The 100859-nt window shown below is 71.7% G+C and carries 91 protein-coding genes, 1 pseudogene and 1 riboswitch; of the genes and pseudogenes, 40 read left to right on the top strand and 52 right to left on the bottom strand.

The features are described from left to right. Positions 1-706, bottom strand: a 706-nt coding sequence (hemG, locus tag AB0F10_RS03475) for a protoporphyrinogen oxidase (RefSeq protein WP_360620204.1), incomplete at its 3' end; no start/stop codon positions are given. Between the two features lie 79 nt (positions 707-785). Next, the gene (gene hemE, locus AB0F10_RS03470; protein ID WP_360620203.1) at positions 786-1814 is read right to left on the bottom strand and encodes a uroporphyrinogen decarboxylase; all 1029 of its coding nucleotides are present in this window, start codon (positions 1812-1814) and stop codon (positions 786-788) included. Positions 1815-1900: 86 nt separating this feature from the next. Between hemE and AB0F10_RS03465 the strand changes: the two genes are divergently transcribed. Beyond that, positions 1901-2485, top strand: a complete 585-nt coding sequence (locus AB0F10_RS03465; RefSeq protein ID WP_360620202.1) for a DUF3000 domain-containing protein — start codon at positions 1901-1903, stop codon at positions 2483-2485. On the opposite strand, the gene AB0F10_RS03460 is transcribed toward AB0F10_RS03465, so the two are convergent. Next, positions 2486-3484: a S1C family serine protease gene (locus AB0F10_RS03460; RefSeq protein ID WP_360620201.1), complete on the bottom strand. Its 999-nt coding sequence runs from the start codon at positions 3482-3484 to the stop codon at positions 2486-2488. 188 nt (positions 3485-3672) lie between these two features. On the opposite strand from AB0F10_RS03460, the gene AB0F10_RS03455 reads away from it, so the two are divergent. From AB0F10_RS03455 to AB0F10_RS03430, 6 genes are all read left to right on the top strand, one after another. Further along, on the top strand, positions 3673-4992 hold the full coding sequence (locus tag AB0F10_RS03455) for a ribonuclease D (RefSeq protein ID WP_360620200.1): 1320 nt from the start codon (positions 3673-3675) through the stop codon (positions 4990-4992). A gap of 260 nt (positions 4993-5252) precedes the next feature. Continuing rightward, positions 5253-6449: a thiolase family protein gene (locus tag AB0F10_RS03450; protein WP_360620199.1), complete on the top strand. Its 1197-nt coding sequence runs from the start codon at positions 5253-5255 to the stop codon at positions 6447-6449. A gap of 5 nt (positions 6450-6454) precedes the next feature. Beyond that, on the top strand, positions 6455-8515 hold the full coding sequence (locus AB0F10_RS03445; RefSeq protein ID WP_360620213.1) for a 3-hydroxyacyl-CoA dehydrogenase NAD-binding domain-containing protein: 2061 nt from the start codon (positions 6455-6457) through the stop codon (positions 8513-8515). Positions 8516-8661: 146 nt separating this feature from the next. Then, positions 8662-9489 (top strand): hypothetical protein, encoded by an 828-nt coding sequence (locus AB0F10_RS03440; protein WP_360620198.1) that lies wholly within the window; start codon positions 8662-8664, stop codon positions 9487-9489. Positions 9490-9726: 237 nt separating this feature from the next. After that, the gene (locus tag AB0F10_RS03435) at positions 9727-10812 is read left to right on the top strand and encodes a hypothetical protein (protein WP_360620197.1); all 1086 of its coding nucleotides are present in this window, start codon (positions 9727-9729) and stop codon (positions 10810-10812) included. Between the two features lie 167 nt (positions 10813-10979). Continuing rightward, positions 10980-11906, top strand: coding sequence for a DUF2637 domain-containing protein (locus AB0F10_RS03430; protein WP_360620196.1), 927 nt, complete (start codon positions 10980-10982; stop codon positions 11904-11906). Positions 11907-11950: 44 nt separating this feature from the next. Here AB0F10_RS03430 and AB0F10_RS03425 read toward each other — a convergent pair whose 3' ends face one another. The 6 genes from AB0F10_RS03425 to dxs form a co-directional block, all read right to left on the bottom strand. Further along, positions 11951-13180 (bottom strand): HAMP domain-containing sensor histidine kinase, encoded by a 1230-nt coding sequence (locus AB0F10_RS03425; protein WP_360620195.1) that lies wholly within the window; start codon positions 13178-13180, stop codon positions 11951-11953. Beyond that, entirely contained in the window at positions 13177-13869 is a 693-nt protein-coding gene (locus tag AB0F10_RS03420; protein ID WP_360620194.1) for a response regulator transcription factor, read from the bottom strand. The genes AB0F10_RS03425 and AB0F10_RS03420 overlap by 4 nt, the downstream gene beginning before the upstream one ends. Before the next feature lie 86 nt (positions 13870-13955). After that, complete coding sequence (locus AB0F10_RS03415) at positions 13956-15272, bottom strand: hypothetical protein (protein ID WP_360620193.1); 1317 nt, start codon at positions 15270-15272, stop codon at positions 13956-13958. Positions 15273-15309: 37 nt separating this feature from the next. Then, the gene (locus AB0F10_RS03410; RefSeq protein WP_360620192.1) at positions 15310-16632 is read right to left on the bottom strand and encodes a PQQ-binding-like beta-propeller repeat protein; all 1323 of its coding nucleotides are present in this window, start codon (positions 16630-16632) and stop codon (positions 15310-15312) included. 2 nt (positions 16633-16634) lie between these two features. Beyond that, positions 16635-17954, bottom strand: coding sequence for a PQQ-binding-like beta-propeller repeat protein (locus AB0F10_RS03405; RefSeq protein ID WP_360620191.1), 1320 nt, complete (start codon positions 17952-17954; stop codon positions 16635-16637). A gap of 43 nt (positions 17955-17997) precedes the next feature. Continuing rightward, entirely contained in the window at positions 17998-19929 is a 1932-nt protein-coding gene (gene dxs, locus AB0F10_RS03400) for a 1-deoxy-D-xylulose-5-phosphate synthase (RefSeq protein WP_360620190.1), read from the bottom strand. A 126-nt stretch (positions 19930-20055) separates the two neighbouring features. Here dxs and AB0F10_RS03395 point away from each other — a divergent pair, with 126 nt between their 5' ends. Continuing rightward, entirely contained in the window at positions 20056-21423 is a 1368-nt protein-coding gene (locus tag AB0F10_RS03395; protein WP_360620189.1) for a cation:dicarboxylate symporter family transporter, read from the top strand. Here AB0F10_RS03395 and AB0F10_RS03390 read toward each other — a convergent pair. Together AB0F10_RS03390 and AB0F10_RS03385 are read right to left on the bottom strand one after the other, a co-directional pair. Continuing rightward, on the bottom strand, positions 21420-22712 hold the full coding sequence (locus AB0F10_RS03390) for a TRAM domain-containing protein (protein WP_360620188.1): 1293 nt from the start codon (positions 22710-22712) through the stop codon (positions 21420-21422). The genes AB0F10_RS03395 and AB0F10_RS03390 overlap by 4 nt on opposite strands. Then, positions 22709-24832 carry an APC family permease gene (locus tag AB0F10_RS03385; RefSeq protein WP_360620212.1) on the bottom strand — a complete coding sequence of 708 codons (2124 nt, stop codon included), beginning with the start codon at positions 24830-24832 and terminating at the stop codon, positions 22709-22711. Before AB0F10_RS03385 ends, AB0F10_RS03390 begins: the two co-directional genes overlap by 4 nt. Before the next feature lie 58 nt (positions 24833-24890). Between AB0F10_RS03385 and AB0F10_RS03380 the strand changes: the two genes are divergently transcribed. Both AB0F10_RS03380 and AB0F10_RS03375 read left to right on the top strand, forming a co-directional pair. Then, on the top strand, positions 24891-25556 hold the full coding sequence (locus AB0F10_RS03380) for a TrkA family potassium uptake protein (protein WP_360620187.1): 666 nt from the start codon (positions 24891-24893) through the stop codon (positions 25554-25556). Further along, entirely contained in the window at positions 25553-26233 is a 681-nt protein-coding gene (locus tag AB0F10_RS03375) for a TrkA family potassium uptake protein (RefSeq protein WP_360620211.1), read from the top strand. Before AB0F10_RS03380 ends, AB0F10_RS03375 begins: the two co-directional genes overlap by 4 nt. Here AB0F10_RS03375 and AB0F10_RS03370 read toward each other — a convergent pair. The 4 genes from AB0F10_RS03370 to dut all read right to left on the bottom strand — a co-directional run bounded on the left by AB0F10_RS03370 (position 26230) and on the right by dut (position 28752). Further along, the gene (locus tag AB0F10_RS03370; protein WP_360620186.1) at positions 26230-27030 is read right to left on the bottom strand and encodes a DUF3159 domain-containing protein; all 801 of its coding nucleotides are present in this window, start codon (positions 27028-27030) and stop codon (positions 26230-26232) included. The two genes, AB0F10_RS03375 and AB0F10_RS03370, sit on opposite strands and share 4 nt — an antisense overlap. Then, on the bottom strand, positions 27027-27407 hold the full coding sequence (locus AB0F10_RS03365; RefSeq protein ID WP_354722231.1) for an OB-fold nucleic acid binding domain-containing protein: 381 nt from the start codon (positions 27405-27407) through the stop codon (positions 27027-27029). The genes AB0F10_RS03370 and AB0F10_RS03365 overlap by 4 nt, the downstream gene beginning before the upstream one ends. A 144-nt stretch (positions 27408-27551) precedes the next feature. Then, positions 27552-28253 (bottom strand): DUF3710 domain-containing protein, encoded by a 702-nt coding sequence (locus AB0F10_RS03360; protein ID WP_360620185.1) that lies wholly within the window; start codon positions 28251-28253, stop codon positions 27552-27554. 22 nt (positions 28254-28275) lie between these two features. Next, positions 28276-28752, bottom strand: coding sequence for a dUTP diphosphatase (dut, locus tag AB0F10_RS03355; protein ID WP_360620184.1), 477 nt, complete (start codon positions 28750-28752; stop codon positions 28276-28278). 92 nt (positions 28753-28844) lie between these two features. Here dut and AB0F10_RS03350 point away from each other — a divergent pair, with 92 nt between their 5' ends. After that, positions 28845-29330: a DUF3093 domain-containing protein gene (locus AB0F10_RS03350; protein ID WP_360620183.1), complete on the top strand. Its 486-nt coding sequence runs from the start codon at positions 28845-28847 to the stop codon at positions 29328-29330. Here AB0F10_RS03350 and AB0F10_RS03345 read toward each other — a convergent pair. Both AB0F10_RS03345 and AB0F10_RS03340 read right to left on the bottom strand, forming a co-directional pair. After that, the gene (locus AB0F10_RS03345; protein WP_360620182.1) at positions 29320-30168 is read right to left on the bottom strand and encodes a hypothetical protein; all 849 of its coding nucleotides are present in this window, start codon (positions 30166-30168) and stop codon (positions 29320-29322) included. The genes AB0F10_RS03350 and AB0F10_RS03345 overlap by 11 nt on opposite strands. Positions 30169-30325: 157 nt before the next feature. Next, positions 30326-30622 (bottom strand): DUF4193 domain-containing protein, encoded by a 297-nt coding sequence (locus tag AB0F10_RS03340; protein ID WP_023561654.1) that lies wholly within the window; start codon positions 30620-30622, stop codon positions 30326-30328. A gap of 387 nt (positions 30623-31009) precedes the next feature. On the opposite strand from AB0F10_RS03340, the gene AB0F10_RS03335 reads away from it, so the two are divergent. Beyond that, entirely contained in the window at positions 31010-31546 is a 537-nt protein-coding gene (locus AB0F10_RS03335; RefSeq protein WP_360620181.1) for a LytR C-terminal domain-containing protein, read from the top strand. Positions 31547-31550: 4 nt separating this feature from the next. On the opposite strand, the gene AB0F10_RS03330 is transcribed toward AB0F10_RS03335, so the two are convergent. Then, entirely contained in the window at positions 31551-32375 is an 825-nt protein-coding gene (locus AB0F10_RS03330; protein WP_360620180.1) for an inositol monophosphatase family protein, read from the bottom strand. Positions 32376-32647: 272 nt separating this feature from the next. Here AB0F10_RS03330 and AB0F10_RS03325 point away from each other — a divergent pair, with 272 nt between their 5' ends. Together AB0F10_RS03325 and AB0F10_RS03320 are read left to right on the top strand one after the other, a co-directional pair. Continuing rightward, positions 32648-34219: an RNA polymerase sigma factor gene (locus AB0F10_RS03325; RefSeq protein WP_360620179.1), complete on the top strand. Its 1572-nt coding sequence runs from the start codon at positions 32648-32650 to the stop codon at positions 34217-34219. 290 nt (positions 34220-34509) lie between these two features. Continuing rightward, the gene (locus AB0F10_RS03320; protein WP_360217520.1) at positions 34510-34749 is read left to right on the top strand and encodes a hypothetical protein; all 240 of its coding nucleotides are present in this window, start codon (positions 34510-34512) and stop codon (positions 34747-34749) included. An 81-nt stretch (positions 34750-34830) separates the two neighbouring features. Here the strand turns inward: AB0F10_RS03320 and AB0F10_RS03315 are convergent, their stop codons facing one another. The 3 genes from AB0F10_RS03315 to AB0F10_RS03305 all read right to left on the bottom strand — a co-directional run bounded on the left by AB0F10_RS03315 (position 34831) and on the right by AB0F10_RS03305 (position 37494). Then, positions 34831-36552: a DEAD/DEAH box helicase gene (locus AB0F10_RS03315; RefSeq protein WP_360620178.1), complete on the bottom strand. Its 1722-nt coding sequence runs from the start codon at positions 36550-36552 to the stop codon at positions 34831-34833. A gap of 92 nt (positions 36553-36644) precedes the next feature. Then, the gene (locus tag AB0F10_RS03310) at positions 36645-37259 is read right to left on the bottom strand and encodes a TRIC cation channel family protein (protein WP_360620177.1); all 615 of its coding nucleotides are present in this window, start codon (positions 37257-37259) and stop codon (positions 36645-36647) included. A gap of 16 nt (positions 37260-37275) precedes the next feature. Then, positions 37276-37494, bottom strand: coding sequence for a DUF3039 domain-containing protein (locus AB0F10_RS03305; RefSeq protein WP_203765641.1), 219 nt, complete (start codon positions 37492-37494; stop codon positions 37276-37278). 183 nt (positions 37495-37677) lie between these two features. Between AB0F10_RS03305 and AB0F10_RS03300 the strand changes: the two genes are divergently transcribed. Together AB0F10_RS03300 and AB0F10_RS03295 are read left to right on the top strand one after the other, a co-directional pair. Beyond that, positions 37678-38625 (top strand): pseudouridine-5'-phosphate glycosidase, encoded by a 948-nt coding sequence (locus AB0F10_RS03300; RefSeq protein WP_360620210.1) that lies wholly within the window; start codon positions 37678-37680, stop codon positions 38623-38625. Beyond that, entirely contained in the window at positions 38622-39509 is an 888-nt protein-coding gene (locus AB0F10_RS03295; RefSeq protein WP_360620176.1) for a PfkB family carbohydrate kinase, read from the top strand. Before AB0F10_RS03300 ends, AB0F10_RS03295 begins: the two co-directional genes overlap by 4 nt. Here the strand turns inward: AB0F10_RS03295 and AB0F10_RS03290 are convergent. Continuing rightward, positions 39506-39856, bottom strand: coding sequence for a DUF3099 domain-containing protein (locus tag AB0F10_RS03290; RefSeq protein ID WP_360620175.1), 351 nt, complete (start codon positions 39854-39856; stop codon positions 39506-39508). The two genes, AB0F10_RS03295 and AB0F10_RS03290, sit on opposite strands and share 4 nt — an antisense overlap. 120 nt (positions 39857-39976) lie before the next feature. Between AB0F10_RS03290 and AB0F10_RS03285 the strand changes: the two genes are divergently transcribed. Further along, entirely contained in the window at positions 39977-42346 is a 2370-nt protein-coding gene (locus AB0F10_RS03285; RefSeq protein ID WP_360620174.1) for a bifunctional diguanylate cyclase/phosphodiesterase, read from the top strand. 7 nt (positions 42347-42353) lie between these two features. Here the strand turns inward: AB0F10_RS03285 and AB0F10_RS03280 are convergent, their stop codons facing one another. Further along, complete coding sequence (locus tag AB0F10_RS03280) at positions 42354-42929, bottom strand: HhH-GPD-type base excision DNA repair protein (protein WP_360620173.1); 576 nt, start codon at positions 42927-42929, stop codon at positions 42354-42356. A gap of 88 nt (positions 42930-43017) precedes the next feature. Here AB0F10_RS03280 and AB0F10_RS03275 point away from each other — a divergent pair, with 88 nt between their 5' ends. The 4 genes from AB0F10_RS03275 (at position 43018) to dtd (ending at position 45112) form a co-directional block, all read left to right on the top strand. Then, a complete protein-coding gene (locus AB0F10_RS03275; RefSeq protein WP_360620172.1) occupies positions 43018-43335 on the top strand; it encodes an antitoxin VbhA family protein in 318 nt (105 codons plus the stop codon). Further along, on the top strand, positions 43332-43910 hold the full coding sequence (locus AB0F10_RS03270) for a Fic family protein (protein ID WP_360620171.1): 579 nt from the start codon (positions 43332-43334) through the stop codon (positions 43908-43910). Before AB0F10_RS03275 ends, AB0F10_RS03270 begins: the two co-directional genes overlap by 4 nt. Positions 43911-44057: 147 nt before the next feature. Beyond that, on the top strand, positions 44058-44702 hold the full coding sequence (locus AB0F10_RS03265; RefSeq protein WP_360620170.1) for a phosphotransferase: 645 nt from the start codon (positions 44058-44060) through the stop codon (positions 44700-44702). Then, positions 44690-45112, top strand: a complete 423-nt coding sequence (gene dtd, locus AB0F10_RS03260) for a D-aminoacyl-tRNA deacylase (RefSeq protein ID WP_360620169.1) — start codon at positions 44690-44692, stop codon at positions 45110-45112. Before AB0F10_RS03265 ends, dtd begins: the two co-directional genes overlap by 13 nt. Before the next feature lie 34 nt (positions 45113-45146). Here the strand turns inward: dtd and AB0F10_RS03255 are convergent, their stop codons facing one another. Continuing rightward, positions 45147-45932 carry a sporulation protein gene (locus AB0F10_RS03255; protein WP_360620168.1) on the bottom strand — a complete coding sequence of 262 codons (786 nt, stop codon included), beginning with the start codon at positions 45930-45932 and terminating at the stop codon, positions 45147-45149. A gap of 312 nt (positions 45933-46244) precedes the next feature. On the opposite strand from AB0F10_RS03255, the gene sigB reads away from it, so the two are divergent. Both sigB and AB0F10_RS03245 read left to right on the top strand, forming a co-directional pair. Then, positions 46245-47201, top strand: a complete 957-nt coding sequence (gene sigB, locus AB0F10_RS03250; RefSeq protein WP_360620209.1) for an RNA polymerase sigma factor SigB — start codon at positions 46245-46247, stop codon at positions 47199-47201. Positions 47202-47787: 586 nt separating this feature from the next. Continuing rightward, entirely contained in the window at positions 47788-48141 is a 354-nt protein-coding gene (locus AB0F10_RS03245) for a YrdB family protein (RefSeq protein ID WP_360620167.1), read from the top strand. Positions 48142-48262: 121 nt separating this feature from the next. Here AB0F10_RS03245 and AB0F10_RS03240 read toward each other — a convergent pair whose 3' ends face one another. Together AB0F10_RS03240 and AB0F10_RS03235 are read right to left on the bottom strand one after the other, a co-directional pair. Next, complete coding sequence (locus tag AB0F10_RS03240) at positions 48263-50809, bottom strand: GNAT family N-acetyltransferase (protein WP_360620166.1); 2547 nt, start codon at positions 50807-50809, stop codon at positions 48263-48265. Between the two features lie 12 nt (positions 50810-50821). Then, positions 50822-52003, bottom strand: coding sequence for an acetoin utilization protein AcuC (locus AB0F10_RS03235; RefSeq protein ID WP_360620165.1), 1182 nt, complete (start codon positions 52001-52003; stop codon positions 50822-50824). Positions 52004-52168: 165 nt separating this feature from the next. Here AB0F10_RS03235 and AB0F10_RS03230 point away from each other — a divergent pair, with 165 nt between their 5' ends. Next, positions 52169-52873, top strand: a complete 705-nt coding sequence (locus AB0F10_RS03230) for a metal-dependent transcriptional regulator (protein WP_360620208.1) — start codon at positions 52169-52171, stop codon at positions 52871-52873. A gap of 190 nt (positions 52874-53063) precedes the next feature. Here AB0F10_RS03230 and AB0F10_RS03225 read toward each other — a convergent pair whose 3' ends face one another. Continuing rightward, a complete protein-coding gene (locus AB0F10_RS03225) occupies positions 53064-53621 on the bottom strand; it encodes a hypothetical protein (RefSeq protein WP_360620164.1) in 558 nt (185 codons plus the stop codon). Between the two features lie 62 nt (positions 53622-53683). Next, a complete protein-coding gene (locus tag AB0F10_RS03220) occupies positions 53684-53917 on the bottom strand; it encodes a DUF5522 domain-containing protein (protein WP_360620163.1) in 234 nt (77 codons plus the stop codon). Between the two features lie 53 nt (positions 53918-53970). Between AB0F10_RS03220 and AB0F10_RS03215 the strand changes: the two genes are divergently transcribed. Together AB0F10_RS03215 and AB0F10_RS03210 are read left to right on the top strand one after the other, a co-directional pair. After that, positions 53971-54426 (top strand): hypothetical protein, encoded by a 456-nt coding sequence (locus AB0F10_RS03215; RefSeq protein WP_360620162.1) that lies wholly within the window; start codon positions 53971-53973, stop codon positions 54424-54426. A gap of 250 nt (positions 54427-54676) precedes the next feature. Next, the gene (locus tag AB0F10_RS03210; RefSeq protein WP_360620161.1) at positions 54677-55591 is read left to right on the top strand and encodes an alpha/beta hydrolase; all 915 of its coding nucleotides are present in this window, start codon (positions 54677-54679) and stop codon (positions 55589-55591) included. 4 nt (positions 55592-55595) lie between these two features. Here the strand turns inward: AB0F10_RS03210 and AB0F10_RS03205 are convergent, their stop codons facing one another. Both AB0F10_RS03205 and AB0F10_RS03200 read right to left on the bottom strand, forming a co-directional pair. After that, positions 55596-56810 carry an MFS transporter gene (locus tag AB0F10_RS03205; protein WP_360620160.1) on the bottom strand — a complete coding sequence of 405 codons (1215 nt, stop codon included), beginning with the start codon at positions 56808-56810 and terminating at the stop codon, positions 55596-55598. A gap of 44 nt (positions 56811-56854) precedes the next feature. Beyond that, positions 56855-57667 carry a helix-turn-helix domain-containing protein gene (locus tag AB0F10_RS03200; RefSeq protein ID WP_360620159.1) on the bottom strand — a complete coding sequence of 271 codons (813 nt, stop codon included), beginning with the start codon at positions 57665-57667 and terminating at the stop codon, positions 56855-56857. Positions 57668-57731: 64 nt separating this feature from the next. On the opposite strand from AB0F10_RS03200, the gene AB0F10_RS03195 reads away from it, so the two are divergent. Together AB0F10_RS03195 and AB0F10_RS03190 are read left to right on the top strand one after the other, a co-directional pair. Beyond that, entirely contained in the window at positions 57732-58388 is a 657-nt protein-coding gene (locus tag AB0F10_RS03195; protein WP_360620158.1) for a TIGR03086 family metal-binding protein, read from the top strand. Positions 58389-59122: 734 nt separating this feature from the next. Continuing rightward, entirely contained in the window at positions 59123-59593 is a 471-nt protein-coding gene (locus AB0F10_RS03190) for a hypothetical protein (protein ID WP_360620157.1), read from the top strand. Positions 59594-59651: 58 nt separating this feature from the next. Here AB0F10_RS03190 and AB0F10_RS03185 read toward each other — a convergent pair whose 3' ends face one another. The 3 genes from AB0F10_RS03185 to AB0F10_RS03175 all read right to left on the bottom strand — a co-directional run bounded on the left by AB0F10_RS03185 (position 59652) and on the right by AB0F10_RS03175 (position 63652). After that, positions 59652-62537, bottom strand: a complete 2886-nt coding sequence (locus AB0F10_RS03185) for a vitamin B12-dependent ribonucleotide reductase (protein WP_360620156.1) — start codon at positions 62535-62537, stop codon at positions 59652-59654. A gap of 29 nt (positions 62538-62566) precedes the next feature. Further along, on the bottom strand, positions 62567-63097 hold the full coding sequence (nrdR, locus tag AB0F10_RS03180) for a transcriptional regulator NrdR (RefSeq protein WP_360620155.1): 531 nt from the start codon (positions 63095-63097) through the stop codon (positions 62567-62569). Between the two features lie 414 nt (positions 63098-63511). Further along, positions 63512-63652 (bottom strand): hypothetical protein, encoded by a 141-nt coding sequence (locus AB0F10_RS03175; protein ID WP_360620154.1) that lies wholly within the window; start codon positions 63650-63652, stop codon positions 63512-63514. A 269-nt stretch (positions 63653-63921) separates the two neighbouring features. Here AB0F10_RS03175 and lexA point away from each other — a divergent pair, with 269 nt between their 5' ends. Next, entirely contained in the window at positions 63922-64719 is a 798-nt protein-coding gene (gene lexA / locus AB0F10_RS03170) for a transcriptional repressor LexA (RefSeq protein ID WP_360620153.1), read from the top strand. Between the two features lie 42 nt (positions 64720-64761). Here lexA and AB0F10_RS03165 read toward each other — a convergent pair whose 3' ends face one another. Together AB0F10_RS03165 and hflX are read right to left on the bottom strand one after the other, a co-directional pair. After that, positions 64762-66471: a hypothetical protein gene (locus AB0F10_RS03165; protein WP_360620152.1), complete on the bottom strand. Its 1710-nt coding sequence runs from the start codon at positions 66469-66471 to the stop codon at positions 64762-64764. Positions 66472-66558: 87 nt separating this feature from the next. After that, a complete protein-coding gene (gene hflX / locus AB0F10_RS03160) occupies positions 66559-67953 on the bottom strand; it encodes a GTPase HflX (RefSeq protein ID WP_360620151.1) in 1395 nt (464 codons plus the stop codon). Positions 67954-68125: 172 nt separating this feature from the next. On the opposite strand from hflX, the gene AB0F10_RS03155 reads away from it, so the two are divergent. After that, positions 68126-69586, top strand: coding sequence for an NAD-dependent malic enzyme (locus AB0F10_RS03155; protein ID WP_360620150.1), 1461 nt, complete (start codon positions 68126-68128; stop codon positions 69584-69586). A gap of 9 nt (positions 69587-69595) precedes the next feature. Here the strand turns inward: AB0F10_RS03155 and AB0F10_RS03150 are convergent, their stop codons facing one another. From AB0F10_RS03150 to miaA, 3 genes are read right to left on the bottom strand one after another with little or no spacing between them, the layout of a single operon-like run. Further along, positions 69596-70351 carry a glycerophosphodiester phosphodiesterase family protein gene (locus AB0F10_RS03150; protein WP_360620149.1) on the bottom strand — a complete coding sequence of 252 codons (756 nt, stop codon included), beginning with the start codon at positions 70349-70351 and terminating at the stop codon, positions 69596-69598. After that, positions 70351-71190 carry a diaminopimelate epimerase gene (gene dapF, locus AB0F10_RS03145; RefSeq protein WP_360620148.1) on the bottom strand — a complete coding sequence of 280 codons (840 nt, stop codon included), beginning with the start codon at positions 71188-71190 and terminating at the stop codon, positions 70351-70353. Before dapF ends, AB0F10_RS03150 begins: the two co-directional genes overlap by 1 nt. A gap of 8 nt (positions 71191-71198) precedes the next feature. Further along, positions 71199-72116 (bottom strand): tRNA (adenosine(37)-N6)-dimethylallyltransferase MiaA, encoded by a 918-nt coding sequence (miaA, locus tag AB0F10_RS03140; RefSeq protein ID WP_360620147.1) that lies wholly within the window; start codon positions 72114-72116, stop codon positions 71199-71201. 172 nt (positions 72117-72288) lie between these two features. Here miaA and AB0F10_RS03135 point away from each other — a divergent pair, with 172 nt between their 5' ends. Then, on the top strand, positions 72289-73497 hold the full coding sequence (locus tag AB0F10_RS03135) for a DUF349 domain-containing protein (RefSeq protein WP_360620146.1): 1209 nt from the start codon (positions 72289-72291) through the stop codon (positions 73495-73497). Positions 73498-73617: 120 nt separating this feature from the next. Here AB0F10_RS03135 and AB0F10_RS03130 read toward each other — a convergent pair whose 3' ends face one another. The 3 genes from AB0F10_RS03130 to AB0F10_RS03120 all read right to left on the bottom strand — a co-directional run bounded on the left by AB0F10_RS03130 (position 73618) and on the right by AB0F10_RS03120 (position 76646). Beyond that, positions 73618-74565 (bottom strand): pyridoxal-phosphate dependent enzyme, encoded by a 948-nt coding sequence (locus AB0F10_RS03130; RefSeq protein ID WP_360620145.1) that lies wholly within the window; start codon positions 74563-74565, stop codon positions 73618-73620. 65 nt (positions 74566-74630) lie between these two features. After that, positions 74631-76139 carry a tRNA (N6-isopentenyl adenosine(37)-C2)-methylthiotransferase MiaB gene (gene miaB / locus AB0F10_RS03125; protein WP_360620144.1) on the bottom strand — a complete coding sequence of 503 codons (1509 nt, stop codon included), beginning with the start codon at positions 76137-76139 and terminating at the stop codon, positions 74631-74633. Between the two features lie 21 nt (positions 76140-76160). Next, entirely contained in the window at positions 76161-76646 is a 486-nt protein-coding gene (locus tag AB0F10_RS03120) for a hypothetical protein (protein WP_360620143.1), read from the bottom strand. Between the two features lie 138 nt (positions 76647-76784). Between AB0F10_RS03120 and AB0F10_RS03115 the strand changes: the two genes are divergently transcribed. From AB0F10_RS03115 to AB0F10_RS03100, 4 genes are all read left to right on the top strand, one after another. Next, positions 76785-77531, top strand: coding sequence for an amino acid ABC transporter ATP-binding protein (locus AB0F10_RS03115; RefSeq protein ID WP_360620142.1), 747 nt, complete (start codon positions 76785-76787; stop codon positions 77529-77531). A gap of 108 nt (positions 77532-77639) precedes the next feature. Next, positions 77640-78494 (top strand): glutamate ABC transporter substrate-binding protein, encoded by an 855-nt coding sequence (locus AB0F10_RS03110; RefSeq protein WP_360620141.1) that lies wholly within the window; start codon positions 77640-77642, stop codon positions 78492-78494. 77 nt (positions 78495-78571) lie between these two features. After that, complete coding sequence (locus AB0F10_RS03105; protein ID WP_360620140.1) at positions 78572-79246, top strand: amino acid ABC transporter permease; 675 nt, start codon at positions 78572-78574, stop codon at positions 79244-79246. Then, the gene (locus tag AB0F10_RS03100; protein WP_360620139.1) at positions 79243-80121 is read left to right on the top strand and encodes an amino acid ABC transporter permease; all 879 of its coding nucleotides are present in this window, start codon (positions 79243-79245) and stop codon (positions 80119-80121) included. The genes AB0F10_RS03105 and AB0F10_RS03100 overlap by 4 nt, the downstream gene beginning before the upstream one ends. 48 nt (positions 80122-80169) lie before the next feature. Here the strand turns inward: AB0F10_RS03100 and rny are convergent, their stop codons facing one another. Together rny and AB0F10_RS03090 are read right to left on the bottom strand one after the other, a co-directional pair. Then, positions 80170-81894: a ribonuclease Y gene (gene rny / locus AB0F10_RS03095; protein WP_360620138.1), complete on the bottom strand. Its 1725-nt coding sequence runs from the start codon at positions 81892-81894 to the stop codon at positions 80170-80172. Between the two features lie 374 nt (positions 81895-82268). Beyond that, the gene (locus AB0F10_RS03090) at positions 82269-84146 is read right to left on the bottom strand and encodes a hypothetical protein (protein ID WP_360620137.1); all 1878 of its coding nucleotides are present in this window, start codon (positions 84144-84146) and stop codon (positions 82269-82271) included. Positions 84147-84972: 826 nt separating this feature from the next. Between AB0F10_RS03090 and AB0F10_RS03085 the strand changes: the two are divergent. Next, a pseudogene (locus tag AB0F10_RS03085) lies at positions 84973-85106 on the top strand (dipeptide/oligopeptide/nickel ABC transporter ATP-binding protein); the annotation flags it as partial. Between the two features lie 6 nt (positions 85107-85112). On the opposite strand, the gene AB0F10_RS03080 reads toward AB0F10_RS03085, so the two are convergent. The 5 genes from AB0F10_RS03080 to AB0F10_RS03060 all read right to left on the bottom strand — a co-directional run bounded on the left by AB0F10_RS03080 (position 85113) and on the right by AB0F10_RS03060 (position 89866). Beyond that, on the bottom strand, positions 85113-85286 hold the full coding sequence (locus AB0F10_RS03080; protein ID WP_360620214.1) for a hypothetical protein: 174 nt from the start codon (positions 85284-85286) through the stop codon (positions 85113-85115). 1095 nt (positions 85287-86381) lie between these two features. Continuing rightward, positions 86382-86891, bottom strand: a complete 510-nt coding sequence (locus AB0F10_RS03075; RefSeq protein WP_360620207.1) for a regulatory protein RecX — start codon at positions 86889-86891, stop codon at positions 86382-86384. A gap of 723 nt (positions 86892-87614) precedes the next feature. Then, a complete protein-coding gene (gene recA, locus AB0F10_RS03070) occupies positions 87615-88661 on the bottom strand; it encodes a recombinase RecA (protein ID WP_360620206.1) in 1047 nt (348 codons plus the stop codon). Between the two features lie 198 nt (positions 88662-88859). Further along, positions 88860-89060 (bottom strand): DUF3046 domain-containing protein, encoded by a 201-nt coding sequence (locus AB0F10_RS03065; protein ID WP_360620136.1) that lies wholly within the window; start codon positions 89058-89060, stop codon positions 88860-88862. Between the two features lie 131 nt (positions 89061-89191). Then, positions 89192-89866: a UdgX family uracil-DNA binding protein gene (locus tag AB0F10_RS03060; RefSeq protein WP_360620135.1), complete on the bottom strand. Its 675-nt coding sequence runs from the start codon at positions 89864-89866 to the stop codon at positions 89192-89194. Positions 89867-89979: 113 nt separating this feature from the next. After that, a riboswitch (cobalamin riboswitch) is annotated at positions 89980-90191 on the top strand. A gap of 128 nt (positions 90192-90319) precedes the next feature. Here AB0F10_RS03060 and AB0F10_RS03055 point away from each other — a divergent pair. Together AB0F10_RS03055 and AB0F10_RS03050 are read left to right on the top strand one after the other, a co-directional pair. Next, a complete protein-coding gene (locus tag AB0F10_RS03055; RefSeq protein ID WP_360620134.1) occupies positions 90320-92725 on the top strand; it encodes a ribonucleoside-diphosphate reductase subunit alpha in 2406 nt (801 codons plus the stop codon). Continuing rightward, a complete protein-coding gene (locus AB0F10_RS03050; RefSeq protein WP_360620133.1) occupies positions 92726-93721 on the top strand; it encodes a ribonucleotide-diphosphate reductase subunit beta in 996 nt (331 codons plus the stop codon). A 92-nt stretch (positions 93722-93813) separates the two neighbouring features. Here AB0F10_RS03050 and AB0F10_RS03045 read toward each other — a convergent pair whose 3' ends face one another. Continuing rightward, positions 93814-95160, bottom strand: coding sequence for an aminotransferase class I/II-fold pyridoxal phosphate-dependent enzyme (locus AB0F10_RS03045; protein ID WP_360620132.1), 1347 nt, complete (start codon positions 95158-95160; stop codon positions 93814-93816). A 46-nt stretch (positions 95161-95206) separates the two neighbouring features. Between AB0F10_RS03045 and AB0F10_RS03040 the strand changes: the two genes are divergently transcribed. Continuing rightward, positions 95207-96445: a bifunctional pyridoxamine 5'-phosphate oxidase family protein/GNAT family N-acetyltransferase gene (locus AB0F10_RS03040; protein WP_360620131.1), complete on the top strand. Its 1239-nt coding sequence runs from the start codon at positions 95207-95209 to the stop codon at positions 96443-96445. Between the two features lie 138 nt (positions 96446-96583). Continuing rightward, complete coding sequence (locus tag AB0F10_RS03035) at positions 96584-97423, top strand: leucine efflux protein (protein ID WP_360620130.1); 840 nt, start codon at positions 96584-96586, stop codon at positions 97421-97423. A gap of 93 nt (positions 97424-97516) precedes the next feature. On the opposite strand, the gene AB0F10_RS03030 is transcribed toward AB0F10_RS03035, so the two are convergent. From AB0F10_RS03030 to AB0F10_RS03020, 3 genes are read right to left on the bottom strand one after another with little or no spacing between them, the layout of a single operon-like run. Further along, positions 97517-98293, bottom strand: a complete 777-nt coding sequence (locus AB0F10_RS03030) for a sporulation protein (protein WP_360620129.1) — start codon at positions 98291-98293, stop codon at positions 97517-97519. A gap of 11 nt (positions 98294-98304) precedes the next feature. Beyond that, positions 98305-99360, bottom strand: a complete 1056-nt coding sequence (locus AB0F10_RS03025; protein WP_360620128.1) for a hemolysin family protein — start codon at positions 99358-99360, stop codon at positions 98305-98307. Further along, positions 99357-100670 (bottom strand): hemolysin family protein, encoded by a 1314-nt coding sequence (locus AB0F10_RS03020; RefSeq protein ID WP_360620127.1) that lies wholly within the window; start codon positions 100668-100670, stop codon positions 99357-99359. Before AB0F10_RS03020 ends, AB0F10_RS03025 begins: the two co-directional genes overlap by 4 nt. Positions 100671-100859 lie beyond the last annotated feature (189 nt).

Raw genomic sequence — 100859 nt, 5'->3', positions numbered from 1 at the left:
CGGCGTCCGCCGCGGGGGTGATCAGGCCGCTCATGCCGCCGTCGACCGCGGCGAAGATCGGGCGGCCGGGCACCCGGACCGCCGCGGCCTGTGCGGCACGGACGGCGCCGGCCAGGGTGTGCTCGGTGCGGGCCGTGCGGGCCAGCGCGGGCATGGTGGCGGCGAGGGAGAGCCGGTCGGCGCGGCCCGCGTAGACCCCGCCGAGCATCGGGTCGACCAGCCGGTCGGCGACCTCGTCGCCGTAGCGGTCCCGGACCAGGGCGCCGACGGCGACGTCGGCGCCGGGTGCCAGCAGCGGGCCGCCCCGATCGGTGTCGGCGCCGGCCTTCGCCCGGGCGAGCGACCCCAGCGTGCTCAGGTCCCCCGGCACGCCGACGAGCGTCCCCTTGGGCAGCGGCTCGAGGCGGCCGCCGATGGCGAGCGCCGCCGGAACCCCGGACGGGTGCACGAGGCGGTCGCCGAGGCCGACGGCCCGCACGAAGCGCACGGCCGCCGACTCGCCGCCGTCCGGCCCGCCGGCCAGGAACGACTCGGCGCCCCGCTCGACGACGATGCCGCCGAGCTCACCGGTGCGCAGCTTGCCGCCGAGGCGGCCGGACTGCTCGTACACGATGATCTCGGTGTCGGCGGGCGCCGTCCGGCGAATCCGCACGGCGGCGGCCAGCCCGGCGATTCCGCCGCCGACCACAGCCACCCGTTTCCCCACGAGCCGAGCCTAATCGCCGCGCCGCGCCCGCCGGGATCGCGCCCCGGCGGCAGTTGTCGATGTCACCGGTACGCCCGGTTCAGCAGTTGTGCACGACGTCCACCAGGCGGGTCAGCACCTCGGGGTCGGTCTCCGGCAGCACGCCGTGTCCGAGGTTGAAGACGTGGCCCGGTGCCGTGCGGCCCTCGGCGACGACCCGCCGGGCCTCCCGCTCGACGACCTCCCACGGCGCGAACAGGATCGCCGGGTCCAGGTTGCCCTGCACGGCCCGGTCCGGCCCGATGATCTTCGTGGCCCGGTCCAGCGGGGTGCGCCAGTCGACACCGACGACGTCCGCGCCGGCCTCGCCCATCGCCTCGAGCAGGACCCCGGTGCCGACGCCGAAGTGGATCCGGGGCACCCCGGCGTCCGCGAGACCACCCATCACCCGCGCCGAGTGCGGCAGGACGAAGCGGCGGTAGTCGGCCTCGGACAGCGCACCGGCCCACGAGTCGAACAGCTGGATCGCGCTGACCCCGGCGTTCACCTGCACCCGCAGGAACGCCAGCGTGATGTCGGCCAGCCGCGAACACAGCGTGTTCCACAGGTCCGGGTCGCCGTACATCATCGCCTTGGTCTTCAGGTAGGTCCGCGACGGCCCGCCCTCGATCAGGTAGCTGGCCAGCGTGAACGGCGCCCCGGCGAAGCCGATCAGCGGGATCTCGCCGAGCTCGGGCAGCAGCATCCGCACGGCCTCGTCGACGTAGCCCACGGCGCCCGGCTCGAGCGGGCCCAGGCCGGCGACGTCCGCGGCGGTGCGGATCGGCGCCGCCACCACCGGGCCGGTGCCGGCGACGATGTCCAGGTCGACGCCCGCGGCGGCCAGCGGCACCACGATGTCGCTGAACAGGATCGCGGCGTCGACGCCGTGCCGGCGTACCGGTTGCAGGGTGATCTCGGTGACCAGGTCGGGACGGCGACAGGATTCCAGCATCCCGACGCCCTCGCGGATCTTCCGATACTCGGGCAGTGAACGACCCGCCTGGCGCATGAACCAGACGGGCGCGTGCGGCACCGACAGGCCGCGACAGGCCCGGACGAACACCGAATCGTGGAGAGACTTGGTCACTCGCGACATCGTGCCACGTGAGTGAACGGCGCCGTGCGGCGCGCCGCGCGACTCCGGATCGCGGTGATCGGCATAGGCTTCGTCCCATGGGTCCCACCTCCGCCGCGCCCGAGGCGTTCACCCGCGCCGTCGCCGGGTTGCGGGCCGCCGCACCGCGCGAGGAGATCCTGCTCGAGGAGATCACCGCCCCGCAGCGGCTGGCGCCGTTCGGCTTCGCGCTGAGCGCGACCGTGCTGCGCGAGGGCGAGGAGGTGGCGAGCGGCCGGCTGATCCTGCTGCACGACCCGGCCGGGCACGACGCCTGGCAGGGCAACCTGCGGCTGGTCACGCTGATCACGGCCGAGCTGGAATCCGACATGGCCGGGGACCCGCTGCTGCCCGCGGTGGCCTGGACCTGGCTCACCGACGGGCTCGACCTGCACGCGGCGGAATACACCGCGATCGGCGGGACGATCACACAGACCACGTCGACCCGCTTCGGCGAGCTGGCCGGCCCGGCGCCGACCGCCGACCTGGAGATCCGCGCGTCGTGGACGCCGACCTCCGACGACCTGGGCGCGCACCTGCAGGGCTGGTGCGCGATGCTCTCCTCGACGGCGGGCCTGCCGCCCCCGGGCGTGACGGCCCTCGGCAACCGCCAGCACACGGCGGCGAACCAGGGCCGGCGCTAGCTAGCAGACCTTGAAGGCGTCGCAGGCCGTCTTGATCGGAATGGCGATGCCGATGCCCTCGGCGTCACGGGCCTTGGCCGTGGCCAGCCCGATCACCTCGTCCTTGCTGTTGACCACCGGTCCGCCCGAATTGCCGGGGTTGATGGGCGCGTCGAACTGGATCGACGGCCCGTCCGGGTCGTCGGGCCGGAACGCGCTGACGACGCCGGTGGTCACGGTGTCCTCCAGCCCCAGCGGGGCGCCGACGACCACGACCTGCTGGCCCGGCTTGACGGTGGCCCGCGCGGCGTCCAGCCCGGCGATCCTGCGGTTGGTCCGCAGCAGCGCCAGGTCCTTGTCCTTGTCGACCTCGACGATGGTCGCGGAGAGCTCGTCCTTGCCCCGCTCCAGGAAGACCTTGCGGTTGCCGGACTCCCACACCGACTCGACCACGTGGAAGTTGGTCAGCAGGTTCGCCTTGCCGTCCGCGGCCTTGTCGCCGACCGAGAACGCCGTACCGGTGAAGTTGCCGGCCCGGACCCGGAAGACGCTCGGCAGCACCGTACGCGAGATGGCCTCGGGGTCGAAGACCCCGGCAAGCTGCTTCTCCAGCTTCTCGGCCCGGTCGGCGAACTGATCCTGGCGGTCGATCGCGGTCGCCAGCTGATCGGTGCTGGCCGCCAGCCGCTGGTCGACCCGCTCGAGGCGCCATGCCTGCCAGCCCGCGACCACCAGCAGCGCGATGACCAGCAGCAACGTGGCGAGCCGGCCACGCCCGCGGCCGGCCAGCATGGCCGGCTCGCTCGCGGGCTCGGCGACCAGCGGGTAGGGCCCGGTGCCGTTCGGCGAGGCCAGCTGCGGCCCGGGGCCGCGGCGCGCCGGGCGCGGGTGCCCGATCCGGGGCACGGCGCGGGGAGCGGTGGCCCACTCGCCCGAGGGGTGGTCGGGCAGGCTCAGCAGGGGATCCCGCGGTGCTCGGCGCGGGCCCGGCACCCCGAAGGGGTCGTAGGCGGTCGTCATGCGGCGCGGGCCTCCCGGGTATCGACGCTCCGGCCGGTAGTACGGACGGAAAGGGGTCAGCGGACGGGCGCCGAACGGCTTTCTTGCGACAACCAGGTGGATTTATTGAAACGGCCGAGTGGATCGAGCGCCGACGCGCCGGGACCCGGCTGCGCGCCAGGGGGGCGGTACCCCCGTACGGTTACGGAGTGACCGACGAAGCACCCCTGCGCCGTCGGGACGCGCCGGACCAAGCAGGGGACGGACCGCACTCCGTGCCGCCCGACCTGACGTCTGGCGGTCCCGAGCCCGAGCCTGCCCGCACGTCAATCCCCCTTACCGCGCCCCGGGAGGGCACACCGAGGCCGGTGGAGACCGCCGAGGAGCTCGCCGAGATCGTCGCCCGTATGGCGGCGGGATCGGGCCCGGTGGCGGTGGACGCCGAGCGCGCCTCCGGCTATCGATACACCCAGCGGGCCTACCTGGTGCAGCTGCGCCGGGCGGGCAGCGGCACGGTGCTGATCGACCCGATGCCCCTGGACGACCTGCACCTGCTGGACGAGGCCCTGGCCGACACGGAATGGGTGCTGCACGCGGCGAGCCAGGACCTGGCCTGCCTGGCCGAGGTCGGCATGAAGCCGAGAAAGCTCTTCGACACGGAGCTGGCGGCGCGGCTGGCCGGCTTCGAGCGGGTGGGTCTCGCGGCGCTGACCGAGCAGCTGCTGGGCTACTCACTGGAGAAGCACCACTCGGCCGCCGACTGGTCGACCCGCCCCCTGCCGGAGTCCTGGCTGACGTACGCGGCGCTCGACGTCGAGCTGCTGACCGACCTGCGCGACCTGCTCGCCGCGGAGCTGGACCGGCAGGGCAAGTCCGCCTGGGCGGCCGAGGAGTTCGAGGCCCTGGTGGCCAGCGCGGACCGGCCGCCCCGCACCCGCCCCGACCCGTGGCGCCGCACGTCGGGCATCCACCGCGTGCGCGGCGCCCGCGCCCAGTCCCGGGTCCGCGCCCTCTGGCACGCCCGCGACGCGGTGGCGGCCCGTCGCGACTCGGCGCCGGGCCGGGTCCTGCCGGATTCGGCCATCATCGCGGCGGCCGAGCTGGACCCGAAGGAGGAGCGCAGCCTGCTGGCCCTGCCGGGCTTCGGCGGCCGCTCGGTGCGCCGCCTGGCCCGGGTCTGGCTGGACGCCCTCGACGGCGCCCGCGCGCTGTCGGACGACGAGTTGCCGGTGAACGTGCCGGTGGACGGCCCGCCGCCGCCGCACCGGTGGGCGGAGCGCGACCCGATCGCGGCGGCCCGGCTGCAGCGCTGCCGGCAGGTGGTGATCGGCACGGCGGAGGCGCACAACCTCCCGCCGGAGAACCTGATCAGCCCGGACTTCATCCGGCGGCTGGCCTGGTCCCCGCCGGCCGAGCCGAGCACGCAGACGGTGTCGGACACGCTGAAGGAGTTCGGCGCCCGGAGCTGGCAGGTCGGCCTGATCGCCGAGAACATCGCTGCGGCCCTCCCGGAGCCCGCCGCCGACTGACGGTTTCCCATCGGGCGCGGCGCCAGGTCAAGATCGTTGACCGGGCGCCGCGCCCGTTTTTCCTGAGCCGGGAATCACACCCGGCGGCCGGCGCCGCTCCCGACGCTCGCCACCAGGCACGACATCCCGATTCGGCGGTGCCGGCCCGGGCACTTCGCGAAGATGTGAGAACGAGGACCTGCACCCGACTGGGCAACAAAGTTACCGGCGAGTAGCATCAGGCTTCTCACTCCCTGGGTTCGCCTGCAAGGAGGCTTGTTGTGCCCCGAGTAAGCCGCGAGGTCGTCTTCGTTGACGGCGTCCGCACCCCGTTCGGCAAGGCGGGCGGCATGTATGCCGAGACCCGCGCCGACGACCTGGTGATCCGCTGCATCCGAGAGCTGATGCGCCGCAATCCGCAGCTGCCGCCCGAGCGGGTGGACGAGGTCGCCATCGCCGCCACCACACAGATCGGCGACCAGGGCCTCACCATCGGCCGGACCGCCGCGCTGCTGTCGGGCCTGCCGAAGACCGTTCCCGGCTACGCCATCGACCGGATGTGCGCCGGTGCCATGACCGCGGTGACAAACGTCGCCGGCGGCATCGCCATGGGCGCCTACGACGTCGCCATCGCCGGCGGGGTCGAGCACATGGGCCGGCACCCGATGGGCGAGGGCGTCGACCCGAACCCGCGGATCCTGGCCGAGAAGCTGGTCGACCCGTCCGCGCTCGTCATGGGCGCCACCGCGGAAAACCTGCACGACCGCCTGCCGGGCATCACCAAGGAGCGCGTCGACGCGTTCGGTCTCGCCTCCCAGGAGAAGACCGCGAAGGCGTACGCGAACGGCAAGCTGCAGCCCGACATGGTGCCCGTCGCGATCCGCAACGCGGAGCAGGGCTGGGGCCTGGCCACCGTCGACGAGGCGCCGCGCGCGACGTCGATGGAGAAGCTCGCCACCCTCAAGACGCCGTTCCGCCCGCACGGCAAGGTCACCGCGGGCAACGCGGCCGGCCTCAACGACGGCGCCACCGCCGCCATCCTGGCCAGCGAGGACACCGCCCGCGAGCTGGGCCTGCCGGTCGCCATGCGGCTGGTCTCCTACAGCTTCGTCGGCGTCGAGCCGGAGATCATGGGCTACGGCCCGATCCCGGCGACCGAGAAGGCGCTGCGCCTCGCCGGCCTGACCATCGACGACATCGGCCTGTTCGAGCTGAACGAGGCGTTCGCCGTCCAGGTGCTCGCGTTCCTCGACCACTACGGCATCGCCGACGACGACCCGCGGGTGAACCCGTGGGGCGGCGCGATCGCCATCGGTCACCCCCTCGCCAGCTCCGGGGTCCGGCTGATGACCCAGCTGGCCCGGCACTTCGAGGAGCACCCCGAGGTCCGGTACGGCATCAACGCCATGTGCATCGGCATCGGCATGGGCGGCACGGTCATCTGGGAGAACCCCCACTGGGAAGGTGCGGACAAGTGACGGCTCTGCCTGACTACCCGAACGAGGTCGTGACCAAGGCGCTCGTCCGCCTGGTCCGGGTGCCCGGGCTGGACAAGCCCGCCGCGGTCATCACCCTCGACAACGGCCTGGACTACAAGAAGCCGAACAGCTTCGGCCCGGCCGGCCTGCGCTCGCTCGACGAGGCCATCACCACGGCCACCGAGGCCGACCCGGCGTTCATCGCGCTGACCGGCAAGCCCTACATCTTCTGCGTCGGCGCCGACATCACCGGCATGCCGTTCATCACCGAGCGGGACCAGGCCGTCGCGCTCGGCGAGCTGGGCCACTCGGTCTTCGCCCGCCTCAAGAGCTCCGCCATCCCGACGTTCGCGTTCATCAACGGCGCGGCGCTCGGCGGCGGCCTCGAGGCCGCACTGCACTGCCACTACCGCACGGTCTCCAGCGGCGCGGCGGCACTCGGCCTGCCCGAGGTCGCGATCGGCCTGGTGCCCGGCTGGGGCGGCAGCCAGCTGCTGCCCAACCTCATCGGCGTGCCGGGTGCGGCGCAGGTCATCCTGCAGAACCCGCTGACCCAGAAGGTGCTCCGGCCGAAGCAGGCCGCCGAGCTCGGCCTCGCCGACGTCCTCTTCGAGGCGGCCGACTTCCTCGAGCACTCGCTCGAGTGGGCCGCCGGCGTCGTCAAGGGCGAGATCGCGGTCACCCGGCCCGAGGTCGACAAGGACATGTGGGAGGGCGTGCTCTTCTTCGTCAAGCAGCAGCTCGACGAGCGGCTGCACGGCGCGGTCCCGTCGGCCAACAAGGCCCTCGAGCTGCTCGCCCTGGCCAAGGACGCGTCCTTCGCCGACGGCACCGCCGCCGAGACCCAGGCGCTCGCCGACCTGATCATGGGCGACGAGTCCCGCGCCAGCCTGTACGCGTTCGACCTCGTGCAGCGCCGCGCGAAGCGGCCGGTCGGCGTGCCGGACAAGTCGCTGGCCCGGAAGGTCACCAAGGTCGGCATCATCGGCGCCGGCCTGATGGCCTCCCAGCTCGCCCTGCTCTTCGCCCGCCGCCTGCAGGTGCCGGTCGTCATGACCGACCTGGACCAGACCCGGGTCGACAAGGGCGTCGACTACGTGCGCGGCCAGATCGACAAGATGGTCGGCCGGGGCCGGATGGACGAGGGCACCGCCGCCAAGCTGCGCGGGCTGGTCAGCGGCTCGGTCGACAAGTCCGTCTTCGCCGACGCCGACTTCGTGATCGAGGCCGTCTTCGAGAACCTCGAGCTCAAGAAGCAGATCTGGGCCGAGCTCGAGAAGATCGTCACCCCCGAGGCGATCCTGGCGACCAACACCTCCTCGCTGTCGGTGACCGAGATGGCCGCCGACCTCGAGCACCCCGAGCGGGTCGTCGGCTTCCACTTCTTCAACCCGGTCGCCGTGCTGCCGCTGCTCGAGATCATCAAGGGCGAGCGGACCGACGACGCGGCGCTGGCCACGGCGTTCGCGGTCGGCAAGGAGCTGCGCAAGTCGTCGGTGCTGGTCAAGGACGCCCCGGCGTTCGTGGTCAACCGGCTGCTGACCCGCTTCACCAGCGAGGTCTTCAACGCCATCGACGCCGGCACGCCGCTGTCGATCGTCGACTCGGCGCTGGACCCGCTGGGCCTGCCGATGCGGCCGATCGCGCTGCTCCAGCTGGTCGGGCCCGCGGTGGCCTACCACGTGGGCGGAACGCTGCACGCGGCGTTCCCGGACCGCTTCGGCGACAGCCCCAACCTCAAGAAGATCGTCGACGCCGGCCTGCCGCTCATGGTCGACGACGAGATCAACCCCGAGGTGGTCAAGCTGGTCGAGGGCGGTTCCGCCCCGCTGACCGCCGAAGAGGTACGCCAGAAGGCGCTCGACGCGCTGGCGCAGGAGATCCGGCTGATGCTGGACGAGGGCGTCGTCGCCGAGGCGCAGGACATCGACCTGTGCATGATCCTCGGGGCCGGCTGGCCGTTCCACCTGGGCGGCGTGACGCCGTACCTGGACCGCAGCGGCACCTCGGAGCGGGTCACCGGCAAGCGGTTCCTGCCGCGGGGCGTGGCCAGCATTCCCGCCTGAAGTAACTCGGCACATCGTCCCCGCGCCCGTCTCGGCGCGGGGACGATGGTCTTTACGGCCACTCCGTTGCAAGAGTGACGGGTACGCGACGTCATGGGACGCCCGGGTAGGCTCCGGCGGCCGACGTCTTTAGCTCTGGAGCTTCCATGTCTCAGCCGCCATACCAGCCACCGACCCCCGGCGAGCCCGGATCCGAGGGTGGCTACCAGCCGCCGGCGGCCCCCGGCTACCCGCCGCCCGGGCAGCCCTCCTACCCGCCGCCCGGGCAGCCTTCCTACCCGCCGCCCGCCGACCAGGGCGGATTCCCGCCGCCCGGCCAGCCCTCGTACCAGCCGGGTGCCCCGGGCGCATATCCGCCGCCCGGTGCCGGAGCCCCGCAGTACGGCGCGCCCCCGGTCAAGAAGAAGTCGTCGGCGCTGAAGATCGTGCTCATCGTGGTCGGCGTCGTCGCGCTGCTCTGCGTGGCCGGCATCGCGGTCGCCGTCTTCGCCGCCAAGGACAAGATCAACGAGGTGGTCGACGCCACCAAGATCACCGTGGTGGAGCCGGAGACGCTGGGCGGCCGCTCCAAGACCGCCAACGAGGGCCTGCAGAGCAGCCTGGACGGCCTGGACAGCCAGATTCCGGGCGCCACCGGTTCGGTCGTCGCGGTCTACGGCGACCCGGCGGACAAGGACCTCATCATGGTCGTCGCCGCGTCCTCGATCAACGGCTCCGCACAGGACCGCTTCGACGAGTTCACCTCCGGCCTCGGCGCGGGCGGCATCAAGATGAACGCCATGACCGACACCGAGCCGGGCCCGCTCGGCGGCATCGCCAAGTGCGGCGACAGCGAGACAGCCGGCGTGCCGATGGCGGTCTGCGTCTGGTCCGACAACGGCAGCGCCGGCATGATCACGATGATGTTCAAGAAGAAGGCCGACCTCGAGAAGGAATTCGTCGCGATGCGCGGCGAGATCGAGCACAAGTCCTGACCCGTGCCGCGAGCCCGCCCGGCCGCGCCGTTCGGCGCGCCGTGGCGCGGCTCGCGGAAACGCGGATGCCACGGCGGGCGGCGGCGGCTTAGGGTCGGTCCCACCCGATCGAGTCGTCGCCGGGCGCCGGGCTTCCCGTCGCGCGCGACGAAGGTCGGATGACGGTGTCCTGTCCGGCGTGTCCGCACGCGCCGCCGGGGCAGGTCCCCCTGCCGTTGCCCGATCGATGGAGCCTTGATGTCGCAGCCGCCGAACCAGCCCCACCCCGAGCAGCCGCCGAACCAGCCTTACCCCGAGCAGCCGCCGAACCAGCCTTATCCCGAGCAGCAGCCGCCGACCCAGCCATACCCCGGACAGCCGGGCGCCGGCCGGCCGGACTATCCGCCGACCCAGCCCTATCCGGCCCAGCCGGGCCACCCCTATCAGGGCCTGCCGAACCCGGACGTGCCGACATCCATCCCGCCGCAGCCCGGCTTGCCGCCGCAGCAGCCGTCGTACCAGCAGCCGGCGGCTGACTACCCCCAGCCTGGCTATCCCCAGCCCGGCTACCCCCAGCCCGGGCAAGGCCAGCCCGGTTACGCCCAGCCCGGGTATGACCAGCCCGGTTACGCCCAGCCCGGGTATGACCAGCCCGGTTACGGCCAGCCCGGCTTCCCGCCCGCGCCGAAGGCGAAGTCCAGGGTGCTGCCGATCGCCCTGCTGTCGATCGCCGTCGTGCTGGTGCTCTGCGTCGGCGGCACCGCGGTCCTCTACCTCATCGGCCGCAACAACGCCGCCGGCGTCGCGGGCGCGCCTGCGACACCCACACCGACCGCCCCCAGGACCGGAACCGCCACCACGACCGCGACCGCCGAGCCGTCGTCCACGATCACCGTTGTGGCGCCGAAGACGCTGGGTGGCCGGCGCAAGCTGACCGACCCGCAGTTCGCGGCCGCGGAGGAGCAACTGCGGCAGGGCCCCGCCAACGTCGAGGGCGCCACGCAGACGGTCGCCGCCATCTACGGCAACCTGGCGAAGCGGGACATCGTCGTCGTAGCGGCCGCCGCGGCCCCGATCGACGACCCGCGGAGCGCCATGGACGCCTCGTTCGCCGACTCGGGCCTCGACGAGCTGAAGCTGACCGGCATCACCAATGCCGATCCGGGACGGCTCGGCGGCGCGGCCAAGTGCGGCAAGGGCAAGGCCGGCGGTGCGCCGCTGATCCTGTGCGCCTGGGCCGACAAGGGCAGCATCGGCTGGGTGATCTGGTACTTCAAGTCGATGAGCAAGGCCAAGGGCGAGCTTCCCAAGATCAGATCACAGGTCGAAAAGAAGTCAAACTGACGCGCCGCGCGACCGCGTCACACGTTCGCATCGCTCCCGATACGAACGCGACGCGGTCCGCGATGATCGCCACACCGATGCCGTAACGAAACATCAACCCGACAGGATGGTTCGCCGGGTCCCCTCCGGGGCCCGGGCTACGACTTCGACTGGCAGAGGAGCGTCCGGTGTTACTCCCGCAACTTCGCCGCGTCCGCTGGGCCGTGCGAGCGACCCTCGTCCTGGGCGTCGCGGCCTCCGTGGTCGCCAACATCCTGCACGCCCAGGACAACCCGATCAGCCAGGCCATCGCCGCCTGGCCGCCGCTCGCCCTGCTGCTCACGGTCGAGCTGATCTCGAGAGTCCCGGTGCACCGCCGCTCCCTGGCCTTCGCCCGCCTGCTGGCGACCGCGACCATCGCGGGCATCGCGGCGTGGGTCTCCTACTGGCACATGGCCGGCGTGGCCGCCCGCTACGGCGAGACGGGCGCGTCGCCGTTCCTGCTACCGCTGTCGGTCGACGGGCTGATCGTGGTCGCGAGCATCTGCCTGGTCGAGCTCGGCGGCCGGATCTCGTCGCTGGAGGCCGAGCGGATCGCCGCGGCGAAGGCCGACGCCCCGGCGCGGCACTCCTCCCCCGCCGACCTGCCGGGCCTGGTCCCGGTGCCGGCGGCCTCCGGCACCCGGCGCAACCCCGCCACGGCGGCCGCGCTGGCCGAGGTCGCCGCCAAGCTTCCCCGGACGGGCCTGCCCAAGACCCGCGGTGCCGAGGTGTCCGCCTTCGCGCCGACGCTGACCCGCCAGACCGCCCGCGTCGCCGCACCGGCACAGGTCACGCGGCAGACCCCGCGGCAGGCCGGACCCGGCCGGGTGGCCGCGGGCGCGACGGGCGCCAAGACGCCCAAGGGCCGGGCACCGGCGAGCGGCGCCGCCAAGCCCGCCGCCAAGACCCGGCGGACCCCCGCCGAGACGATCGAGGCCGCGGCGGAGATCAAATCCCGCCGCCCGGAGATCACCGAGGCCGAGCTTGCGGCTGAGCTGGGCATCAGCGCCTCCCGCTGGCGCACGATCCGCCGCGAGGCGGGCCACACCAACGACCTCCGCCTGGCGGCCTGAGAAACCGTCCGGCCCGGGACCGGCCGGGGTCAACCGGGTCCGCGTCAGCCGGGGGCGATGCCGAGTCCTTTGGCGCGGGGCACCGTAGCCGTCGCCGCCACCACCGGCGTCTTGTCCGCCGCCGGCAGGCTCACCGTGACCTCCAGGCCGCCGCCGTCCTGCGCGACCGCCGACACCGTCCCGCCGTGCGCGTCGCAGACCGCGCGCACGATCGACAGGCCCAGCCCCGACCCCCGCGACCCGGTCCGCTCCCAGCCGCCGCGGCGGAACGGCTCGAACAGGCCCGGCACGTCGGCCGGGTCGACCTCGTAGCCGGTGTTGCCCACCACCAGCCGGGCCTGGCCGTCCGCGTTCTCGGTGCGCAGCCAGAGCCGGCCCATCAGGTGGTTGTAGCGGATCGCGTTCTCGATCAGGTTGCCGGCCAGCCGGTCCAGGAGGCTCGGGTCGCCGACCACCGGCGCCGCCCCCAGGTCCGTGGACACCTCGAGCTTCATCCGTTCCGCCTCGGCCTTCACCGCCGACAGCGCGTTGTAGACGCTGGTCGCCAGGTCCGCCGGGACCTTGCGCACCAGCCGGCGGCCGGACTGGGCCTCGCTGCGCGCCAGCACCAGCAGCGCGTCGACCAGGCCGTTCGCGCGTTCGGAGGCGTTGCGCACGACCTTGGCCATGCGGCGGTACTCGGCGACGTCGGCCTCGTCGTCGGTAAGCGTCACGTCGATCTCGGTGCGCATGACCGCGAGCGGCGTGCGCAGCTCGTGCGACGCGTTGGCCACGAAGCGTTTCTGGGACTCGAACGCCCCGGCCAGCCGGTCCAGCATCGCGTCGAAGGTGCCGGCCAGCTCCGCCACCTCGTCGTCCGCGCCCGAGTAGCGGATGCGCTGGTCGAGCGTCTCCTCGCCGAGGCGCCGCGCGGTCGCCGTGACGAAGTGCAGCGGGCGCAGCGCCCGGCCGGCCACCGCGTAGGCGCCCGCGATGCCGATCAGGCCGATGGCGAAGAGCGCGATCAGGCCCTTGACCAGCAGCTCCCGCGAGGCGCGGTCGACCAGCTGGGTCTGCCAGGTCAGCGCGTCGAGCCGGGTGCCGTCGGAGAGCACCACCTGGGTGCCCGCCTGCAGCTCGTCCGCCGGGTGCAGGGCGTCGCCGACCAGGAGCCAGGCCAGCAGCACCAGGATGGCGCCCGCACCGACCAGCAGGATGCCGTTGAGCAGGGTGAGCCGCAGCCGGAGCGTGGGGCGCAGCCGCAGCCGTTCGCGCCGGGGCGCGTAGACGGTCACGCGCCGCCACCCGCGGGCACGACGACGACCGGTTCGGGCACGCGGTAGCCCGCGCCGACCACCGTCTCGATGAGCGGTGGATCACCCACCTTCTTGCGCAACGTCATCACCGTCACCCGGACCGTCGTCGTGAACGGGTCGGTGTTGGCGTCCCAGACCCGCTCGAGCAGCTCCTCGCTGGACACCACGCCGCCGCGGGCCTTGAGGAGCTCCTCGAGGACGCCGAACTCCTTGTTGGTCAGGTCGATCGGCACGCCGCCGCGGGTCACCACCCGGCGCGCCTGGTCGAGGATCAGGTTGCCGACGGTCAGCACCGGCGGCGCCGCCGGGGTGGCACGGCGGCCCAGTGCCATGACCCGGGCCACCAGTTCCTCGAAGGCGAACGGCTTCGGCAGGTAGTCGTCGGCGCCGAGTTGCAGGCCCTCGACGCGCTCCGCGACGGTGACGCTGGCCGTCAGCATCAGCACCCGGGTCAGCGCCCCCGAGGCGACGAGCGCCCCGCAGATCTCGTCGCCGTGCATGCCGGGAAGGTCCCGGTCCAGCACGACGACGTCGTAACGCGTCACATACGCCATCTCGTGGCCGGTCAGGCCGTCGTACGCAACGTCGACCGCCATCCCCTTGCGACGCAGCCCCCGAGCGATCGCATCGCAGAGGTTCCGCTCGTCTTCCACCACCAGCACGCGCACCCGCGGGTCCTCCGAGTCAAAGTCAGTTCGCCGCCAAGCCTCCCCGCCAGTGTGTGAAGAGGCCGTAAGCGCAGGCTACCTGTCGGTCACGACTCGGTCAGTGGCCAGATCGCGACGGACGCATCGAGGCGCCGGCAGACGAGCACGTCGGTCGTGGGCCGGCAGTCGCCGGAGACGTAGGTGGCCTCGCCCAGCAACCGCGCGGTCAGCGTCCCGGGGTTCAGCAGCGCGTAGAAGACCACGTCGTCGCCGATCCGCTGGCGCAGGCCGACGACGGTGCCGTCGGCGCGGACCGTGCCGGCCGTGCGCCACTCGCCGAAGTCGCCGTGCAGCGCACCGGTCTCCGGCTCGACGACCGCGAGCGGGTAGCTCCCCTCGAGCCCCTTGTTGCCGTTGACCAGCAGGTATCCGCCGGCCCGCTCGGCCGCGGTCCAGCGGTCGGCGGACCAGCGCACCCGCCCGGTGACCGGGTCGAGCACCTGTACGCCGCCGCGGTACCCGAACACGCAGATGGCGGCGCAGTCCTGAACCCAGCGGCCGGACAGGTCGACGTCGTTGCTCCAGCGCCGGCCGAGGTCGGCAAGCGCGTACGCGGTCGTCCCGCCGGCGCCGCCGACCAGCATGAGGTCGCCGACCGGCCAGACGCTGACGCCGCGCCGCGACCACCCTGCCGGCGCGGGCACGTCGGCCGCGGTGACCAGGGCGCCGGAGGCGGTGTCGCGGACCTCGATGTGCCCGGCCGTGGTGGCGGTGATGAGCCGGTGCGGGAAGCCGGCGTCGTCGTAGCCGGCCTCGGTCGTGTAGCCCTGCACCGGCTGCTCGAACGTCCACCGCGGCCGCCCGGTGGCCAGGTCGACGCCGAACCAGTGCATTTCGCCGAGGTTCGGGCGGTTTTCCCGCAGCAGGACCAGGCCCTCCCGCGACGAGACGCTGAGCAGCCGGGCCGGCGCCCGCCAGAGGGCCCGGTCGGTGCCGGCCGCCAGCGCCACGGTGGCCTCCGCGCCGACGGTGTCGACCTGATACGAGACCAGGACCGTGTCCCCCGCCGACGTGGCCTGGAAGACCGCGCCGGTGACGGCGACGGTGGTGCGCGACAGCAGCCGGCCGGTGGGCAGCGCGTACATGCTGACGATCCTGTTGTTCACCGTGGGGTCGTTCAGCTCCGGGCCGGCGCCGACCAGGTACAGGCGGTTCTGCTCGACGAACATGGTGTCGCCGAGCCGGGCGGGCACGATGACCGGCGCGGCGGGTGCGGGTAGCGCCGCCGCCCCGGAGAGAGAGATCAACAGGGCGGCGGCGAGGGCGGCGAGGGCGGCCCGGAAGCGGTGCCGGCGTGCGCCCGGCGCGGCGACGTCCGGCAGCCGCCCGTGCTGCTCACCCAGGTCGATCAGGACGTCACCCACGCCGTCATTGTGCGCCGGGCCGACGATGATCGGCGGATCAGCCGCGGTAGCCCCACACCTCGAGGTGGTCGCCCGCCTGACAGGCGAGGAAGGTCGGGGCGGGCTGGCACTGCTCGACGACGCCGGGCAGCCGGCCGAGCGGCTGCACCGCGGTCCGGCCCGGCAGCAGCAGGCCGAAGCCGTTGCCGTCCTGCTCCGGGCGCCTCAGGATGTAGGCGGCGCGGCCGTAGACCGCGTGGTAATGGCTCCACCCGGCCAGGTCGGCCCGGGTCGCCCCGGTGTCGAGGCTGACGGTGCGCAGCGGCGCGGACAGGTTCTGCACCTCGAGCGCCGCGGCCGGGCCGAACCACAGGAGGTCGGAGTCCGTCTCCCGCCAGCGGTCCGCACCCGTACGGGGGTCGAGCACGGTCACCTCGTCGCGGCTCACCATGCAGATCGGCCCGTAGCAGTTGGCGGAGTTGCCGGCCGGATCCGGCTGTTCGCGCCGCCAGCGCTCGGCGAGGGTGCCCAGGTCGTACGCGACGACCCGGCCGCCCGTTCCGAAGGGACCGTAGTTGACAAGCACCATGCCGTCGACGATGTCGCCCCGGGCCGGATCCGGGCCGCCGAACCGCGGCACCGGCCGCTCGCGCAGGACCGCGCCGGTCTCCGGCGACAGCAGTGCCAGCTTCCGCGTCGTGAGCAGCAGCAGGCCGGACCCCGGGGTGACCGGCTCCGCGGTGAACACCGAGCCGGGCACCGTGAAGGACCAGATCCGGCGGCCGCTGGCGAGGTCGACGCCGCGCAGTTCCGTGCTGAGCGCCGGCTCGGTGTGCAGCGCGGAGCCGTTCAGTCCGTAGAGCCGGCCGGGATCGCCGGAGTCCGGGTCGTACTCGGTGCCGGGCGGGAAGTTCTCCTGCCGGATCAGGCCGATGGTGTCGGTGAGCTGCTGCACCCCGACTGCCGAGGCCCACCGGACGGCCCCGGTGCTCGAGTCGCGCACCGTGACGGCGCGCCCCTCCCGGACCAGGACCAGGTCGGCGGTCCCGCCCCCGACGAAGAACGGGTCCTCGTCGCCGCCGGCCTCGATGCTCCAGAGCCGGCGGACCGGGTCGGCCTGCCAGGCCGTGAGCACGCGCGGGTCCGCGTCGAGGTCCATGGTGTAGATCCGGCCGCCGGTCACCTGGAAGTCCCCGCTGGGCGAGGCGGGCACCGCGCCGATGCGCCACCAGAGCACCGACGAGACCGGCGCGGCCCCGCCGAGGGCCAGCACCAGCAGGGCGGCGAGCGCGAGACCGAAGCGGCGGTAGAAGTAGGCGGGCGGCGGGGCAGCGGCTGCGGGCGGAATCGGGGACTCCGTGCTCAGCTCGATCAGCGCCACGCTCAGCCCCTCTGTCGATACGCCCAGACGATCAGTTCGCCGGAGGTGGAGCGGCAGACCAGCCGGCTGGGCGCGGCCTGACAGTCGCCGGTGCCCGCGGGCAGGTCGGCCAGCAACTCGGGTCGCGCGTCGCCGGGACCGACGACGGCGACCATGGTACGGGTACTCCCGTCGACCAGCCTGGTCACGAGCATCCGGTCGCCGCCGCCGGGCGCCGGCACGGGCCGCCAGCCGTGCAGGCCGGTCAGCACCGCACCGGTCGCCGGGTCGATCACGCCGACGGGGTCGGTCTCGCCGGCCGCCGTCCCGTACGCGACGACCATCCCGTTGCGCACGTCGACGCTGCGCCACCCGGACTTGAACCAGCGCTGTGCGCCGCTGGACGGCTCCACGGCGCGTACCCCGTCGGGGCCGGTGAAGCAGGCGAGGTCCCCGCACGGGGTCACGCCGAAGGCGAGGCCGGCCGGCCGGCTCCAGCGCAGCTCGAGGGTCACCGGGTCGAAGGCGCTGACCATCCGGCCGTCGGTCGTCGGGTGACGCAGCAGCAGGAGGCCGCCGGAGACCACCGGGTTGTCCGGGCCGTAGTCGGCGGGCGGCATCGAGGCGCTGGCGAGCAACGCGCCGGTGCCCAGGTCGTGCACGGCGGCGGTGCGGTCGTCGTGCACGAGCAGCATCCGGGTCCGCTGCCCGGCCGGGCCCGGGACGCCGAGCAGCACCGCGGTCGAGGGGACGTCGACCTGCCAGCGGGTGGTACCGCTGACCGGGTCGATGGCGTCGACGGGTCCCTGCACCCGGCGGCCGGAGCCGGACATGCTGCGGACGCCGGTGACGGCGAGCAGGGTGCTCGAGCCCGCGATCGTGACGATGCTGCCCGAGCGCCGCCACTGCGCCGCGCCGCTGTTGAGGGAGATGGCTGTGGTGCCGGGGTCGGCGCGGTCGGCGCTCCACGGGCGCAACAGCACCAGCCCCCCGCCGGTGCGCAGCCGGTACGTGGGCGACGCCGACCCGGCCTCCCACTTCAGCCGGCCGTCGCCGAGCGAGTACGCGCTGATCCGGCCGTAGGTCTGCGCGAGCAGGTCGCCGCCCTCGGTCAGCGTGTAGGGGTCACCGGGCCCGACGCTCATGGTGAGCACGTGCGACAGGGCCGGCGGCGGCGGCGCGGCCGACGCCGCGGACGAGAGCAGCACGATGACGGCGAGGATCATCGGGGCGAACCAGTCCGGCATCGTGGAGCGCACGGGCCGGACGTATTCGTCGGGTTCGCCCCGGGCCAGACCGAGGTCGATGACTACAGTCGCACCGCCGAACGTCTCCGCCGCCATCCCCCAAAGGTAACGGATGGATAACGAAACGGCTCGTTGACCATCAGCCCTGCGGCTGGCGCTCCGCGGCGGCCGGGTCCTCCAGCTGGGAGACCCACTCCGTCACCTCGCGGGCGATGTCCTGGGCCGTGAGGCCGAGCGCGGTGAGGATCTCGGCCCGGGTGCCGTGCGGGTGGAAGCCGGCCGGAACCCCGAAGTCGCGCAGCGGAACGGGCACTCCGGCGTCGCGCAGGGCGCTCGCCACCGCGTCGCCGACGCCACCGGCCCGGATGCCGTCCTCGAGGGTCACCACGAGGCGGTGCCCCCGGCTCAGCGCGGCGAGCTCGATCGGGACCGGGCGCACCCAGCGCGGGTCGACGACGGTCACGCCGTAGCCCTGCTCGGCGACCCGGTCCGCCACCTCCATGCCCAGCTTGGCGAAGGCACCGACCGCGACCAGCAGGATGTCCTTGCGGTCGTCCTCGCGCAGCACGTCGACCGGGCCGACCCGGCGCAGCGCCGGCAGGTCCGCGGCGACCGAACCGGTCGGGAAGCGCACGATGGTCGGGCCGTCGTCGACGGCGACCGCCTCGCGCAACTCCTCCCGCAGGGTGGCGGCGTCGCGCGGCGCGGCGATCCGCAGGCCCGGCACCGCGCCGAAGACGCTCATGTCCCAGATGCCGTAGTGGCTCGGGCCGTCGGGCCCGGTGATGCCGGCCCGGTCGAGCACGATCGTCAGCGGCAGCCCGTGCATCGCCACGTCGAGCAGGACCTGGTCGAACGCGCGGTTGAGGAAGGTGGCATAAACCGCGACGACCGGGTGCAGGCCGCCCATCGCCAGGCCGGCCGCCGAGGTGATGGCGTGCTGCTCGGCGATGCCGACGTCGTAGGTGCGCTCCGGGTATTTCTTCTGCAGCGCGGCGATGCCGGTCGGCTCGGCCATCGCGGCGGTGATGCCGACGACGTCGGGCCGGTCGTCGGCGATCGCGACGAGTTCGTCGGCGAAGACGTGGGTCCACTTGACGCTCGGCGCGGCGAGCAGCTTGCCGGTCTCGATGCTGAACGCGCTGCTGGGGCCGTGCAGGCAGTCCGCCTCGTCGTCCTCGGCGGGCCGGTAGCCGTAGCCCTTGCGGGTCACCGCGTGCACGATGACGGGAGCGTTGAAGCCCTTGGCCCGGCGCAGCGCGGACTCCATGGCCTGGATGTCGTGCCCGTCGACCGGGCCGATGTATTTGATGCCCAGGTCCTCGAACATCGGCTGCGGGCTGACCGCGTCCTTGATACCCTTCTTGACCGCGTGCAGCACCTCGTAGACCGGCTTGCCGACCACCGGCGTCGAGCCGAGGGCGTCCTTGACCAGGTCGAGGACGCGCTCGTAGCCGGGGTTGAGGCGCAGCGTGGAGAGGTGGTCGGCCAGGCCGCCGATGGTCGGCGCGTAGGACCGGCCGTTGTCGTTGACGACGATGACCAGGCGGTTCTTCGCGGACGCGATGTTGTTGAGCGCCTCCCAGCACATGCCGCCGGTCAGCGCGCCGTCGCCGACGACCGCGACCACGTGCCGGTCCTCGCCGCGCAGCGCGAAGGCCTTGGAGATGCCGTCCGCGTAGGACAGGGCGGTGGAGGCGTGCGAGTTCTCGATCAGGTCGTGCTCGCTCTCGGCCTGGCTCGGATATCCGGAGAGCCCGCCGCGCTGGCGCAGCCGGTCGAATCCGTCCTGCCGGCCGGTCACGATCTTGTGCACGTAGGCCTGGTGGCCGGTGTCGAAGAGGATCCGGTCACGCGGCGAGTCGAAGACCCGGTGCATGGCGAGGGTCGTCTCCACGACGCCGAGGTTGGGGCCGAGGTGGCCGCCGGTGCGGGACACCTTGGCGACCAGGAAGTCACGGATCTCGGCGGCGAGCAGGGTGAGCTGATCAGGACCGAGGCTCTTGAGATCGCCGGGAGTCGTGATGCCCGGGAGGATGCCGGCCGTCGTCTGATCACTGCGCTCGCTCATGAGGAGTCAGTCTATCGGCGTAACGCCTCCGTGCATCCGGTGCTCACGGATACAGAGACCTCCTCCACAAAATCTTCACACCCGCGCATAGGTGTCCCAGATCACAGCTTGGGGTAGAGACACCGCATGACCGTCGATGCGCCGAAGGCCGAACGCCGCGACCGCAGCCATTACCTTTACGTCGCCGTGCTGGTTGCCATGGCGCTGGGCATCGCGGTCGGCTTCCTCTTCCCAGAGGTCGGCAAGGCCCTGCGACCGCTGGGCACCGGCTTCGTCGCCCTGATCCAGATGATGATCGCGCCGGTGATCTTCTGCACGATCGTGCTGGGGGTCGGCTCGATCCGCAAGGCCGCGCAGGTCGGCCGGGTCGGCGGCCTGGCGCTGGGCTACTTCCTGATCATGTCGACGGTGGCACTGACCATCGGCCTGGTGGTCGGCAACCTGCTGCACCCGGGCGCCGGGCTGCACCTGAACGAGGAGCTCGCCGCCACCGGCGCCGCCCAGGTCAGCACCGAGGCGGAGTCGGGCGTCGAATTCGTGCTCGGCATCATCCCGGAGTCGCTGTTCGGCGCGCTGGCCACCCAGGAGGTGCTGCAGACCCTGCTGGTCGCGCTGCTGGTGGGCTTCGCCGTGCAGTCGCTGGGCGAGAAGGGTGAGCCGGTCATCCGGGTGGTGGCGGTGCTGCAGCGGCTGGTCTTCAAGATCCTGGCGATGGTGATGTGGCTGGCCCCGATCGGCGCGTTCGGCGCGATGGCCGCCGTGGTCGGCGCGACCGGATTCGACGCGCTCAAGAGCCTCGCCGGGATCATGGTCGGCTTCTACATCACCTGCATCCTCTTCGTCTTCGTCGTCCTGGGCCTGCTGCTGCGCCTGGTGGCGCACATGTCGATCTTCAAGCTGTTCCGCTACCTGGCCCGCGAGTTCCTGCTGATCCTGTCGACCTCGTCGTCGGAGTCGGCGCTGCCGCGGCTGATCGCCAAGATGGGGCACCTGGGCGTGAGCCGGCCGGTCGTCGGCATCGTGGTGCCGACCGGGTACTCGTTCAACCTCGACGGCACCGCGATCTACCTGACCATGGCGTCGCTGTTCATCGCCGACGCCATGGACGCCCCGCTGTCGGTCGGCGAGCAGGTCTCCCTGCTGCTCTTCATGATCCTCGCGTCAAAGGGCGCCGCCGGCGTGACGGGTGCGGGCCTCGCGACCCTGGCCGGCGGCCTGCAGAGCCACCGCCCGGAGCTGGTGCCCGGCGTCGGCCTGATCGTCGGCATCGACCGGCTGATGTCGGAGGCCCGGGCGCTGACGAACTTCTCCGGCAACGCGGTCGCGACCGTCCTGGTCGGCACCTGGACCGGTGAGATCGACCAGGAGCAGGCCAGGGCGGTGCTGTCCGGGGCGGCGCCGTTCGACGAGCGCACCTACGACGACGATCCGCACGACGCGCACGAGCCCGAGCAGCGGGAACGCCGCGAGCCCGACCCGGCGCAGGCCGGCTAGCCGGGCCTGCGGTCCGCCTCGGGCACCAGCAGGGCGACGCACTCGATGTGCTGCGTCATCGGGAAGCAGTCGTACGCCCGCAACTCGGCCAGCCGCCAGCCCTCGGCCGCGAAGGTCTGCACGTCCCGGGCGAGCGCCGCCGGGTCGCAGGCCACGTAGGCCACCGCCCGGGGCCGCGCCGCCGCGATCGCCCGGACCACCTTGGCGCCCGCGCCGACCCGCGGCGGGTCCAGCACGACCAGGTCCACCGGCGCGGTGATCCGGCGCCGGGTCAGCGCCACGTCCACCTTGGCCGACACCACCTCGACGCCGGTCAGGTCGGCCAGGTTGGTGCGCGCCGCGGCGACGCCCTCCGGCGACGACTCGACCACCGTGGTGCGCGCGCCGGTCCGCGTGCACAGGGCCGCGGCGAAGAGGCCCGCGCCGCCGTACAGGTCCCAGGAGATCTCGCCGGGCGCCGGTTGCAGCAGCTCCAGCACGGCCGTGACCAGGGTGTCGGCCGCGGCGGGGTGCACCTGCCAGAAGCCCTCAGGCGGCAGCCGCCACTCCCGCCCGGCCGCCAGCTCACGAACCTCGGCCGGGCCGTCCACCAGCACGCGGGAGCCGCCGGGGTCCTCGTCCGCCGGCGCGTCCCCGGCCGCCGGGTCAAGCGCCGGCGCGCCGGCCGACCGGGTCAGGACGCTGACGTCACCCCCGGTCGACGCCACCACCTCCACGGCCGCCGCGTCGGGCCAGTTCCTGCCGGTCACGCCGAGCTCCTGCAGCTCCGGGCGGGCGATCAGGCAACGATCCACCGGTACGACCTGGTGCGAGCGGTGCTGCAGCAGGCCCGGCCGTCCGGCGGCGTCGACGGCGTACCGGACCCGGGAACGCCAGCCGAGCGGGCCGCCCGGCAGCGGCCGCACCCGCACGTCCAGCTCGTCGATCCGCTCGCCGCTCAGGCCGCCCATCCGGCCGAGCAGCTCGCGCACGACGGCGGCCTTCCAGCGCAGCTGCGCCTCCGGGGCCACGTGCTGCAGATCACAGCCGCCGCAGCCGCCGGGGTGCGCGAAGGCGCACGGCGCGGCCACCCGGTCGGCGGAGGCCTCGTGGATCTCGACCGCGTCGCCGCGCAGGTAGCCCTTGTGCAGCTCGGTGAGCTCGACCGTGACCCGCTCCCCCGGCAGCGCGTGCCGGACGAAGACCACCCGGCCGTGCGGGCCGCCGATGCGGGCCACGCAGTGCCCGCCGTGTGCCGGCGCGCCGACCGTCACCTCGACGCGGTCGCCCTCGATCAGTTCGTCGGTCACTTCGGCTCTTCCTCGGAATCGGTGGCCGCCGCCGGCCCGGGCTGTGCGGCGACCGCGGCGAGCGGCGCGACCGTCCGGTGGGTGCGCGGACCACGGGCCGGCGCCCGGCTCAGGTCGCGGTCCAGGCGATCCAGGTCGCGGTCCTGGCTGGATTGCAGCTGCCACGGCACGCTGGTGACCATCACGCCGGGCTCGAAGAGCAGCCGGCCCTTGATCCGCAGGGCGCTCTGGTTGTGCAGCAGGTGCTCCCACCAGCGGCCGACCACGTACTCGGGCACGAAGACCGTGACCACGTCGCGCGGCGAGCTGCGGCGCACGCTCTTCACGAAGTCGATGATCGGGCGGGTGATCTCCCGGTAGGGCGAGTCCACGACCGTCAGCGACACCGGGATCTGCCGGCGCTCCCACTCGTCCTGAATCTTGCGGGTGTCCTTGTCGTCGACGTTCACCGTGACCGCCGTCAGCGTGTCCGGCCGGGTCGCCTGCGCGTACGCGAGCGCGCGCAGCGTCGGCTTGTGCACCTTGCTGACCAGCACCACGGCGTGGTTGCGCGAGGGCAGGACCGGGCGCTCGTCGCTCGGCTCCAGCTCCGCCGAGACCCGGGTGTAGTGCTTGCGGATGCCCAGCATGAGCGCGTAGATCACGAGCATCGCGGCGATCGCGATCCACGCGCCGAGCAGGAACTTGGTGATCAGCACGACGATCAGCACCGCGCCGGTGAGCACCATGCCGAAGCCGTTGATCGCCCGGGACCGGAACATCTGGCGCCGCACGTTCGGGTCCCGCTGGTTTCTCAGCAGCCGGTTCCAGTGCCGCAACATGCCGGCCTGCGACAGCGTGAACGACACGAACACGCCCACGATGTACAGCTGGATCAGCCGGGTCACCTCGGCCTCGAACGCGACGATCAGCACCATCGCGGCCACCGACAGGAAGATGATCCCGTTGCTGAACGCCAGCCGGTCGCCGCGGGTATGCAGCTGGCGCGGCAGGTAGCGGTCCTGGGCGAGGATCGAGCCCAGCACGGGGAAGCCGTTGAAGGCGGTGTTCGCCGCGAGGAAGAGGATCAGGGCGGTTACCACGCCGACCAGCAGCAGCAGGAACGAGCCGCTGCCGAAGACCGTCTCGCCGAGCTGGGCGGTGACCGTCTTCTGCACGTAGTTCGCCGGGCCGCCGATGATCTGCGTCGCCGGATCCTCGACGTACTGCAGGTGGGTCGCCTTGGCGAGCATCACGATGCCGACCAGCATGAGGATCGCGATGGTGCCGAGCAGCATCAGCGTGGTGGCGGCGTTCCTGCTCTTCGGTGGCTTGAAGGCGGGCACGCCGTTGGAGATGGCCTCGACGCCGGTCAGCGCGGCGCAGCCGGACGAGAACGTCCGCAACAGCAGGAAGGCGAAGGCCACGCTGGTCAGATGGTGCTTCTCGGCATCGATGATGATGTCCGCGCTGGGCGCGCGCAGGTCCTGGCCGAGCACGAAGACGCGGATCAGCCCGGTGAGGATCATCCCGACGATGACGACGATGAACAGGTAGGTGGGCACCGCGAACGCGGTGCCGGACTCCCGCAGGCCGCGCAGGTTGAGCGCGGCCAGCACGACGATCGCGGTCAGCGCGATGCCGACCTTGTGTTCGGCCACGAACGGCACCACGGAGCCGAGGTTCGACACTCCGGCGCTGACCGACACCGCCACGGTGAGGATGTAGTCGACAAGCAGGGCGCTGGCCACCGCGACGCCGAAGCGTGGACCCAGGTTGACCGTCGCGACCTCGTAGTCGCCGCCGCCCGAGGGGTACGCGTGCACGTTCTGCCGGTAGCTGGCGACGACCGTGACCATGACGACCGCGACCGCCAGCGTCACCCACGGCGCGTAGATGAACGCGCCCGCCCCCGCGATGGAGAGCGTCAGCAGGATCTCGTCGGGTGCGTACGCGACGCTGGACAGCGCGTCCGAGGCGAAGACGGGTAGCGCGATGCGCTTGGGCAGCAGCGTGTGCTGGAGCCGGTCGGAGCGGAAGGGCCGGCCAAGGAGCAACCGCTTCGCGAGGGACGTCGAACTTGCCACAAGCGCCAAGGGTACGGGCGCGGCCGCCACGCCGCCGGGCGCCCCGGCCAGCATCCCTCGCGACCGCATGGCACGCTCTGCAGGTACGCATCCAGCGGGAAGGCGCAAAACCTTGCACGTGGTGATCATGGGCTGCGGTCGGCTCGGCTCGACGCTGGCCCACAAGCTCGACGCCCGCGGCCACTCGGTCGCGGTGATCGACCAGAACGCCGACGCGTTCCGCAGGCTGGGCGCGGAGTACGGCGGCGTCACCGTCACCGGGATCGGCTTCGACCGCGACGTGCTGCGGTCGGCCGGCATCGAACGGGCGGACGCGTTCGCGGCCGTGTCCAGCGGCGACAACTCCAACATCATCTCGGCCCGGCTGGCGCGCGAGACGTTCGGCGTGTCGCGGGTCGTCGCCCGCATCTACGACGCCAAGCGGGCCCAGGTCTACGAGCGGCTCGGCATCCCGACGGTGGCGACGATCCGCTGGGCCGCCGACCGGATGGTGCGCCATCTGGTGCCCGAGGGCACGGTCGAGGTCTTCCGCGACCCGACCAGCTCGGTGTCGATCGTCGAGGCGCCGCTGCACCGCGACTGGGTCGGCCAGACCGTGCGGTCGCTGGAGGACGCCACCGGCGCCCGGGTGGCGTACCTGATGCGCTTCGGCATCGGCTCGCTGGCCACGCCGTCCACCGTGTTGCAGGACGGCGACCAGGTCTTCATGCTGGTCACCGACGACATCGTCCATAACGTGCTGGGTGGCGCGGCAAGCGCCGGGCTTGGGGGCCACTGACCATGCGGATCGCCATCGCGGGCGCCGGCAACGTCGGCCGCTCGATCGCCCAGGAACTGATCGGCAACGGCCACCAGGTGATGCTGATCGAGCGCCAGCCGCGCCAGCTGCGCCCGGAGCGGGTTCCGGAGGCCGAGTGGGTGCTGGCCGACGCGTGCGAGCTGAGCAGCCTCGAGGAGGCCGACGTGGCCGGCTGCGACGTGGTCGTGGCCGCCACCGGCGACGACAAGGCCAACCTGGTCTGCTCGCTGCTGGCCAAGACGGAGTTCGCGGTCAACCGGGTGGTCGCCCGGGTCAACCGCGCCGAGAACGAATGGCTCTTCACCGAGCAGTGGGGCGTCGACGTCTCGGTCAGCAAGCCGCGCCTGATGGCCGCGCTGGTCGAGGAGGCCGTCACCGTCGGCGACCTGGTCCGGATCATGACGTTCCGGCAGGGCGAGGCGAACCTGGTGGAGATCACCCTCCCGCCGACCGCGCCGTACGTGGGCAAGCCGATCCGCGCGGTGCCGCTGCCGCGGGACTCCGCGCTGGTCGCCATCGTGCGCGGCAAGCGGGTGCTGGTTCCGACGCCCGACGACCCGCTGGAGGCCGGCGACGAGCTGATCTTCGTGTGCACCACCGAGGTCGAGGACGCGGTCCGCGCGGTGGTGCTGGGCGGCGCCCGCGAGATCGCCTAGGCTTCCGCCTCTTCCAGCTTGCCGTCCTCGGTCCGGGTCTCCGAGGAGGTCACCCGGTGCACGGCCCACGCGGTGTATGCGAACGTCGCGGCGTAGATCGGCCAGCTGATCAGGATCCGCACCACGCCGATGGCGTTCGCCTCGTCGGCCAGCCAGAGCCAGCCCTGCACGCCCGCCCGGACGAACAGCGACGCCGCCCAGACCAGGGTCAGCCACTGGAACGTGCGGAACAGCCGGGTGTTGTCGAACCAGTCGTGCTTGCCGCCGTTGGCCAGCACGCCCCAGACGTACCCGATGATCGGCCGGCGGACCGCGACCGACCCGATCAGGACGACCACCTGGCCGAGGGTCAGCAGGATGCCGGGCAGGTAGAAGTTCTTCGCGTCGCCGGTGCGCCAGGCCAGGAACGCGCCGATCGCGACGCCGAGCACGCCGTTGACCGCGTGCCGCACCGACTGCTTGCGGGTCAGCCGGTAGATGCCGATGGCCACCGCCGAGCCGAGGCTGCCGGCGATCGCCCAATACAGCGCCTGCTTCTTGCCCAGGTCCAGGCCGACGTCGCCGAGCAGCACGTTGAGCAGCACGAACGCGAGCACCGGGACGCTCGACTCGATGAGCCCGCGCACCCCGCCGAGCTGCTCGGAGATCTGCTCGCTCATCGAGGGGAACGGCTCTTCGTCCGACTCCGGCTCGGGCTCCTTGAGCGGATGGAGGTCGAGCTCCTCGACGAACTCCTCGGCGACCCTCTCCTCCACGGTTTCGTGCGCGGCGTGACGGGGCTCGCTGCCGGGTGTCACCGGGGCGCCTCCAGCTCGTAGTACGGGTTGTAGATGACCTTACGGTCGTCGCGCAGGGCGATGCGACCGCGGGCGGTGAGCTGACGACCCGGTTCGATGCCGACGATGGAGCGGCGGCCCAGGAAGACGAGCGTGACCACGTCGCTGCCATCGTAGAGATCGGCTTCGAGCGTCGGCAGGTTCGTGCGGGGAGTGTACGCCACTGTGCGCAGTCGTCCGGACACGGAGACGACCTCGCCGCGGTGACACTGACCGGCCGGCACGGCGCCGCATTTGGCGCTGTCGCGCTGCAGCTCCTGCGCGCTCAGCTCCTCCTCGGAGGCGGTCAGCCGTTCGAAGAACCGGCGCAGGCCGGTGGTGCGCTCATCGGTCGACATGACCTCGGTGCCACCTTCCTCGGCAAAGCCGTGGAATACACCGGCGGGGACCCCGGCGGACGGCACACAGTGTGGGCAGATGCCGCCCGTCCACGGTACGCCGGAACAGCCGCCGGTGACGTACCTCACCGGCGGCCGTTCGCGTCAGTGCGCGTGGCGCCCGTTGGTCTGCGGCGGTTGCTGCTGCTCCACGGGGCCGTGGTCGTGCCCCGCGTGCTGCGCCTCCGCCTGCTCGGCCATCTCCCGGGGCAGCCGCAGCGGCAGCGCCTCACGGACCGGCCGGGCCTCGTTGTCGCGGACCACCACGAGGCCGCGCAGGCACTCGCCGAGCACGCCCTCCTGGCTCGGCTGGGCGGCCGCCTGGCCCTGGAAGAGCGCGCGGACCATCCAGCGCGGCCCGTCCACGCCGACGAACCGGACATCCGCCGGCCCCTCGGGCGTCTCGACCCGGGCGGCGAGCTCGACGCCGTAGGGCCCGTCGAGCTCCACCGGCCCGGCGCCGTCGGACTTCATCGACTCGGCGATCTCGGCACGCACCTCGTCCCAGATGCCCTCGCTGCGCGGCGCGGCGAACACGCCGAGCTGCAGCGCGCTGTTGCCGTGCACGAGCACGATCTGCTCGACGCCGCCGTCCGGGTTCGCCTGCACCCGGACCTCGACGCCCTCGACGGCCGGGATCAACAGGCTCCCGAGGTCGAGTCGCTGCACCCCGTCGGGCGCCTGCGAGGCGTCGTAGGGGCCGAACTCGGGCGCCGGACCGTCGCCCATGCTCTTGGCGAGCGCCGCCGACTGGGGTGCGTCGTCCGGGCGCACGTGCTTCGGAGCGGCGCGCTTACGGGAGAACATCTGCGTTGCCACCTTCTTCGATCTAGAGCTGCTTCTGCTGCGCCGGCAGGGCGACGTGTCCGCCGGTCGAGCCGTGCCCGCCGGTCCCGCGCGCGGTGTCGGAGAGCTCGTCAACCACCTGGAAGACGGCCCGCTCGACCCGCTGCACGACCAGCTGGGCGATCCGGTCACCCCGGCAGATCTTCGCGGTGGCACCCGGGTCGTGATTGACCAGGTTCACCAGAATTTCGCCACGGTAACCGGCGTCGACGGTACCGGGCGCGTTGAGTACGGTCACGCCGAGGCGCACGGCCAGCCCGGAGCGCGGATGCACGAGGCCCACATAGCCCTCCGGAAGGGCGATGGCGATGCCCGTGCGCACGCACCGCCGCTCGCCCGGTGCCAGCTCGACGTCCTCGGCGGCGACCAGGTCGGCTCCGGCGTCGCCCGGGTGGGCGTAGGCCGGCGGCGGCAGGTCGGGGTCGAGCCGGCGGAGCTGCACGGCCACGGTCTCGGTCACGGTCGTCGTCCTCACGTTTCTCGTCGGCGAGCGGCACCCACCCTGCCATCCTGCCGTGCTCTGGGGCGGAGGCGCGCCGTACCGTAACCAGGGTGACAGCCCAGCCCTCCGCACGCACCACCGAGCCCCTCCGGCCGGTGTACGCCGAGCGCCTGCGCATCCCGTGGTACGCGTGGCCGGCCGGGCTCGCGTGCGCCGCCCTGCTCGCCGCCGAGGTCTGGATGGGCGGCACCGGCCTGCGCGCGTGGGTGCCGTTCGCGGTCCTGCTGCCGGTGGCCCTGCTGCTGCTGTGGCGCGCGGACCGGATCCGGGTCGCGGTGACCCGGACCGAGTTCCAGGTCGACGACGCGCGGCTGCCGCTGAGCGTGATCGCCGACGTGGTGCCGCTTGACGCCGACGGCAAGCGCGAGGTGCTCGGCGTCGGCTCGCACCCGCTGGCGTTCGTGGTGCAGCGCCCGTGGATCAAGGGCGCGGTGCAGGTGCTGCTCGACGACCCGGCCGACCCGACGCCGTTCTGGGTGGTCAGCACCCGGCGCCCGGTCGAGCTGGCGACCGCCCTGCTGCGCGCTAGGAGCTGAGCTCCCGGCGCTCGGCGTCGATGACCGCCGGGCCGAGCCGCCGCAGATCCTTGACGACCTGCTCGCCCAGGCGCAGGGTCGCGCGCCGGTTCAGATAGCTCGCCACGGCCGCGCCGGTGAGCATCGGTCCCAGGGTGGTCAGATTGCGCCCGAAGCGGCGCAGCAGCGTGCCCTGCAGCTCCCGGCGGGCCGTGGTGCCGAGCACCGTGGCGACGCCGATGCCGGGCACGAACGGGTTCACTCCGCGCTGGCCGGCCCAGGACTGGATGAGCGCGGACGCGCGCTGCATGGCGCTGCCCGCCACCGGCCGGCCGTAGACCTCGTGCAGCTCGCCGACGAGCTTGAGCTCGATGCTGACCACGGCGACGGTCTCCGCGGCCAGCAGGACCGGCACGGAGAGCAGGGTCGGCGCGGCGGCCCACTCGAGCGAGGCCACGCCGCCGCCGGCCGCGCCGACGCCGGCCGCCGCCCGGGAGGCGTTGCGGACGAGGCGCTCGGCGAGCGCGTCGCCCTCCAGGCCGTCGTAGTGGCGGCGCAGGGTGGCGAGATCGCGGACCGGCACGTGCGGCGCGATGTCCGCCACCACCTCGGTCATCCAGCGCATGGCGGAACCGGGCCGGAACAGCCTGCCCGGCCCGCGCCGGCGTACGTCGCCGACGAGCCGGGCGAGCAGGTGCCGGCGCTTGGCGGGCTCCAGGTCGTCCGCGGAGAGGGCGGCCACGGTGGCGCCGATGCCCGAGCCGGCGGCGGCACCGTCGGCCGTCTCGGCGGGATCGACCTTGATGAGCTCACGCCCCTGGTCGTCGGACTGTGCCGAGTCGTCGTCTGGGCGGCTCATCGTCGACCTCCCCGCATCCACTGTCGGATCTCTGCGATACCCGGTCAGGGTTGTTACCCAGTTAAGACGACCCGTCAAACGGGCCACCGGGATCAGGGGTCGGTACGTAACCCGGCCGTCGGCGACGGCCGGGGGGTACTGCTCGCGAGCGCGCCGGTCAGGCGCACTCGCGGCAGATCAGTTCCCCGTTGCGCTCTACCGCGAGCTGGCTGCGGTGATGCACGAGGAAACAACGGGCGCAGCGGAACTCGTCGGTCTGCATCGGCAGCACCTTGACGGTCAGTTCCTCGTCGGCCAGGTCGGCACCGGGGAGCTCGAAGCTCTCCGCCACCTCGACCTCGTCGACGTCCACTGCGCCCGACTGCGAGTCGGCGCGGCGGGCCTTGAGCTCCTCGAGGCTGTCCTCGCCGAGGTCGACCTCGTCGCGACGCGGGGCGTCGTAGTCGGTGGCCATCGGTTTTCACTCTCCTGTATCGATGTGTCACTTGGCGTAAGTAACGCCCGCGACGACGTTTCGGTTCCCGGTTCCGGCGGACTTTTCTCCCGAGCCTGAACAGCCGGGACCGCCAGTCCGCCGAGGCGCCCCCACCCCCTCGTGAAACTGCCCCGGCAAACGCGGCACCTTACCGCCCCCGTGCGTGGCTTGTACGCGCGCGGGCGGCCAATTGTTCCCGATGTGACTGAGGCGACATCAAGGTAGGGGCAGGAGCGCGTGGATCATCGTCGGCGCGCCGGGAACATTCCCTCTTTCCGCAGGCATGGCGGGCAGACGCTAACCTCACCGCATACCCCGTCCGGTACTGGACGGTGGCCGATCGAGCTGATCCCGGGAGCCTGTTCCATGAGCTTTGCCCGCGTCCGAGCACTCGTTGTGGTCGGCGTGCTCGCCGTGGCAGCGGTGGTCTTCGTCGTTGTGGCCCTCGTCCGCGACACCCAGGGCGACGCGGTCGCCGGCGGCGGCTGCCCCGACGGTTCGGTGATGGCCGACGTGACCCTGCCGGACGATCCGGAGCAGGTCACCGTCCGGGTCTTCAACGGCACGAAGACCCCCGGCCTCGCCGACAGAGTCACCACCGAGTTCAAGAACCGGCGCTTCAAGGCGCAGAAGCCGGGCGAGAACAAGAAGAAGATCGACGGCGTCGCGGTCATGCGTTACGGCCCCGAGGCGGTCGGCTCGGCGTGGCTGCTGCGGGCGTTCTTCCTGAACCAGGCCGACGTGCAGTACGACGCCAAGCGCAAGGGCGCGGTCGTCGACATCATCGTCGGCCGCAATTTCCAGCAGCTCGCCACCACCACCGAGGTCAACCAGTCGCTGGTCGAGCTCGGCGAGCCCGAGCTGCCGGTCGGCGCGTGCGTCGCGCCGAAGAAGGACTCCTGACGTCCTAGGGGCCACCGGCGGCGTCCAGTTCCACGAGCGCGTCGTGCAGGGCGTCGAAGAGCGCCGGCGGGGCCGCCACGAGCATGTCCACGCCCGCGGCGGCGCCGTCGAGCCCGGACACGCGCAGGCCGGCCTCGGCGGCGATCAGGCCGCCCGCGGCGTGGTCCCACGGGTTCAGCCCCTTCTCGAAGTAGGCGTCCAGGGCACCCTCCGCCGCCAGGCAGAGGTCGATCGAGGCCGCGCCGAGGCGCCGGATGTCACGGACCCGGGTGATCAGGGCGGCCAGCACCGCGCCCTGATGCGCGCGCCGCGCCGGGTCGTAACCGAACCCGGTGCCGAGCAGCGTCTGGTCGAGTCCGGTACGCACCGAGCCGCTCAGCCGCCGGCCGTCCCGCCAGGCGCCGCCGCCGAGGGTGGCCGTCCACTCGTCGCCGGTGGCCGCGTTGCACACCACGCCCGCCACCACGACGCCGTCCACCTCGGCGGCGAGCGAGACCGCGTACAGCGGCAGGCCGTAGAGGTAGTTCACGGTGCCGTCGATGGGGTCCAGGATCCACCGCACGGCCCCGGCGGACGCGGTGGCGGAGGTGCCGTACTCCTCGCCGAGCACGCCGTCCTGCGGGCGCTCGGCGGCCAGCGCGTCGACCACCTGCCGCTCGACCGCGCGATCGGCCGCCGTCACCACGTCGGTGTCGGTGCTCTTGGTCCGCACGTCGGTGATCGCCTCGGCCCGCATCCGCCGGGCGGTCGCGGCCGCCTCCCGGGCGATCCGTACGGCCATCCCGAGCAGTACGTCCGGCGTCGATGCCCCGGTTTCCACAGTCACCATGACCGTCCTCTCAGCCGATATCATTCTCCCGGCAAGCGCCTACCTCGAGCTCTCCGACCCCCTCGGGAGCACCCGCGGCGTGCCGGTGGCGTGCTGCGGCGGGAGGATCTCGCCGGACGGCGCTACAATTCACCCCTGCCCACGCTTCACGGACAGCCGCCAGCGGGCCCGTCCGCGTCCCGAGGGCTCCCACACCACACCGGCCAGCCTCGTTCCGCCGCGCGCTGCGCTGGGCACACGGCCGTGTTTCATCGCCCTCCGGAAGGTCATTCGTGACAGAAGCCCACCAGACCGGTGCCGACGTTCGCTCTCTCACCGAGGCCCTGATCGCCCATGCTCAGGGTGCGGGCGGGCAGATCACGTCAGCCGAGGTCGTGCAGACGGTCGAGTCCGCCGAGGTGACGCCGGCCCAGGCCAAGAAGATCCTCCGCGCCCTCGTGGACGCGGGGGTCACGGTCGTCGTCGACGGATCGGCGAGCACCCGCCGCCGGGTCTCCGCCGCCCGCGCCGCGACGCCCGCCTCCAAGGCCACCACGGCCAAGGCGACCCGCCCACCGGCGGCGAAGAAGGCCGCACCGGCGCCCAAGCAGCCCGGTGCGGACGACGACGCCCCCGCCGGTGCCACGGCCGCCAAGAAGGCCGCTCCCGCCCGGAAGGCCGCCGCACCGCGCAAGGCGACCGGCACCGCGACCAAGGCGACCGCGGCCAAGGCCGCGAAGCCCGGCGAGGGTCCCGCCGACGGCGAGGAGATCGATCCCGAGGAGCTCGCCGCCGCGATCGAGGACGTCGTCGTGGAGGAGCCGGCCGCCATGGTCAAGGCCGCCGCCACCGACGCGGCCGCGACCGCGACCGACGGCGACTTCGAGTGGGACGACGAGGAGTCGGAGGCGCTCAAGCAGGCGCGCCGCGACGCCGAGCTGACCGCGTCCGCCGACTCGGTCCGCGCCTACCTGAAGCAGATCGGCAAGGTCCCCCTGCTGAACGCCGAGCAGGAGGTCGAGCTCGCCAAGCGGATCGAGGCCGGGCTCTACGCGGCCGAGCGGCTGCGCGCCTGCGACGACGGCGAGGAGAAGCTCGACCGCACGTTCGAGCGCGACCTGCGCTGGATCGGCCGGGACGGCGAGCGGGCCAAGAACCACCTGCTCGAGGCCAACCTGCGACTGGTCGTCTCGCTGGCCAAGCGCTACACGGGCCGCGGCATGGCGTTCCTGGACCTGATCCAGGAGGGCAACCTGGGCCTGATCCGCGCGGTCGAGAAGTTCGACTACACCAAGGGCTACAAGTTCTCCACCTACGCCACCTGGTGGATCCGCCAGGCCATCACCCGCGCCATGGCCGACCAGGCCCGCACCATCCGCATCCCGGTGCACATGGTGGAGGTCATCAACAAGCTCGGCCGCATACAGCGTGAGCTGCTCCAGGACCTGGGCCGCGAGCCCACTCCGGAAGAGCTGGCCAAAGAGATGGACATCACCCCGGAGAAGGTCCTCGAGATCCAGCAGTACGCTCGGGAGCCCATCTCGCTGGACCAGACCATCGGCGACGAGGGCGACAGCCAGCTCGGCGACTTCATCGAGGACTCCGAGGCGGTCGTCGCGGTCGACGCGGTCTCGTTCTCGCTTCTGCAGGACCAGCTCCAGCAGGTGCTGCAGACGCTCTCCGAGCGCGAGGCCGGCGTGGTCCGGCTGCGCTTCGGCCTGACCGACGGCCAGCCGCGCACGCTGGACGAGATCGGCCAGGTCTACGGCGTCACCCGCGAGCGCATCCGGCAGATCGAGTCGAAGACGATGTCAAAGTTGCGACACCCGTCGCGGTCGCAGGTTCTGCGCGATTACCTGGACTAAGGGGTTCGTTGCAGGCACGGACATCTTGATCAATACTGGATGGCGACCCATCCAGTCAACAGTCCGTGCCTGTTTGGTCACCACCCGTACATCGTTCGGTGGTGAACAGGCCGTAGTGCAGAAGTGATCGTTGACGTGGCACCCTTGGAGCACGGCACACTAGCCCGACCACGTGTGACTTGGGTCCCCCCGGGACACAGTGGGAAGGCTGCAACGGCCAAAGGTGTTGCACGATGGGTGAGCAGTAGCCGAGGAACATGTTCATCGGTGACGACCAGAGGAGGAAGGCGATGACCCCGACTCTCACGCCGCCGGCGGGAACGGTGGCCGGAACAGCAGCCGATGAACGGTGCGACCGCTGCAATGCAGCCGGGAAGCTCCGTTTGACCCTGGCTGGTGGCAGCGAGCTGGTGTTCTGCGGACACCACGCCAACAGGTACGCCGAGGACCTGGTGAAGATCACGGTTCAGTACGTGGCGGACCCGGAGTTCGTTTGGCGCGGCGCGGACATGATGTCTAACTCCAACTAATCCCCTCAGCAACCAAAAGGGGCGTTCCGCGTGGGACGCCCCTTTTTCGTGTCCCCGATCGGGGCCGCCCAGGCCGAGACGTCAGAGCGTCTGGATGGTGGCGATGCGCTCCTCGAGCTGCTCGATCGTCGCCTGGGCGCTCGGCGGACCGCCGCAGAGCCGGCGGAGCTCGGCGTGGATCTTGCCGTGCGGCAGGTCGGTGCGGTGGTGGTGCGCCGCCACGAGGGTGTTCAGCCGGCGGCGGAGGCTGTTGCGCCGCTCCCCCGCGCTCAGCACGACGACCGGCTCGCGATCGGCCGAAACCGGCTCAGCGGCCTTCTGCCGCTTCTGGGCGGCCACTTGCTCACTCTGCCGCCGGTTCAGCAGAACGACGACCTGATCGGGCGTCAGGAGGCCCGGAAGGCCCAGGTATTCCTCCTCCTCGGGCGTGCCGGTGCGGGCACCCGTGCCGAACGAGGTGCCGTCGAAGATCACCTGGTCGAGCTCGGCGGTGGCCGAGAGCGCCTCGAAGCGCTTGTCCAGCTCGCCCTCGGCGTCCTCCGCGCGCTGGGCGCGCTCGAGCAGGGCGTCGTCAAGGCCGTCCGGGTCCTTGGGCGCGCCGAGGATGTGGTCGCGCTCGGCCTCCATCTCGCTGGCGAGGCCCAGCAGGTGCGGCACGCTCGGCACGAACACCGTGGCCGTCTCGCCGGTGACCCGGGCGCGCACGAAGCGGCCGATCGCCTGCGCGAAGTAGAGCGGGGTCGAGGCGCTGGTCGCGTAGACGCCGACGGCCAGGCGGGGGATGTCGACGCCCTCCGAGACCATCCGCACCGCGACCATCCAGCGCTGCTCCGAGAGCGCGAACGAGGCGATCCGCGCCGAGGCGCCCTGGTCGTCGGAGAGGACCACCACGGCCGGCTCGCCGCTGATCTCGCTGATCAGTTTCGCGTAGGCCCGGGCGGTCTGCTGGTCGCTCGCGATGACGAGGCCGCCCGCGTCGGGCATGCCGTTCTCGCGCAGCCGGGAGAGTCGCGCGTCTGCCGCCTTGAGCACCTGCGGCATCCAGTCGCCGCGGTGGTCCAGGGCCGTGCGCCAGGCCTGCGCGACCAGGTCCTTGGTCATCGGCTCGCCGAGGCGGGCCGCCAGCTCGTCGCCCGCGCTGGTGCGCCACCGGGTCTCGCCGGAATAGGCCAGGAAGATGACCGGGCGCACGACGCCGTCGCGCAGCGCGTCGGAGTAGCCGTAGATCGAGTCGGAGCGGGAGCGCTGCAGGCCGTCCTGGCCGCGCTCGTAGGCGACGAACGGGATCGGGTTGTCGTCGGACCGGAACGGGGTGCCGGTGAGCATCAGCCGGCGCTCGGCCTCCTCGAAGGCCGACTTCACGCCGTCGCCCCAGGTGCGGGAGTCGCCGGCGTGGTGGATCTCGTCGAGGATGACCATCGTCGGGCGGGTCATGGTGCGCCGCCGGTGCACCGCCGGCGCCATGCCGACCTGCGCGTAGGTCAGGACGGCGCCGTGGAAGTCGCTGGACGAGTGCACGTCCGAGTTGCGGAACGACGGGTCCAGCTGGATGCCGACCCGGGCCGCCGCCTGCGACCACTGGGTCTTCAGGTGCTCGGTCGGGCAGACCACGGTGATCGCGTCGACCGTGCCGTCGGCGAGCAACTCGGCCGCGATGCGCAGGGCGAAGGTGGTCTTGCCGGCGCCGGGGGTCGCGACCGCCATGAAGTCGGGGCTGCGCCGGCGCAGGTATTCGACCAGTGCCTTACGTTGCCAGGCGCGTAGCGCTGGGAAGGTCTCCAGGTTCGGCAGAGGCGGACTCAAGCTGCGACGATCCTCTCGACTCACAAATGCGCCCCCGCGCAACAGCCGCGGAGGCGGGACCCAGCATAGCGGCGGCCTACGACATCCGCCGGTCACGGCGCCGCCACCGGGGCCGACCACCGCCGGTACAACGCGAGCAGCCGGACGCCGGTCATCACCAGCACGGCGACCGCCAGCGGGACCTTCCCGGCCATGTGCAGCCAGGTCAGCGCGGTGACGACGGCCGCGCCGCCGAGGGCGACCACCGCGTAGATGTCGCGCTGCAGCACCACCGGGATCTCACCGGTGAGCAGATCGCGGGCGAGGCCGCCGCCGATGGCTGTGAGCATCCCCACCAGGCAGGAACCGACCGGCGGCACCCCGGCGCCCAGGGCCTTCAGGGTGCCGGTGACGGTGAACAGCCCCAGCCCGGCGGCGTCGAGCAGCAGGACCATGCGCCGCAGCCGGTTGAACTGCGGGTGCAGATAGAAGACCGCCACCGACACGAACACGGTGGTGACGGCGTAACGCCAGTCGGAGAAGGCCAGCGGTGGCACCGACCCGATCACGAGATCGCGCAGGATGCCGCCGCCGAGCGCCGCCACGAAGCCGACGAAGCCGACGCCGAACAGGTCGAGCCGCTTCGCGACGGCGGCGCTGGCGCCGGACGCCGCGAAGGCGGCAACACCGATCAGGTCCGCGACCAGCAGGCTGTGGCTGCCGGTCACGAGGAGACCCCGAGGATCAGTGCTTCATCGACTCGTAGATCTCCTTGCACTGCGGGCATACCGGCGAGCCCGGCTTCGGCGACTTGGTCACGGGAAACTTCTCCCCGCACAGAGCGATCACGAAGGTGCCCATAACGGCACTCTCGGCGATCTTCTCCTTGCGCACGTAGTGGAACATCTCGGGACCGGTGTCGGCGTCCTTGGTCTCCGGACGCTCCAGAATCTGCGTGCTCACGGCATCTGCCCTTCATGAGTCTCAAGACTGTGCCCAACAAAGCTGGGGTCGACCCGCGTGCCCCCCGGTCAGCGCGGAAGAAGCTCCAACCCACAAGTCTGACACCTCACGCCTGGTCGGTCCAACGACAACGGATCAGCACGGCACCGTACCGTTGCCATCGTGACCGATTCCACGCGGCAGATGGGCCGCTTCGCCATCCGTTACGGCGACCACGTGACCCGGGCGCGCCGCGACGGCCGTCCGGTGGTGGCGCTGGAGAGCACGATCGTCTCGCACGGCCTGCCCCGGCCCGACAACCTGCGGGTGGCCCGCGAGATCGAGCAGACCGTACGCGACAACGGCGCCGTTCCCGCCACGATCGGGATGATCGGCGGCGAACTGATCGTGGGCCTCGAGGACCCGCAGATCGAGCAGCTCGCCGGCGCCGACGGTGTGGCAAAGCTCTCCGTCCGTGATCTCGCCGTCGCGGCGGCCACCGGCGTCGACGGCGCGACCACCGTCGCCGCCACCAGCGCGATCGCGGCGGCGGCCGGCATCGGCGTCTTCGCCACCGGCGGCCTCGGCGGCGTGCACCGCGAGGCCAACGCGACCTTCGACGAGTCGAACGACCTGACCACGCTGGCGCGTACCCCGATCGTCGTGGTCTGTGCCGGGGTCAAGTCGATCCTCGACGTCGGCGCGACGCTGGAGCGGCTGGAAACCCTCGGCGTCTCCGTCGCGGGCTACGGCACCTACCGCTTCCCGGGCTTCTTCGTCACCGACGGCGGCTTCGACGTCGACTGGAAGCTGGACACGCCAAGCCAGGTCGCCGACGTGATGGCCGCCCGCGCGGACCAGGAGGTCGGCGCCGGCGCGCTGGTGCTCGGCAACCCGCTGCCCGCCGACGAGCAACTCGACCCGGAGGTGCACGACCGCACCCTCGCCGAGGGCCTCGAGCTGCTCGCCCGCGACGGCATCACCGGCAAGGCCGTCACGCCGTTCCTGCTGGCGCACTTCCACGGCAGCACGCACGGCCGGAGCCTGGAGGTCAACGTCCGGATCATCCTGCGCAACGCGGCGCTGGCCGCCCGGATCGCGGTGGCCGCGACGCCGGCGCCCGCCGCCCTCGGCTTCGCGCTGCCCGGATGACCGTCCTGGTCGTCGGCGACCTGGTCACCGACGTGCTCGTGACCCACGCCGGCAACATCGCCGTCGGCTCGGACACCTCGGCGCGGATCACCGTCGGCGGAGGCGGGCAGGCGGCCAACACCGCCGCCTGGCTCGCCCGGGCCGGTTCCGGTGTGACGCTGGTCGCCGCCGTCGGCGGCGACCACGCCGGCCGGGAGCGGATCGCCGAACTGATCGCGCTCGGGGTCCGCTGCACGGTGCGCGCGCACCCCGGCGCGGTGACCGGCAGCGTCGTCGTGCTGAGCTCGGCACACGAGCGCACGATGATCACCGACCGGGGCGCGGCGCTGCTGCTGAGCCCGGCGGACGTCGCGGCGGCGGTCAAGGCCGCCCCGGGCGCCACCCACCTGCACCTCTCCGGCTATCCGCTGCTGCACGCGGGCTCGCGGGCCGCCGGCGTCGCCGCGCTGACCGCGGCCGCCGAGCGCGGCCTGACCACCAGCGTCGACGTGGCCTCCGCGGACCCGCTGCGGCGGCTGGGCGCCGAGGCCTTCCTCGATCTCGTACGCGGCACCGACGTGCTGCTGTGCAACTCCGACGAGGCGGAGGTGCTCGTGGGCGCCGGAAGCCCGCGGCAGCAGGCGGCACACCTGACCGCGTACGCGGGCAACGTGGTGATCAAGCTCGGCCCGGACGGTGCCGTCTGGGGCACCCCGGACGGGACGATGCGCTCGATCGCGGCCGCGCCCGTACCGGCGCTCGATCCGACCGGGGCCGGTGACGCCTTCGCGGCCGGCCTGCTCACCGCGTGGTGTTCCGGCGCCGGCCCGGACGCCGCGCTCACCGCCGGCACCGAACTCGGCGCCCTGGCCGTGCAGACCCTCGGCGGACGCCCAGCGTCCTAAGGCTCGACGTCGATGGTGCGGTGTCCGGTCTCCTCGGCCGACTCCGCGGGGAGGACCCGCTGCGGGTTGGCCGTGGGGGCCACCGCCGGGTTCTTCCTGCTCTTGGGCGGGCGGTCGTTGGCGATCAGCACCGCCGCCCAGGGCAGGAAGACCATGCCGGCCGCGCAGAGGATCAGCCAGAGCGGCAGCAGCGGCGGCTTCACGCTGATCAGGATCGCGCCCAGGATCAGGCAGACGGCGCGCATGCTCATCATGGTCACGTAGCGGATCTGGCGGCTGCGCAGCTGATCGCTCTGGCTGCGGGCGGCGTCGGTGATCAACACCGGCCGCTCCGGCTGCTTCTTCACCCGTGCCTCCGATCGACCCGCCCATCCTCGCACTGCGGCCGGCGTCACGACCACCGCAGGCCCGACACCGGCGAACCGGAACACCTACAGAAGCGGGCCGGGTTACCGATCATCAAGCCCGTGCGGGCGAGGCTGCTGAGGTCGAACCGGCGACGCCTGTCGGGCGTCGCCCTGGTCGTCGTGGTCGCCGTCCTCGGCTGCGCCGGCTCGTGGGCCGCCGCGCGCAGCGCCGGCGACGCCGAGCGGCGCGACGCGGCCCAGCTCATGGACCGCTACACCAGCGACATCTCCCGGGCGATCATGACCGAGGTCCAACGGTACGGCGACACGCTCACCGACCTGTCCGTCTCGCTGGGCGCACAAACCGACCTGACCGCCGACGACTTCGACTGGATCACCGACAAGGTCAGTCACCGCGGCCTGCCCGGAGCCACCACGCTCGGTTTCGTCGTCGCCGCGCCCGACAGCGGGATCGCCGACGTGCAGAAGTACTGGCGCGGGCTCGGCGAGCGCGGCCTCACGCTGCGGCCGGCCGGGACCGGGATCCGGCACGCCTTCACGGTCATCACCCGTCCCTTCAACGGCGTACCCGTCGAGGCCGGGACGGACCTGTCCATGAGCGCCGAGGCCATCGAGACCATGCGGGAATCCACGCTCGTGAACGGCTTCGCGGTCAGCCGGCCGCACGTGCTGCTCGAGGACCGTTCGCTGCCCTCGGCGCAACGGCAGCTCTCGTTCCTGTTCGCGGTGCCGATCCAGCACATCGGCGGCGGCACCCGGGGCTGGCTCACGCTGGGCGTGCACGGCCGCGACCTGCTCGCGGAGACGCTGCGTACCCATGCGCACGGCGCCGTGACCGCCGACCTCGACGATCCCGCCGCCAGTGCCGGGCAGGCCATCGCCGGCGCCACCGGCCCGGCGACCGGCCACCGCCCCACGGCGCTCGACCGGGTCGTCCACGTCTACGCCGGGCTGCGCACCTGGGAGCTCTCGGTGCGGCCGACCCAGCAGCTGCTGAAGGAGACCGACCGGGGGCTCGTCGCGGACACGCTGGCGGTGGCGATGACGATCACCCTGCTGCTCACCCTGCTGATCGCCCTGCTCGCCGGTGCCCGCAACCGGGCGATGAGCAAGGTCGACGCCGCGACCGCCGCGCTGCGCGGCGACATCGTGCGCCGCCAGGAGGTCGAGACGCGGCTGCGCGAGCGCGAGCTCGAACTCGAACGGCTGGCCCTGCACGACTCGCTGACCGGCCTGGCCAACCGCGCCGGGCTGGACGCCGCGCTCGCCGAGGTGGTGAGCGAACGCGCGGACATCGCGCTGCTGCTCATCGACCTGGACGACTTCAAGCTGGTCAACGACGCGTACGGGCACGCGGCCGGCGACGCGATGCTGGCCGCGTTCGCGCGGATTCTGCTCGGCGGTCTGCGTACCGGGGACGTGGCCGCCCGGATCGGCGGGGACGAGTTCGTGGTCCTGGTCACCGACGTGGCCGAGGCGCGGGACGCGGTCGCGGCCGCGCAGCGCATCCTCGCGACGGCCGCCGCCGTGCCGCTGCGGCTCGGCGACGACACCGTCGCCGTGCGGGCCAGCGTCGGCGTGGCCACCGGGCGGGACGGCGACATCCCGAAGGAGCTGCTGCGCCGCGCCGACGTCGCCATGTACCAGGCCAAGCACCTCGGCACCCACGGCGTTCAGCTGTACGACCCGTCGATGGTCGACCGGCGCGCCGCGGACGCCCAGCTCGCCGAAGACCTGGCCGGCGCGCTCGACCGCGGCGAGCTGCACCTGCTCTACCAGCCGCTGGTCGACCTCGCCGGCAGCCGCCCGGTCGGCGTCGAGGCGCTGGTCCGCTGGAATCACCCACGGCTGGGCCAGGTGCCGCCGGCGCAGTTCATCCCGATCGCCGAGCGCAGCGGCACGATCGCGAGGATCGGCCTGTTCGTGCTCGAGACGGCGTGCCGCCAGGTCGCGAACTGGGACGGCCTCTACGTCAGTGTCAACCTGTCGCCCCGGCAGCTGCAGGAGCCGATGCTCGTACGGGACGTGCTCGACGTGCTGGCGCGCACCGGGCTGGCGCCGGAGCGGCTGGTCCTGGAGATCACCGAGTCGGCGCTCGTCGACGAGAGCACGGGCATCGCGATGCTGAGCGAGTTCCGCGGGCACGGCATCCGGGTGGCCATCGACGACTTCGGCACCGGCTACTCGTCGCTGCACTACCTGACCCGGCTGCCGGTGGACATCCTCAAGATCGACCGCAGCTTCGTGGCCGAGCTGAACGGCACGCCGGAGGGCTCGGGCATCACCGAGGCGGTGTTGCGGCTCAGCCAGGTCCTGCACCTGACGACCGTCGCCGAGGGCATCGAGACGACCGCGCAGGCGGCGGAGCTGCAGACGCTGGGCTGCGGCATCGGCCAGGGCTACCTCTTCGCCCGGCCGCTGCCGCCGGCGGAGCTGATCGAGATGCTGGCCGCCGCGTCCGCCTCCTGACCACAGGTCAGGCCTTCGCCGCCCTCGCCTCGGCCTTCATCTGCTTCTTGTTCGCCCGGACCCGGGCCAGGGAATCGTCGTCGACGATGTCCGCGACCGACCGGTACGAGTCCTCCTCGCCGTAGCCGCCGGCGGCCGCGCGCCAGCCGGGAGGCTGCACGCCGTACTGCTTGCCGAGCAGCGCGACGAAGATCTGGGCCTTCTGCTTGCCGAAGCCCGGCAGCGCGAAGATCCGCTTGTACAGCTCGGCCCCGGTCGGCACGTCCCGCCAGAGGGCGGCCGCGTCCCCGTCGTACCGGTCGACCAGCACCCGGCAGACGTCCTGCACGCGCGCGGCCATGGCCTTCGGGAAGCGATGCAGCGCCGGCGGCTTCGCGAAGATCGCGATCAGCTCGTCGAGGTCGAAGCCGGCGAGCTCCGCCGCCGTCGGGTCGTGCCCGAGACGCTGCGCGAGCACGTACGGCGAGGTGAACGCCTTCTCCATGGTGATCTGCTGATCGAGGGTCAGGCCGATCAGCACCGCCAGCGGGTCGCGGTCGAGCAGTGCGTTGGCCTCGGCGTCGATGGGCAACGAGAACGTCATGCGCCCATCTTGCTACCCGGCCCGGGGAAGTGGTGCTCGCCCGTCGCCGGGCCGATAAAGTTGTACATGTTCTTGTACCATTGAGGGCATGACACGTCAGGATGTGCTCGGCGTCGCGGAGGCGCGCAAGCAGCTACCCGACCTGCTGGCCGGGTTCAGCCGAGGCTCCGCCGATTCGGTGTTCCTCGGCGCGCACCGCAAGGCGGTCGGCGTGCTGCTGCCGGTCCGGGTCTACGACGAGCTCTGCGGCGAGCGCGAGCGGGCGGTCGACGACGCGGTCGGATCCTTGCGAGCCGAGGGGCTGCAGCCATCCTCGGTGGCGACCGAGCTGGCCGGCCTGTTCGCACAGGGCCGCATCACCGCGGGCCAGATGGAGGCCATGCTGCTGGCATACCACCGCGCGTGATCGGCGAGGACCCCTACGTCGTCGACGGCGTCCTCGTCAACAAGCTCGGCATCACCTCCGCGGCGGCGCTCAGCCAGGCTGAGGCGGACCTGACCCTCGCCGCCCTGCTGCACCTCTCGGTCCATCCGCTGCCCGGCGCCTACGACCTCGACCACCTGCGGCGATTCCACCGGCAGATCTTCGGAGCCGTCTACGCCTGGGCCGGTCGGATCCGGACGGTCGACATCGCCCGGACTCCGCGGGACGTGTTCTGCCGGTGGCCCTTCATCGAGTCGCAAGCCGCCGGCGTCTTCGCCGCTCTCGCCGCGGAGGGCAGGCTCGCCGGGCTGACCCGGGCGGCCTTCGTCGCCCGGCTGGCGCATTACTACGGCGAGATCAACGCGATCCATCCGTTTCGCGAGGGCAACGGCCGGACTCAGCGCGCCTTCCTCGGGCAGCTGGCCCGGGACGCCGGCCGGCGGATCGCCTGGAGCGAGCTCAACGCGACGGAGAACGACGCGGCGTCGGCCGCCGCGCTGCACGGCGACGCCAGGCCTCTGGTCCTCATGTTCGAGGGCATGGTCAGGCCGTGGTGACCTCCACGCCCACGGCCCTGGCGGTCCCGGCGGTCCCGGGCGGCCCCGGCAGTCCCGGGCGGCTCCAGCAGTCCGGGCGCCCGGCGGTCCCGGCGGCGGCTTCGCTCGGGCGGCGGTGTGGCCCGGCGGTTCCGATATCGTCGGCGGGTGACCGGCCCACCGCTCGCCTCCGGCCGCGAGGCCGATGTGTATGCGCTCGACGAGCGGCGCGTGCTGCGCCGCTACCGGCGCGAGGCCGACGTGACCGACGAGGTCGCGGCGATGCGCCACGTCGGCGGCCTCGGCTACCCGGTACCCGCAGTTTACGAGGCGGCCGGCGGCGACATGATCATGGAACGCCTCGACGGCCTCACCATGGCGCAGGCCTGCGCACGGGGCACGCTGAGCATCGACGACGGCGCCGCGCACCTGGCCGGGCTGCTGCGCCGGCTGCACGAGCTGCCGCCCTGGCCCGGCGCGGCCCCCGGCAGCCGCATCCTGCACCTCGACCTGCACCCGGAGAACGTGCTCATGACGTCCCGGGGCCCGATGGTGATCGACTGGTGCAACGCCCGGCCCGGCGATCCGGACCTGGACACCGGCCTCACCGCGCTGATCCTGGCCCAGGTCGCCGTCGACGAGCGGCACGATTGGTCCGCCGCGGCCGAGGCGATGCTCGCCTCGTTCCTGGCGGCGGCGCCCGGCGAGCCCGCCCGCCTGCTCGACGAGGTGGTCCGCTTCCGGGACCGGCAGCTGTCCGGCACCGAACCGCTCGACGCCGCCGCGGAGAGGGTGCTCGCGTGCGCGCGCTGATCCAGACCGTCAGCCGGGCGAGCGTGACCGTTGACGACGAGGTCGTCGGCAAGATCGAGGACGGGCTGCTGGTGCTGGTCGGCGTCACCCACGACGACACCGCCGCGATCGCCGCGAACCTGGCCCGCAAGGTCCACGAGATGCGCATCCTCGACGGGGACGCCTCCGCCGCCGAGACCGGCGCGCCGCTGCTCGTGGTCAGCCAGTTCACCCTCTACGGCGACGCCCGCAAGGGCCGCCGGCCCACCTGGTCGGCGGCCGCGCCGGCCGAGGTCGCCGAGCCGCTGGTCACGGCCTTCGTCGAGGCGCTGCGGTCACGCGGCGCGACGGTGGAGACCGGCCGGTTCCGGGCACACATGCTCGTGGAAAGCGTGAACGTGGGCCCGCGAACCGTCTGGTTGGAGACCTAGTGGTGTCCTGCCGCCATCGTCGGCAGGACGCCTCCTAGAAGAAGCCGCGGCGCTGCGCGGACTGCTGCAGCCAGCCGTTGAGCTGCGCGGTCCAGTCCACCTGGTCGACGGTGTGGTAATCCACGTCGAAGCGGCCGAACGCGTCGTGGCCCTCGGTGAAGAGGCCGCCGCGCTTGTCGATCTCCAGCACCACCTGCAGGTTGTGCGGCGTCGGGATGAACGTGACCTCGAGCTGGTTGATGCCGCTCGCGTAATGCGCCGACGGGTGGAACTCGATCTCCTGGTAGAACGGCAGCGTCTGCTGCACGCCGTAGACCCGGCCCCGCTCCACATCGGCCCGGCTGAAGCGGAAACCGAGGCGCAGGAACGCGTCCAGGATCCGCTCCTGGGCCGGCAGCGGGTGCACGGCCACCGCGTCCAGGTCGCTCTTGTCGACCGCCCGGGCCACCTCGAGCTCGGTACGCAGGCCCATCGTCATGCCGTGCAGGTGCTGCCCGTACACCTCGGTGATGGGGGTCTCCCACGGCACGTCGAAGCGGAACGGCACGTCGTGACGGGCCCCGGCGTCCAGCTTGAAGGAGCCGGTCAGCCGCTGCCGCTGGAACTCCTGGTCGGTGTTGTACTCACTGTCACCGCTCTCGACCTCGACCCGCGTCATCAGCCCGAGCGCGACATATTCGATGTCGACGGCGTGGTCGCCGCCCATGACGTGCACCTGGCCCTCGAGGAACCCCCCGGGACGGCAGTTGGGGTTGGCAAGCACTGTTTCCACGGACGGGCCACCGACGCCCATCGCCTGCATCATGCGCTTGAAGACCACGAAGTTTCCTCCTAGATGTGTTCCTGCCGCAGATTATCGGCCCCCGACAACGCATTCGGAATTACGTCTGCTTCGGCAAATGTCCCATCAATCCGGGCACCCTGTCGGGTTCACGACCTCAGGGTTCTCCCCGATTCATGCCACCTGGACGCTTGCCTCACCTCCGCTTAACGCGCCTGCCGCCAAGCTAGTGATCACCGGCACGAATGCGGCTGGGAATGCACGACTCGGTGAACGCGGGGAGGGGACTGAAAGGTGGTCCTGCAGATGAAGGCGACGGAGTCCACGGCGGCGGTTGCTGCCGAGAACATCATGACTGACGGTGTCGAGCCCTTGGCGGACTTGGACGCGACCGACGAGCGCGGTGTATCCGCGGACCTCGTCCGGGCGTACTTGAACGGCATCGGCCGCACGCGTCTGCTCACCGCGGTCGAGGAGGTGACTCTCTCCAAGCGGATCGAGGCCGGCCTCTACGCACAGGAGAAGCTCTCCGAGGCCGGCGACGACCTGGCGCCGCTGCTGCAGATCCTCATCGCCGAGGGCCGGGCCGCGAAGAACCACCTGCTCGAGGCCAACCTGCGGCTCGTGGTCAGCATCGCGAAGCGCTACACCGGCCGCGGCATGGCGTTCCTGGACCTGATCCAGGAGGGCAACCTGGGCCTGATCCGCGCGGTCGAGAAGTTCGACTACACCAAGGGCTACAAGTTCTCCACCTACGCCACCTGGTGGATCCGCCAGGCCATCACCCGCGCCATGGCCGACCAGGCCCGCACCATCCGCATCCCGGTGCACATGGTCGAGCAGGTCAACCGCATGGTCCGGGCCCGCCGGGACCTCGCCGCCACGCTGGGCCGCGAGCCGAGCGTCGCCGAGATCGCCAAGGCCATGAGCGTGCCGGAGTTCCAGGTCATCGAGCTCATCTCCTACGACCGCGAGCCGGTCAGCCTGGACCAGGCCGTCGGCGAGGACGGCGAAAGCGCCCTCGGCGACTTCGTCGCGGCGGTCGACCCGCGCGGCGAGCCCGGCGACAGCGTCGGCCGCGGCGAGCTGCGCAGCGAGGTCGAGATCGTGCTCGCCACGCTCTCGGAGCGCGAGTCCGCGGTGATCCGGCTCCGCTTCGGCCTGGACGACGGCCGCCAGCGCACCCTGGACGAGGTCGGCCGGGAGTTCGGCCTGAGCCGCGAGCGGATCCGCCAGATCGAGAAGGTGACGATGTCCAAGCTTCGCGACCCGCAGCGGGCATCCCGCCTGGAGGCATACGCCAGCTGACGTTTCACCCGTTCGGAAAGGCCGGTCGCATCGCGACCGGCCTTCGCCATGTCCCGGAGCGACGCTGCACTGCCTGACCGGCTGCGCGACACCGCTCCACTCCGGCCAGTCCCCCCTCGCCGCTTCTTTCTGCCGACGCACCCTCGCCGATTCGCACTCGATCACTCGCTGGCCCGCCCCAACCCGGCTCACCCCAGCCCAGCTCAGCTCATCGCGGCTCGCACCATCGCGGCTCGCTTCTGCCAGTCACTGTGGCCAGCTCGCACCTACCCGACTCGCACCTGCCAGTCACCGTGGCCGGCTCGCACCTACCCGACTCGCACCTGCCAGTCACCGTGGCCGGCTCGCACCTGCCAGTCACCGTGGCCGGCTCGCACCCCGCCGACTCGCTCGCCACCGGCTCGGACTTTGCCCTACTCGCCCACGGTTCGCTCTTGCCGGCTCGCACTTGCCGGTTCGGCGGCGGCTGAGCCAAGATTTGCCGGTGGCGCCGGGTCACCGCCCGGCGGGACCACCGGCGCGCGTCGCGGACCGGCCTTCGCCCGGCCCGGTGCGATCGCCGACGGGATCAGCGCCGGGAGGCGAGATGAGAGCCGCCAACCTGCTGCTGCGGTTCGTCCTCGAGTTGTGCGCGCTCGCCGCCTTGGCCTACGGCGGCTGGCAGGCGCCGGGGCAGTACTGGGTGCGGCTGCTGCTCGCAATCGCGCTGCCGCTCGCCGCCGCCGTCATATGGGGACAGTGGGTGGCGCCGAAGGCCCGCAAGCCGATCCCCGACCCGCTGCGACTCGTGCCCGAGTGGGTGGTCTTCGGCGGGGCCACGATCGCACTCGTGGTGACCGGCCACCCCGTCCTCGCAGTGCTGCTAGCAGTCCTCGCCGCGGCAAACCGCCTAGCCCTGCACCTGCTGGACACGACCACGGGCGGTCAACCCGCAGCCTGACCAGTTCTTCCATCCGCGCCACGCCCACTGGTCTCAACATCCCGTCGATGACTCGCGGGAAGACCACCCCGTCGCCGACGAGTCCCACCCGCGAGAGCCAAGCCACCCGCGAGAGCCGGGCTCAGGTGCTGTGTAGGCGGCGGGGGCCGGAGTCTGGGCGGGTGCCGGCCTCGCCGATCTCGACCGAGGCGTGCAGGACCGTGATGCCGTCGGGGCGGGCCAGGACCGGGTTGAGGGACAGGGCGCGGACGCGGGGGTGTTCGTCAGCGAGGCGGCCCACGCGGAGCAGGAGGTCGATCAGGGCTTCGCGGTCGACCGGGTCGGCGCCGCGGTAGCCGTGCAGCAGTGGCGCGGCACGGGGCTCGTCGACCAGGGCCGCGGCGGCGCGGTCGGTGAGGGGGGCCGCGCGCCAGGCGAGGTCGCCCAGTAGTTCGCTGGCTACGCCGCTCAGGCCGAAGCCGATCACCGGGCCGAAGGCAGGGTCCTCGACGACCTCGATGGTGCAGGCCACGCCCGCCGGGACCATCGACTGGACCAGCAGGTGCGGGCCGAAGGCCGCCTCGAGCTCCTGGTGGGCGGCGCGGAGGTCGTCGGGGTCGGCGAGGGCCAGGCGGACCGCGCCGAGGTCGAGGCGGTGCCGCAGGGCTCCCCCGGCCGCCTTCAGGGCCACGGGATAGCCGAGATCGGCGGCGGCGGCCAGCGCCTGGTCGAGGGAGGCTACGGCGGTGGACGGCTGGACTCGGATGCCGTATGCGGCGAGCAATTCGGACGGTGGGGCCTCGAGCTCGGGTGCCGACGGGTCCACTCCGGACAGAGGCGGGAGCACGCCCGGCGGGTGGCGCAGCCAGTCGGCGTAGCCGGCGACTCGGGCCAGGGCCCGGACCGCCTCCTCCACCGACGGGTAGGCCGGGACCCGCGGCGGCAGCCGGCCCAGCAGGAAGGTCGCCACGGTCGGTTTCTCCCCCGCCAGCGCCACGCTGCCCAGCGCCGCGGCGAAGTCGGCGTCCTCGTCGGGGAGCTGGCCGGGCAGCGGCGGGGCGAAGACCACGACCAGGGCGTCGACCCGGTCGTCGACTGCGGCGTCGGCCAGGGCGTCGGCGAAGTCGTGCGCGCCCGCCTGGGGGCTGATGTCGCGCGGGTAGCCGTCGGCGATGGTCAGGCCGGTGGCCCGGCAGGCGGCCACGGCCAGGCCGGACAGCGCCGACGAGTTGCCGACTATCGCCACCCGCCGGCCGGCGGGCAGCGGCTGGTGAGCCAGGAGGACACCCACGTCGAAGAGCTCGGCCACGGTGTCGACGCGGATGACGCCGGAGCGGGCGAACAGGGCCGTCACCGCCCTGGTGTCGGGGCCGGGCAGGTCGCCGGCGAGCCCCGCCGGGCGGCTTGCCGAGGCGACCGCGACGACGGGCTTGACGCGGCTCATCCGGCGGGCGAGCCGGGCGAACTTGCGCGGGTTTCCGAACGTCTCCAGGTAGAGCAGGACCGCGTCGGTGCCCGGGTCGTCCTGCCAATATTGCAGGAGGTCGTTGCCCGAGACGTCCGCGCGGTTGCCCGCCGACACGAAGCTGGACAGGCCGAGGCCGCGCCGGTCCGCCTCGGCCAGCAGGGCGACGCCGAGCGCACCGGACTGGCTGAAGAAGCCCACCCGGCCCGCCGCCGGCAGCCTCGGCGCGAGCGTGGCGTTGAGCCGCACGGACGGGTCGGTGTTGGCGATTCCCAGGCAGTTCGGGCCGACCACGCGCAGGCCCGCCGAGTGCGCCGCCTCGATCAGCGCGCGCTGCGCGGCCGCGCCCGCCGATCCCGCCTCGGCGAAGCCGGCGGAGACGACGACCAGGCCGCCCGCGCCGGCCGCGGCCGCGTCGGCCACCGCCTCGTCGACGCCCTCCGGCGGCACCGCGATGATCGCCAGATCGACCGGGGCGCCGGCGGTGGTCGCGGAGCGGTGGGCGGTCAGCCCGGCCACCCGTTCCGCGCTGCGGTGCACCGGGACGATGTCGCCGGTGTAGCCGCCGTCGCGCAGGTGGCCCAGCATCGCCGCGCCGATGCCCTGGCCGCTGGCACTGGCGCCGTAGACGGCGACGGCGCGCGGGTGCAGCAGGCGGGAGATGGATTTCGCCTCGGTCCGGTGCTCGCGGCTCTCCTGCACCTCGCGGGACTTCTCCGTCGGTGCGATCGGGAACTCGAGGTGCACGACGCCGTCGGCGTATCTGCGCTGGACCTGGTAGCCGAAGTCGCTGAAGACGCGGAGCATCCCGCTGTTTTGCGGCAGGACCTCGGCGACGAAGCGGACGATGCCGCACTCGCGTGCCGCGTCGGCGAGGTGCTCGAGCAGCACCGAACCGATGCCGCGGCCCTGGTGCGCGTCCTCGACGACGAAGGCGACCTCGGCCTCGGGGGAATCCGGGCCGAGCCGCTCGTAGCGGCCGACACCCATGATGCGCGGGCCGCTGACGATGACGAAGGCCTCGCGGTCGTGGTGGTCGACGTTGACGAAGCGGGCGAGGTCGCGCTCCGGAATGCGCGGGTAGGGCGAGAAGTAGCGCAGGTAGCGGGTGCGGTCGCTCATCCGGGAGTGGAGCTCCACGATGGCCGGTGCGTCGTCGGGGTGGATCGGGCGCAGGTGCACGGCGCTGCCGTCGGAGAGCAGCACGTCGGCCTCTCTGGTCACCGCGGTCCCCTCTCAGTCCCGGGCGTCGTGCGGGTCCAGCCCGTGCAGCGGGAAGACCGCCATCCGGGTCGCCAGGATGGCCTTGTCGATCGGGTCCGGCGTGGTGCCCGGCTCCCAGCGCCGCACCGACGGCTCGACGCCGTCGGTGAGGGTGGCCGGGATGTCGGCGCCGGGACGGCGGGCGGCGGCGAGCCTGCGCCAGGCGGGCGGCGTCGGCGTGCCGGGATCGAGCGGCTCGCCCGTGGCCACCGCCAGCAGGTGCGTCCAGGCCCGGGGCACGACCTCGACCAGCGCATAACCGCCGCCACCGGTCGCCACCCAGCGGCCGTCGCAGAGCTCGTCGGCGAGCCCGCGCAGGGCGATGTAGGCGGCGCGCTGGCCGTCGACGGAGAGGGACAGGTCGGCGAGGGGGTCGAGGCGATGGGCGTCGGCGCCGCACTGGGCGACGAGGATCTGCGGCGAGAAGGCCCGGAGCACCGACGGCACGATCGCGTGGAACGCGCGCAGCCAGCCCGAGTCGTCGGTGCCGGGCGGCAGCGCGACATTGACCGAGGTGCCCTCGGCGCCGGCGCCGCCGGACTCATCGGGGAAACCCGTGCCGGGAAACAGCGCGAGCGGAGACTCGTGCAGGCTGACGGTCAGCACCCGGGCATCGTCGTAGAACGCGGCCTGCACGCCGTCGCCGTGGTGCACGTCGATATCGACATAAGCCACCCGCTGCGCGCCCAGGTCGAGCAGGCGCGCGATCGCGACCGCCGGGTCGTTGTAGACGCAGAAGCCGGAGGCGCGGGCCGCCATCGCGTGATGCAGCCCACCCGAGACGTTGACGGCGCGGGTGGCCGCGCCGCTCCAGACCGCCTCGGCGGCCGCCAGGGTGGCGCCGCAGATCCGGGCGCCGGCCTCGTGCATTCCCTCGAAGACCGGGTTGTCATCGGTGTTGAGGCCCCAGCCGCGGAAGAACGGATCGTCGGGTGCGAGCCGGACCGCCCGCACGTAGTCGGGCCGGTGAATGCGGGTCAGCGCCGCGTCGTCGGCCGGCTCCGGCACCACCAGGCGCACCCCGGGCCGGTCGAGAACGCCGAGCTCGCGGGCGAGCGCCATGGTGAGCTCGACACGCACCGGATTCATCGGGTGATCGCCCATGTCGTAGGAGAGCAGGGACTCGTCCCACACCACCGCCGTCGACTCCGCCATGACGGTCATGCTGCCATGGCGGGCCGACATTTTCGGCCGGTAACCATCCCTGCCGTTACACCTACCGGACGTCGGCGATCCCGGTCCGGTAGGGTCACTTGACCCACCTCGTCGGCATGAAGTCAACCCCCGGCTGCGAGGTAATATCGCTGCTGGGAGGGCCGCATTGTGAATGATCTCGTCGACACCACAGAGATGTACCTGCGCACGATCCTCGAGCTCGAGGAAGAGGGCGTTCCGCCCCTGCGCGCGCGCATCGCCGAACGACTGCACCAGAGCGGCCCCACCGTCAGCCAGACCGTCGCCCGGATGGAGCGCGACGGATTGCTCACGGTCGAGAACGACCGGCACCTGCTGCTCACCGAGGAGGGCCGGGTGGCCGCCGTCGCGGTCATGCGTAAGCACCGGCTCGCCGAGTTGCTGCTGGTCAACGTCATCGGCATGCCCTACGAGGAGGCGCACGAGGAGGCCTGCCGGTGGGAGCACGTGATGAGCGACTCGGTCGAGCGCAAGGTCTACGAGCTACTCAACAGGCCGACCCGGTCGCCTTACGGCAACCCGATTCCCGGGCTCGAGGTGCTGGGCCTGACCGCTGCCGAGGCGCCGGCCAACAGCAGCTCCACTGTGATCAATTCGGGTGAGCGCAACCTCGCGTTCCCCGGCCTGACCGGCAGTGTCGTCGTGCGACGAATCTGCGAGAGCGTGCAGACCAACGCGGGCGTGCTGCGGCAGTTGCATGCGGCGGGCATCGACCCGGGCGCGACCGTCACCGTGGCGCAGGAGCGCGACGGCGTGACGATCGACCGCTCCGGCGACAAGATCCGGCTACCACGCGAGGTCGCGTCGCGGGTGTTCGTCGACGCCCGCTGAGGCGACGCCCGCTGAGGCAACGCCCGCCGAGGCAACGCCCGCTGAGGCAACGCAACTGAGGCGACACCATCTGAGGCGACACAACTGAGGCGACGCACGGTGACTCTCGCAGTGGCGACGCCCGGTGACTCCCCAGAGACGACGTCCGCTGATCCGGCGAGGGGTCGGCGTCGGCCGGCCCCGCCGGGGGTCATCCCTCGGTGGTGTCCATGGCCTTGGCGAGGGCGAGGAGCTTCGGCGACATCTTGGTGACGTCGGCTCCGGCGGCGTCCTCGGCGAAGGTGAAGCGCAGCGTCTGCAACTGGGCGGCCTCGCTGAGCCAGCCGATCTCCACCGTCGGGCCGTGTCCGTCGGTCGCCTTGGTGACCAGGCGGTAGCCGGCCTTGCCGAGGCCCTTGAGCTTCGTGGCCTTCTTCGGGGTGAGTTCCTCGGTGAACAGGGCGGCGTCGGCCTTGGTGCTCTCGACCACGCAGAGGGCGAGATAGGGCCACTCGTCGCGCTCCGTCTGCACCACGCAGGTGGAGGCGTCGTCGACCTGGTCGGCGGCCGCGACGCTGAACTTCACGCCGATCTTCTCCTCGATGAACGCGTAGTCCCAGAGGATGCAGGCCCCGCCGGCCGAGGCCGCGGGTTGCTGCACGATCTGCAGGGGAGGCAGGGTGCCCGCATCCTCGCCCCGGTTTTCCGTGCAGCCCGCAAGGGCGAGCAGCGCCACAGCGGCGCCGAGGGCGAAGAGACGCGAACCCACGAGATCCTCCAGATAATTCGGGCACACCGTACTTTGCCCGGGGGCGGCGGCGAAAGTCCGCCTCAGACACCATCGAGGTACGGACAGTGACGACAGCCTCGGCCGCAGCAGGTGCCGCGCCCGGCCAGGAATCCGGCGGTGAGCACAAACAGCCCGGTGTCCGGATCGAGGTAGCCGGCCTGACCCGCGGCGAGCGCGGCGGCGTGTGCGGCGAGGATCTCGGCCCGACGTGGGTGATCGAGGGCGAGACGACTCGGATGCGGCTCGGTGAGAGCGCGCGGCGCCGGCTGATCCACGACCGGAGCCTAGCGACTTGACAGTCGGCGTCAAGTAGCGCGACGATGATCCGGTGCCGTCGAAGAGCCTCCTTGTCGAGCAGATCGTCCGGCTGCTCGACATCCGCCTGCTGGACCCGCTCGAGGTCCTGCTGGAGGGCGACGACGCGGTCGAGGCGCTGCGCCGGCTGGTCCGGATCCGCGCCGCCAGGTGGGCCGACCAGATGCGCGACGGCGATGACGCCACGGCGGTCGGCGCGGCGGTCCGGCTGATCGCCACGCTCTATCCGGACGACCGGGCCTTCGACCCGCCGGTGCAGTGGTGGCGGACCCCCCTCGGCGCGGTGGTCGCCCGCCGGGTCGGCCACCCGGCGGCCGAATCGGTCTCCTACGCGACCGCGGGCGCGATGCTCGGCATCACCCGGCAGGGGGTGCACGACCTGGTCCGGCGCGGCCGGCTGCCCCGTCACCCGGACGGGGGCGTGCCGTCGTCGGCGATCCGCGACCGCCTCCGAGGGCAGCCGGAATGATCCGCACCGCCCGCCCCGCAATGCCGGCTACCACCACCGGCCGCCCCGCACTGCCGGCCACCACCACCAGCCGCCCCGCACTGCCGGCCACCACCACCGGCCGCCCCGCACTGCCGGCCACCACCGCCGGCCGGCCCGCCGGCGACGGCCGCCCGACACCCGCCGACCGAACCGTCAGGCCGCGACCCGCCTCCGCGCGGCCGGGGCCACGGGGGACGATCCCGTCGGCGCTACCGCTTGGAGAGATGTTGTGATCAACGATCGACTGGTTGACGCCGGAGAGCTGCCCATCGCCGTCCGGGACTTCGGGGGTGACCAGCCCGCGCTCCTGCTGCTGCACGGGGCCGGCGGGAACCTCTCCATGATGACGACGCTGGCCCGGGCGCTGCGCCCCCGGCACCGGGTCATCACCATGGACCTGCGCGGGCACGGGCGTTCCGGCGACGGCGCCTGGTCCTGGGATGCCGCGCTGGGCGACATCGCCGCGGTGACCGTACAGATGGAGTTGAGCCGGCCCGCGGTGGCCGGGCACTCGCTCGGCGGGATGCTGGCCACCCTCTGGGGGCAGCGGCACCCCGAGTCGCCCGGGGTGGTCAGCCTCGACGGCAATCCGCCGCCCAGCCGGCCCGAGCAGGTGCCCGACCTCGAACCCGCGGTGGCGGCGGCCGAGCTGGCCCGGCTGACGACGGTGTTCGACACGCTGCACGCCGGGATGGGGCGCACGATCCCGGCCGAGGAGCTGCCCGATCTGGTCGAGCGGCAGCAGATGGCGGCCCGCGACATGGGCGCCAACGAGAAGGTGTGGATCGAGGGCTTCCGGCGCAACCTGGCACACCGGAACGGCGAGACGACGATGCGGCCGTCCGCCGAGACCGCCGGCTCGCTGCGTACGCTGATGAATGATCTTGATCTGGGTCCGGTCTATGCCGCGACGCCCACGCCGACGCTCGCCGTGCTCGCGACCCGTGACCTGCCGGAGCAGGAGCCGTTCGCGGACCTCTACGCGGCGCACCGGCGCTTCCTGCTCGATCAGGCCGCGGCGGGCGCGAAGGCGAATCCGCGGATGCGCTACCTGCAGCTCGAGGACGCCTCGCACGCCATGGTGATCGAGCAGCCCGACCTCCTGGCGGCGCTGATCGGCGACTTCCTGGCCGGCGGACACTGACCGATCAGGGCGTGGCGACCGGCTCGGCCTCCGCGGCGCCGACGCGCGGCAGCGGCCGGGCCGCGCCCGAGGCCGCCAGCCCGAGGCCGATCGCCACGAGGACGACCAGCAGCGCCCGCAGCACCCCGAAGTGCTGGGCCAGGACGCCGATCAGGGGCGGACCCGCGAGGAACGCGGCGTAGCCGATGGAGCCCGCCACCGACACCCGGATCGCCGCCCGGAGCGGGTCGTCCGCGGCCGCGCTCATCCCGATCGGGAAGCCCAGGGAGGCGCCCGCGCCCCACAGCAGCGCGCCGACCAGCACCAGCGGCACGCCGATGCCGGAGACCGCCAGCAGCAGGCCGAGCAGCGCCGACACCGCGGTGCCGCGCAGCACCGTCACGCGGCCCCAGCGTTCGATCGCCGGGCCGCCGAACAGCCGGGTCAGGGTCATCGCCGTCACGAAGAAGCCGAAGCCGATGGCACCGACCGTCTCGGTCGCCTGGTAGCCGTCGACCAGGCCGATCGCCAGCCAGTCGTTCGCCGCGCCCTCGGTGAAGCCGAAGCCCAGCATGATCACGCCGATCAGCAGGGTCCGGGGCTCGCGCCAGGCGTCCCGGACCCGGCCGACCGAGCGCTGTTCCGCGGTCGTCGGGGTGTGCGGCAGGAAGCGGCGGACCGTCAGGATCATCACGATCGCGGACAGGACCGCCGTGAGGAAGAGCTGCGTCGAGACCGCTACGCCGGTCGCCGCGGCGGCCGCGCTGACCCCGGCGCCGAGCACGGTGCCGAGGCTGAAGCCGGCATGAAAGCGGGGCATCAGCGTACGGCCCAGGCGGCGCTCGACGTCCGCGCCCTCGACGTTCATCGCCACGTCCCAGGTGCTGTTGCCGATGCCGAGCAGCATCAGGCCGACGCCCGCCAGCGGCACCGAGCCGATCAGCGTGCCGCCCGCCATGCCGAGCAGCCCCAGCACCACGGACATGCTGCCGAGCAGCACCGCGCGGGACGGGCCGAAGCGCTGCACCAGCGGGCCGGCCAGCGGGATCGCCGCGATGGCCGCGCCGGAGATGCAGAGCAGCAGCAGGCCGAGCCCGGCCGAGCTCAGGCCGAGATCCTCGCGGACCGCGGGCGCCCGCGCGAGCCAGCCCGCGTACGCGAGGCCGTTGGTGGCGAAGGTGATGCCGACGGCGACCTTGGCGGCCTCGAGGCGGGTACGGTCGGGGGCGGCATCGGTCACTTACCGAACTTAACCGTTAAAGTTCCGAACTGTAACCCTGTCGATCAGTGACGACGGTCCCCCTCGCCCGCCGGATAGCGCTCCGCGTAGCGGGTCGGCGATTCGCCGAACATCGCGGCGAAGTCCCTGGTGAAGTGCGCCTGATCGGCGTAGCCGAGCTCGTCCGCGAGCCGGGCCCAGTCGACGACCGCACCCGCCGCCAGCCGCTGGCCCACCTCGTGCAGGCGGTAGCGGCGAATCACCCACTTGGGGCCGAGGCCGACATGATCGGCGAAGAGGCGCTGCAGCCGGCGCACGCCCAGGCCGGACCGCTCGGCGAGCGCGTCGACGCGGGTGAGCCCCGGCTCGGCCCGGACCAGGGCCACCACGGCCGCGGCCCGCTCGGCCAGCGGATCGACCGCCGGCAGCGTCGCCCGCAGGAACGCCTCGACCTGCTCGACATCGCCCCGCGGCAGGCCCGGCCCGCACACCTCCCCGACATCGCCGCCCGGGAGGCCCGGCCCGAAGACCTCGGCGGCGGGAAGCGAGCGGCCGGTGATGGTCGAGACGGGCGCGCCGAGGAACGGCCGGAAGCAACCGGGCCGGAAGGTCACCCCGAAGACCCGGCCGCGGCCCTCGAGGACGCGGACGACATGCCCGCGCTCCGGGCCGCGCACGACCGCGGTGCCCTCCCGGAACGTCAGATGCACGCTCGGATAGGGCACGATCTTCTGCCGGTACGGCTCCTGCCCGCGCAGATCCCACTCGGCGAACCAGTAGCCGGACACGAACGGGGCGAGATCCGGCGCAGGTTCGGCGTACCGGTGAGTTTGGAAGGTGGCCCACGCACCGCGCAGCTCTCGCGCGTCCCTGACCATGACCACAGGTTAGCGTCGCGTTCGTTCAAGACGGCCGGGCGGCGGGCGTTTAGCCTCGGCGGTCATGCGGGAACACGACTTCATCGCCCTGGCCGCACCGCCCACTGTGGCCGCCGTCCGCGCCGTCCGGGCCGAACAGTTCGGCGCGCCGACGCCCTGTGACGGGCTCGACGTCCGCGGCCTGATCGAGCACATGCTGCATTGGGGACCGGGCCTCGCCCGGGCGAGCCGCAACTCGGACGGCCGGCCGCCGCCGGACGGCGATCCGCGGCAGCGGCTGGAGCGCCAGATCGACCAGCTCGTCGCCGCCTGGTCGGCGCCCTCGGCCTGGGAGGGCATGACCTCGATGGGCGGGCCGCGGAAGACCCCCGCGCGGATGATCGGGGCGATGGCCGTCGGCGAGATCGTGGTGCACGGGTGGGACCTGGCCCGCGCCACCGGCCAGGATGTGGGCTGGGATCCCGGGCTGCTGGAGTTCCTGCACGACGAGGTCGCGAAGACCGCTGCGCTCGGGCGCGAGATGAAGGCCTACGGGCCCGAGGTGCCGGTGCCGCCGACCGCGCCGGCGCTGGACCGGATGCTCGGCCTGACCGGCCGCGATCCCGCCTGGCAACAGATCGACGGCCGGCACGACGCACCTGTTGCCGAGCCGGGCGGTCACGGCAGCACTACCCCGGATCCGGGGGATGGCCGGGCTGACTTGGCGCCGCCCGATTTCTAGCGTCGAAGCATGAGGAAATTGTTGAGTTTGAGCATCGCGGGGGCGCTCATCGCATCCTCGCTCGCGGTGGCCGCCACGCCGGCCACGGCGACGACGGGCCGGCTGATCTCGGTCACCGCCCTGCACACGTACGCCACCCGGGCCGACGTCGACGCGGCGCTGACCGCGGACAGGTTCGATCCGGGAACGGACCGCTACGGGGTGCGTACCTACCGGCTCGTCTACCGGACGACCGACGCGACCGGTCGGCCGACCACGGCCAGTGGCCTGGTCGCGTTGCCGATCAACGACAGGAGGCGGCTCCGGACGGTGTCGTTCGGGCACGGCACCGAGATCTACAAGCCGGACGCGCCGTCCACTTCGGACGACGTGTTCCTGATCGGGCCGGCGCTGACGTTCGCGTCGGCCGGATTCGCGGCGGTCGCACCCGACTACGTCGGCCTCGGGGTCGGGCCGGGGACGCACCCCTGGATGGACGTGCCGTCGGAGACCACCGCCTCGCTGGACCTGCTGCGGGCGGCGCGCGCCTTCGCCGGCCGGCAGGGGCGGCAGCTGGACCGGGACGTCTACGCCTCCGGCTTCTCGCAGGGCGCCTCGGCCGCCCTCGGACTGGCCAGGGCGTTGCAGTCGGGGGCCGATCCGTACTTCCGGGCGGCCGCGGTCGCCCGATCAGCGGCGCCTACGACTTCCGGAACGCGGCCATCCCGTCGCTGTTCACGCCGGAGGTCCACCCGGTGCTCGCCAGCGCGTACACCACGTATCTGCTGGTCGCCTTCGACCGGCTGCACGACATCTACCCGTACCCGGGATACGTGTTCCGGGCGCCGTACGCCGGGCTGCCGAATCTCTTCGACGGCACCCACACCGGGCAGGAGGTGCTCATGGCCCTGCCGCCCACGATCGACGACCTGCTCACGCCGCGGGGCAAGGCGCTGCTGCTGCACCCGACCGGCCGGTTCGCCGACGCTCTGGCCGTACTGGACAGCGTCTGCACCGACTGGGCGCCGCGGATGCCGGTGCGGCTCTACTACAGCCCGGGCGACGAGGAGGCGGTGAACGCCAACACGGAGCACTGCCACGCCACCCTGGGGGCGCCAACGGTCGACCTCGGCGTCGACACCGGCTACAACGGGTTCGTCCACGAAGGGTCGGAGGTGCTCGGCGTACCCGAGGCGACCCGCTGGTTCACCGCCCTGAGCAGCTGACAACGAAAACGGAGAGGGGCCCGGCGCATCCGCCGGGCCCCTCTCCGTTCAACTGTGTTCAGCTGCAGCCCGAGGTGGAGCCGCAGCCCTCGCAGACGTAGCAGCTTCCGGCCGGGCGCATCTTCGTGCCGCAGGTGAAGCAGAGCGGCGCGTCGGCGGAGGTGCCCAGGACGGCCTCCAGCAGCTCGGTCGACGAGCCGGCCGGCGACGGGGCCTCCTTCTCGGCCGCGGGGGCCGGGGCCGTCGGCGCGGACGCCGCGCCGACCGGTGCGGAAACCGGTGCGGACGCCGCCATGCCGGCCAGGTCGACGCCGGCGACCTCGGCCGCCGCCTCGGCCTGAATCTGCGCCGCGCGCTCCCGGGCGGTGAAGATGCCCAGCTCGGCGCGGGTGTCATAGGGCAGGAAGTCGAGCGCGAGGCGACGGAAGATGTAGTCCATCACCGACGCCGCCATGCGGATGTCCGAGTCGTCGGTCATGCCGGCCGGCTCGAAGCGCATGTTGGTGAACTTGCTGACGTAGGTCTCCAGCGGAACGCCGTACTGGAGGCCGATGGAGATCGCCACCGAGAAGGCGTCCATGACGCCCGCCAGGGTCGAGCCCTGCTTCGACATCTTCAGGAAGACCTCGCCGAGGCCGTCGTCCGGGTAGGACGACGCGGTGAGGTAGCCCTCGGCGCCGGCGACCGAGAAGGAGACCGTCTCCGACGGGCGCTTCTTCGGCAGGCGCTTGCGGACCGGGCGGTACTCGACGACCTTCTCCACGACCGGCGCGACAGCGGCGGCGGGCGTCGCTGCGGCCGCCGCGGCCGCCTTCGGCTTCGCCGCGGAGAGCGGCTGGCCGACCTTGCAGTTGTCGCGGTAGATGGCGAGTGCCTTGAGGCCGAGCTTCCAGCCCTGGTAGTGCACGTTCTCGATGTCCTCGACGGTTGCCGACTCCGGCATGTTGATCGTCTTGGAGATCGCGCCCGAGATGAACGGCTGCACGGCCGCCATCATCCGCACGTGGCCCATCGGCGCGATGGACCGCTCGCCCATGGCGCAGTCGAAGACCGGGTAGTGCTCCGGCTTGAGGCCGGGGGCGTCGACGACGATGCCGTGGTCGGCGATGTGCTCGACGATCGCCTCGACCTGCTCCTCGGGGTAGCCGAGGCTGCGCAGGGCGCGCGGGACCGTCTGGTTGACGATCTGCATCGAGCCGCCGCCGACGAGCTTCTTGAACTTGACCAGGGCCAGGTCGGGCTCGACGCCGGTGGTGTCGCAGTCCATCATCAGGCCGATGGTGCCGGTCGGCGCGAGCACGGAGGCCTGCGCGTTGCGCCAGCCGGTCTTCTCGCCGATCTTGTTGCCCTGCTGCCACTGCTTGGTGGCCTCGCGGACCAGCGCGGTGGCGACGGTGCCCGACGGGCGGATCTCGTCGTTCGCCGCGGCGTGCTTGCGCATGACCCGCTTGTGCGCGTCCGCGTTGCGGGCGTAGCCGTCGTAGGCGCCGACGACGCCGGCCACCTCGGCGGAGCGGCGGTAGGCCACACCGGTCATCAGCGACGTGATGGCGGCGGCCAGGGTGCGGCCGCCCTCCGAGTCGTAGGGCAGGCCGGAGGCCATCAGCAGGGCGCCGAGGTTGGCGTAGCCGATGCCGAGCTGGCGGTAGGCGCGCGTGGTCTCGCCGATCCGCTTGGTCGGGAAGTCGGCGAAGCAGATCGAGATGTCCATCGCGGTGATGACGAACTCGACGCTCTTGACGAACTTGTCGACCTCGAAGCCGCCGTCGGCCTTGAGGAACTTCATCAGGTTGAGCGAGGCGAGGTTGCAGGACGAGTCGTCCAGCGACATGTACTCCGAACACGGGTTGGACGCGGTGATGCGGCCGGTCTCCGGGTTGGTGTGCCAGTCGTTGATCGTGTCGTCGTACTGCAGGCCGGGGTCGGCGCACTCCCACGCGGCCTTGGCGATCTCGGTGAACAGCCGCTTGGCGTCGATGGTCTCGATCGTCTCGCCGTTCATCCGCCCGCGGAGGTCGAACGTGCCGCCCTCCTCGACCGCCCGCATGAACTCGTCGCTGACGCGGACCGAGTTGTTGGCGTTCTGGTACTGCACCGAGACGATGTCGCTGCCGCCGAGGTCCATGTCGAACCCGGCGTCGCGCAGGGCCCGGATCTTGTCCTCCTCGCGGGCCTTGGTGGTGACGAACTCCTCGATGTCGGGGTGGTCGACGTCGAGGATCACCATCTTGGCCGCGCGGCGGGTCGCGCCGCCGGACTTGATCGTGCCGGCGCTGGCGTCCGCGCCGCGCATGAAGCTGACCGGGCCGCTGGCCGTGCCGCCGGAGGAGAGCAGTTCCTTCGAGGAGCGGATCCGGGAGAGGTTGACGCCGGAGCCGGAGCCGCCCTTGAAGATCAGCCCCTCCTCCTTGTACCAGTCAAGGATGGAGTCCATCGAGTCGTCGACGGACAGGATGAAGCAGGCGCTGACCTGCTGCGGCGAGGCCGTGCCGACGTTGAACCAGACCGGCGAGTTGAAGCTGAACACCTGGTGCAGCAGCATCCAGGTCAGCTCGTGGTCGAAGATCTCGGCCTCGGCCGGGCTGGCGAAGTAACCGTGGTCCTCGCCCGCCTTGCGGTAGGTCTTCACGACCCGGTCGATGAGCTGCTTGAGCGACCGCTCCCGCTCCGGCGCGCCGACCGCACCCCGGAAGTACTTCGTGGTGACGATGTTGGCGGCGTTGACGCTCCACGTGGTGGGGTATTCCACCCCGCGCTGCTCGAAGTTGACCGAGCCGTCCCGCCAGTTCGTCATGACGACGTCGCGGCGCTCCCACTCGACCTCGTCGTAGGGGTGGACGCCCTCTGTCGTCCAGACCCGCTCGATCCGCAGCCCCCCGGCCGTGGCGCCCCCGTTGCCCGCGCGACTGCGCTGCCTGCCTGCTGTCATGCCGTCACCGGCCATTTGGTGCTCCCCCTCGATTGCTTCCTGCATCAAGCTTTTTCCTGAGCGCTGATCTTGGGCGGCCGGTTGCCGGGCCGCGCGGCGACCACGTGCCGCGCGGCCGCCTCGCCGGCGGTGGCCGCCTCGCGCAGCTCGGTGATCTCACGTTCGAACTCGTCAAGCGAGTCGAAGGACTTGTAGACACTCGCGAAGCGGAGGTAGGCCACCTGGTCAAGCTCGCGCAGCGGCGTGAGGATCGCGAGGCCCACGTCGTGGCTCGGCACCTCCGCCGCGCCCTTGGCACGGATGGTCTCCTCGACCCGCTGCGCGAGCAGCGCGATCGAGTCCTCGTCGACCGGACGGCCCTGACAGGCCTTGCGGACGCCGCTCATGATCTTGGTCCGGCTGAAGGGCTCGGTGACGCCGTTGCGCTTCACGATCGCCAGCACGGCCTCCTCGACCGTGGTGAATCGCTTGCCGCACTCGGGACACGACCGCCGGCGACGGATCAACTGGCCGTCGTCAGCCTCTCGCGAATCGACCACCCGCGAGTCGGCGTGCCGGCAGTACGGACACCGCACCGAAAATCCCCCTGTCGCCGGGTCCGGCCACCCGGGCGGGGAACGGGCCGGCAGACCGCCTCACGGGCACGCCGAACGACAGCCCCGCGGCGGTGGATCCCGCCTCGTGGCTGTGGACGAACCCGTGGTTTGCGGGGCTGCCTTACCCCAACCTGTGGATGACTTACACCCTTGTAACTACTAGATGTTGGGGTTGACGTTATGCCGCCGCAGACGTCGATGCAAGTTCACCGGCGCGTCGGCGCGCCGTATTTTCAACCTCAACACGACCGGTACCGCGCCGGTCACGGGCAGCACCGAAACGCCTTGATCAACATTGCCCGCCGAGGCCCTCGCGGGACGAACGGAGCCTCACCGGCGTGGATGCCGAGGCGCGGCCGAACGACGACAGTAGGCGCGGAGCCGGCCCAAGAATCACCGGCCCGCCGAGGCAGTGGTCCACAACACGGCACTCGCGAGAGACGCGAGCAGGATGAAGAAGCTCAGCACGACGAAGCGCCCCCGCCGGGTCAGCCGCAACGGGGCCGGTTGCCGGCGCGCACCAGTGATCACCACGGCATATTCCTCTCCTCGCATACGTCCCTAGGACAGACGTTCTATAGAACGCCCGTACGACGGTGTATCAGAACAGGCGTACGGAAGTCGAGCACTTTCGGGCGACACGCCGCGAGAAACTCGTACAGATGTTTGAATATGTCGCACGTCGCAGTTACGGTTCTCGGTCAAGAGGGGTCAGCCGGGCACAAGTCCATCCCCACGGCGACTGCCCGGCTCCGCGAGCGCACCACGTGCCGACGAGGCACTGGCCGACAGGGAGGGCGGACGTGTCGACCGACGACCGGACGAGCCGGCAACATCAGAAGGATTCGCAGCCCGAGCCCGCCAACACGAAGGCGGCCATCCGCCGCCGCACGCCGTCGCGCGCCCGTGGCGGTGAGGCGCCGCAGCTGCGCGCCGTGACGCCGGTGGTCAGCCAGTTTCCCGACCTGGTGACCGCCGACCTGACCGCCCGTCAGCGCCGGATTCTCGAGTTCATCCGCGACTGGGTGGAGCGCTACGGCTACCCGCCGAGCGTCCGCGAGATCGGCGAGGCGGTCGGCCTGGTGTCGCCGTCGAGCGTGGCCTACCAGCTCAAGGAGCTGGAGAAGAAGGGCTTCCTGCGGCGTGACCCCAACCGGCCCCGCGCGGTCGACGTGCGGGCGCCCAGCGAGATGGTCGACGACGAGACGCTGCGGTCGGCCCGGCCCACCCCGGCATACGTGCCGCTGCTGGGCCGGATCGCCGCCGGTGGCCCGATCCTGGCCGAGCAGGCGGTCGAGGAGTTCTTCCCGCTGCCGCGCGAGCTGGTCGGCGAGGGCGACGTGTTCATGCTCGAGGTCAAGGGCGACTCGATGATCGACGCGGCGATCTGCAACGGCGACTGGGTGGTGGTCCGCCAGCAGCCCACGGCGAACGTCGGCGAGATAGTGGCGGCGATGATCGACGGCGAGGCGACCGTGAAGAGCTACCGGCAGCGGGACGGGCACGTGTGGCTGATGCCGGCCAACCCCGCCTTCGACCCGATCCCGGGCGACGACGCCACGATCATGGGCCGAGTGGTCGCCGTACTGCGCCGGGTCTGACGACCGGCACCCGCCCTGCGCGCGTTGACGCGCAGGGGCGGGTCAGAGTCCGTACGGAGCGCGGCCGTCGGGACGGCCGTCCGGGTGACCGGGGTGCCTTCCGCCGCCGGTGAAGCCGGACGGGCGCTGCGGCCCACCCTGCGGGCGGCCGTTGGCCGGCGGAGGGCCGGGCGGGGCGCCGTAGACGCCACCACCGGGACGACCGCCGCCCTGACCCGGACGACCCTGCTGGCCGCCGCCCGGACGACCGGGCTGGCCGCCGCCGCCGGGACGACCGGGCTGCACGCCACCCGGACGCGGCTGCACGCCGCCGGGACGACCGGGCTGCGCGGGCGGGGCCGCGCCGGGACGAGCACCACCCGGGCGGCCGGGCGCCGGCTGAGCGGGCCGGGCCGCGGGCTGACCCTGCGGCGGACGAGCGCCGCCGCCGGCGCCGTAGACGCCGCCGCCCTTCTGCGGTGCCGGCGGCTTGGCGCCGTAGACACCCGGGCCGGACGGTGCTCCGGCCGGTGGACGGTTGCCGCCGTAGACGCCGGGGCGCTGGGCCGGGCCGCCGACCGACAGCAGGTCCGGCCGGGCGTCGAGCGGGCCGGGCGCGGTCGGGTCGGTGCTCTTCGCGACCGGCTCCGGCGGGGCCTTCTTGCGGGACCGCATGATGCCGAAGACGCCCGCGCCGACCAGGATCGCGCCGAGCACACCGATGGCGCCCACGAGGTAGGTGATGTCGGAGAGGCTCAGGTCCGAATACCAGGAGCCGCCGCCGCCCGAGTCACCCGCGTCGGCGGCCGTCTTCGCCTCGACGACCTTCGTCGCCGGGGTGTAGCCCAGGATGTAGCTGTCGGCCTCCGGATCCTGCGAGGAGCCGATGTCGGAGACCGTGTTGAACTGCTTGCCGTCCGGGGTGTAGCTGATCGCCTCGCCGAACGGCTCGTTGGGCAGGCCGGTCTGGCGCGGCTTCTTCTTGAGCGCCGCCAGCACGTCGCCGTTGGTCACGTCCCACTCGAAGGCGTCGAGGTAGGTGCGGAGCACCACCTTCGTGCCCTTCGGCGCGACCGCGCCGCCGGTGACGACGCCCTGCGCGAGGCGGGCGAACGGGGTGCCCGCGGTGTCCGAGCGCGGCAGCTCGACCTCGCCGACCTTCTCGAGCGGCACGCCTTCTTCGTTGTTGGTCTTCAGGGCCGTCTTCGGGACGTAGATGCCGGACGGCTTGCCGACCGTCTCCTTGGTCACGATGATCGGCGTGCCGTCGCCGTTGAAGAGCAGCGCCTCGGCGTCGTGCTTGTCCCCGTCCGGGTAGGCCAGGCGGTGGATCTTCGGCTTCTTGGAGCCGTCGACCGGCATCGACCAGAGGGCGATGGTCGCACGCGTGTCGCCGTTGGGGTCCCGGACCGCGTTGTCGCCGGTGTCGGCGATCCACAGCGTCGCGCCGTCGGCCGACAGCACCATGTCCTCGGTGTCGAAGGGCCCCTTGCCGGTGTATTCGACCCGCTTGGTGATCTCGCACTCGTCGTCGAGGAAGAAGACCCTCTTCTGGCTCTCCACGTCGGTGCTGTCGTTGATGACCGCGTAGCCGTTCTTGGTGGCCACGATGCCCGACAGCTCGGGAAGTGACGAGCTGGTGATCTTGCAAACCTTCTTGCCGGCCGCAGCCTTCGCCGAGGTCCCCGCGGGGGCGGGCTCGGCGGAGGCGGGCACGGCCCCCAACATCACCAGCCCGGAGGCAAGGATGACCGGGAACACGAGACGCCGCATCCGATCAGTGTCGCATGCGGCGTCTCGTGCCGGTGTTACGCGTGGATCAACCCTGGTGCGGCCGTCCGTAATCCGACAATTGATCAACTAAATACGGAATGTTGCGAGGTCGGCCGCCAACTGCTCGCCTACCCGGACCCGCAGCTCGGTGCCCTCGTCGGTGTGGCGGGTGTCCAGCACCTGCCCGCTGCGGTGGATCCGGGCCACCAGGTCGCCCCGGTCGTACGGCAGCAGCACCCGCAGGTCGACCGCCGGCCGCGGCAGCCGCTGCGCGATGGCCGCGTGCAGCTCGGGGATGCCGAGGCCCGAGCGCGCCGACACGAACACCGCGTCCGGCCAGGCCCGCTTGAGCCGCAGGATGGTCTCCTCGTCGGCCGCGTCCATCTTGTTGACGACCAGCAGCTCCGGGATGCGGTCCGCGCCGACCTCGCCGAGCACCTCCCGGACCGCCGTCACCTGACCCTCGGGGTCCGGATGCGCGCCGTCCACCACGTGCACGACCAGGTCGGAGTAGGCCACCTCCTCCAGCGTCGAGCGGAACGCCTCGACGATGTGGTGCGGCAGGTGCCGGACGAAGCCGACGGTGTCGGAGAGCGTGAACACCCGCCCGTCGTCGGCCGCGGTGCGGCGGGTGGTCGGATCCAGCGTCGCGAACAGCGCGTCCTCGACCAGCACGCCCGCCGAGGTGAGGCTGTTCAGCAGGCTGGACTTGCCGGCGTTGGTGTAGCCGGCGATGGCGACCGCGGGCACGCCGCTGTTGGTGCGCTTGGAACGCTTGGTCTGGCGTACCGTCCGCAGGGCCTTGATCTCGCGCTTGAGGCGGGAGATGCGGGTGTTGATCCGCCGGCGGTCGGTCTCGATCTTGGTCTCACCGGGACCGCGCGTGCCGACGCCGCCGCCGGAACCGCCACCCGCGCCGCCGCCCTGGCGGGACAGCGACTCACCCCAGCCGCGCAGGCGGGGCAACAGGTATTGCAGCTGTGCCAGCTCGACCTGCGCCTTGCCTTCCTTGCTCTTCGCGTGCTGGGCGAAGATGTCCAGGATCAGCGCGGTGCGGTCGACGACCTTGACCTTGACCTGCTGCTCGAGCTTGCGCAGCTGCGAGGGCGAGAGCTCGCCGTCGCAGATGACCGTGTCGGCGCCGGTGGCGACGACCACGTCGCGCAGCTCGTCGACCTTGCCCCGGCCGATGAAGGTGGCCGCGTCGGGACGGCCGCGGCGCTGGATGAGGCCCTCGAGGACCTCGGAACCGGCCGTCTCGGCGAGCGCCGCCAGCTCCGTGAGGGAATTCTCGGCATCGGAGATGCTGCCCTCGGTCCAGACACCGACAAGCACGACCCGTTCGAGTCGCAGCTGCCGGTACTCGACCTCGGTGACGTCCGTCAGCTCGGTGGAGAGACCGGCAACCCGTCGAAGGGAGTGGCGCTCCTCGAGCTCCAGCTCACCGGTGGTGACGTCCGGTTCGAATACCTCAGTACGCAAAAGTGACCTCCTCCGCCCGATCGTGGCACGCCCGGGGTGCCGAGCGCATCCACATAACGGTGCGGGGCGTTGTCGCAGAGTGTCTGACGTATCAGCAACCACCGGATTGGTGTCCGCTATTCCCGAAGAGCAAGATTGCGGGTACGCACCCGCCAACGACGGAGGGAACACCGTGGTGACCACCCGCCTGCCCAGTGCAGGATTCTCGATCACGATCCGCATTGCCGTGACCGCCGACGCGTCCTCCATCGGCCGGCTCACCACCTGTGTCGGCGAGGCCGGTGCGATCGTGACGGCGCTCGACGTGGTGGACTCCGACTCCACCCACGTGGTCGTCGACCTCACCTGTGACACCGCCGACTCCAGCCACGCGGACCAGGTCGTCAAGCAGCTCGAGGAGCAGGACGGCGTCGACGTCCGCAAGGTCTCCGACCGCACGTTCCTCCTGCACCTGGGCGGCAAGATCGAGGTCAGCTCCAAGGTCGCCCTGCGCAACCGCGACGAGCTGTCCCGGGCGTACACGCCGGGTGTGGCGCGGGTCTGCATGGCGATCGCGGAGAATCCCGCCGACGCGCGCCGGCTCACCATCAAGCGCAACACCGTCGCCGTGGTCAGCGACGGCTCGGCCGTGCTCGGCCTGGGCAACATCGGCCCGGCCGCGGCGATGCCGGTGATGGAGGGCAAGGCCGCGCTCTTCAAGCGCTTCGGCGGGGTGGACGCCTGGCCGGTGGTGCTCGACACCCAGGACACCGACGAGATCGTGGCGATCGTCAAGGCGATCGCGCCCGCCTATGGCGGCATCAACCTGGAGGACATCGCCGCGCCGCGCTGCTTCGAGATCGAGATGCGGCTGCGCGAGCTGCTCGACATCCCGGTCTTCCACGACGACCAGCACGGCACCGCGATCTGCGTGCTGGCGGCGCTGACCAACGCGCTGCGGGTGGTGGGCAAGGACCTGGCGAACGTCCGGGTCGTGGTCTCCGGCGCGGGGGCGGCGGGCACGGCGATCATGAAGCTGCTGCTGCGCCAGGGCGTGGGCGACATCATCGCGTACGACCGCAAGGGCGCCCTGCACCGCGGCATGGCCGACCTCAGCCCGACCTGGCACTGGCTGGCCGAGCACACCAACCGCGACAACTACGCGGGCAGCCTGGCCGGCGCGATCGTCGGCGCGGACGTGTTCATCGGCGTGAGCGCGCCGAACCTGCTCACCGGCGACGACATCGCCAAGATGGCGGAGAAGTCGATCGTCTTCGCGCTGGCGAACCCCGACCCCGAGGTGGACCCGCGGGAGGCGCGCCAGCACGCGGCCGTGGTCGCCACCGGCCGCTCGGACCAGCCCAACCAGATCAACAACGTGCTGGCCTTCCCGGGTGTCTTCCGCGGCATGCTCGACGTCAGCGCCGAGGAGTTCACCGAGGAGATGGCCCTGGCAGCGGCGATGGCCATCGCGAGCGTCGTCGGCGAGGACAAGCTCAACCCGACGGTGATCGTCCCCAGCGTCTTCGACCCGCGGGTGACGCCGGCGGTCGCGGCGGCGATCCGCCAGGTGGTCAAGGGCACCCCGGCCCCGCCGAACCCGGCCGCCATGCCCGAGACGGAGCTGGACGGCGCCCCGGGCAGCACCTTCTGAGGGTGCGGCTCAGGCGGTTCCGCGGGCGGTCGCCCAGCCGGTCAGCTCGCCGGTGCGGTCCGAGATGATGCCGGCCACCCCGGCATCCACCAGGGCGGGCCAGATCGCGCTGTCGTTGGCCGTCCACGGCATGACCGCCACCCCGGCCTCGGCCAGGGCGGCGACCGTCCCGGGGGCGGCCAGCACCGCGGCCATGGACGGGTTGCAGTAGCCGACGCCGAGCTCGCGGGCGACCGCCACCTGCTCGGCGTCGAAGCCGTCGCGCAGCAGGCCGCGCCGGAGCTCCGGTGCCGCCTGCTCGACCAGCCGGAGGACTGCCGGATCGAAGCTCTGCACGACGGTGCGGTCCAGCAGGCCCGCGTCCGCCACCTGGCCGATGATGTTCTTGACCTGCTCCAGCGTGGCCGGCGGCTTGATCTCCAGCAGCAGCTCGACGCCGTGACCCCCGACGGCGTGCGGGCGCAGCACGTCGAGGACCTCGGTCAGCCGGGGAATCCGCAGCCCCGCGTACGCCGGGGAGAACCAGGAGCCCGCGTCCAGTTCGCGGATCTCGTCGAGGGTCAGCTCCCAGACCTTGCCGCAGGAGCCGGTCGTGCGGTCGACGGTGCGGTCGTGGATCACCACCGGCACGCCGTCCGCGGTGGTCCGGACGTCGAACTCGATGAAGGTGGCACCGGCCAGGACCCCGGCGACGAGCGCGGGCAGCGTGTTCTCGGGCGCGACGGCGCAGTATCCGCGGTGCGCCACGCGGTGCAGAGCGGCCATCAGGCGAGCGCCGCCGGGTCGACCTCACCGGTCGCCACCAGCACCGCCGGCCCCGCCAGCCGCCAGGACGAGCCGTCGAAGGTGACCGTCAGCCGGCCGCCGGGCAGGTCGACGGCGACGACGCCGGCCCGCAGCCCTGCGTCGCGCAGCGCGACCGCGCCGACCGCGAGCGCGCCCGAGCCGCAGGACAGCGTCTCGGCCGAGCCGCGCTCGTAGACCCGCATGTGCATGTGCATGTCGGCGCCCTCGATGGGGTCACCCACGGTGGTGAATTCGACGTTCACTCCATCGGGGAACAGCGCCGGGTCGTAGCCGGGCGCGACGTGCAGGTCCAGGGAGCCCAGCGGAAGGCCGTCGTGCACGCCGCAGACCAGGTGCGGGTTGCCACAGTCGACCGCGACGCCCGGGAAGGTGAGCTGGCCGACGGTGGCCGTGCCGGCCGCGTACACCTCGGGGGTGCGCATGTGCACCGAGATGAGGGAGCCGTCGACCTGCGCGCGCACGACGCCGGCCCGGGTCCCGACCGGCAGGTCGGCGCCGGGGGTGGCGAGGCCCCGCTCGACCAGGTAGCGGACGAAGACGCGGACACCGTTGCCGCACATCTCGGCGATCGAGCCGTCCGCGTTGCGGTAGTCCATGAACCACTCGGCCTCGCCCGCGTGGCCCGCGCCGTCCGGATGCTTGGCGCTGCGCACCACGCGCAGCACCCCGTCGGCGCCGATGCCGCGGCGCCGGTCGCAGAGCGCCGCGACCAGCGCGGGGGTCAGCTCGAGCGCCCCGTCGGGGTCCTCGAGGATGACGAAGTCGTTGCCGGTGCCATGGCCCTTGGTGAACAACACGCGGTCCATCATCGCGCAGCCGCCGCGCAGGCCGCCAACGCCTCCTGCCCCAGCGTGGCCGACGCGCCGTCGAGCCAGGTGATCCGCGGGTCGCGGCGGAACCAGGAGCGCTGCCTGCGCACGAAGCGGCGGGTGGCCCGCACGGTCTCGTCCTTGGCCTGTTCCTCGCTCAGCTCGCCGTCCAGCTGGGCCAGGGCCTGCTGATAACCCAGCGCCCGGCTCGCCGTGCGGCCCTCCCGCAGGCCGTCCAGCCCCCGCACCTCGTCGAGCAGGCCCGCGGCCCACATCAGGTCCACCCGCTCGGCGATCCGCTGGTCCAGCTCCGCGGTCTCGCGATCGACGCCGACCTGCATCGACTCGTAGTACGGGGTCGGCGCCGGCAGGGCGGCGGTGAAGGGCTCGCCGGTGAGCTCGATCACCTCCAGCGCCCGGACGATCCGCCGCCCGTTCGACGGAAGGATCTTCGCGGCGGCGCTCGCGTCGAGCGTCTTCAGGCGGTCGTGCAGCGGCGCCGGGCCCGCCGCGGCCAGCTCCAGCTCAAGCCGTTCCCGAATGGCGGGATCCGTGCCGGGAAATTCGAAGTCCTCCAGGACCGCCCGGACGTAAAGCCCCGAGCCGCCGACGAGCAGCGGCACCCGGCCCCGGGCGGCGATGTCGTCGACCGCGGCCCGGGCGAGTCGCTGGTACTCCTTGGCGCTGGCCGGCTCCGTCACGTCCCAGACGTCGAGGACGTGGTGGGGTACGCCTTCCCGCTCGTCAGCGGTGAGTTTGGCCGTACCGATGTCCATACCCCGGTAGAGCTGCATGGAGTCGGCGTTGACGACCTCGCCGCCGAGGGCCTGCGCGAGCGCGATGCTGAGGGCGGATTTCCCGGCGGCGGTGGGCCCGACGACCGCGATGACTCCGGGAGATGGGAGCAAAGGCACGGAGCCACCGTAACGGGCTGGTCACGGTCATCCGCGGGCGCTTCCCCGGAACCGGGTTGGACCTGTGACAATGCGCGAGAAAGAATGCCGATGGAATGATGGCATTCGACTGCGCTATGGCGGTGGTCGCGGGCAGCGAGGCCCGCGCCGCCGGGAGAACGAGGGTGGGCTCATGAACGACTGGACGGCCTTCGGGCGCGTGGATGCCGACGGCACCGTATATGTGAAGACGGCCGAGGGCGACCGCGTGGTCGGCTCATGGCAGGCGGGCACGCCCGAGGAGGGTCTGGCCCACTTCGCCCGGCGCTTCGCGGACCTGGTGACCGAGGTCGACCTCATCGAGGCCCGCCTCAAGTCGGGCGCGGCCGATGCCGCGCACTCGCTGAGCAGTGTGAAGCGGATCCGCGCAAGCCTCGACGAGGCACACGTGGTCGGCGACATCGACGGGCTCGCCGCCCGCCTCGACCGGCTGACCGCGGTCGCCGACGAGAAGGCCGGCGAGGCCAAGGCCGCCCGCGAGGCGGCCCGTGGCGAGGCGCTGGCGCGCAAGACCACCCTGGTCGAGGAGGCGGAGACGATCGCCGCCGAGTCGACGGGCTGGAAGAGCGCGGGCGATCGGCTCAAGGAGATCCTCGACGAGTGGAAGACCATCCGCGGCGTCGACAAGAAGACCGACGGCGAGCTGTGGAAGCGGTTCGCGGCCGCACGCGACGGCTTCACCCGTCGCCGCGGCGCGCACTTCGCCACCCTGGACGGGCAGCGCAAGCAGGCGCAGACCGCCAAGGAGGAGCTGGTCAAGGAGGCCGAGAGCCTGGCCGACTCGACGGAATGGTCGACGACCGCCAACCGGCTCAAGGACCTGATGAACGAGTGGAAGGCCGCCCCGCGGGCGGCCAAGGAAGCCGAGCAGCGCCTCTGGGAACGCTTCCGGGCGGCACAGGACGCGTTCTTCACCCGCCGCAGCGAGGTCTTCTCGGCCCGCGACGCGGAATACAAGGGCAACCTCGACCGCAAGCAGGCGATCCTGACCGAGATCGAGGCGCTCGACGTCGACGCCGACCCGCGCGGTGCGCAGAACAAGCTGCGCGACGCCCAGGCCGCGTGGCACGACGCCGGCCGGGTGCCGCGCGAGGCGTCGGTCAGCCTGGACCGCCGCTGGCGGGCCGCCGAGGAGCGCATCCGGGTGGCGATGGACTCCGCGTGGCGCAAGACCACCCCGCAGGACAACCCGTTGCTGCAGCAGATGCGGGAGCAGGTCGCCGAGGCCGAGCAGCGGCTGGCCCGGGCTCAGACGGCGGGCGACGCCCGCCGGATCAAGGAGGCCGAGCAGGCGCTTTCGTCGAAGCGGCAGTTCCTCTCCCTCGCGGAACAGGCCAATTGATCAGCTACATCCGGTAGCGGCGGCAGGTTCCGGCCTGCCGCCGCTCCCGCTTTAAGATCAAAAGCCTTTTTCCTTACGCGCACAGCGGCACCGCCACCAGCAGAGCCCGTGGCGGCGGGGTCACCCCAGCGCGGCCAGCTCCGCGGCGTTCGCGTTGCCGCCCGTGCAGACCACCGCGACCCGCTTGCCGGCGAACTCGTCGGGCCGGCTCAGCACGCCCGCCAGGGCCGCCGCGCCGGCACCCTCGGCGAGGGTGTGCGCCCGGGTCGCCATGAGCCGCTGCGCCTCGATGATCGCGTCGTCGCTCACCAGCAGGAAGTCGCTGAGGCCGTCGCGCATGAGGCGCTGCGGCAGCTCGAAGCCGCGCCCGGTGGCCAAGCCGTCGACGCGGGTGCGGTTCGGCCGATCGACCAACTCGCCGGCCGCCCAGGAGTCGTAGGCGGCCCGGGACGCGTCGGACTGGACGCCGACGACCCGGCACTTCGGGGCGAGCTCGCGGGCCACGACGGCCGCCGCGCCGGCGCCCGTGCCGCTGCCGACCGGCACCAGGATGGCGTCCAGGTCGGGCTCTGCCTCGAGGATCTCCAGGTAGAGGGTGCCGACCCCGGCCAGCAGTTCCGGGGTGTCGCCCGGGCTGACCAGCCGCGCGCCGGTGGACTCGGCCAGGTGCTCGGCGTGCCGCTGCGCCGCCTCCAGATCGGGGCCGTGCAGGATCACCTCGGCGCCCAGCGCCGACGCGGCGTTCGCCTTCGCCAGGCTGGCAGCCGCCGGCATCACGACCCGGCAGGGCGCGCCGTAGGCCGCGCTGGCGAAGGCCATCGACTGCGCGTGGTTGCCGGTCGAGTAGCTGACCGTGCCCCGGGCCCGCTCGGCCGGCGACATCGACTCGAGCAGTGCGAGCCCGCCGCGCACCTTGAACGCGCCGACCGGCTGGACGTTCTCGTGCTTGACGAAGACGGTCGCGCCCACGGCCGAGTCCAGCAGCGGGTACGACCACATCGGGGTCGGCGGCAGGTGCCGGTAGACGACGTCCCTGGCGGCGGCCACGTCAGCGAAGCTGAGATTCATCCCGTCATCATCCCCGGCACGGCGCCGGCCGGCCGGGGCCAATCCCGAGGCCCTGGACCCCGCTGCTACAGCGCGCAACCGCCGGTGGTGGCCGGCAGCGGCGCGGGCACGCCGAGCGTCGGCAGGCCCAGTGACACCCCGGCCGTGCGCGTCGCCCGGCCCGCCTCGTGCGCGTCGCCGGCCCGGGTGCGGCGGTGGCCGTGCGGCGCGCCGTCGGCGTTCAGGTGGTGCGGTGCCGCGTACGTGATCTCGGTGTGCAGGATGTCGCCGGGCCGGATGCCGGTCAGGTCGCCGGTCGCGAAGTGCACCAGCCGGCCGTCGCGGGCCCGGCCGCTCATCCGCCCGGTGCGCTCGTCCTTGCGGCCCTCGCCGGTGGCGACCAGGACCTCGACCGTGCGGCCGACCTGCTTGCGGTTCTCCGCCCAGGTGATGTCCTCGAGCACGGCGATCAGGCGCTCGTAGCGTTCCTGCACGACCTGCTTGGGCAGTTGCTCGTCCATCGTCGCGGCCGGGGTGCCCGGGCGCTTCGAATACTGGAAGGTGAAGGCGCTGGAGAAGCGGGCCTGCCGGACCACGTCGAGGGTGCGCTCGAAGTCGTCCTCGGTCTCGCCCGGAAAGCCCACGATGATGTCGGTGGTGATCGCCGCGTCCGGCATCGCGTCGCGGACCTTGTCGATGATGCCAAGGTATTTCTCCGAGCGGTAGCTGCGGCGCATCGCCTTGAGCACCCGGTCGGAGCCGGACTGCAGCGGCATGTGCAGCGAGTGGCACACGTTCGGCGTCTCGGCCATCGCGGCGATCACGTCGTCGGTGAAGTCCTTCGGGTGCGGGCTGGTGAAGCGGACCCGCTCCAGTCCCCCGACGTCGCCGCAGGCGCGCAGCAGCTTGCCGAACGCGAGCCGGTCGCCGAACTCGGCGCCGTAGGAGTTGACGTTCTGACCCAGCAGGGTGATCTCGAGGACACCCTCGGCGACAAGCGCCTCGACCTCGGCCAGCACGTCGCCCGGGCGGCGGTCCTTCTCCTTGCCGCGCAGCGACGGCACGATGCAGAACGTGCAGGTGTTGTTGCAGCCCACCGAGATCGACACCCAGCCGGCGTAGGTCGACTCGCGGCGCGTCGGCAGGGTCGACGGGAAGACCTCGAGCGACTCGAGGATCTCGACCTCGGCCTCCTGGTTGTGCCGGGCCCGCTCCAGCAGCGCCGGCAGCGAGCCGATGTTGTGTGTGCCGAAGACCACGTCGACCCAGGGCGCGCGCTTGACGATGTCGCCGCGGTCCTTCTGCGCCAGGCAGCCGCCGACCGCGATCTGCATGTCGGGGTTCCTGAGCTTGGTGGGGCGCAGGCGACCGAGATTGCCGTACAGGCGGTTGTCGGCGTTCTCCCGGACCGCGCAGGTGTTGAACACGACCACGTCCGCGGCGTCCGCGTCGGCCGCGCGGACATAGCCGGCGCCCTCCATCAGACCGGAGATCCGCTCGCTGTCGTGCACGTTCATCTGGCAGCCGTAGGTGCGCACGTCGTACGTGCGGGCGGCGCCTGCAGGAAGGGCTGAGCCCCGAATCTCGGTAGTCATGGCAGTTGACCAGGATAGTCCCTACGCCGCCGCGGGTCGCTCCGGCGTAGGTGCCGGCTTCCACCGCGAACGGTCGCAGCCCGGACCGCGGGCACAGGCCGGGTCGTCGCCGGTGCAGGGGCGCAGGTGGCTGCGCTCCGTACCGTCGTCGGTCTCGACCTCCTCGACGTGCACGGCCCGCAGCGTCCCGTTCGGCTCCGCGAGCACGTACCGGGTCGGGTTGAGGGTGTCGTCGGGCAGCAGCAGGTCGGCGCCGAGCCGGACCGCCACGGCGCTGGCGATCGTCGCCTCGGCGACGTCGCCCGGTGCCAGGAAGCATTCGATCAGGGTCGGGAAGTCGCCGCCGACGTGCCACACGTCACAGAGCACCGCGCCGTCCACGGGACCGTCCAGTGTCGCCACCGGACGCCGCAGGGCGCCCGAGACGGCGGCGTGCACGGAGGCCACATCCTGGCGCCCGGACGTGCACCAACTCCACAATCCGTCTGTCGGATCGGCGTCAGCCATACCGCTCATCGTGGACATCCCTTCGGCCTCGCACCTGCACAGTTACCGCTCCGTGACCTATCTCGGTGTGAACCGATACGAGCACGCCCATAGAGTGACCCCATCCGAGTGACCCAACGACGGGACGGTGGTCCGACAGTGCCGACAAGCGAGCCACTCATCGTTCTCGAGGGCGTCAACAAATACTTCGGCCCACTTCACGTCCTGCAGGATGTCAGCCTGTCGGTCGCCCGCGGCGAGGTGGTCGTCGTGATCGGACCGTCGGGCTCGGGCAAGTCGACGCTGTGCCGGGCGATCAACCGGCTCGAGCCGATCGACTCGGGCTCGATCACGTTCGACGGCCAGGCGCTGCCCGCCGAGGGCAAGGCGCTCGCCCGGCTGCGCAGCGAGGTCGGCATGGTCTTCCAGTCGTTCAACCTCTTCGCACACAAGACGATTCTGCAGAACGTGATGCTGGGCCCCGTCAAGGTGCGCGGCGAGAAGCCCGCGGCGGTCCGCGAGCGGGCGATGGGCCTGCTCGAGCGGGTCGGCATCGCCAGCCAGGCGGAGAAATACCCCGCCCAGCTCTCCGGCGGCCAGCAGCAGCGCGTCGCCATCGCCCGGGCCCTGGCCATGCAGCCCAAGGCGCTGCTCTTCGACGAGCCGACCAGCGCGCTCGACCCGGAGATGGTCGGCGAGGTCCTCGACGTCATGACCGCGCTCGCCCGCGAGGGCATGACGATGGTCGTCGTCACCCACGAGATGGGTTTCGCGCGCCACGCCGCCAACCGGGTGGTCTTCATGGCCGACGGCCAGCTGGTCGAGTCGGCGCCGCCCGCGGAGTTCTTCGACAACCCCAAGAGCGACCGGGCCAAGGACTTCCTCTCCAAGATCCTCACGCACTGAGCGTCCACACCGGATACCCGGTTACCGGTTTCCGACAAGTCCCTTGAAGCATTTGCGCGATACGAGAACGTTCACGTTGTTGAAGTTTCCACCAGGAGGAGCAGGACGATGCGCATCACCCGTATGACGGCAGTGGCCGGGGCGTTCGCCCTGGTAATGGCCGCGGCAGCTTGTGGCGGCGACGACAGCGGGTCGGACTCTGCGGCCAAAGGCATCGTCGGCAAGGCGAGCAGCGAGAAGAAGCTGATCTTCGGCGTCAAGGCCGACCAGCCCGGCCTCGGCCTGCAGACCGGCACGACCTACGCCGGCTTCGACATCGAGATCGCGAAGATCATCGCGAAGGGCCTCGGCGTGCCCGAGTCCGGCATCGAATACAAGACGACCGTCTCGTCCAACCGCGAGCCGTTCATCCAGCAGGGTCAGGTCGACATCGTCGTGGCGACCTACACGATCAACGACGAGCGCAAGAAGGTCGTCAACTTCGCGGGCCCCTACTACCAGGCCGGCCAGGACCTGCTCGTCCCGGTCGCCTCGACGATCACCGGCCCCGAGTCGCTGGCCGGCAAGAAGGTCTGCTCGGCCTCCGGCTCAACCCCGGCCAAGCGGATCCAGACCGACTACCCGGACGCCAAGCTCCAGCAGTTCGACTCCTACTCCAAGTGCGTGACGGCGCTGGCCGGCGGCCAGGTGGACGCGGTCACCACCGACGACATCATCCTCGCGGGCTACGCCGCGCAGGACCAGTACGCCGGCAAGTTCAAGGTGGTCGGCAAGCCGTTCAGCACGGAGCCGTACGGCATCGGCCTCAAGAAGGACGACACCGAGGGCTGCAACAAGATCAACGACATCCTGAAGACGTCCGCCACCGACGGGTCCTACAAGGCCGCGTGGGACAGCACGCTCGGCAAGAGCGGCAAGGCGGCGCCGGAACTCGACGTCACCAAGCTCACCAACTGCAGCTGATCTTCAAATGAGCGGGCGGGGCCGGCAGCGCCGGCCCCGCCCGCCGTTCCCTGCCGCGGCGCGAGGAAGCGAGGACGATGGACGTCTTCTCCGACCCCACCAACATCGACGTGTACGTGACGGGATTCCTCTGGATCCTGAAGCTGACCGTGGCCGGCACCGCGGGCGCCGTCGTCCTCGGCGTACTGCTCGCCGCGATGCGGGTGTCTCCGGTCCCCGTGCTGCGCGGCTTCGGCACCGCCTGGGTCAACACGTTCCGGAACACGCCGCTGACGCTGATCATCTTCTTCTGCTACTTCGGCCTGTTCTCGACGCTCGGCCTCACGCTGTCGGACGACATCGACCGCAACAACTACTGGCTCGGCGTGATCGGCCTGTCGGTCTATACCGCCGCGTTCGTCTGTGAGGCGATCCGCTCGGGCATCAACACCGTCCCGGCCGGGCAGGCCGAGGCGGCCCGGGCGATCGGCATGTCCTTCTTCCAGACCCTGACCATCGTCGTCCTGCCGCAGGCGGGCCGGGCGGTGATCGCGCCGCTGGGCAGCATCTTCATCGCCCTGGCGAAGAACTCGACAATCGTCGGCACGATCGGCCTGGCGGAGTCCTCGAACGCGATGAAGGAGCTGATCAACGCGAACGGCGACCAGGTCATCCCGATCTTCCTCGTCTTCGCGGGCACGTTCGCGGCCGTCCTGATCCCCACCGGCTACGCCTTCGGCTGGCTGGCCAACCGGATGGCGGTGAAGCGATGAGCACCGACGCCGTCCTCTACGACCACCCCGGCCCCCGGGCCAAGGTCCGCAACGCGATCCTGACCGTGGTCTTCGGCATCGCCATGCTGGCGCTGCTCTACTGGATCTACCTCAAGTTCGACGAGAAGGGCCAGTGGGCGGCGGCGCTGTGGAAGCCGTTCACCGAGGCCTCGACCTGGCGGGACTACCTGCTGCCGGGCCTGTGGGGAACGGTGAGCGCGGCGGCCGTCGCGATGGTGCTCTCGCTGGTCTTCGGCCTCGTCTTCTCGGTCGGACGGCTCTCCGACCACCGATGGCTCAGCGTGCCGTCGGGCGTGGTCGTGGAGTTCTTCCGGGCCGTGCCGCTGCTGCTGCTGATCTTCTTCATCTTCTACGGCATCCCGTTCCTCACCGAGTCGCCGATGCCGCCGTTCTGGGCCGTGGTCGCCGGCCTCACCCTCTACAACGGCTCGGTGCTGGCGGAGGCATTCCGCGCCGGCATCAGGTCCGTGCCGCGCGGGCAGAGCGAGGCCGGCTTCGCGATCGGCATGCGCAAGAGCCTGGTGATGCGCGAGATCCTGGTGCCGCAGGCGGCCCGCGCGATGCTCCCGGTGATCGTCAGTCAGCTGGTGGTCCTGGTGAAGGACACGGCGCTGGGCTACATCATCGCCTACCCGGAGCTGCTGCAGAGCGTCAACATCCTGGCGGCGAACTTCGGCAACATCGTCGCGGCGGCGATCGTGGCGGCGATCATCTACATCGCCGTGAACGCCACCCTGACGGCGGTCGCCGGCTGGCTCGAGCGCCGCACCCGGCGCCAGGGCAAGGCCCCGAAGGCCAAGGCCGGCCCGGCCCCGGTCGGCACCGTCGCGACCGGCGACGCCCTCGGCGCCTAGACGCGTCCGACGCCGCCTCTTCGCCGGTGGCGAGGAGGCGGCGGCGCGTCAGCGCGCCAGTTCGGTGACCCGCGACTCCCGGACCACCGTCACCCGGATCTGCCCCGGGTAGGTCAGCTCCTCCTCGATCTGCTTCGCGACGTCGCGGGCCAGCACCGCCGCGCCGATGTCGTCGACGTCCTCCGGCCGGACCATCACCCGGATCTCGCGGCCCGCCTGCATGGCGAAGACCTTGTCGACGCCGATCTTGCCGGCGGCGATCTCCTCGATCCGCTCGAGGCGCTTGACGTAGGCCTCGAGGCTCTCGCGGCGGGCACCCGGCCGGCCGCCGGAGCAGGCGTCCGCGGCCTGGGTCAGCACCGCCTCGACCGTCTGCGGCTGCACCTCGTTGTGGTGCGCCTCGATCGCGTGCACGACGTCCTCGGACTCGCCGTACTTGCGGGCCAGGTCCGCGCCGATCAGGGCGTGGCTGCCCTCGACCTCGTGGGTCAGCGCCTTGCCGATGTCGTGCAGGAAGGCCGACCGTTTGATCGTCGGAACGTCGAGGCGCAGCTCGGCGGCCATGATGCCGGCGATGTGCGCCGTCTCGACCAGGTGCTTGAGCACGTTCTGGCCGTAGCTGGTGCGGTAGCGCAGCCGGCCGAGCAGCGTCGCCAGCTCGGGGTGGATGTCGGTGATGCCGACGTCGACGAGCGCCTCCTCGGCCGCCCGCTCGCAGAGCCGCTCGACCTCGTTCTTGGCGCTGTCGAACACCTCCTCGATGCGGTGCGGATGGATCCGGCCGTCCAGGACCAGCTTCTCCAGCGTCAGCCTGCCGACCTCCCGGCGTACCGGATCGAAGCAGGAGAGCAGGACCGCCTCCGGGGTGTCATCGATGATCAGATTGACGCCGGTCGTCGACTCGAACGCCCGGATATTGCGGCCCTCGCGGCCGATGATCCGGCCCTTCATCTCGTCGCTCGGCAGGTGCAGGACGCTGACCACGCTCTCCGCGGTCTGCTCGCTGGCGATGCGCTGAATCGCGTCGACGACGATGTGCCGGGCCCGGGTGTCGGCGGTGTGCTTCGCCTCGCTCTCGATGTCGCGCACCAGGATCGCCGCCTCGCGCTTCGCCTGGTTCTCGATGTTCTCGATCAGCTCCACCCGCGCCGCGTCCGCGGTCAGCCCGGCGATCCGCTCAAGCTCGCGGCGGCGACCCTCCTCGGCGCCCGCGAGCTCGGCCTCCCGCACGGTCAGCGCCGCCTCGCGGGCGGACAGGTCGGTGTCCATCGCGACGAGCCGGCGCTCGCGCTCGACGAGGCGCTCGACCTCGTCGGCGTGCAGCCGCTCCCGCTCGTCGATCCGGGCGGCGCGGCGCTCGACCTCCGCGGCCTGCTCCCGGGCCGTCGCGTTCAGCAGGGCGACCTCGCGCTCGCCGCTGCGCCGGGCGGCGCTGCGCACCTGCTCCGCGTCCGCCTCGGCCTGGCGGTGGGCGTGTTCGAGGATCGTGTCCGCCTCGCCGTGCGCGTCCTCGAGAACCCGGCGGCCCTCGGCCCGGGCCGCGGTCGCCTCGGCCTTGGCGGCGGCGGCCTCCGCCCGTACGGAAGCTGCCTTGGCGTTCGCATCGTCGACCTTGGCCATGGCGTCGTCCACGGTCTGCTCACGACGGTCCCGGTCGGCGGTCCTGCTCTCCTGCAGTTGGCGCAGCGCGCGAGCGCCGAGAACCAGGCCGACCACCACGAGGGCTGCGAGAACGACGAGCGCTATCACGAGCACCCAATCCAGGGCGTTCATCTCGCCGCGTCTCCCCTCGCCGCGGCGCATGGCTGCGCCGGCTCTGTAGGGATGCCCGACCAAAGGCGGCTAACCGCGGGCGTGACCAGCCTACGGCGCCGGGTATGGCGTCGAGGACCGACCGCCGGACATGTCTGGCCACCGCCCGCGCGGTCAGCGGGCGGTGGAGGCATCGATAGCGCCCTGCGCCGGAAGTGATGCCGTAATGTAACGCGATCTATATTGTGCGCTTAGCCTGCGATGGTCGAGCAAACCTTGTGTAACGCGAGGCTAGGTCGCGAGTGCCGGTTCGGTCAAGGACTCATGATTCGGCAGAGGACGGGACGCTTGGCACAGACACACTCACGCCCTGCTCAGGTACGTTGGGGGGCAATTCAGGCGTAGCGGGCCCAGATATCGCGCATCGGCTCCCACTTCGACCCGCTGCCTTCCTTCCAGAACGCGAGCAGGTACGCGGCCACCGGAGTGGAACTGTCATCCCACCAGATGCCACTGACGGTCTGGCCGGCCACCTGATACGCGAACTCCACGTAGTTCCCGTCCGTCCGGCCCGAAGGAGCGGCCCGCTCGACGGCGGGCCCCACCCCCGGAGTCAATTGACGGGCATCGACGTTCTGGCCGAGCGTCTCGACCCGCGCCCGGTCCCGATCGGCGATGGAGTCGTACTCCACGAAGATGACGCTCATCGCGTCCATCTCGCAGCGGACCCGGACCTTCTCCCCCGCCTTGGCCCTCGGGCCGTCCTTTTCGCCGCTGCGGACGCAGCCGGAGAGGTGAGCGAGCCAGCCCTGGGAGAGCGGGGCCAGGGATTTGGGCAGCTTCGGCTGGTTGATGGCAATCTGGTTCTGCTCATATGGACCCAGTACCGGGGCTGCGGGCGGCGCCGTGGTGCCACCCTTTCCCGGGTCGGGGCTGCCCGCGGTCGATCGGCCGAGGAACCAACCGCCGGTGCCGAAGAGGAGCAGGCCGGCCAGGAGACCGGCGAGCGCTGGGATGACGAAGCGGCCTCGGGGCTGCTTCGGGGTGGGCTCGATGCGCGGGCCGGCGCCGAACGCCGGAGTCACCGAGAAGCCGTAGGGGTCAGCGGCGCCACCGGAGACCGAATCGGCGGCGGACCAGGTCGGCGGGCCCGAGTCGCTGTACGCCTCCCCGTAGGCCGGACCTCCGCCCGAGGTCGGCGCTGCACCGTAGGCCGGATTTCCGCCCGAAGTCGGCCCTGCACCGTAGGCCGGATTTCCGCCCGAAGACGGCGCTGCACCGAAAGCCGGACCACCACCCGAGGTCGGCGCTGCGCCGTATGCCGGACCACCACCCGAGGTCGGGTTGGCTCCGCTTGGCTGCCGGGGGCCTCCGTGGAATGGGCCGTAGCTGTATTGCTGATCGCTTCCGGCGTTGTCGCCGCCGATGTTCGGTGGGGTGGGGTTCTCGGCAGCGGCATACCGCGGGTCGTAGTGAGGGGTCGTTGTCGCGGGGTCGGCGATCGGCGCAGGCTCGCCAGTCGGACTGCCGGTCGCCGCGAACTCGCCCGCCGGAACCGCACCGGGAAACGCCGAGCCCGGCTGGCCTGCCGCCGCCGGACCGAACGACGGCGCCACCCCGAATGGCGACGCGGTCCCGGGTAGCGGGGCGGCCTCGGACGGCGGCGTCGCCCCGAGGGTCGACGCGGCCCCGGATGACGGCACGGCCCGGGACGACGACGCGGCCTCGGACGTCGGGCCACTAAACGGCACGGATTGACCCGAGGGCCCGGCGACCGGCGGATCGCCGGCCATCGAGCCGCTAACCATCGGGCCACCCGGCGGGTGAGCGACCGACGGCTGAGCGACCGACGGCTGAGCGACCGACGGCTGAGCGACCGACGGCTGAGCGATCGGCGGGCCACCAACAGGCAGGTGGGCGGGCGGCGAGGCCGGGTCGACCGGGCCGGGCACAACTGCGTCTATCTGAACTTTTAGGTCGGCGGTCACATCTGCCGGATCACCGGGCACCGGCGCAGGAGCGCCGCCCTGATGCCCTTCCGGCGAATACGCAGGCGGAAAGGTCGGGACGGAGCCGTGCGTCGACCCGGCCGGGACCTGATTGTCCGCCGACACACGACGCTGACCAGGAATTTCGACGCCGGATCGCGACGGCGGAACAGCGTCCTCGGGCGATTCGGCGGCCGTGATGTTCGGGACGACCTCGGCCGCCGCGTCGGGGCCCTCGTGGGGAGAGCCGCCACCGCGCCGATCTGGGTGGAGGTCGTCTGTCACGACGCAGCAGGTTACCAGCCCGTCGCCATGGGCAACGCCTCCACAAAGATCCATCGGTGCCGATGGGCTGCGGTCTTGCGAGGCTGCGACCTTTGCCACTCAGGTGCCGCCCGGCTCCTCATCGGCCCCCGACTCCTCGTCACCCCAGGACCCAGATCTCGCAAATCTCGGATATCCCACGAATCACCCCGAGCCCACGCCGGTCGGACCGTTCCGGCTCACTTAGGCCCAGCGTCGCGTGTCTACTGACCGGCATGCTGCCGCAGGTCAATTGCTCGACGAGTAGCCACGACCCGCCAGATGCCGCCGTCCCCGAGCGCGGGCCGATGAATGCGGTCTGGCGCCGGTTTGCAGCCGCGGGGTGCCGCCTTGTTTTGTGGGCAGCTGCCAGGCCGGCGTCGGGCCCGTGTGGATGATCCGGCTGGTCGTGTTGGTGCGGGGCCGCCCTCTACCGGATCCTGAGCAGCCTCATCGGGCTCGCGATCACGGTCCTCACCCGCAGCGGCGTCGTTCCGCTGGTGGTGCCGGTCGTGAACAGTTCCGTGGTGTCGTTCTCCCTGCTGGCGGTGACCTGTGGATTCGCGATGCCGGGTGCAAAGTTCAGTTACTGAGGTGCTGCCGCCGGTGGGCAGGATTCGTTGGTCGGCGGCCGCGATGGCGGCGAATGGGTTACCGGCCGTGACGCCCGCTTAGGGCCGCCCGCGGTGAGCGGCGGGCGCTGTTCGAGACGCCGGGACTCACTGCGGAGGCCGCGTAGTCCCTCGGCGTGGCGACGACTTGGGTCGCTCGCGGTGAGCGGCAGGCGCTCTTCGAGACGCCGGGACTCCAGCCGGTCTCTGCGCCGGACGTGTCGATCCAGACGCGGGTGGCGAACTGCTCGACGACCTGCAGGACGGGCTCGGCCTGACCTACGTGTTCATCGCGCACGACCTGTCCGCGGTGCGGCACATCTCCGACCGGTCGCGGTCATGTAGCTGCGGAGGCCGCGTGGTCGCTCGGCATGCGATGGATCAGGCTCCATTCGCGACGACGGGCGCGCTCGCGGCGGAATTCGTCACGAGCAGGGTAATAGTTGCGAGATACGGTTCCATCGCGCACTTCGGAAAGTTCTTCCTGGATGAATAGCGGCAGCTGTCGCATGGGTCGCCCCCAGGGCCGGTGTGGCCAGTTTCGATCCTATAAATTCGAGATATTCACGCGGACATTCCGCCGTTATGGAACACGACCTCAGGGGTAAAAACTCGAGGTTCCATCGAGGCACACAAGACCGGCCTCGCACCTCCCAAATCTCTATCGAGCCGGGGTTTGCGGGAGGTCCAAGTCGATGGCGAAAACCCCGGCCGGAGGAATCAATGGACGAGGCACCGCAGGTTCGTCGACGCTCATGCACTCCCTTGGATCTTGGCTCGACTCAACCTGAACCGGTGAGCAAATACAACCTGGCCCTCGCGCCAGGGCGCCCGGCCTGTCGACACCGCCGGGCGCTGCCGTTAGGGCCACCTCTGAAGATTGCGAGGGTGGCTAGCGGTCGGCCTGGCCAGCACATCACCACTACCGGTCCCATCGGGCAGCACCACCCGACACCGGCTCAAGCGTGGCTGCTATCGACGCCTCAAAGGCACCCTAATGAGCTCCCCTGCGCCCCGAACGGTCCAGCAATGTAACCGCCGATAAAGCAATCACGATGCCCGCCATTGACAATATAGAGGCCGGACACGAGGCGCATCGCACCTCCCCATCGTCCGCACGCCGACAAACATACATCGGGTGGAGTTGCCTTCGATGGAGCCGATCACACGCCGAGACGCCGACCCGGCTTAAATGCCCCTGACCGAACCGAGCAAGCTTCGCGAAGCCGGTGCGGATCAGCTGGACAGTCAGTCCGATCCGCGGGAGGCGCTTACCGCCAGGGATCGCGATGTAGGCCGCTGATCCGCCAGACCGGATACGGTTCGGCAGGGCTTGAATGTTGGTCGCGATAGGACGCGCGAATGGGCGGTCGCTCGATTGCGTTCCGCGCCCGCGCAGAACAGCACGGGCTGTTGCGCTTGCGTTGCACGGTCCGGTGATCGGCCGTCTCCGCGGACTCGTGCCGCGCTGGTCGAACCCGTCAGCGAGAACGTTGTCGTCGACATCGGGGAGGCGGAGGAGCACATCGCGGCGGTTCCCTGCCGGTAAAGGGACTCCTTGACTCGCGGCTCGACCGCATCCGCCCGGTGGTCGACTTGCCGGCGGTCAGGAAAGCAGGTCGGTGGCTTCGTCTGCCAGGGCGTCGGCGTCGATCTGGTCGGCGAACTCGGCCGCTTCGGCGTCACGGGCGGCCAGGGCGTCCTTTACGGCCCGGATCGCCACTCCTGCCGGGTAGCCCTTGCGGGCCAGCATCCCCACCAGGCGCCGGAACACCTGGTCGGGGGTGCCTCGCGTCGACCGCAGCTTGCGATCGACCAGGGCGCGCGCCGTGCTGGCCTCCGCGTCGTCGTCGAGGCTGTCCAGGGCCTCGGTGGCGACCTCGGCGTCCACCCCGTGCCGGCGTAGCTCGTCGGCCAGTGCCCGGCGGGCCAGGCCCCGGCCCTGATGGCGGGTCGACACCCACATCCGGGCGAACGCGGCGTCGTCGATGATGCCGACCTCGTCGTAGCGGTCGAGCACCTCGGCGATCACCTCGGCGGAGATCTCCTTGCGGGCCAGGGCCTTGGCGAGCTCCGCCCGGGTGCGTGGGCGCACGGCCAACTGGCGCAGGCAGATCTCTCGCGCCGTCTCGGACTCGCTGCGCGGCGGCTCGGGCGGCCGTTCCGCGGCCCGGCCACGACGACCACGGCCCGATGTCTCTCCGCGCCGTGCCTCCCCGCGCCGTGCCTCCCCCCGCCGCGCCTCCCCGCGCTGCCCGTCACCGCCGAGCGGATAGCGACCGAGCGGGTAACCGCCGGGCCGGCCCGCATCGAGCGGATAGCCGCCGGGCTCGCCGGGGCTTCGATCGAGGCCACCCGGGTCGGCGAACAGAGCGGCGTCGCCCGAACCGGACCGGCTCGCACCGCCGTCGAAAGCATCACCGCCGTCGAAGGCGGCGTCGCCGCCCGAACCCGAACGGCTGCCGCTGCTCCCGAAGGCGCGGGCACCACGGCCCGTGTCGCGGGTGTCGTAGGGCGATCCGCCCGGCGAGCCCCGGCGGCGACGGCCCGTCACGTTGCCGCGTTCCGGGTCGTCGGGCCGGAGCTCGCCACCAGGGGGGTCGTCTCCTGCTGGTTTGGCCGGGATGGCATCCCAGCCCCGACCCGACCGCGCGCCACGTCGTCCTGCCACCCCGGCTCAGCCCTTCGCCGAAACGCGGGCAGCCCGCGCGGGCCGTGAAGCGAAAGCCCGGGAAGCGGAGACCCTCGACGGTGCCGGACCGTGGATTCGTGGCGACGGATCACCCGGCCCGTGCGGGCCGGGTGCGTCGGATCGCCTCGTCGTCGCAGGTCGCATCGATCAGAAGTCAACCGGAGGCAGTTCCGGACCGCCGGCGGCGTCGCCGGTGGTCTGGCCCACGCCGAGCTTCTCCAGGATCTTCTTCTCGATCTCGGCGGCGACGTCCGGGTTCTCCTTGAGGAACTCGCGCGCCTTCTCCTTGCCCTGGCCCAGCTGGTCGCCGTCGTAGGTATACCAGGCGCCGGACTTGCGGACGATGCTCTGCTCGACGCCGACGTCGATCAGCGAGCCCTCGCGGGAGATGCCCTTGCCATACATGATGTCGAACTCGGCCTGCTTGAACGGCGCCGCGACCTTGTTCTTGACGACCTTGACGCGGGTGCGGTTACCCACGACGTCGGTGCCGTCCTTCAGGCTTTCGATGCGACGCACGTCCAGACGCACCGACGAGTAGAACTTCAGCGCGCGACCGCCCGTCGTGGTCTCGGGCGAGCCGAACATGACGCCGATCTTCTCGCGGAGCTGGTTGATGAAGATCGCGGTCGTGCCGGAGTTGTTCAGGATGCCGGTGATCTTCCGCAGGGCCTGGCTCATCAGGCGAGCCTGCAGGCCCACGTGGCTGTCGCCCATCTCGCCCTCGATCTCGGCGCGCGGCACGAGGGCCGCCACCGAGTCGATGACGATGATGTCGAGCGCGCCGGAGCGGATCAGCATGTCGGCGATCTCGAGCGCCTGCTCGCCGGTGTCGGGCTGGGACACCAGCAGGGCGTCGGTGTCGACGCCGAGGGCCTGGGCATAGTCGGGGTCGAGCGCGTGCTCCGCGTCGATGAAGGCCGCGATGCCGCCGTTGCGCTGGGCATTGGCCACCGCGTGCAGGGCGACCGTCGTCTTACCGCTGGATTCCGGGCCGTAGATCTCGATGACCCGGCCGCGCGGCAGGCCGCCGACGCCGAGCGCGATGTCGAGGGCGATGGAGCCGGTGGGGATGATGGCCATCTGTGTGACAGGCCGCTCCCCCAGGCGCATCACCGAGCCCTTGCCGAACTGCTTGTCGATCTGCGCGAGAGCAAGGTCTAGCGCCTTGTCCCGATCAGGTCCTGCCACCATGTCCGCCACCCCTGTACTCGACTTCCCAGGCGTCTTCGCCGAAGCGTTTCTGTTCACCACGCGGGTCACGCTAGACGTTGGGTCTGACAGAAAACGACCGCCCGGCCGTGAGCTGCGGTTGACCACGCCGCTGAGGACGATAGCCGAACAGGTGTACGACTACGAGTGACACGCCAGAACAAGCGTACGAAAAACGGGTCAACGAAGGCGCGAAGGCACTCGATCGGGGTACTCGGCCACCACGGCGCGCCAGATGGTAGCGGTGTCCACACCCTGAGCGATGGATTGGTCGATTGTGCGGCCCTGCAACGCCGAAAAGCTCTGATCGGTGGCAAGGCTCCTCGCATACGCGGGGCCGAACGCCTGGTCGAGGCGCCCCCAGAAATCCGTCAACCGCACGGTAAAAATCCTACCCGCGGGCCGCGGGTGGCCCCGCCGCCCGCAACGCTGAGACGCACATCACTATAGGCCGGTCGGCTTGCCCGGGCGGCGCGACGACCTCGACCGGCAGATCGACGAGGACGACGAGGTCACGCGGGCCACTCGGCCAGCGCCGCCGCCACGACCTTGAGGTCGTCGACCAGGCCCCGGTAGGCCGCGTCCCGGTCGTCGGCCCGCAGCACCGCCGACGGGTGGATCGTCGCGAGCGCCTGGGCCCCGGCCGCCGGGAAGTCCTGCGGGCGCTGCGCCGCGGCCGGCCACGGCAGCAGCTCGCCGCGCGATCTCGTGACCCGGAACGACGGCCCGAAGAGGGCCTTGGCCGCGGTCGCGCCGAGCGCCACGACCAGATCCGGCTCGAGCAGCGAGAGTTCGGCGACCAGCCAGGGCCGGCAGGCGGCGATGTGCGCCGGGCCGGGCGTCTGGTGGATGCGCCGCCGGCCGCGCAGCTCGAAGCGGAAGTGCTTCACGGTGTTGGTCAGGTAGATCACCGACGGGTCGATGCCGGCGTCGCCGACCGCATCGCGCAGCAGCCGGCCGGCCGGGCCGACAAAGGGCAGCCCCCGCTGGTCCTCGATGTCGCCGGGCTGCTCGCCGACCAGCACGAGCCGGGCGTGCGCGGCGCCGCGCCCGAAGACCACCTGGGTGGCGTCCTCGTACAGTTCGCAGCCGCGGCAGCCGGGCGCGGCGGCCTTCAGCTCTTCGAGGCCGTGCGCATCGGCGGGAATGAACTCCTGGGCGCCGGGTGGCTCTTGTGTCGTTGCCATGCAGACGTTTTACCCCCTGCCGTCCCATCCCGGCGCGGGGCCTCACCCGGACGAGCATGATCCGACACGCCGACACGACATGTTGGGTTGCATGTTTGGAGTCGCACCTAGATATGGTGTTGCTCGCAGCTGGTTCGGCCGTCCCTCCAGGACGGCCGAGGCAAGAGGGAATCCCGGTGGAAGACCGGAACTGCCCCGCAGCGGTGAGTGGGAACGACCGCCGTCATCAGCACTGGGCCCCGGCCTGGGAAGCGACGGCCAGTAGGAGACCGGATATCGGTCAGGCCCGCGAGTCCGAAGACCTGCCAGCGCGCCGCACGCTCCGCGTGTGGCGGTCCGAGGCCGCGTGGGACGGCCGACGCCATTCAGGTGTACGCGCACAGCCGCGTCCACCGGCGTCCTCCTGCGCGCCCGGAGACCACTTCGGAACGGGCTCGCGAGGAGAGAGAGTTCATGACGGTCACGCAGGAGCAGACTGCGTCCGATCCGGCCGTACCGGAGCAGCGCAGACACGCGATGCAGGTGCGCAAGCGCAACGGTGACACCGAGTCGGTCGACGTCAACAAGATCGTCAAGGCGGTCGAGCGGTGGGTCGCCGACCTGGACGAGGTCGATCCGCTGCGGGTGGCGACCAAGACCATCAGCGGCCTCTACGACGGCGCGACCACCGCCGAGCTGGACAGGCTGTCGATCCAGACGGCGGCGGAGCTGATCGGCGAGGAGCCGCAGTATTCGCGGCTGGCGGCCCGGCTGCTCGCGGCGTTCGTCGACAAGGAGGTCCGCGGCCAGGGCATCGCGAGCTTCAGCCAGTCGATCGCCCGCGGTCACGCGGAGGGGCTGATCGGGGACGAGACGGCCGCGTTCGTGGCCAGGAACGCCCGCAAGCTCGACGACGCCGTCGACCCGGCCGGCGATCTGCGGTTCGAATACTTCGGCCTGCGTACGGTCGCCGACCGTTACCTGCTGCGGCACCCGCAGACGCGCCTGGTCGTGGAGACGCCGCAGTACTGGTTGCTGCGGGTCTCCTGCGGCCTGTCGACCAGCGCGGGAGAGGCGATCGCGTTTTACCGGCTCATGTCGTCGCTGGCCTATCTGCCGAGCTCGCCGACGTTGTTCAACTCGGGCACCCGACACACCCAGATGTCGTCGTGCTTCCTCGTGGACTCGCCGAGGGACGAGCTGGATTCGATCTACGAGCGCTATCAGCAGGTGGCCCGGCTGTCGAAGTTTGCCGGCGGCATCGGCATCTCCTGGTCTCGGGTCCGTGGCCGGGGCGCGCTGATCCGCGGCACGAACGGCCGCTCCAACGGCATCGTGCCGTTCCTGCGCACGCTCGACGCCAGCGTCGCGGCGGTCAACCAGGGCGGCCGGCGCAAGGGCGCGGCCTGCGTCTATCTCGAGCCGTGGCACCCGGACATCGAGGAATTCCTCGAGCTTCGGGACAACACGGGCGAGGACGCCCGGCGCACCCACAACCTGAACCTGGCCAACTGGATCCCGGACGAGTTCATGCGCCGGGTCGAGGCCGACGAGGACTGGTCGCTGATCGACCCGACCGACGCCCCCGACCTGCCCGACCTCTACGGCGAGGAGTTCGAGGCCGCGTACCGGATCGCGGAGAAGAAGCCGGTCAAGACCGTCAAGGCGCGTGACCTGTACGGCCGGATGATGCGCACGCTGGCACAGACCGGCAACGGCTGGATGACCTTCAAGGACCCGTCGAACCGGCTCAGCAACCAGACCGGCCGCCCCGGTAACACCATCCATCTGTCGAACCTGTGCACCGAGATCCTCGAGGTCAGCGCCGACGACGAGACGGCGGTCTGCAACCTCGGCTCGATCAACCTCGGCGCTCACCTGGCCGGAGACGACGTCGACTGGGTGAAGCTGCGCGAGACCGTGCGGACCGCCGTCGTGTTCCTGGACCGGGTCATCGACATCAACTACTACCCGAGCGAGCAGGCCGCGGCGAGCAACCCACGGTGGCGTCCGGTCGGGCTCGGCCTGATGGGTCTGCAGGACGCGTTCTTCGCGCTGAGGCTGCCGTTCGACTCCCCCGCCGCGCGCGAGCTCTCGACCCGCGTCTCGGAGGAGATCTATCTGACGGCGCTGGAGACCTCGGCCTCGCTCGCCGAGCGCTTCGGCACCCACCCCTCGTATCCCGAGACCAGGGCCGCCGGCGGCGACCTGCAGCCTGATCTCTGGGGCGTGACCCCGACGCAGTCGGCCCGCTGGGCGGCGGTGCGCGCGCGGATCGCGGACACCGGCCTGCGCAATTCGCTGCTGATCGCGATCGCGCCGACGGCGACGATCGCCTCCATCGCCGGCTGCTACGAGTGCATCGAGCCGCAGGTCAGTAACCTTTTCAAGCGCGAGACCCTGAGCGGCGAGTTCCTTCAGATCAACACCTATCTGGTACGCGAACTGAAGGCGCGTGGCCTCTGGACGTCGGCGGTGCGTGAGCAGATCAAGCGCGCCGAGGGCTCCGTCCAGGGCGTCGAGGCGCTGCCCGCGGAGGTCCGGGAGCTGTTCCGGACGGCGTGGGAACTGCCGCAGAAGGCGCTCATCGACATAGCCGCCGCCCGGTCGCCCTACATCGACCAGTCGCAGTCGCTGAACCTCTTCATGAGCGCCCCCACCATCGGCAAGGTCTCGTCGATGTACCTCTACGCCTGGAAGGCCGGGCTGAAGACCACGTATTACCTGCGCTCGCGGCCCGCGACGCGCATCCAGCAGGCCACGGTGCCGGCCACGCCGGCCGCCGTGCCGGTGATCTCGGTGCCGGCCGCGTCGGCCACCGACGAGGACGCCCTGGCCTGTTCCCTCGAGAACCCCGAGTCGTGTGAGGCGTGTCAGTAAATGCTGCTTGATCCTGGAATGGACCTGACCCTGCGGCCGATGAAGTATCCGCACTTCTTCGACCGCTTCAAGGACGCGATCAAGAACACCTGGACCGTCGAGGAGGTCGACCTGCACTCCGACCTCGCCGACCTCGCCGAGCTCTCGGCCGCCGAGCAGCACCTGGTCGGCCGGCTGGTCGCCTTCTTCGCCACGGGCGACACCATCGTCGCCAACAACCTGGTGCTCAACCTCTATCAGCACATCAACTCGCCGGAGGGGCGGCTGTATCTCTCCCGGCAGCTGTTCGAGGAGGCGGTGCACGTCCAGTTTTATCTGAATCTGCTGGACACCTATGTGCCGGACGAGGCCGAGCGGGCCGCCGCCTTCGACGCGGTGGAGAACATCCCGTCGATCGCCCGCAAGGCGGATTTCTGCTTCCGCTGGATCGACTCGGTCTTCGACCTGCGCGAGCTGCGCACCAAGGACGACCGGCGGGCGTTCCTGCTCAACGTCATCTGCTTCGCCGCCTGCATCGAGGGGCTGTTCTTCTACGGCGCCTTCGCCTATGTCTATTACCTGCGCTCGCGTGGGCTGCTGCACGGGCTCGCGTCCGGGACCAACTGGGTGTTCCGCGACGAGTCGATGCACATGGCATTCGCCTTCGACGTGGTCGATCAGGTGCGTGCCGAGGAGCCGGACCTGTTCGACGAGAAGATGGAACGGCAGGTCCGCGACATGCTGGCCGAGGCCGTCGAGTGCGAGGTGCAGTTCGCGGCGGACCTGCTGGAGCAGGGGGTCTCGGGCATGTCGCTGACCGACATGCGCGCCTATCTGCAGCATGTGGCCGACCGCAGGCTCATCCAGCTCGGCATCGCGCCGCTCTACGGTTCGCAGAACCCGTTCGCCTTCATGGAGCTGCAGGACGTGCAGGAGCTGTCGAACTTCTTCGAGCGCCGGGTGTCGGCCTATCAGGTCGGCGTCACCGGCACCGTGAGCTTCGACGACGACTTCTGACGGCCGGGACCGGCGCCGCCGCTCACCGCAGCGGGCGGCGGCGCCGGTGCGTCCCGGACGTCGCGGCGGCCCGCGGCCCTCGCCGGTGAAGGTCATCGTGATGGGGCCGGCACGGTCGCCGGGTAGGCCGCGGCCGCAACGTCGTCGGCGAGGCTGTCGATGGCGCCGTCCTCGATCTGGCTCACCGTCATCCGGATGCCGGGCGGCGCCTCGATGCGGAACAAGGAGCCGGGCGCCACCGCATATCCCGCGTCGCGAAGGGCCGTGACCATGCGGGTCTCGTCCTCCACACGCACCCAGAGGTTGATGCCGGTGGCGCCGTGTGCCCGCAGGCCCCGCGCCGCGAGGGCGTCACGCAGCGCGAGGCGGCGACGGTCGTAACTCTCGCTCGCCGCGGCCACCTGTGCCGCGACGTCCTCGTCGCGCCACAGCCGGAGCAGCAGGCGTTGCAGCACCGTGGACACCCAGCCGGCGCCGATCCGCATGCGGCCGACGACGCGGGCGATCGTCGCCTCGTCGCCCACCAGGACCGCGATGCGCAGATCGGGGCCGAACGGCTTGGACGCCGAACGGACGAACGCCCACGACGACGTCGCCCCGCCGAGGCTGTGCAGCGGCACGCCGGCAAGCTCCGCGGCGTGATCGTCCTCGATGAGCAGGACGTCGGGGGCCGCGGCGAGGATCGCGCGCAACTCGGCGGCGCGATCGGCGCTGATGGCGGCGCCGGTGGGATTCTGCGCGCGAGCGGTGACCACCACCGCGCGCACACCCTTGGCCAGGGCGGCCGAGAGCCGGTCGGGCAGCGGGCCCTCGTCGTCGACCGCGACCGGCACCGCGGTGATGTCGAGCGCACCCAGGAGATCGAGCAGGTTTGCCCAGCCCGGATCCTCGACCGCCACCGAGTCGCCCGCCCGCAGATGCGCGGTGAGCAGGCGCTCGATCGCATCGAGCGTGCCGCTGGTCACGGTGATTGCGGCGCCCTCGACCGGCACGCCGTCGGCGGCGAGCCGGGGACGGGCCGCGTCGATGAGCTCCGGCATCGCGCCGGCATCCGCATATCCCATGGGCGGGCCCAGCTCGTCGGAGACCGCGCGCAGGTGCGCGGCGAGACCCGGCAGCAGGCGGGTGTCGGGATCGCCGGCCGAGAGGTCGAGCGCACCGGCCGGCACCGGCAGCCGCAGCGCGGACCGCGGGCTGGCGACCGCCGGCCGGGCGCGCACGCGGGTGCCGCTGCGCCCGACGGACTCGACGATCCCGCGCTGGCGGAGCTCCTGATAGGCCTTTGACACCGTGGCCGGACTGACGTGCAGCTCGAAGGCCAGGACCCGGATCGGCGGCAGCCGCTGGCCCCAACCCCAGTCGCCCGCGCGGACGCCTGCCTCGATGCTCGCGGAAATCGAGGCGGCGGAGGAACCGGTGACCTGATACTGTCCTGACACAGCAATCATTTTGTACTAGCACAGCCTCGTTGGCAAGGAGGGTCTCGTGACCGACCTCTACCAGCCCACCACCCGCACCACGGCGACCCGCAGCCGCGACCGCATGCGATACGACCGCGAAGCGGCGCATGCCATCCTCGACGAGGCGTATGACTGTTCGGTGGCGTTCGTGGTCGACGGCGAGCCGCGGGTCCTGCCCACGCTGCACGTCCGGGTCGACGACACCCTCTATGTGCACGCCTCGACCGGCGGGCGGCTCGGTCTCGAGGCACGCGCCGACGGCATCCCGGTCGCGGTGTCGGTGACGCTGCTCGACGGCATCGTCTACGCCCGGTCGCAGTTCCACCACAGCGCCAACTACCGGTCCCTGGTGGCGCACGGCAGGGCCCGCCCGGTGACCGACGACGCGGAGAAGCGCGCGGCGATGGCCGCCCTGGTGGAGAAGGTCGGCCACGGCCGCCAGGCCGAGAGCCGGCCACCGACCAGCCGCGAGCTGGCGACGACCAGCGTGCTGGCGCTGCCCCTGGCGGAGGTCTCCGTGCGGGCGCGCACCGGCGGCGTCTCGGAGGACCCCGAGGACCTGATGCTGCCGCACTGGGCCGGCGTGCTGCCCATCCGCCGGGTGGCCGGGCCGCCCGAGCCGGACGCGGGGGTCGCCGTGCCGCCGCCCGCCTACCTGCCGGGGCCGGCGTCGCCGTGGCACATCGCCGCGCCGATGCGTGGCCGGCAGGTCGCGCTGGAGCCGCTGGCGCCCGGGCATGCGGACGGGTTGCTCGCGGCCACCGGCGACGACGAGGTGTGGCGGTTCCTGCCCTATCTCTGCCCGCAGAACTCCGCGGAGATGGCCGAGCACATCACCAAGGCGGCCCGGCAGCAGTGGACCGGCGAGCGGGTCTCGTGGGCACAGTGCGACCCGGAGACGGGCGAGGTGATGGGCATGACGAGCTACCACGACATCGACCCGGTGAACCGGGCCGTGGGCATCGGCCACACCATCCTGGGACGGCGGTGGTGGCGCACGGGTGTCAACACGGAGGCGAAACTGCTGCTGCTCGAGCGGGCCTTCGAGGTGCTGCGGGCGGAACGGGTGTTCTGGTATACGGACATTCGCAACGAGCGGTCGCAGCGGGCGATCGCCCGGCTGGGCGCCAGCCGGGACGGGATGATCCGGCGACACCGGCTGCGACCGGACGGCACCTGGCGGGACACGGTGATCTTCGCGATGACGGTCGACGAATGGCCCGCCGCGGCCGAGCGGCTCCGCGCCAGATTGGCGGCGAACTGACCGCCCGGAGCGGGCCGGCCGGCTGGACCCCGGCCCGGGGAACGGGCCGACCGGCTGCACTCTGCGGTGGTCAAGGCCACAGGTTTCTGTCCGCACGACCACTCCCGGGCCGACTGGCGTGCGCACAGGATTGGGGTCGTGCTGGGGATCACCGACTTCTGGACCTACGTGCTGGGCACCGTGGCGATCGTGTTGCTGCCCGGGCCCAACTCGATCTTCGTGCTGACCGTGGGCGCGCAGCGCGGGGTGCGGATGGGCTATCAGGCCGCCGCCGGCGTGTTCGTCGGCGACACCGTGCTCATGGTGCTCGCGGCCGCCGGCGTCGCGTCGCTGCTCCGGACGTATCCGCCGGTGTTCATGGTCATCAAGTACGTGGGTGCGGCCTACCTCGCCTGGGTCGGCTTCGACATCATCCGAGGCGGCTGGCGCAGGTTGCGCGACCGCGGCGCGAACCAGGCCGACAGTGCGGGCGGCCCCGCCGGCGACTCGGCCAACCGGGCGACCGGCACGACCGGCGACTCGGCCAACCGGGCGACCGGCCCCACCGGCGAAACGCCCGGCCCCGCCGTCGGCGTCGGCAGCCCGGCCGGCGGTCCGGCCGGCGCAACGGCCGCCGCATCAAGCGGCGCGACGCCCGGCGCAAGGAGCGGCTCGGCGAGCGGTTCGGCCGGGATGCGACGGCCCTTCCGGCGGGCGCTGGTCGTCAGCCTGCTCAACCCGAAGGCGATCCTGTTCGTGATCTCGTTCTTCATCCAGTTCGTGGAGCCCGGATACGCGCATCCCGCGCTGTCGTTCCTGATCCTCGGCGTGGTGCTGCAGGTGTTCAGCGTGCTCTACCTGACCGCGCTGATCTTCGGCGGGCAGTTCCTGGCGGGACAGTTCCGTCGGCGGCGCCGTCTCGCCGCGGGCGCCTCCGCCGGCATCGGCACGCTGTTCGTCGGATTCGGCATCAAGCTCGCCACGGCAACCGTCGGCTGACCGCCGGAAGGGATGCCGAGACCGCGCCGCGCACGATGTCAGGACCCGCGCCGGCTGCGGCTGTCGCCGGCCGCGGCCTACCCGGCGGACGCGTCAGGAGCTGCCGGAAGGCGACACGACCGCCTCGTGAACCCACCCCTCCACCAACGAAATCCAGTCCGTGGTCTCCGCCGCGGCGTGCTCCACGCGGTATCGGGCGCAGATGTCCAGCCTCTCCGTCAGCAGCCCGCCGTGCCTGTCGAACTCGAGGATCACCTCGGTGCCCGTCGCGTCGGTCACGAAGGTCACTTCCACCTCGTCCATGGACTTCGCGTACTCCGGCGGGGCGGCGAACTCGATCTCCTGATAGAACGGCAGCTCCTGGCGTACCCCGTAGATGCCGCCGCGTTCGAGGTCGGCGTGCCGCAGCCGGAAGCCCAGCCAGTCGAAGGCCGCCAGGATCTGTTCCTGCACCGGCAGCGGACGGATCTCGACCTCGTCGAGGTCACCCTGGTCCACCGCCTTCGCCACCGAGAGTTCGGTGCGCACGCCCATGGTCATCCCCGCGAGCCGCTCGCCCGCCAGGTGCGTCACCGGCGTCTCCCACGGCACCGAGAGCTGGAACGGTATGTCCTCCCGCGCGCCCGCGGCCAGCGTGAAGTTGCCGCCGACGGACGCCCGGTGGAATTCGATCTGGGCGTCGCCGTCCTCCGCCTCGACCTCGGTGACCAGGCTCAGCACGATGTTGTCGATCACCACGTCGTAATCGCCGCCGGCGATCCTGACCTGTCCCGTCAGCAGGCCGCCGGGGCGGCCGGCGGGGTCGGGCATGAACGTGTCCACCGTCGGGCCGCCCACCCCGAACGCCCGCCGGACCCTCGCGAAGACCAATCGACTGCCTCTCAGCGCATGCGCCGGCCGACCGGCACCGGATCCGTCTCGTCGTCGAACTCGCCGATCACCTGCTCCAGCAGGTCCTCCAGCGCGACGAAGCCGACCCGGTCCCCGGCCCGGGTGACTATCGCCAGCTGGACGCGGGCGGCGCGCATCTGGGTCACCGCGTCGGTCACCGTCACCGCCACGTCCAGGACGAACGCCGGGCCCATCAGGTCCGCGGCCGTCGAGTCCCCCGCGGCGGTCGTGATGCGGACGGCGTCGCGGACGTGGACCACGCCGACGACCTCGTCCGTCTCCGAGACCACCGCCAGGCGGGAGCGGCCGCTGCTCAGCGACGCCGCCTCGATGTCCAGGGCGGTCGACTGCGGCGCCACCTTGACCAGTTGGTCGTCCGGGATCAGTACGTCGGCGACTTTGGTCTCCTGCAGCTTGAGCATGCTGGTCAGCAGCTCCGTCTGCTCCGCGCCGATGAGGCCTTCCGCTCGGGAGCGTTCCAGCAGGATGTGCATCTCCTGCGGGCCGTGTGCCTGGGCGAGCTGGTCCTGCGGGTGCACGCCGAACGGCTTCAGGGCCGAGTTCGCCAGGACGTTCAGGCCGAGCAGCGCCGGGCGGACCATCCGGACGTAGCCGCGGAACGGCAGGGCCAGCAGCGTCGCCGAGCGTTCCGGGTCGGTGATCGCCCAGGATTTCGGCATCATCTCGCCGATCACCAGGTGCAGGAACGTCACGACGGCCAGCGCGAAGAGGAACGCGATGAGCTCGCTCGGCACGTCCGGCAGGCCCAGCCCGTGCAGCAGCGGATGCACCAGGTGCTCGATGGCCGGTTCGGCCAGTGCTCCCAGGCCCAGCGAGCACAGGGTGATGCCGAGCTGGGCGCCGGCCAGCATGAGGGACAGCTCGCGGCTGCCGTCGAGGGCCGCGCGGGCGGCGCGGCTGCCCTCGGCCGCGGCGTGTTCGAGCCGGTAGCGTTTGCTCGCGACCAGAGCGAACTCGGCGGCGACGAAGAAGGCGTTTCCGGCCAGCAGCAGGATTGAGCAGGTCACCGCCCAGGTCGTGTTCATCGGGATCCCCTCTGCGCGGACGCGGTGACGCGTACGGAACCGGGCACGTGCCGGTCCACCGAGAGCACGTCGAGCGCCGCGCCGGAGGCCAGCAGCACGGAGTCGCCGACCCGCGGCACCCGGCCCAGCTCGGACATCACCAGCCCGGACACCGTGTCGTATTCGGAGCTTTCCGGCAGTTCGACGCCGGTCGCGTCGCTGACCTCGTCGATGCGCCAGCGGGCCGGCACGATCCACGAGCCGTCGTCCTGGCGGGCCGGGGACGGCTCGGGCAGGTCGTCCTCGTCGCGGATGGGCCCGACCAGCTCCTCCGCGATGTCCTCGAGGGTGATGATGCCGGCGAAGCCGCCGAATTCGTCGACGACGCAGGCGAGTTGCCGGTGGTCGCCGCGCAGCCGGTCCAGCACGGCCGGCAGCCGCAGCGACGCCGGCACGAAGAGCGGCGGTGCCATCAGCGACTCCGCCTCGACCGTCGAGCGCGATGCCGGCGGTACGGGGAGCACGTCCGTGATCCCGACGACGCCGATGATCTCGTCGACGCCGTTGCCCGCGCGTACCGGAAAACGGGAGCGACCGGTGTCGAGCAGCGCGACGACCCGCGACGCCGGGTCGGTGGCACGGACCGTGACCACGTCCACCCGCGGGATCATGACCTCGGAGGCCGTGCGGCGGCGGAAGTCGAGGCCGCGGTCGAGCAGCGCCGACAGCTCCGGGTCGAGGTGTCCACCCGCCCGGGACTCGGCGATGATCTGTTCGAGGTCCTCCTCGGTGGCGCCCTCGGGCAGCTCCTCGATCGGCTCGATGCCGACCCGGCGCAGCAGGCCGGCCGCCGCCTTGTCGAAGAGCTTGATGATCGGCCCGAAGACGGCCATGTACATCAGGGTCGACCGGCCGAGCGCCTTCGCCAGCGCCTCGGAGCGGGCGATGGCGAGGTTCTTGGGCGCCAGTTCGCCGAGGACCATCTGGACGACGGTCGCGAAGAGCAGCGCCAGCACGAACGAGACCGGGCCGCTGATCTTGGAGGGCAGGCCGCCCCGGCCGAACAGCTCGGCCAGGCCTTCGCCGATGAACGGCTGGGCGACGTAGCCGACGATCAGGGCGGTGACGGTGATGCCGAGCTGCGCGCCCGACAGGACGAAGGAGAGACGCTCGGTGACCTTGAGGGCGCGTTCCGCCGCCTTGTCGCCGCGCTCCGCCTGCTGGCGCAGGCGGCCGCGGTCGACGGCGACGTACCCGAATTCCTGAGCGACGAAGTAGCCGGTCACCGCCGTGACCAGGATGACGAGCAGCACACCGACCAGGATCAACATGGCGGGTCCGAGAGACTAACAAGCCGGGCCGAGCCCGGCCGAATACTGCCGATCATGTGGAAAAGATATCAGCGATCGCCGGACCCCCGCTGTGAGAAGGCCGTGCGAGGGTACGGCCGGCGCCGTACCCTCGCCCGGCGCTGTTAAGCCCTATGTGTTGAGGACGGTGTGCACGGCCGCCACCACCAG

Origin of the sequence: Actinoplanes sp. NPDC026623 (assembly GCF_040638275.1) — a bacterium.
GTDB lineage: Bacteria > Actinomycetota > Actinomycetes > Mycobacteriales > Micromonosporaceae > Actinoplanes.
Note: the sequence above shows the minus strand (reverse complement) of the source record. Positions and strands in the feature narration are given on the sequence as shown.

What these genes read in the sequence shown, in the direction of transcription:
- AB0F10_RS03020 (WP_360620127.1), bottom strand. Translation starts at nt 100,670, where the DNA reads ATGTTGATCCTGGTCGGTGTGCTGCTCGTCATCCTGGTCACGGCGGTG.
- AB0F10_RS03105 (WP_360620140.1), top strand. Translation starts at nt 78,572, where the DNA reads ATGGACGTCTTCTCCGACCCCACCAACATCGACGTGTACGTGACGGGA.
- AB0F10_RS03050 (WP_360620133.1), top strand. Translation starts at nt 92,726, where the DNA reads ATGCTGCTTGATCCTGGAATGGACCTGACCCTGCGGCCGATGAAGTAT.
- AB0F10_RS03245 (WP_360620167.1), top strand. Translation starts at nt 47,788, where the DNA reads ATGAGAGCCGCCAACCTGCTGCTGCGGTTCGTCCTCGAGTTGTGCGCG.
- AB0F10_RS03150 (WP_360620149.1), bottom strand. Translation starts at nt 70,351, where the DNA reads ATGGCCGCTCTGCACCGCGTGGCGCACCGCGGATACTGCGCCGTCGCG.
- AB0F10_RS03060 (WP_360620135.1), bottom strand. Translation starts at nt 89,866, where the DNA reads ATGGCAACGACACAAGAGCCACCCGGCGCCCAGGAGTTCATTCCCGCC.
- AB0F10_RS03275 (WP_360620172.1), top strand. Translation starts at nt 43,018, where the DNA reads ATGACACGTCAGGATGTGCTCGGCGTCGCGGAGGCGCGCAAGCAGCTA.
- AB0F10_RS03080 (WP_360620214.1), bottom strand. Translation starts at nt 85,286, where the DNA reads ATGCGACAGCTGCCGCTATTCATCCAGGAAGAACTTTCCGAAGTGCGC.
- AB0F10_RS03340 (WP_023561654.1), bottom strand. Translation starts at nt 30,622, where the DNA reads ATGGCCACCGACTACGACGCCCCGCGTCGCGACGAGGTCGACCTCGGC.
- AB0F10_RS03055 (WP_360620134.1), top strand. Translation starts at nt 90,320, where the DNA reads ATGACGGTCACGCAGGAGCAGACTGCGTCCGATCCGGCCGTACCGGAG.
- sigB (WP_360620209.1), top strand. Translation starts at nt 46,245, where the DNA reads ATGACTGACGGTGTCGAGCCCTTGGCGGACTTGGACGCGACCGACGAG.
- AB0F10_RS03295 (WP_360620176.1), top strand. Translation starts at nt 38,622, where the DNA reads ATGACCGTCCTGGTCGTCGGCGACCTGGTCACCGACGTGCTCGTGACC.
- AB0F10_RS03025 (WP_360620128.1), bottom strand. Translation starts at nt 99,360, where the DNA reads ATGAACACGACCTGGGCGGTGACCTGCTCAATCCTGCTGCTGGCCGGA.
- AB0F10_RS03135 (WP_360620146.1), top strand. Translation starts at nt 72,289, where the DNA reads ATGAACGACTGGACGGCCTTCGGGCGCGTGGATGCCGACGGCACCGTA.
- AB0F10_RS03460 (WP_360620201.1), bottom strand. Translation starts at nt 3,484, where the DNA reads ATGACGACCGCCTACGACCCCTTCGGGGTGCCGGGCCCGCGCCGAGCA.
- AB0F10_RS03405 (WP_360620191.1), bottom strand. Translation starts at nt 17,954, where the DNA reads ATGGCGGCGGAGACGTTCGGCGGTGCGACTGTAGTCATCGACCTCGGT.
- AB0F10_RS03320 (WP_360217520.1), top strand. Translation starts at nt 34,510, where the DNA reads ATGACCCCGACTCTCACGCCGCCGGCGGGAACGGTGGCCGGAACAGCA.
- AB0F10_RS03440 (WP_360620198.1), top strand. Translation starts at nt 8,662, where the DNA reads ATGTCTCAGCCGCCATACCAGCCACCGACCCCCGGCGAGCCCGGATCC.
- AB0F10_RS03300 (WP_360620210.1), top strand. Translation starts at nt 37,678, where the DNA reads ATGGGCCGCTTCGCCATCCGTTACGGCGACCACGTGACCCGGGCGCGC.
- AB0F10_RS03385 (WP_360620212.1), bottom strand. Translation starts at nt 24,832, where the DNA reads ATGCTGGCCGGGGCGCCCGGCGGCGTGGCGGCCGCGCCCGTACCCTTG.
- recA (WP_360620206.1), bottom strand. Translation starts at nt 88,661, where the DNA reads ATGGTGGCAGGACCTGATCGGGACAAGGCGCTAGACCTTGCTCTCGCG.
- AB0F10_RS03130 (WP_360620145.1), bottom strand. Translation starts at nt 74,565, where the DNA reads ATGAATCTCAGCTTCGCTGACGTGGCCGCCGCCAGGGACGTCGTCTAC.
- AB0F10_RS03165 (WP_360620152.1), bottom strand. Translation starts at nt 66,471, where the DNA reads ATGCGGCGTCTCGTGTTCCCGGTCATCCTTGCCTCCGGGCTGGTGATG.
- AB0F10_RS03235 (WP_360620165.1), bottom strand. Translation starts at nt 52,003, where the DNA reads ATGGCGGAGTCGACGGCGGTGGTGTGGGACGAGTCCCTGCTCTCCTAC.
- AB0F10_RS03195 (WP_360620158.1), top strand. Translation starts at nt 57,732, where the DNA reads ATGCGGGAACACGACTTCATCGCCCTGGCCGCACCGCCCACTGTGGCC.
- AB0F10_RS03345 (WP_360620182.1), bottom strand. Translation starts at nt 30,168, where the DNA reads ATGAGCCGCCCAGACGACGACTCGGCACAGTCCGACGACCAGGGGCGT.
- AB0F10_RS03360 (WP_360620185.1), bottom strand. Translation starts at nt 28,253, where the DNA reads ATGTTCTCCCGTAAGCGCGCCGCTCCGAAGCACGTGCGCCCGGACGAC.
- AB0F10_RS03435 (WP_360620197.1), top strand. Translation starts at nt 9,727, where the DNA reads ATGTCGCAGCCGCCGAACCAGCCCCACCCCGAGCAGCCGCCGAACCAG.
- miaB (WP_360620144.1), bottom strand. Translation starts at nt 76,139, where the DNA reads ATGACTACCGAGATTCGGGGCTCAGCCCTTCCTGCAGGCGCCGCCCGC.
- AB0F10_RS03200 (WP_360620159.1), bottom strand. Translation starts at nt 57,667, where the DNA reads ATGGTCAGGGACGCGCGAGAGCTGCGCGGTGCGTGGGCCACCTTCCAA.
- rny (WP_360620138.1), bottom strand. Translation starts at nt 81,894, where the DNA reads ATGAACGCCCTGGATTGGGTGCTCGTGATAGCGCTCGTCGTTCTCGCA.
- AB0F10_RS03465 (WP_360620202.1), top strand. Translation starts at nt 1,901, where the DNA reads ATGGGTCCCACCTCCGCCGCGCCCGAGGCGTTCACCCGCGCCGTCGCC.
- AB0F10_RS03395 (WP_360620189.1), top strand. Translation starts at nt 20,056, where the DNA reads ATGACCGTCGATGCGCCGAAGGCCGAACGCCGCGACCGCAGCCATTAC.
- AB0F10_RS03110 (WP_360620141.1), top strand. Translation starts at nt 77,640, where the DNA reads ATGCGCATCACCCGTATGACGGCAGTGGCCGGGGCGTTCGCCCTGGTA.
- dxs (WP_360620190.1), bottom strand. Translation starts at nt 19,929, where the DNA reads ATGAGCGAGCGCAGTGATCAGACGACGGCCGGCATCCTCCCGGGCATC.
- AB0F10_RS03365 (WP_354722231.1), bottom strand. Translation starts at nt 27,407, where the DNA reads ATGTCGACCGATGAGCGCACCACCGGCCTGCGCCGGTTCTTCGAACGG.
- AB0F10_RS03185 (WP_360620156.1), bottom strand. Translation starts at nt 62,537, where the DNA reads ATGGCCGGTGACGGCATGACAGCAGGCAGGCAGCGCAGTCGCGCGGGC.
- AB0F10_RS03335 (WP_360620181.1), top strand. Translation starts at nt 31,010, where the DNA reads ATGAGCTTTGCCCGCGTCCGAGCACTCGTTGTGGTCGGCGTGCTCGCC.
- AB0F10_RS03100 (WP_360620139.1), top strand. Translation starts at nt 79,243, where the DNA reads ATGAGCACCGACGCCGTCCTCTACGACCACCCCGGCCCCCGGGCCAAG.
- AB0F10_RS03330 (WP_360620180.1), bottom strand. Translation starts at nt 32,375, where the DNA reads ATGGTGACTGTGGAAACCGGGGCATCGACGCCGGACGTACTGCTCGGG.
- AB0F10_RS03280 (WP_360620173.1), bottom strand. Translation starts at nt 42,929, where the DNA reads ATGACGTTCTCGTTGCCCATCGACGCCGAGGCCAACGCACTGCTCGAC.
- AB0F10_RS03120 (WP_360620143.1), bottom strand. Translation starts at nt 76,646, where the DNA reads ATGGCTGACGCCGATCCGACAGACGGATTGTGGAGTTGGTGCACGTCC.